100 protein-coding genes, 1 tRNA gene, 1 pseudogene, 1 riboswitch and 1 other annotated feature (2 of these 104 running past the window's edge) are annotated in these 114,212 nt (G+C 64.8%); of the genes and pseudogenes, 51 read left to right on the top strand and 51 right to left on the bottom strand.

Annotation, left to right across the window (positions count from 1 at the left end):
- The 9 genes from ACOGXA_RS13005 to cobT all read left to right on the top strand — a co-directional run.
- Positions 1-622 carry the 3' portion of an aminotransferase class I/II-fold pyridoxal phosphate-dependent enzyme gene (locus tag ACOGXA_RS13005; protein WP_419924295.1) on the top strand. It extends 278 nt beyond the left edge of the window, so only the last 622 of its 900 coding nucleotides appear in the window; the start codon falls outside the window, past its left edge; it ends in the stop codon at positions 620-622.
- A riboswitch (adenosylcobalamin (AdoCbl) riboswitch) is annotated at positions 585-726 on the top strand. (Overlaps the previous gene by 38 nt.)
- 52 nt (positions 727-778) lie before the next feature.
- Positions 779-1,696 carry an ABC transporter substrate-binding protein gene (locus tag ACOGXA_RS13000; protein ID WP_419924294.1) on the top strand — a complete coding sequence of 306 codons (918 nt, stop codon included), beginning with the start codon at positions 779-781 and terminating at the stop codon, positions 1,694-1,696.
- A 17-nt stretch (positions 1,697-1,713) separates the two neighbouring features.
- Positions 1,714-2,811 (top strand): FecCD family ABC transporter permease, encoded by a 1,098-nt coding sequence (locus ACOGXA_RS12995; RefSeq protein ID WP_419924293.1) that lies wholly within the window; start codon positions 1,714-1,716, stop codon positions 2,809-2,811.
- On the top strand, positions 2,808-3,626 hold the full coding sequence (locus ACOGXA_RS12990; protein ID WP_419924292.1) for an ABC transporter ATP-binding protein: 819 nt from the start codon (positions 2,808-2,810) through the stop codon (positions 3,624-3,626). Before ACOGXA_RS12995 ends, ACOGXA_RS12990 begins: the two co-directional genes overlap by 4 nt.
- On the top strand, positions 3,623-4,198 hold the full coding sequence (gene cobO, locus ACOGXA_RS12985) for a cob(I)yrinic acid a,c-diamide adenosyltransferase (RefSeq protein WP_419924291.1): 576 nt from the start codon (positions 3,623-3,625) through the stop codon (positions 4,196-4,198). The genes ACOGXA_RS12990 and cobO overlap by 4 nt, the downstream gene beginning before the upstream one ends.
- 25 nt (positions 4,199-4,223) lie before the next feature.
- Positions 4,224-4,760 carry a bifunctional adenosylcobinamide kinase/adenosylcobinamide-phosphate guanylyltransferase gene (locus tag ACOGXA_RS12980; protein ID WP_419924290.1) on the top strand — a complete coding sequence of 179 codons (537 nt, stop codon included), beginning with the start codon at positions 4,224-4,226 and terminating at the stop codon, positions 4,758-4,760.
- Positions 4,760-5,479: an adenosylcobinamide-GDP ribazoletransferase gene (locus ACOGXA_RS12975; protein WP_419924289.1), complete on the top strand. Its 720-nt coding sequence runs from the start codon at positions 4,760-4,762 to the stop codon at positions 5,477-5,479. Before ACOGXA_RS12980 ends, ACOGXA_RS12975 begins: the two co-directional genes overlap by 1 nt.
- Positions 5,476-6,393, top strand: coding sequence for an adenosylcobinamide-phosphate synthase CbiB (gene cbiB, locus ACOGXA_RS12970; RefSeq protein ID WP_419924288.1), 918 nt, complete (start codon positions 5,476-5,478; stop codon positions 6,391-6,393). The genes ACOGXA_RS12975 and cbiB overlap by 4 nt, the downstream gene beginning before the upstream one ends.
- On the top strand, positions 6,386-7,426 hold the full coding sequence (gene cobT, locus ACOGXA_RS12965; RefSeq protein ID WP_419924287.1) for a nicotinate-nucleotide--dimethylbenzimidazole phosphoribosyltransferase: 1,041 nt from the start codon (positions 6,386-6,388) through the stop codon (positions 7,424-7,426). Before cbiB ends, cobT begins: the two co-directional genes overlap by 8 nt.
- Here cobT and ACOGXA_RS12960 read toward each other — a convergent pair.
- Positions 7,423-7,794 (bottom strand): hypothetical protein, encoded by a 372-nt coding sequence (locus ACOGXA_RS12960; protein WP_419924286.1) that lies wholly within the window; start codon positions 7,792-7,794, stop codon positions 7,423-7,425. The genes cobT and ACOGXA_RS12960 overlap by 4 nt on opposite strands.
- A gap of 27 nt (positions 7,795-7,821) precedes the next feature.
- On the opposite strand from ACOGXA_RS12960, the gene ACOGXA_RS12955 reads away from it, so the two are divergent.
- On the top strand, positions 7,822-8,475 hold the full coding sequence (locus ACOGXA_RS12955) for a hypothetical protein (RefSeq protein WP_419924285.1): 654 nt from the start codon (positions 7,822-7,824) through the stop codon (positions 8,473-8,475).
- Here ACOGXA_RS12955 and ACOGXA_RS12950 read toward each other — a convergent pair.
- Positions 8,435-9,367: a DUF368 domain-containing protein gene (locus ACOGXA_RS12950; protein WP_419924284.1), complete on the bottom strand. Its 933-nt coding sequence runs from the start codon at positions 9,365-9,367 to the stop codon at positions 8,435-8,437. The genes ACOGXA_RS12955 and ACOGXA_RS12950 overlap by 41 nt on opposite strands.
- A gap of 836 nt (positions 9,368-10,203) precedes the next feature.
- Between ACOGXA_RS12950 and ACOGXA_RS12945 the strand changes: the two genes are divergently transcribed.
- The gene (locus tag ACOGXA_RS12945; RefSeq protein WP_419924283.1) at positions 10,204-13,392 is read left to right on the top strand and encodes a RecQ family ATP-dependent DNA helicase; all 3,189 of its coding nucleotides are present in this window, start codon (positions 10,204-10,206) and stop codon (positions 13,390-13,392) included.
- 29 nt (positions 13,393-13,421) lie between these two features.
- On the top strand, positions 13,422-13,862 hold the full coding sequence (locus ACOGXA_RS12940) for a hypothetical protein (RefSeq protein ID WP_419924282.1): 441 nt from the start codon (positions 13,422-13,424) through the stop codon (positions 13,860-13,862).
- Between the two features lie 41 nt (positions 13,863-13,903).
- On the opposite strand, the gene ACOGXA_RS12935 is transcribed toward ACOGXA_RS12940, so the two are convergent.
- The 6 genes from ACOGXA_RS12935 to ACOGXA_RS12910 form a co-directional block, all read right to left on the bottom strand.
- Entirely contained in the window at positions 13,904-14,347 is a 444-nt protein-coding gene (locus ACOGXA_RS12935) for an OsmC family protein (RefSeq protein ID WP_419924281.1), read from the bottom strand.
- Positions 14,348-14,362: 15 nt separating this feature from the next.
- Positions 14,363-15,118, bottom strand: coding sequence for a succinate dehydrogenase/fumarate reductase iron-sulfur subunit (locus ACOGXA_RS12930; RefSeq protein ID WP_419926984.1), 756 nt, complete (start codon positions 15,116-15,118; stop codon positions 14,363-14,365).
- Positions 15,119-15,126: 8 nt separating this feature from the next.
- Positions 15,127-17,049, bottom strand: a complete 1,923-nt coding sequence (locus ACOGXA_RS12925) for a fumarate reductase/succinate dehydrogenase flavoprotein subunit (protein ID WP_419924280.1) — start codon at positions 17,047-17,049, stop codon at positions 15,127-15,129.
- Positions 17,049-17,852: a succinate dehydrogenase cytochrome b subunit gene (locus ACOGXA_RS12920; protein ID WP_419924279.1), complete on the bottom strand. Its 804-nt coding sequence runs from the start codon at positions 17,850-17,852 to the stop codon at positions 17,049-17,051. Before ACOGXA_RS12920 ends, ACOGXA_RS12925 begins: the two co-directional genes overlap by 1 nt.
- Positions 17,853-17,916: 64 nt before the next feature.
- On the bottom strand, positions 17,917-18,306 hold the full coding sequence (locus ACOGXA_RS12915; RefSeq protein WP_419924278.1) for a type II toxin-antitoxin system VapC family toxin: 390 nt from the start codon (positions 18,304-18,306) through the stop codon (positions 17,917-17,919).
- The gene (locus ACOGXA_RS12910) at positions 18,303-18,557 is read right to left on the bottom strand and encodes a type II toxin-antitoxin system Phd/YefM family antitoxin (RefSeq protein ID WP_419924277.1); all 255 of its coding nucleotides are present in this window, start codon (positions 18,555-18,557) and stop codon (positions 18,303-18,305) included. The genes ACOGXA_RS12915 and ACOGXA_RS12910 overlap by 4 nt, the downstream gene beginning before the upstream one ends.
- A 180-nt stretch (positions 18,558-18,737) precedes the next feature.
- On the opposite strand from ACOGXA_RS12910, the gene ACOGXA_RS12905 reads away from it, so the two are divergent.
- Both ACOGXA_RS12905 and ACOGXA_RS12900 read left to right on the top strand, forming a co-directional pair.
- Positions 18,738-20,072, top strand: coding sequence for a Fic family protein (locus ACOGXA_RS12905; protein ID WP_419924276.1), 1,335 nt, complete (start codon positions 18,738-18,740; stop codon positions 20,070-20,072).
- A gap of 111 nt (positions 20,073-20,183) precedes the next feature.
- Positions 20,184-21,485: a DUF222 domain-containing protein gene (locus tag ACOGXA_RS12900; RefSeq protein WP_419924275.1), complete on the top strand. Its 1,302-nt coding sequence runs from the start codon at positions 20,184-20,186 to the stop codon at positions 21,483-21,485.
- Between the two features lie 87 nt (positions 21,486-21,572).
- On the opposite strand, the gene ACOGXA_RS12895 is transcribed toward ACOGXA_RS12900, so the two are convergent.
- On the bottom strand, positions 21,573-23,675 hold the full coding sequence (locus tag ACOGXA_RS12895) for a glycoside hydrolase family 2 protein (protein ID WP_419924274.1): 2,103 nt from the start codon (positions 23,673-23,675) through the stop codon (positions 21,573-21,575).
- Between the two features lie 122 nt (positions 23,676-23,797).
- Here ACOGXA_RS12895 and ACOGXA_RS12890 point away from each other — a divergent pair, with 122 nt between their 5' ends.
- A complete protein-coding gene (locus tag ACOGXA_RS12890) occupies positions 23,798-25,207 on the top strand; it encodes a magnesium chelatase (RefSeq protein ID WP_419924273.1) in 1,410 nt (469 codons plus the stop codon).
- Here ACOGXA_RS12890 and ACOGXA_RS12885 read toward each other — a convergent pair.
- The gene (locus ACOGXA_RS12885) at positions 25,189-26,475 is read right to left on the bottom strand and encodes a family 1 glycosylhydrolase (protein WP_419924272.1); all 1,287 of its coding nucleotides are present in this window, start codon (positions 26,473-26,475) and stop codon (positions 25,189-25,191) included. The two genes, ACOGXA_RS12890 and ACOGXA_RS12885, sit on opposite strands and share 19 nt — an antisense overlap.
- Positions 26,476-26,498: 23 nt before the next feature.
- On the opposite strand from ACOGXA_RS12885, the gene ACOGXA_RS12880 reads away from it, so the two are divergent.
- The 15 genes from ACOGXA_RS12880 to ACOGXA_RS12810 all read left to right on the top strand — a co-directional run bounded on the left by ACOGXA_RS12880 (position 26,499) and on the right by ACOGXA_RS12810 (position 41,223).
- On the top strand, positions 26,499-28,598 hold the full coding sequence (locus ACOGXA_RS12880; RefSeq protein WP_419924271.1) for a hypothetical protein: 2,100 nt from the start codon (positions 26,499-26,501) through the stop codon (positions 28,596-28,598).
- A 118-nt stretch (positions 28,599-28,716) separates the two neighbouring features.
- Entirely contained in the window at positions 28,717-29,034 is a 318-nt protein-coding gene (locus ACOGXA_RS12875; protein WP_419924270.1) for a WhiB family transcriptional regulator, read from the top strand.
- Between the two features lie 55 nt (positions 29,035-29,089).
- On the top strand, positions 29,090-29,269 hold the full coding sequence (gene tatA, locus ACOGXA_RS12870; RefSeq protein WP_419924269.1) for a twin-arginine translocase TatA/TatE family subunit: 180 nt from the start codon (positions 29,090-29,092) through the stop codon (positions 29,267-29,269).
- Between the two features lie 12 nt (positions 29,270-29,281).
- Positions 29,282-30,121: a sugar phosphate isomerase/epimerase family protein gene (locus ACOGXA_RS12865; protein ID WP_419924268.1), complete on the top strand. Its 840-nt coding sequence runs from the start codon at positions 29,282-29,284 to the stop codon at positions 30,119-30,121.
- 155 nt (positions 30,122-30,276) lie between these two features.
- Positions 30,277-30,570, top strand: coding sequence for a hypothetical protein (locus ACOGXA_RS12860; protein WP_419924267.1), 294 nt, complete (start codon positions 30,277-30,279; stop codon positions 30,568-30,570).
- 18 nt (positions 30,571-30,588) lie between these two features.
- Positions 30,589-32,676 carry a polyphosphate kinase 1 gene (ppk1, locus tag ACOGXA_RS12855; RefSeq protein ID WP_419924266.1) on the top strand — a complete coding sequence of 696 codons (2,088 nt, stop codon included), beginning with the start codon at positions 30,589-30,591 and terminating at the stop codon, positions 32,674-32,676.
- A gap of 68 nt (positions 32,677-32,744) precedes the next feature.
- Positions 32,745-33,173 carry an NUDIX hydrolase gene (locus ACOGXA_RS12850; protein ID WP_419924265.1) on the top strand — a complete coding sequence of 143 codons (429 nt, stop codon included), beginning with the start codon at positions 32,745-32,747 and terminating at the stop codon, positions 33,171-33,173.
- A gap of 129 nt (positions 33,174-33,302) precedes the next feature.
- Positions 33,303-34,307 carry a substrate-binding domain-containing protein gene (locus ACOGXA_RS12845; RefSeq protein ID WP_419924264.1) on the top strand — a complete coding sequence of 335 codons (1,005 nt, stop codon included), beginning with the start codon at positions 33,303-33,305 and terminating at the stop codon, positions 34,305-34,307.
- 62 nt (positions 34,308-34,369) lie between these two features.
- Complete coding sequence (gene pstC, locus ACOGXA_RS12840; protein WP_419924263.1) at positions 34,370-35,314, top strand: phosphate ABC transporter permease subunit PstC; 945 nt, start codon at positions 34,370-34,372, stop codon at positions 35,312-35,314.
- Complete coding sequence (gene pstA / locus ACOGXA_RS12835; RefSeq protein WP_419924262.1) at positions 35,314-36,270, top strand: phosphate ABC transporter permease PstA; 957 nt, start codon at positions 35,314-35,316, stop codon at positions 36,268-36,270. Before pstC ends, pstA begins: the two co-directional genes overlap by 1 nt.
- 96 nt (positions 36,271-36,366) lie before the next feature.
- Positions 36,367-37,182: a phosphate ABC transporter ATP-binding protein PstB gene (pstB, locus tag ACOGXA_RS12830; RefSeq protein WP_419926983.1), complete on the top strand. Its 816-nt coding sequence runs from the start codon at positions 36,367-36,369 to the stop codon at positions 37,180-37,182.
- 20 nt (positions 37,183-37,202) lie between these two features.
- Positions 37,203-37,946 (top strand): phosphate signaling complex protein PhoU, encoded by a 744-nt coding sequence (gene phoU / locus ACOGXA_RS12825; RefSeq protein ID WP_419924261.1) that lies wholly within the window; start codon positions 37,203-37,205, stop codon positions 37,944-37,946.
- Positions 37,947-37,992: 46 nt separating this feature from the next.
- Complete coding sequence (locus tag ACOGXA_RS12820; protein ID WP_419924260.1) at positions 37,993-39,195, top strand: ATP-binding protein; 1,203 nt, start codon at positions 37,993-37,995, stop codon at positions 39,193-39,195.
- Entirely contained in the window at positions 39,192-39,917 is a 726-nt protein-coding gene (locus tag ACOGXA_RS12815) for a response regulator (RefSeq protein ID WP_419924259.1), read from the top strand. The genes ACOGXA_RS12820 and ACOGXA_RS12815 overlap by 4 nt, the downstream gene beginning before the upstream one ends.
- A gap of 22 nt (positions 39,918-39,939) precedes the next feature.
- Positions 39,940-41,223 (top strand): hypothetical protein, encoded by a 1,284-nt coding sequence (locus tag ACOGXA_RS12810; RefSeq protein ID WP_419924258.1) that lies wholly within the window; start codon positions 39,940-39,942, stop codon positions 41,221-41,223.
- Here ACOGXA_RS12810 and ACOGXA_RS12805 read toward each other — a convergent pair.
- Positions 41,162-42,340: a zinc-dependent metalloprotease gene (locus ACOGXA_RS12805; RefSeq protein ID WP_419924257.1), complete on the bottom strand. Its 1,179-nt coding sequence runs from the start codon at positions 42,338-42,340 to the stop codon at positions 41,162-41,164. The two genes, ACOGXA_RS12810 and ACOGXA_RS12805, sit on opposite strands and share 62 nt — an antisense overlap.
- A 19-nt stretch (positions 42,341-42,359) precedes the next feature.
- Between ACOGXA_RS12805 and ACOGXA_RS12800 the strand changes: the two genes are divergently transcribed.
- Genes ACOGXA_RS12800 through ACOGXA_RS12790 form a run of 3 tightly spaced genes read left to right on the top strand, consistent with a single transcriptional unit; the run spans position 42,360 to position 44,946 of the window.
- A complete protein-coding gene (locus ACOGXA_RS12800) occupies positions 42,360-43,403 on the top strand; it encodes an NAD-dependent epimerase/dehydratase family protein (protein ID WP_419924256.1) in 1,044 nt (347 codons plus the stop codon).
- Positions 43,404-43,454: 51 nt separating this feature from the next.
- Positions 43,455-43,946 carry a molybdenum cofactor biosynthesis protein MoaE gene (locus ACOGXA_RS12795; protein ID WP_419924255.1) on the top strand — a complete coding sequence of 164 codons (492 nt, stop codon included), beginning with the start codon at positions 43,455-43,457 and terminating at the stop codon, positions 43,944-43,946.
- A gap of 4 nt (positions 43,947-43,950) precedes the next feature.
- A complete protein-coding gene (locus ACOGXA_RS12790; RefSeq protein WP_419924254.1) occupies positions 43,951-44,946 on the top strand; it encodes a rod shape-determining protein in 996 nt (331 codons plus the stop codon).
- A 17-nt stretch (positions 44,947-44,963) separates the two neighbouring features.
- Here the strand turns inward: ACOGXA_RS12790 and ACOGXA_RS12785 are convergent, their stop codons facing one another.
- Entirely contained in the window at positions 44,964-45,587 is a 624-nt protein-coding gene (locus tag ACOGXA_RS12785; RefSeq protein ID WP_419924253.1) for a HEAT repeat domain-containing protein, read from the bottom strand.
- Positions 45,587-45,934, bottom strand: a complete 348-nt coding sequence (locus ACOGXA_RS12780; RefSeq protein WP_419924252.1) for a hypothetical protein — start codon at positions 45,932-45,934, stop codon at positions 45,587-45,589. The genes ACOGXA_RS12785 and ACOGXA_RS12780 overlap by 1 nt, the downstream gene beginning before the upstream one ends.
- On the opposite strand from ACOGXA_RS12780, the gene ACOGXA_RS12775 reads away from it, so the two are divergent.
- From ACOGXA_RS12775 to ACOGXA_RS12765, 3 genes are read left to right on the top strand one after another with little or no spacing between them, the layout of a single operon-like run.
- Positions 45,915-46,997 (top strand): PDZ domain-containing protein, encoded by a 1,083-nt coding sequence (locus ACOGXA_RS12775; RefSeq protein WP_419924251.1) that lies wholly within the window; start codon positions 45,915-45,917, stop codon positions 46,995-46,997. The genes ACOGXA_RS12780 and ACOGXA_RS12775 overlap by 20 nt on opposite strands.
- 18 nt (positions 46,998-47,015) lie before the next feature.
- Positions 47,016-48,059 (top strand): hypothetical protein, encoded by a 1,044-nt coding sequence (locus ACOGXA_RS12770; RefSeq protein WP_419924250.1) that lies wholly within the window; start codon positions 47,016-47,018, stop codon positions 48,057-48,059.
- Between the two features lie 12 nt (positions 48,060-48,071).
- Positions 48,072-51,044: a UPF0182 family protein gene (locus ACOGXA_RS12765; protein WP_419924249.1), complete on the top strand. Its 2,973-nt coding sequence runs from the start codon at positions 48,072-48,074 to the stop codon at positions 51,042-51,044.
- A gap of 15 nt (positions 51,045-51,059) precedes the next feature.
- On the opposite strand, the gene ACOGXA_RS12760 is transcribed toward ACOGXA_RS12765, so the two are convergent.
- From ACOGXA_RS12760 to ACOGXA_RS12705, 12 genes are all read right to left on the bottom strand, one after another.
- Entirely contained in the window at positions 51,060-51,530 is a 471-nt protein-coding gene (locus tag ACOGXA_RS12760) for a 2,4'-dihydroxyacetophenone dioxygenase family protein (protein ID WP_419924248.1), read from the bottom strand.
- A gap of 120 nt (positions 51,531-51,650) precedes the next feature.
- Complete coding sequence (locus tag ACOGXA_RS12755) at positions 51,651-52,472, bottom strand: hypothetical protein (RefSeq protein ID WP_419924247.1); 822 nt, start codon at positions 52,470-52,472, stop codon at positions 51,651-51,653.
- 119 nt (positions 52,473-52,591) lie between these two features.
- Positions 52,592-53,724 (bottom strand): IS3 family transposase gene (locus tag ACOGXA_RS12750; protein WP_419924246.1). Its coding sequence is split into 2 segments (ribosomal slippage): positions 52,592-53,466 and positions 53,466-53,724, totalling 1,134 coding nucleotides; the frame shifts between segments, so codons are not numbered across the junction.
- Between the two features lie 197 nt (positions 53,725-53,921).
- A complete protein-coding gene (locus tag ACOGXA_RS12745) occupies positions 53,922-54,629 on the bottom strand; it encodes a hypothetical protein (RefSeq protein WP_419924245.1) in 708 nt (235 codons plus the stop codon).
- A gap of 19 nt (positions 54,630-54,648) precedes the next feature.
- Positions 54,649-55,581: an ABC transporter ATP-binding protein gene (locus ACOGXA_RS12740; RefSeq protein ID WP_419924244.1), complete on the bottom strand. Its 933-nt coding sequence runs from the start codon at positions 55,579-55,581 to the stop codon at positions 54,649-54,651.
- Entirely contained in the window at positions 55,578-56,450 is an 873-nt protein-coding gene (locus tag ACOGXA_RS12735) for an ABC transporter permease subunit (protein WP_419924243.1), read from the bottom strand. The genes ACOGXA_RS12740 and ACOGXA_RS12735 overlap by 4 nt, the downstream gene beginning before the upstream one ends.
- Positions 56,447-57,352 carry an ATP-binding cassette domain-containing protein gene (locus tag ACOGXA_RS12730; protein WP_419924242.1) on the bottom strand — a complete coding sequence of 302 codons (906 nt, stop codon included), beginning with the start codon at positions 57,350-57,352 and terminating at the stop codon, positions 56,447-56,449. The genes ACOGXA_RS12735 and ACOGXA_RS12730 overlap by 4 nt, the downstream gene beginning before the upstream one ends.
- A gap of 11 nt (positions 57,353-57,363) precedes the next feature.
- Positions 57,364-58,392: an ABC transporter ATP-binding protein gene (locus ACOGXA_RS12725; RefSeq protein ID WP_419924241.1), complete on the bottom strand. Its 1,029-nt coding sequence runs from the start codon at positions 58,390-58,392 to the stop codon at positions 57,364-57,366.
- Positions 58,385-59,398: an ABC transporter ATP-binding protein gene (locus ACOGXA_RS12720; protein ID WP_419924240.1), complete on the bottom strand. Its 1,014-nt coding sequence runs from the start codon at positions 59,396-59,398 to the stop codon at positions 58,385-58,387. Before ACOGXA_RS12720 ends, ACOGXA_RS12725 begins: the two co-directional genes overlap by 8 nt.
- Positions 59,395-60,303: an ABC transporter permease gene (locus tag ACOGXA_RS12715; RefSeq protein WP_419924239.1), complete on the bottom strand. Its 909-nt coding sequence runs from the start codon at positions 60,301-60,303 to the stop codon at positions 59,395-59,397. The genes ACOGXA_RS12720 and ACOGXA_RS12715 overlap by 4 nt, the downstream gene beginning before the upstream one ends.
- Positions 60,296-61,279 (bottom strand): ABC transporter permease, encoded by a 984-nt coding sequence (locus ACOGXA_RS12710; RefSeq protein WP_419924238.1) that lies wholly within the window; start codon positions 61,277-61,279, stop codon positions 60,296-60,298. The genes ACOGXA_RS12715 and ACOGXA_RS12710 overlap by 8 nt, the downstream gene beginning before the upstream one ends.
- An 11-nt stretch (positions 61,280-61,290) precedes the next feature.
- A complete protein-coding gene (locus ACOGXA_RS12705; RefSeq protein WP_419926982.1) occupies positions 61,291-62,973 on the bottom strand; it encodes an ABC transporter family substrate-binding protein in 1,683 nt (560 codons plus the stop codon).
- Between the two features lie 208 nt (positions 62,974-63,181).
- Between ACOGXA_RS12705 and ACOGXA_RS12700 the strand changes: the two genes are divergently transcribed.
- On the top strand, positions 63,182-63,448 hold the full coding sequence (locus ACOGXA_RS12700; protein WP_419924237.1) for a hypothetical protein: 267 nt from the start codon (positions 63,182-63,184) through the stop codon (positions 63,446-63,448).
- Positions 63,449-63,464: 16 nt separating this feature from the next.
- Here the strand turns inward: ACOGXA_RS12700 and otsB are convergent, their stop codons facing one another.
- The 3 genes from otsB to ACOGXA_RS12685 all read right to left on the bottom strand — a co-directional run bounded on the left by otsB (position 63,465) and on the right by ACOGXA_RS12685 (position 69,854).
- Positions 63,465-66,008 (bottom strand): trehalose-phosphatase, encoded by a 2,544-nt coding sequence (gene otsB, locus ACOGXA_RS12695; protein WP_419924236.1) that lies wholly within the window; start codon positions 66,006-66,008, stop codon positions 63,465-63,467.
- Between the two features lie 41 nt (positions 66,009-66,049).
- Positions 66,050-67,450 (bottom strand): alpha,alpha-trehalose-phosphate synthase (UDP-forming), encoded by a 1,401-nt coding sequence (locus ACOGXA_RS12690; protein WP_419924235.1) that lies wholly within the window; start codon positions 67,448-67,450, stop codon positions 66,050-66,052.
- 169 nt (positions 67,451-67,619) lie between these two features.
- Positions 67,620-69,854, bottom strand: coding sequence for an arylsulfatase (locus tag ACOGXA_RS12685; protein WP_419924234.1), 2,235 nt, complete (start codon positions 69,852-69,854; stop codon positions 67,620-67,622).
- Between the two features lie 67 nt (positions 69,855-69,921).
- Here ACOGXA_RS12685 and ACOGXA_RS12680 point away from each other — a divergent pair, with 67 nt between their 5' ends.
- From ACOGXA_RS12680 to ACOGXA_RS12660, 5 genes are all read left to right on the top strand, one after another.
- A complete protein-coding gene (locus tag ACOGXA_RS12680; protein WP_419924233.1) occupies positions 69,922-71,088 on the top strand; it encodes a pyridoxal phosphate-dependent aminotransferase in 1,167 nt (388 codons plus the stop codon).
- On the top strand, positions 71,085-71,849 hold the full coding sequence (locus ACOGXA_RS12675; RefSeq protein ID WP_419924232.1) for a nitrilase-related carbon-nitrogen hydrolase: 765 nt from the start codon (positions 71,085-71,087) through the stop codon (positions 71,847-71,849). Before ACOGXA_RS12680 ends, ACOGXA_RS12675 begins: the two co-directional genes overlap by 4 nt.
- Positions 71,850-71,910: 61 nt before the next feature.
- A complete protein-coding gene (locus ACOGXA_RS12670; RefSeq protein ID WP_419924231.1) occupies positions 71,911-73,050 on the top strand; it encodes an MFS transporter in 1,140 nt (379 codons plus the stop codon).
- A 94-nt stretch (positions 73,051-73,144) separates the two neighbouring features.
- Positions 73,145-74,059, top strand: coding sequence for a hypothetical protein (locus tag ACOGXA_RS12665; RefSeq protein ID WP_419924230.1), 915 nt, complete (start codon positions 73,145-73,147; stop codon positions 74,057-74,059).
- 196 nt (positions 74,060-74,255) lie between these two features.
- Complete coding sequence (locus ACOGXA_RS12660) at positions 74,256-74,513, top strand: hypothetical protein (RefSeq protein WP_419924229.1); 258 nt, start codon at positions 74,256-74,258, stop codon at positions 74,511-74,513.
- Positions 74,514-75,445: 932 nt separating this feature from the next.
- On the opposite strand, the gene ACOGXA_RS12655 is transcribed toward ACOGXA_RS12660, so the two are convergent.
- The 5 genes and pseudogenes from ACOGXA_RS12655 to ACOGXA_RS12635 all read right to left on the bottom strand — a co-directional run bounded on the left by ACOGXA_RS12655 (position 75,446) and on the right by ACOGXA_RS12635 (position 79,893).
- Complete coding sequence (locus ACOGXA_RS12655) at positions 75,446-75,850, bottom strand: retroviral-like aspartic protease family protein (protein WP_419924228.1); 405 nt, start codon at positions 75,848-75,850, stop codon at positions 75,446-75,448.
- A 3-nt stretch (positions 75,851-75,853) separates the two neighbouring features.
- Entirely contained in the window at positions 75,854-76,093 is a 240-nt protein-coding gene (locus ACOGXA_RS12650) for a hypothetical protein (protein WP_419924227.1), read from the bottom strand.
- Positions 76,094-77,461: 1,368 nt separating this feature from the next.
- Positions 77,462-77,611: pseudogene (locus tag ACOGXA_RS12645) on the bottom strand (DUF5131 family protein); the annotation flags it as partial.
- A gap of 196 nt (positions 77,612-77,807) precedes the next feature.
- Positions 77,808-79,081, bottom strand: a protein-coding gene (locus tag ACOGXA_RS12640; protein ID WP_419924226.1) for an IS3 family transposase whose coding sequence is annotated in 2 segments (ribosomal slippage) — positions 77,808-78,802 and positions 78,802-79,081 — 1,275 coding nt in all. Because the reading frame shifts where the segments join, the coding sequence is not laid out codon by codon here.
- Positions 78,675-78,803, bottom strand: a sequence feature (AL1L pseudoknot). It overlaps the preceding gene by 129 nt.
- A gap of 47 nt (positions 79,082-79,128) precedes the next feature.
- Positions 79,129-79,893: an IS3 family transposase gene (locus ACOGXA_RS12635; protein ID WP_419924225.1), complete on the bottom strand. Its 765-nt coding sequence runs from the start codon at positions 79,891-79,893 to the stop codon at positions 79,129-79,131.
- A 163-nt stretch (positions 79,894-80,056) separates the two neighbouring features.
- Between ACOGXA_RS12635 and ACOGXA_RS12630 the strand changes: the two genes are divergently transcribed.
- Positions 80,057-80,130, top strand: a tRNA-Met gene (locus ACOGXA_RS12630).
- A 141-nt stretch (positions 80,131-80,271) separates the two neighbouring features.
- On the opposite strand, the gene ACOGXA_RS12625 is transcribed toward ACOGXA_RS12630, so the two are convergent.
- From ACOGXA_RS12625 to ACOGXA_RS12615, 3 genes are read right to left on the bottom strand one after another with little or no spacing between them, the layout of a single operon-like run.
- Positions 80,272-81,273, bottom strand: a complete 1,002-nt coding sequence (locus tag ACOGXA_RS12625) for a queuosine salvage family protein (RefSeq protein ID WP_419924224.1) — start codon at positions 81,271-81,273, stop codon at positions 80,272-80,274.
- A 26-nt stretch (positions 81,274-81,299) separates the two neighbouring features.
- Positions 81,300-81,647, bottom strand: a complete 348-nt coding sequence (locus ACOGXA_RS12620) for a type II toxin-antitoxin system PemK/MazF family toxin (RefSeq protein WP_419924223.1) — start codon at positions 81,645-81,647, stop codon at positions 81,300-81,302.
- Between the two features lie 5 nt (positions 81,648-81,652).
- On the bottom strand, positions 81,653-81,868 hold the full coding sequence (locus ACOGXA_RS12615) for a ribbon-helix-helix domain-containing protein (protein ID WP_419924222.1): 216 nt from the start codon (positions 81,866-81,868) through the stop codon (positions 81,653-81,655).
- A gap of 71 nt (positions 81,869-81,939) precedes the next feature.
- On the opposite strand from ACOGXA_RS12615, the gene ACOGXA_RS12610 reads away from it, so the two are divergent.
- Positions 81,940-82,719: a polyphenol oxidase family protein gene (locus ACOGXA_RS12610; protein WP_419924221.1), complete on the top strand. Its 780-nt coding sequence runs from the start codon at positions 81,940-81,942 to the stop codon at positions 82,717-82,719.
- Between the two features lie 11 nt (positions 82,720-82,730).
- Here the strand turns inward: ACOGXA_RS12610 and ACOGXA_RS12605 are convergent, their stop codons facing one another.
- From ACOGXA_RS12605 to ACOGXA_RS12570, 8 genes are all read right to left on the bottom strand, one after another.
- Positions 82,731-84,122 (bottom strand): FAD-binding oxidoreductase, encoded by a 1,392-nt coding sequence (locus ACOGXA_RS12605; protein ID WP_419924220.1) that lies wholly within the window; start codon positions 84,120-84,122, stop codon positions 82,731-82,733.
- Positions 84,122-85,756 carry an FAD-dependent oxidoreductase gene (locus ACOGXA_RS12600; RefSeq protein WP_419924219.1) on the bottom strand — a complete coding sequence of 545 codons (1,635 nt, stop codon included), beginning with the start codon at positions 85,754-85,756 and terminating at the stop codon, positions 84,122-84,124. Before ACOGXA_RS12600 ends, ACOGXA_RS12605 begins: the two co-directional genes overlap by 1 nt.
- A gap of 99 nt (positions 85,757-85,855) precedes the next feature.
- The gene (gene ppc, locus ACOGXA_RS12595; RefSeq protein WP_419924218.1) at positions 85,856-88,579 is read right to left on the bottom strand and encodes a phosphoenolpyruvate carboxylase; all 2,724 of its coding nucleotides are present in this window, start codon (positions 88,577-88,579) and stop codon (positions 85,856-85,858) included.
- A gap of 102 nt (positions 88,580-88,681) precedes the next feature.
- A complete protein-coding gene (locus ACOGXA_RS12590; protein WP_419924217.1) occupies positions 88,682-89,761 on the bottom strand; it encodes a DUF2855 family protein in 1,080 nt (359 codons plus the stop codon).
- A 211-nt stretch (positions 89,762-89,972) separates the two neighbouring features.
- A complete protein-coding gene (locus ACOGXA_RS12585) occupies positions 89,973-91,331 on the bottom strand; it encodes an IS1380 family transposase (protein WP_419924091.1) in 1,359 nt (452 codons plus the stop codon).
- A 213-nt stretch (positions 91,332-91,544) separates the two neighbouring features.
- Positions 91,545-92,345 carry a hypothetical protein gene (locus ACOGXA_RS12580; protein WP_419924216.1) on the bottom strand — a complete coding sequence of 267 codons (801 nt, stop codon included), beginning with the start codon at positions 92,343-92,345 and terminating at the stop codon, positions 91,545-91,547.
- Positions 92,346-92,361: 16 nt separating this feature from the next.
- Positions 92,362-93,447 carry a DNA methyltransferase gene (locus ACOGXA_RS12575; RefSeq protein ID WP_419924215.1) on the bottom strand — a complete coding sequence of 362 codons (1,086 nt, stop codon included), beginning with the start codon at positions 93,445-93,447 and terminating at the stop codon, positions 92,362-92,364.
- Positions 93,448-93,566: 119 nt separating this feature from the next.
- On the bottom strand, positions 93,567-95,966 hold the full coding sequence (locus ACOGXA_RS12570) for a glycoside hydrolase family 3 C-terminal domain-containing protein (RefSeq protein ID WP_419924214.1): 2,400 nt from the start codon (positions 95,964-95,966) through the stop codon (positions 93,567-93,569).
- Positions 95,967-96,052: 86 nt separating this feature from the next.
- On the opposite strand from ACOGXA_RS12570, the gene ACOGXA_RS12565 reads away from it, so the two are divergent.
- The 4 genes from ACOGXA_RS12565 to ACOGXA_RS12550 are packed head-to-tail and all read left to right on the top strand — an operon-like array spanning position 96,053 to position 103,221.
- A complete protein-coding gene (locus ACOGXA_RS12565) occupies positions 96,053-97,540 on the top strand; it encodes a hypothetical protein (protein WP_419924213.1) in 1,488 nt (495 codons plus the stop codon).
- A gap of 14 nt (positions 97,541-97,554) precedes the next feature.
- Positions 97,555-99,771 (top strand): ATP-binding protein, encoded by a 2,217-nt coding sequence (locus tag ACOGXA_RS12560; RefSeq protein ID WP_419924212.1) that lies wholly within the window; start codon positions 97,555-97,557, stop codon positions 99,769-99,771.
- On the top strand, positions 99,768-102,590 hold the full coding sequence (locus tag ACOGXA_RS12555; RefSeq protein WP_419924211.1) for an ABC transporter permease subunit: 2,823 nt from the start codon (positions 99,768-99,770) through the stop codon (positions 102,588-102,590). The genes ACOGXA_RS12560 and ACOGXA_RS12555 overlap by 4 nt, the downstream gene beginning before the upstream one ends.
- Positions 102,591-102,627: 37 nt before the next feature.
- The gene (locus ACOGXA_RS12550) at positions 102,628-103,221 is read left to right on the top strand and encodes a TetR/AcrR family transcriptional regulator (RefSeq protein ID WP_419924210.1); all 594 of its coding nucleotides are present in this window, start codon (positions 102,628-102,630) and stop codon (positions 103,219-103,221) included.
- 132 nt (positions 103,222-103,353) lie between these two features.
- Here ACOGXA_RS12550 and ACOGXA_RS12545 read toward each other — a convergent pair whose 3' ends face one another.
- The 4 genes from ACOGXA_RS12545 to ACOGXA_RS12530 all read right to left on the bottom strand — a co-directional run bounded on the left by ACOGXA_RS12545 (position 103,354) and on the right by ACOGXA_RS12530 (position 107,011).
- A complete protein-coding gene (locus ACOGXA_RS12545; protein ID WP_419924209.1) occupies positions 103,354-104,145 on the bottom strand; it encodes a phytanoyl-CoA dioxygenase family protein in 792 nt (263 codons plus the stop codon).
- Between the two features lie 190 nt (positions 104,146-104,335).
- Positions 104,336-105,607, bottom strand: a complete 1,272-nt coding sequence (locus tag ACOGXA_RS12540; protein ID WP_419924208.1) for a DUF222 domain-containing protein — start codon at positions 105,605-105,607, stop codon at positions 104,336-104,338.
- A gap of 665 nt (positions 105,608-106,272) precedes the next feature.
- Positions 106,273-106,689, bottom strand: a complete 417-nt coding sequence (locus ACOGXA_RS12535; RefSeq protein WP_419924207.1) for a type II toxin-antitoxin system VapC family toxin — start codon at positions 106,687-106,689, stop codon at positions 106,273-106,275.
- Positions 106,676-107,011: a type II toxin-antitoxin system Phd/YefM family antitoxin gene (locus ACOGXA_RS12530; RefSeq protein WP_419924206.1), complete on the bottom strand. Its 336-nt coding sequence runs from the start codon at positions 107,009-107,011 to the stop codon at positions 106,676-106,678. Before ACOGXA_RS12530 ends, ACOGXA_RS12535 begins: the two co-directional genes overlap by 14 nt.
- Before the next feature lie 122 nt (positions 107,012-107,133).
- Between ACOGXA_RS12530 and ACOGXA_RS12525 the strand changes: the two genes are divergently transcribed.
- From ACOGXA_RS12525 to ACOGXA_RS12515, 3 genes are read left to right on the top strand one after another with little or no spacing between them, the layout of a single operon-like run.
- A complete protein-coding gene (locus tag ACOGXA_RS12525; protein WP_419924205.1) occupies positions 107,134-107,931 on the top strand; it encodes an SRPBCC family protein in 798 nt (265 codons plus the stop codon).
- Positions 107,915-108,694 (top strand): SDR family oxidoreductase, encoded by a 780-nt coding sequence (locus ACOGXA_RS12520; RefSeq protein ID WP_419924204.1) that lies wholly within the window; start codon positions 107,915-107,917, stop codon positions 108,692-108,694. Before ACOGXA_RS12525 ends, ACOGXA_RS12520 begins: the two co-directional genes overlap by 17 nt.
- Before the next feature lie 13 nt (positions 108,695-108,707).
- Entirely contained in the window at positions 108,708-110,135 is a 1,428-nt protein-coding gene (locus tag ACOGXA_RS12515) for an alpha/beta hydrolase domain-containing protein (protein ID WP_419924203.1), read from the top strand.
- Between the two features lie 7 nt (positions 110,136-110,142).
- Here ACOGXA_RS12515 and ACOGXA_RS12510 read toward each other — a convergent pair whose 3' ends face one another.
- The 3 genes in view from ACOGXA_RS12510 to ACOGXA_RS12500 are tightly spaced (at most 20 nt apart) and all read right to left on the bottom strand, a layout consistent with a single transcriptional unit that may run on beyond the window.
- Positions 110,143-111,522 carry an NAD(P)/FAD-dependent oxidoreductase gene (locus ACOGXA_RS12510; RefSeq protein ID WP_419924202.1) on the bottom strand — a complete coding sequence of 460 codons (1,380 nt, stop codon included), beginning with the start codon at positions 111,520-111,522 and terminating at the stop codon, positions 110,143-110,145.
- Entirely contained in the window at positions 111,519-112,901 is a 1,383-nt protein-coding gene (locus ACOGXA_RS12505) for an NAD(P)/FAD-dependent oxidoreductase (RefSeq protein ID WP_419924201.1), read from the bottom strand. Before ACOGXA_RS12505 ends, ACOGXA_RS12510 begins: the two co-directional genes overlap by 4 nt.
- A gap of 20 nt (positions 112,902-112,921) precedes the next feature.
- On the bottom strand, positions 112,922-114,212 hold the 3' portion of the coding sequence (locus ACOGXA_RS12500) for a gamma-aminobutyraldehyde dehydrogenase (RefSeq protein WP_419926981.1). 131 nt of this gene lie beyond the right edge of the window; 1,291 of the gene's 1,422 nt are visible here — the last part of the coding sequence; its start codon lies beyond the right edge, outside the window; its stop codon occupies positions 112,922-112,924.

Raw genomic sequence — 114,212 nt, 5'->3', positions numbered from 1 at the left:
GATCGGCGGCCGGGTTTGGGCCGAGCCCGAATTCGGTCTGCATCCCCGCAACTCCCACGGGCCGGTGTGGCGCAGCGACCCCCACAATCCCAGCGGGCGCTTGGCCGACTTCGGCGAGATCGCAGACGTGTGGGATGAGGCGTTTTATCCGCTGGCCACCGGACGATGGACGGCGGGACGGGCCGCGGTCGTGGTGGGCTCACTTACCAAGGTGTTTGCCTCTCCCGGTCTGCGGCTCGGCTACATCATTGCCGACGATGTGGAGCGGTTTTCCCGCCACCAATCCCAGTGGTCGGTTGGCTCGCTGGCGGTGTCGGCGCTGCCGGAGCTCTTGGAGTCGGCTGACTTGCCGGCCTGGTCGGAAGCCATCGCCACTGCTCGCAAGGAGTTGGCAGAGGTGTTTCGCCGTCGCGGGTTCGTCGTAGAGGATGCCGATGCACCATGGGTATTGGTTCGTGCGCCTGGGTTGCGGGAACAGTTGGCGCCCCTTGGGGTGGTGGTCCGGGATTGCTCCAGTTTCGGGATGTCGGAGTATGTGCGAGTAGGAGTGCCCGATTCGGTGGGGTTGGCCCGCCTGGAGTCGGCTATGATTCGGGCCGGCGTGGAGGCGAAGTCCGGTTAGATTCCGGCACTGTCCCGCAACGGTGAACTGGCCTTGAACCAGTAAGTCCGGTCGAGCTTTGCGCTGAAACGAGCCATAAGCCCCGAGGGTTGGGTTGGTTCGAGGGCAGGGCTCCTGCCGATCGAGCTTCCGTTCCTCGATCAACAGGAGGTGAATATGCCCCGACGTCCGTTCCGACTCTTCTCCGTGCTGCTGCTTGCTCTCGCCCTTTTGGGAGCTAGCTGCGGCAACGATGACGATGTTGCCGAGGTACCGGCAACTGAGGCGCCTGCGCCCGAGCCGGCCCCGACTGAAGCTGCCCCCAAGCCGCCTCAGCGCATCGTGTCGCTGTCGCCCACGGCAACCGAGATCTTGTTTGCCATCGGCGCCGGAGATCAGGTTGTGGCAGTCGACCAATTCTCCTACTACCCACCGGAGGCCCCCGTTACCGACCTGTCGGGATGGGACCCCAACGTGGAGGCGGTGCTCTCCTACGAACCCGATCTGGTGGTGATCTCCAACGACGCCAACGACCTCATGGCCGGGATGGAAGCAGTCGGCATTGAGGTGCTGTTGAGTTCGGCACCCGCCGATTTCGAGGGCGGGTATGCCGCCGTTGCCGACATCGGCATGGCCGTCGGCCGAGCAGACGAGGCGGCCGCGCTGGTGGCCGATTTGCGCGCCGAGATCGCCGACGCCCTGGGCGCAGCCCCCAATGCGCCGGTGCGGGTGTACCACGAGCTGGGTGACGCACTCTATTCAGCCAGCTCCTCCAGCTTTATCGGCGCGGTGTACGCCGCCATGGGCGCTGTCAACATCGCCGACGAGGCCGACACCGACGGCTACGGGTACCCCCAGTTGACCGAGGAGTACATTGTCGAGGCCGATCCCGAGCTGATCGTGATCACCGATCAGGTGGGCTATACCGTCGACGATGTGGCTGCCCGGCCCGGCTGGGGCGAGGTGTCGGCGGTGCGCAACGGAAACATTGTGGTGGTCAACGCCGATATCGCCTCCCGCTGGGGACCGCGACTGCCCCAGTTCATCAAAGCGGTAGCCGAGGCCCTCGAGGCAGTTGCCGAGTCGGTTTCCTAGTCTTCACAGGCACTGAGATGGCCGAAGCGTCCCTTTCAACCACCGTCTTGACCGATACCGATGCCGCCCATCCGGCGGTGCGGCGGGCTTTCGGGATGTCGGCGACGGCCATCCTCATCGGATTGGCGGTACTGGTAGCGGTGGGATTGCTTAGCGCCTCCAGCGGAGCTGCTGGGCTGCCAGTAAGCGGGGTGTTCAGCGCCCTGTTCGACTGGATTCCGATGCTCGGCATCGAATCGACGCTGTCGGCCACCCAGGAGAGCATCCTGTTCGAGATCCGGCTCCCCCGACTGGTGCTGGGGATGCTGGTGGGAGGATCGCTCGGTGTGGCCGGGGCCTCCTATCAGGGGGTGTTTCGGAACCCGCTGGCCGACCCCTACCTGTTGGGAGTTTCGGCCGGGGCGGGATTTGGCGCCGTGCTGGCCCTGGGGTTCGGACTCGACCTGGGCTGGGGACCGTTCGACACGGTGCCGGCCGCCGCCTTCTTGGGAGCACTGGTGGCAGTGGTGGCGTCGATGGCCATCGCTCGGGGCGGGGGGGCGTCGCCGGCCACGCTGTTGCTGGGCGGGGTGGCCATGGCCGCCCTGTTCTCGGCCGCGCAGACCTACGCCATCCAGCAGTTGGACGAGACCCGGGCCCGGGAGGTGCTGTCGTGGCTGTTCGGGCAGCTCAACACCACCGGCTGGACGCAGGTGTGGCTGCTGCTGCCCTACGCGGCGGTGTGCGGGGCTGTGCTCTTCGTCCACCGCAGGCACCTCGATGTCCTCCGGGTGGGCGACGACGAGGCCCGCTCTCTGGGGCTGGACCCCGCCCGGTCCCGCCTGCTGGTGATCGTGGCTGCGTCGCTTCTGACCGCGGCCGCTGTGTCGGTGAGCGGGCTGATCGCCTTTGTCGGTTTGGTCGTCCCCCATATCGTCCGCCTGCTCATCAGCCACAGCTATCGGGTGATCGTGCCTCTCTCCGCGTTGGTCGGGGCGGCGTTCTTGGCTTTTGTGGACATCGGCGCCCGCACCCTCTTGGCGCCATCGGAGCTGCCCGTGGGGGTCATCACCGCGTTTGTGGGCGCGCCGTTCTTCGCTCTCGTGTTGTGGCGAGATCGGTGGAGTTCCACATGAGCTCCACCGGGCTGCTGGATGCCCGCAGGCCAGCGCCAGCTCTGTCCTGTCGGGGGATGCGAGTTTCCTTCCGCGACCACGAAGTGGTCTGCGGTGTCGACCTGGAGTTGGGCACCGGGCAATGGCTGGGCATCATCGGCCCCAACGGTGCGGGAAAATCCACCCTGCTGCGGTCGATTGTGGGGCTGGCCGATTTCGACGGCGCCGTGGCATTGGGCGATGGCCGTGCTCCGGGCGCTACCGACGTGGCCCTGGTGCCACAGTTCCCGGAGTTGCCCAAGGGCATGACCGTGGCCGAGTACGTGCTGCTGGGCCGGACCGCACACCTGGGCTGGCTGGCCCGTGAGTCGCGGTCCGACCGCCAGATCGTGTCTTCGGTGCTGCACCGCCTTGACCTAGGGGAGTTCGCCGACCGATTGGTGTCCACCCTGTCGGGCGGGGAGGCCCAGCAGGTGGTGGTAGCTCGCTCGCTGGCCCAACAATGCCCGGTGCTGCTGTTGGACGAACCCACCAGCGCTCTCGACTTGGGCCACCAGGTATCCGTGTTGGAACTGGTGGATGACTTGCGCCGCACCGAGGGGCTGAGTGTGCTGGCCGCCATGCACGACCTGAGCGCGGCGGCTCGGTTCGCCGACCGCCTCATTCTCATCGACCACGGTCGGATCGTGGCCCAGGGCAGCCCTGACGAGGTGCTGAGGTCCGATCTGCTGTCGGCCGTGTATGGCACTTCGCTTACTGTTCAATCAATCGACGGCGAGCTGGTGGTGCTGCCCGCGTCTCGCCGTCGGACTCGACCCCCAGAGGAGACCCCATGAGCACCGAATCCGCCCCCCGAGAGGAGCGCCCCTACGACATCTCAGAGTTGCGGTCGGCGCCTTCGCTGGTGATGGTCAACACCGGCCACGGCAAGGGCAAGTCGACTGCGGCCTTCGGCACCGTGCTCCGGGCCGTCGCCCGAGGGTGGCCCACCGCGGTGGTGCAGTTTCTCAAGAGCGGCAACTGGAACACCGGCGAGGAGAAAGTGTGCCGCGAGCTCGGTGTGCAGTGGTTCTCGGCCGGCGACGGGTTCACCTGGGAATCAGACGACATCGACGAGACCAAGGCCAAGGCCGTGGCCGCCTGGGACTTCTCGGCCCAGCTCATCGCCGGCGGCGAGTACCGCCTGGTGGTCCTCGATGAGATCAGCTACGCCATGACCTGGGATTGGATCGACGCCGCCGACGTGGCCGCCGCGCTGGAGTCACGTCCTGAAAAGGTGAGCGTGATCCTGACCGGCCGGGACATGGTCGACGAGGTGGTCGAAGTGGCCGACACCGTGACCGAGATGGTCAAGGTAAAGCACGCCTTCGACCGCCAGATCCGAGCCAAGAAGGGCCTCGACTATTGACCAACGCGTTCGGCGATCGCTATTGGTGGGTAGAGCGGGGGAGGCGGTCATGATCGTGTTGGTGCTGGGCGGGACCCGCTCGGGCAAGTCGGGGGTTGCGGAGTCGATTGCTGCTTCGCTGGATGCGACAGCGGTCTATGTGGCTACTGCCGCGGTCGATCCGAGCGATGCCGACCATGCCGCCCGTGTCGGGGCCCACAAGTCCCGTCGTCCCGACCACTGGAGCACCGTCGAGTGCGAGACGCCCGATGACCTGTCCAGAGTTCTGAAAGAAAGCGACAGCCTGGTGCTGGTCGACTCGCTGGGCACTTGGGTGACCCTGCATCCAGATATGGCCGTTGACGCCGACGATCTCTTGGCCGCAGTTGCCAGCCGAGATGCCCCCACTGTCATTGTCTCTGAAGAGGTCGGGCTGGCGGTCCACCCGACCAGCGAACTGGGCCGACGATATGTCGATGTTCTGGGGATGTTGAACCAGCAGGTTGCTGCCGTAGCTGATCGAGTCTTGCTGGTGGTGGCCGGACGGGTCCTTGAGTTGTCCGGCCCCGATGAGGTGGTCTGATGGCGATGAGACGGCCGGCAGCGATGGGCGCGGTGGCCTTTTTGACTGTCTTCGGCCGAGGCCAGGTGCCCCAGGCCCGGGCCTTGTGGTGGTTTCCAATGGTTGGTGCCGGGATGGGGACGGTTTTGGCTGGCGTCCACTGGGGGACGGGTGAGCTGTGGCCCCTGATGGTGGTTGGAATCCTGGTGGTGGCTGCCGACCTCGTGCTTACCGGGGGATTGCACCTCGATGGACTGGCCGATAGCGCCGACGGCCTGCTTCCCCATATGGAACGGGACCGGCGGCTGGTTGTCATGAGCCGTCCCGACGTAGGTGCGTTCGCCGTAGCAGCGGTGGTGGTCGTGTTGGGGGCTCGTTGGTCAGCGCTGGCGGTTGACAGCGTCGAATCGCTGGCTCTCGTACCCATCTGGGCGATCAGCCGCACCCTGGTCGCCCTGGTTCCGGCCATCGTGCCCTACGCCCGTCCCCGCGGGTTGGCCGATCCGTTTATGGCCGGCGCCCGACGTTGGCTGGCACTGTGGCTGGCACCGGCGATTGCCGCACTGGTGCTGATCGAAGGAATTACCGGTGCAGTGGCGGCCGGGGTCGCGGTGGCAGCAGCAGTCGGAGTCGTGGTGTTGGCGTGGCGACGACTGGGCGGGTTCACCGGCGATGTGCTGGGAGCGGTGATCATGGTTGCTGAAACCGCCGCGCTGCTCGCACTGGTGGTCGACCCATGAGCCGGCTAGGAGGGCGATGCCTGGGTGCGGCGGCGGGCTTGTTCATCGACCGATTGGTGGGGGAACCGCCTCCTGATGTCCATCCGGTTGCCGGGTTTGGACAGATCATGGAGCGTGTCGAACACACGCTTTGGGCTGATCGGCGCCTGGCGGGAGTGGCCTATGCCGCAGTTGGGGTGGCTATTGGTGCAGTTGGGGGCCGCATGATGCGCTCAACGGCCTCTGCGGTAGCAGTCGCCGCCGCCGGCCGAGAACTCCGCCGTACCGCCCTGAGCATCGGAGAAGCGATCTCCGACGGAGATCTACCTGCGGCCCGGGCCACACTCCCATCGCTAGTTGGGCGCGACCCTGCCGAACTCGACGAGTCGGCCATAGCCGCCGCGGTTATCGAATCGGTTGCCGAGAACAGTGTTGATGCCGTGATTGCCCCCGCATTCTGGGGTGCAGTGGCCGGTGCTCCCGGTGCCGCCGCCTATCGGTCCATCAACACCATGGACGCCATGGTCGGGCGGCGAAATGAGCGGTATCGGAACTTCGGCTGGGCCGCAGCCCGCCTTGACGATGCAGCCAACTACATCCCGGCCCGAATCTTCGCGGCACTGGTTGCCGTGTTGAATCAGGAACGAGTTCGCCAGATTGCAAAAGCGGTGCGCCAAGACGCCCCTTCCCACCCGTCGCCCAACGCCGGTGTCGCTGAGGCCGCGATGGCTGCCGTGCTGGATCGAAAGCTCGGCGGACCACTCGATTACGAGGGCGTGGTCGAAAACCGCCCGTTTCTCGGCACAGGTTCTCGTCCAGAGACCGATGACATCGAAGCCGCCGTCCGCCTGGCCGACCGGGTGGAGATTGCCGCGGTCGTCTTGTTGATGCTTACCTGGCTCATCGACTGGCTATTGGGTCGAAGTGGTGGCTGAGGTGGGCTCGCACCCGTTTCCGTCGGTTCCCCCTCTGGACGTCCAGGCCATGGAGTTGGCCCGGCAACGGTGGGCGACTCGGGCCATGCCCCCCGGCGCGTTGGGGCGACTGCAAGACCTGGGTGTCCACCTTGCCGGAGTCACGGGTCGCTGTCCGCCTCCCGCGCCCCGCAGGCCAGTGGTGGTTGTGTTCGCCGGTGACCATGGGGTGGTGGCTGACGGAGCCAGCGCGTGGCCGTCGGAAATCACCGCGGCCATGGTGGCCACGGTGAGCAGCGGAGGGGCCGCCATCTCGGTGTTCGCCGACGCGGTGGGTGCTCAGGTGGTGGTGGTAGACGTGGGGGTAAAGACCCCGCTTCCCCCGCTTGCCGGGGTGAGGTCTGAGCGAGTGGCCGACGGTACCGCCAGCATCGCTACCGGGGCGGCAATGACTCCCGACCAGGCCGAGGCGGCCGTGGCGGTGGGCATACGGATCGCATCTGAGCAAATTGAGGCGGGGGCCGACTGCCTCATCGGCGGCGACTTGGGCATCGGCAATACCACGGCCGCGGCTGCACTGATCGGAGCTTTCACGGGCCGGCTAGCGGAAGAGGTGACCGGGCATGGGGCCGGTGTCCCCGCCGCAGGTCTCGACCACAAGCGCCGGCTGGTGACCGCTGCCATCCAGAGAACCCAAGGCTGCACCGGCCCCCTTGAAGTGCTGGCTGTCGCCGGCGGGTTTGAGATCGCCGCCCTGGCCGGGTTGTACGTCGCCGCGGCCCAAAACCGCGTCCCCTACATCGTGGACGGCGTGATCGCCGGGGCCGCCCTGTGTGCAGCCGATGCCCTCGCCCCCGGTACTGCGGCCCATGCGATCGCCGGCCATCGTTCTAGCGAGCCGGCCGCATCCATCGTCCTCGATCACCTGGGCCTGAACCCTCTGCTGGACCTCAATCTGCGGTTAGGAGAGGGAACCGGGGCTTGCCTGGCCTTTCCCCTTGTACAAGCATCTGCCCGGGCGCTGGCCGACATGGCTGACTTGCCCAACCGCTAGCCCCAGTCGGTGCGGGATCGAAGGTCGGCGAACACGTCGTTGGCCCGGGCCAGAACCTTGTGGTGGGACAACAGGGCCAGCGGGTCACCATCGACGACGGTCAGGCCGTTCAAAACCGCCTCCTCGGCCGATAGCTCTCCTTGAGCAATGGCCACCGCGGTGTCTCGGCTCTGGCTGAGCACGACCGCAGGATCGACAGCCGACCCAGCGCAGACGCGGGCACCCTGGTCGTCGATGACTATGTGGAACACCACTTCGCCCACCCGCTGTTCCACTGCGAATCGCTCTCCGTCTGCCGTGCACAGTCCCGACGCCCGCAGCGCGGCATCCGCTTCCTGAATCCACTCTTCGCTCAAGTACGCCGGCACCAGGCCCTACGGTACCGATGACGAGCTATGACGGCAGCACCGACGCACCGACTGTGGGCTGAATCCTGGTACGGCGATTTCGCCGCGTCCGACGGATCGCTCGGCGGCTATGCCCAGCTCACGGTGTGGCCCAACCTGGGACGGAGTTGGTTCTGGTCGGCGCTCGTCGGTCCTGATCGCCGCCCGGTGGTGCTGGTTGAGACCGACGCCCCACTGCCTCGGCCATCCACCCTGGAGCTGCGGGCGCCCGGACTGTGGACCGAGTTCATTGAGCAGATCCCCGACGAGCATTTCACTGTGGACCTGGAGGCGTTTGCGGTGGCGTTGGACGACCCCGAAGAGCTATTTGACCGAGGCTGGGGTGACCGGGTGCCCTACGGCCTGGAGTTGGAGTGGGAGGCTGCCGATGGCCTGCACGATGTGGTTCACGGCTTGGTACTGGTAGGCGATGAGTCTTACGAGCTAGAAGGCCGGGGCCGGCGCTTCCATTGGGAGGGTTTGCCCGCCTGGTGGGAGAGAGAATGGACCAACGGCCCCACCGACGGCGCAGTCATGGCTGCCGCCCCCCTCCCCATCGACCACCCCGACACCGCCCAACGCTCCCGCCTCGAGCGATCCCTGGTTTCCACCCCCGACGGCCCTACCTGGACCGAGAGGAATCACCTGTTGTCGACGCCATAGCCGAAAAGGTGAGGACCAACGAGGCTGCGGCCACGGCGAGCAAGGCAGGAAGCCACAGGTCGGCGGCGGGGGCCCATCCGAGGCCCGTGCCGTCGATGGTCTCTTCGGCGTGGCGGCTGATCACGCCCACACCGGCGGGCCAGGGCCACAGCACCCGCAGCGAGCCCAACAGCAACCCCACCATCACCGCCAGGGTCGGATCGTGCCAGCGGTCCAGAACCTGGCCGATCAGGTTGGAGAACAGGGCCAATCCCAGCACGGCCCCGACGCCGAGTGCGGCCAAGTCGGCCCAAGATCGGTCATCTACAGCTCCGATGGTCGCGGGATACACCCCGATCATCAGCAGGATGAATGCCCCGGAGATGCCAGGCAGCAACATGGCGCATACCGCCACGATTCCCGCTCCGAAGAGCGCAAGGGCCGATGGGTCGGCCACTGGCCCCGACTGGATCCCCAGCAATCCGAAGAACAGCCCGCCCACCGCTAGCGCCACGAGCACGAGCCCTACACTAGGGCGGGTCAAGAGCCGCCAGGCCACCACCACCGACGCCCCCACCAGGCCGAAGAACAGCCCGGCCATGGCCTCGGGCTCATCGGCCAACAGATCGTCGATCACTGACGCCAGCCCCACTACCGCGGCCCCGATCCCCACCACCAGCGGCACGGCGAACCACCAGTCGAAGCTCCGCAGCCGGTGCCCCGCCTCTCCCCATCGGCCCCGCACCAGGGCGCCCAGTACACCGGCCCCGGCCCGCACGGTGTCGATCAACCGGGCATAGATCCCCAGCAGCAGCGCCACCGTGCCCCCCGACACCCCGGGCACCACATCAGCCGCTCCCATGAGCACCCCCCGCACCACCTGCCCGGCGGATTCCCTCGCTCTAGACCACATGGCAAGCGTCAGAAGTCAGCCGGCGAAAACGGCTAGGGAAGAACTCACGGGCCAAGGGTATGGGCTGTGTCGGCGTCATTCATGGGCAAGCAGCCAGATGGTGCACCGGATATCTCCCGCTATGGGCGCTTTGCCTCAATTGAGTATTCTCATCGGTTGTGATTGTGTCAGAAGATAGAGCGGTGTAAATGGCATCTGGAGGCCGAACCCAAGAGGAGCCGCAGCCGCCATCGTGTCCGAAATGCGATTTGGAAATGGTGTTGAGGACCGTCAAGCGAGGGAAGAACGTAGGAAATCAGTTCTGGGGGTGTCCGACCTTTCCAGAGTGCTGGGGAAGGGTTCAGATTAACAACAGTCACAGATCCGGAGCGCGCGCCGAAACATCGCCGGAAACTGCCAGAGAGCATATCGGTAGAACTGAAGCGGCTGGGGCAGAGCCCTCAGAACGTCAAGCCACAATGGCCCCCAACACTGCTGGGCCTGCGGCTGTCGAAGATTTGGAATCCGACTCCGATGGTGGCGACATGCGGCGGAGAGTGGACTGGGCTGATGGGACGTTTGTTCGAGAAGGGTGGACGGTCCGCATAGCTTCGGCCGGCGGTTCGCTGAGAGCGTTTCCTGAAGGTCGATCCGAGCATTTGTTGGGCTGTTGGATTGCCCGGGAGAGCCGAGAAGGGGATAGGTCTCCGGGCAAGTTGTCGGCAGCGGAGGCGGCAGCAATTGGGACGCTGCTGAGGTTGCTAGCCAGAGGTCCAGCACCACCAGTACACCCTGAGACGGAAAAGCAGCTTCTTGAATCCTGTGTCGATATACCTGAGCCGAGGGATGAGGATTTCTTGGTACCTTCCAAGGGGAAGTCGGCGATCTCTCAGGGATTGTGCGATTCGGAGTACGAAGAACAACTGGTCGAGCGGATAGAGCAGCACCGCCCAGGTTCTGCGATGTGGCTGGTCCCTCAACCGCCGCTAGAAATGCTTGCTTTTGCCGCTGGGGTAGATGCCGAGATCGAAGGCGAACGCCGATGTGATTTCCTGTTTTGTCCTCCTGGGTCAGAGCCGGTGGTGTTCGAGGTGGATGGTACTCAGCACGAGGATGCGACACTGGTTGACGAGCAGAGGGATCGCTTGCTGTTGAAGGCAGGGATTCGCACGGTGCGTGTGCCGACTTCAGAACTACGAGCTGGCCGCGGTCCGGGGCTCAGCGACGTGTTGAAGACAGTTACCGAAGCTCGATGCGGGCAGCAGGCAGACGCTCAGTCTGGCCGTCAAGCCTGGCATCCGATGGTGTGGGGGCCGGTTCAGACGCATCGGTTGGTGTTAGCTGTGTGTGAAGCTATCGACGCTGGTTTCCTGTCAGGTGATCGCTGGGTGGTTGATGTGTCTGACCCTACGGAACTATCGCCAAAGCTGATTGGTCCGTACCTAGAGACGCTGGCGGCAGTTGCGGACATTTGGGGTGCTGACAAGCTTGCGCCTCAGGTAGCGGTGTTTCGCAGGGGCAGCACAGAGTGCATTTACAGGAGACAGGACATCAGCGGGTTCAGCTATGTGCTTACCGAGACGGCTAACCGTGGTGCAAATGGAAGCGAACCTGCTTCGGTTCGGGTGTTGCTGGGAAGCCATTGGTCCCCGTTCGAGCGGCTTCCCGAACCTATAGACGATGGGCCCCTGGCGGTAGTGGTCCGATCAACGGGTGTGCTGGCGCTGCCCCGCGACCCTGTTCGACCCAAGGTGGATTTCCGGCCGGTGGGCGCCGAGCCAGATCGATTTCGCCTGGCTTTGGAAGCAGTGATGAAGGCGGTGTTTGCCAAGGACTCGTTTAGGGCCGGGCAATTCGAGGCCATAAAGACAGCGCTCGCTGGGAGGGACTGTGCCGTGCTGCTCCCCACAGGGGCTGGCAAGAGCATGATCTATCAGCTGGCTGGACTGATCCTCCCCGGACGCTTGCTAGTGGTCGATCCGATCACTGCGCTGATCGACGATCAGATCGGCGGGCTGACCGCCCAGGGAATCGACCGCGCTGTTGGAATCACCGCCCAGAACAGCAAGAGCGGCTTGGGTGTCGCAGAAGACGCTTACTTCCTTTTTGTGGCCCCTGAGCGGCTGCAACGGCAGAAGTTCCGGGACATGCTCGCCGCTTCTGCTCGCTCCACCCCAGTGAGTCTGGTGGTGGTCGATGAGGCGCATTGCGTGTCTGAGTGGGGCCACGACTTCCGAGACGCCTACTTGAACTTCGGCAGGACCGCCCGGAAGGTGTGCGATCCGTCGGGCCTCAACGCTGTGCCGATTCTGGCGTTGACTGGAACCGCATCTCGGGCTGTGCTGTCCGATGTCCTGTTCCAACTGGGCATCTCAGGCGACTCACCGGAGAGCATCATCAGTCCGACATCGTTCGACCGGGCAGAACTCTCCTATGAGGTGGCTATAACCAAACCAGCAATGTCAGAGGCGATCTTGAAAGATGTGCTCCGAACTCTGCCGTCTTCCTTCGGCGAACAACCGACCGCTTTCCGGGAACGAGGAAGGCTGCCAGGAATCGTCTTCATCCCCACCGTGAACGGGAAGCACCGAAGCATGGACCGAGCTCTTAGCGCAGTCAACTCGATCATCCCCACCGCGGTCGGTTTTTCCACCACCGCTCCAAGAAGCCGAAATCGCAGTGAATGGAACACGGAGAGGCACCTCAACGCAGAGAAATTCAAACGAGACGAGGCCACGGCCATTGTCGCTACGAAAGCGTTTGGCATGGGTATCGACAAGCCCAACATTAGGTGGACCGTCCACTATGGCCTGCCGCAGTCAATTGAGGCGTTTTACCAGGAGGTGGGGCGAGCTGGCCGCAACCGGCAGCCAGCAAAGAGCGTGTTGATACTCGCGGAGAACAGCCAGGTGCAGAGCAAGGAGCGCCTGGAGTCAGGGCAGAACAGGCCCTCGTCTAGCAGGGGTGGCCCGCGCCCCGAACCCGACGATATTTCCACCGTCCTGCGATTCCACAATCAGGCATTTCCCAGTGTGGACAAGGATGTCGAGACGACTGTAGAGGTGTACGGCAAACTTTGTTCAAGTCACAGCGTTCCTCTTGGCGAACACGAGGACAAGAGGAACGCGTCAAAGCGAGCGCTCCACCGGCTTGCAGTGCTCGGCGTTGTAGAGGACTACTGCCTCGAAGGATTTGGGAAAAGCGAGAAAGCAGTGGTCATCATGTCGGATGCCGCTCCGGAGGAGATCGCCGATAGCTTGCTTCGGTTCGTGGCTCGTTCCCAACCGGGGCAAGTTGAGGCATTCCGCGCTCGTCTCCCCCACCTCCCTGACGCTCCCAGCGCTGTTCGGGAGTGCAGCAGGATGCTGGCCGAGTTCATCTACGAGACGATCGGCAAGGCTCGCCAGCGGAGCCTCCTTGAGATGTGGGAACTCGCCCGAGTCGGGCAAAGGGACGGGGAGCAGGTCCGCCAGGGCATCCTCGACTATCTGTCCGAAGGCGTCCCGTCGACCACCGCTCAGCGTCTCGCTGAGCAGACCGTATTCTCTTACTCCAACTGGACAGATGAATGGAAGGAGATCGCCAGCGCCGACGATGCCCGACAATGGCGGGCCGCGGCCGCTCGCCTGCTTGGGTCGTATCCCGATCACCCTGGACTTCTCGCCTCTCGTGCTGTTGCCGGGGCGCTCTTCGGGGGGTCGGCGGACGATCTCGAAGTTGGCTTGCATCAGTCAATGTTGAGCGCCCTGGGCCGATATCAGGCCGACAAGGGCGATGCAGAACTGATGGCGGTACATCTGTTGGAGCGGTTTGCATCAACCCCCTCAACTGAATCCGAGTCATCAGATGAGCGCCTAGCGATGGCTGCCGCGGTAGTCGCGGCCACCCGTACTGCGCTCCCGGCGTGTGAAAGGGTGAATGCGTGGCTTGACTCGAATTGGAAGCTAAGTCCTCACCTTGCTGTATTCAAACTTGCTGAGGGCGTCGCGCTTGCCAGCGAAATGGCCGAACATGCCGCTACTAGCACCGGGTCGCTTCCTGGTTGAGCGGTGGAAACGACTGAAAGGAAAAAGAGATGACCAACACTGCGAGCCCGACGAGCTCATTCGATGCGTCGGCCCGGCGATTTGCCGACGCAACAGATATCCTTGAGGAACTCCGCGACAAGGTGATTGCTCTCTCCGGCTACCAAGAGCAACAGAGCCACCTCACAAGTGCATTGAACGGGTCTAGTGATGCACTTCACACCGCGGTTGAAGCGCTCAGCCCGGTTGGTGAACTGGGCACGGAACTTCTCGCCTCGCTCAAAGCGGTCGTCGCTGCTGCCGAAACTGCCTTCGACCAAGGGACGGTCAAGGCCATTCGAGACGACGTTGCCGCTCTTAGCGAGGAAGTGGAATTGCTGCGAGATGGCATCCGCGCTGAACGGGACGAAGCTCGCCGAGAACTTTCAGAATTGCGGGCCAAGGTGCAGTCGTTGCCAGAGCGCATGCGGAGCAAACACGGCCTAGGCTAAGAACCTCGATTCTGACACGAGACCTACTGAATCGGCTGGCGTCAGCCTGCGAAAACGGCTTCGGTGGTGAAGGACATGCCTCCTTCTAGGGTTCTGCGCACGGGGCAGCGGCGGGCGATGTCCTCCAAACGGGCTCGCTGGTCGACGTCGAAGTCACCTTCGATGAAGATCTGGCTGCGCACCCGGTCGACGTAGCCTGAGGCGTCGGCCTCGCAGTCGTCGCAATCTTGGGCATGAACCCGGTCGTGCTCGAACCGGGCCGAAATCAAGTGGAGCTTCCAACCTTTGCGCTGGCAGTACATCGACAGGGTGATGCAGGTGCAGGCCGCCACCGACGACATGAGGAGCTCATAGGGGTTGGGGGCAGTATCACCGCCCCCCAGGTCCTCAGGCTCGTCAGCGCCCCATACGTGCGAGCCGGTTCGGAGCTCCACTGAATAATCCTGGCCAGCCTGGACCTTGAGGTCGGCGGTTACGGTGGTCATGCTTTGACGCTACAGCTAACCAGCTAGCTTGCGGTTCTTGACCTTGGCCTTGATGTAGTCCCGGTTGGTCCAGGCGATGAAGTCGATGGGGATCTCCTTGGGGCAGGCCTCTTCGCACTCGCCGTGGTTGGTACACGAGCCGAAGAACTCCTCCATGGTCTCCACCATGGCCTCGGTGCGGGCCCACCGCTGGGCCTGGCCTTGGGGGAGCAGGTTCAGGTGCTGCACCTTGGCCGCGGTGAAAAGCTGGGCCGCGCTGTTGGGGCAGGCCGCCACGCAGGCCCCGCAGCCGATACAGGCGGCGGCGTCGAAGGCGGTGTCGGCCGCCTCTTTGGGCACCGGGGTGAGGTTGGCGTCGGGGGCGGCGCCGGTGTTCACCGAGATGTAGCCACCGGAGGCGATGATGGCGTCCATGGCCCGGCGGTCCACCGCCAAGTCCCGCAGCACCGGGAACGACGTGGCCCGCCACGGCTCGATCACGATGTGGTCGCCGTCGCTGAAGCTGCGCATGTGGAGCTGGCAGGTGGCCGTGCCCTTCTGGGGGCCATGGGCCTGGCCGTTGATCATCAGCCCGCAGGTGCCGCAGATGCCCTCCCGGCAGTCGGACTCGAACACGATTGGCTCCTCGCCCGCCTCGATCAGCCGCTCGTTGACGATGTCGAGCATCTCCAAGAACGAGGCGTCGGTGCTGATGCCGCTGGCCTCATAGGTCACGAAATGGCCCTCGGCCTGCGGGCCGGGCTGGCGCCAAACCTGAAGCGTGAGGTTGATCTCAGAGCTCACTTGTAGCTCCTCTGGGTGAGCTCCACGTTTTCGAACTCGAGCTCCTCACGGTGGCGGGTCTGGGGGGTGCCCTCGCCGTTCCACTCCCAGGCAGCCACGTGGGTGAAGTTCTCGTCGTCGCGCCGGGCCTCGCCGTCGTCGGTTTGGTGCTCCTCCCGGAAATGCCCGCCGCACGACTCCTCCCGAGTCAGAGCGTCTCGGGCCATTAGCTCGGCCAGCTCGAACAAGTCGGCCACCCGGCCGGCCTTCTCCAGCGACTGATTCAAGGTGTCGGCCGATCCCAGCACCCGCACATCGCGGTGGTACTCCTCCCGCAGCGCGGGAATCTCCGAGATCGCCTTCTCCAAGCCGGTCTTGTTGCGGGCCATCCCGATGTAGTCCCACACCAGCTTGCCCAGTTCCCGGTGGTAGTGGTCCACCGAGCGGGTGCCACCGGTCGAAAGCCAGCGGGCCATCTCGTCGGCCACCGCCTGCTCGGCGTCGGCGAATACCGGCTCGGAGGTGCCAAGCGCGGGATCGCCCAGGAAATCGGACAGGTAGTTGCCGATGGTGTAGGGCAGGATGAAATAGCCGTCGGCCAGCCCCTGCATGAGTGCGGAAGCCCCCAGCCGGTTGGCGCCGTGGTCGCTGAAGTTGGCCTCGCCCAGCACGAACAGGCCGGGCACGTTGCTCATCAGCTCGTAGTCCACCCACAGCCCGCCCATGGTGTAGTGGGTGGCCGGGTAGATGCGCATGGGCACCCGGTAGGGGTCCTCGCCGGTGATGCGCTCGTACATGTCGAACAGGTTCCCGTACTTGGCCCGGATCACCGCCTCGCCGTCGCGGGCCACCGCACCGGATAAGTCCAGGTAGACGCCGTTGCGCAGTGGTCCCACACCCCGGCCCTCGTCCACCACCCCCTTGGCGTTACGGGAGGCCACATCTCTGGGCACCAGGTTGCCGAAGGCGGGGTACTTGCGCTCCAGGAAGTAGTCGCGGTCGGCGTCGGGGATCTCGTGGGGATCGCGTCCGTCGTCGTGGGCTTGGGGCACCCAGATGCGCCCGTCGTTGCGCAGCGACTCCGACATCAGGGTCAGCTTCGACTGGAAGTCGTCGCTGGCCGGGATGCAGGTGGGGTGGATCTGGGTGTAGCACGGGTTGGCGAACAGGGCGCCCTTGCGGTGGGCCCGCCACGCCGCGGTGACGTTGCACATCTTGGCGTTGGTCGACAGGAAGTACACGTTGCCGTAACCGCCGGTGGCCATCACCACGGCGTGGGCCGAGTGGGGAACGATCTCGCCGGTAATGAGGTCGCGGGTGACCACGCCCACGGCCCGGCCGTCGTGCATCACCAACTCCAGCATCTCTGAGCGGGTGTGCAGCTCCACCGTGCCGGCGGCAACCTGGCGCATCAGCGCCGAGTACGCCCCCAGCAAAAGCTGCTGGCCGGTCTGGCCCCGGGCGTAGAACGTGCGCGACACCTGGGCGCCGCCGAAGGAGCGGTTGTCGAGCAGCCCGCCGTATTCCCGGGCAAACGGCACCCCTTGGGCGGTGGCCTGGTCGATGATGTCCACCGACACCTCGGCCAGGCGGTACACGTTGGCCTCCCGGGCTCGGTAGTCGCCGCCCTTGATGGTGTCGTAGAACAGGCGGTAGACGCTGTCGCCGTCGTTCTGGTAGTTCTTGGCCGCGTTGATGCCGCCCTGGGCGGCGATGCTGTGGGCCCGGCGGGGGGAGTCGTGATAGGTGAGCACCTTGACCCGGTAGCCCAACTCGCCCAGCGAGGCCGCGGCCGACGCACCGGCCAGCCCCGAGCCCACCACGATCACGTCGAAGCGGCGCTTGTTGTTGGGGTTCACCAGCGGCATGGAGAACTTGTGGTCGGTCCACTTGCTGTCCAGCGATCCAGCGGGGATTCGGGCGTCGAGCGAGCCGAGCATCAGTACTCCTCTCCGTCAGCGGAGCCCTGGAGTTCGAGCTGCTCGACGATCGAGCGCCCGTTGTCGTCGATCACCCCGGCCTGCACGAAGATCGGGAAGCTCAGGTTGCCCACCAGGATGATCCCGGCCAGCCCAGCGGCCAGGTAGCGGCGCAGGTGGTTGTAGCGGGGGCTGTTGATCCCAAGGCTCTGGAACATGCTCCAGGTGCCGTGGAAGATATGGACGGCCAGAGCGGTGTTGGCCACTATGTAGAGGATCGCCACCGGGATGCTGCTCAGGCTCTCCGACACGTTGTGGTAGGGGTCGCCCCGCACGAAGTCGGGGTTGAACCACCCCCAGGTGAGATCGGCCAGGTGGTAGAAGAGGTACAGCCCGATGACGGGGCCGGTCCACCGCATGGTGCGAGAGGCGAAGTTGGCCGCGATGTAGCTCCGGCCGCCGGGGTAGCGCTTGTCCGCGGCCCAGCTCATCCGGCTCAGGGAGTAGGCCGAGTGGATGTGAAGGCCGAAGGCGGCGATCAACCCGATGCGCATGGCCCACAGCAGCCAGGTGCGGGGCAAGAGCTTGGTGCCCAGATCCCGCAGGGTCTCGGCGTACTCGTGGATCTCCAGCGGCCCTTCATACAGGTGGAGGTTGCCGATCATGTGGACCACGATGAAACCCAGCAAGGCGGCCCCGGTGAGGCCCATCACCCACTTCTTGCCCACCGCAGTCTGGTAGATGCTGAGCGGCCATGGAAGCCTCACCCTGGGCGCCGACCGCACCGGAGGCGGCGTGCTCACTCTCGTCATGGTCTGGGCCATCAACGCCGACGGTACCGGCGCCCCGCTCCTGCCGACTAGCCGAACCGGGGCTTGGACCGGACTGCTAGCCGAATACGCGGATGGGACCGGGGTATTGCCCGACTACCGCGTCGGCCGTCAGCAGCGTCAGCGCCTCGGCATGGGCTTGGGCGATCAGGAGGCGGTCGAAGGGATCGTTGTGGATGGGGGGCAGGGTGTCCACGGCCACGGCATGGGTTCCTGTGATCGCTAGCTCCAGGTATCCGTTGTTGCGCAACCCCTGGCGCAGCAAGCGGGGGTCGACCTTGAAGTCGGCCCGACCCAGCCCGTTCTTGATGGCGACCTCCCAAAGCGACGCCGCGCTGAAGTACAGCTCTGAAGACAGATCTTCGATCAGAGCCCGAGCGTCGCCGGGAAGGCGTTCAGGCATTCCCGCGGCCCACAGCAAGATGTGGGTATCCAATAAGAAGGTCACGTATCGCCTTCGAAGAGGGCTTGGAGCTTGGATCCGCCCATTTGGTCGAAGTCCTCAGGCACCGAAATGTCGGTCAGGAATCCTGTTCGGCGCATGGCGCCCGGCTCTGGCATCTCCAGCGAGGCAACCATGACCAGCGGAGTCCCCGCACGGGCGATGATAAACGGCTCGCCATGAACCGCTCTCTCAACGAGTTTTGAGAGGTGGGTCTTGGCCTCATGCATATTGACCACCCGCATCGCGGCCTCCATTTAGCTTAGTTCAGTAAACTAAGTCTATTCGCCGACCGGCGTGAGCGCAACCGATTCAGAGATTACCGATGACGAGATCAGGCTCGAGTTGTTGCGCGTGTGCAATGGCCGTCTCAGGTCAAATGAGTCAGCTTCGTGGCCGTCAAGTGCAAGACTCAAGGGACGCTGTAGGAGCAAGACGTGACGATCAATTTGGACGGCAGTCCATACAGCCTGGAAGAGACCGGTAAGTGGGCTGTAGAAAAAGCCGCGGATTTGGAAAGTCGGGTTGACCTCCTTCGCAACGAGGGTCAACTTACACAGCAGACTCTTCGAGCCTATTTCGGCGACACTCGTTTTGAGCAGATCGCCGAGTCGAATGCCATCGAAGGAAGCACCCTGAGCGCTGGCGAGACAGAGCTTGCCATCATGCAGGGCGTCACGATCACCGGACATGATCCGGCCTATACTCGAGATGCCATCAACCTCTCAAATGCCCTGGAACGCCTAGTAGAACTGGCCAAAGAACCAGCTGCTACGAACATTGAGCAGGTCAAAGAGCTGCACAAGCTGATCTTGGCAGATGCTTCTACAGCAGGTCTCTTTCGCTCTCACCCAGTCTGGATTTCTGGTTCCCCCCACACCCCTCCTGCTACTTGGCCTGAAGTCATGGCAGGGATGGAGGACTGGGAGGAGTGGTCAGTCGGCAACAGCGGGTCGTCAGCCTTGCTGCGAGCAATAGTGCTTCACACATGGCTGACCCATATCCATCCGTACGCTGATGGCAATGGACGGACCTCCCGTGCGGTAATGAACTTGGAGCTGATCCGAGCAGGCCTTCCTAGTGTGATCATTCGTCGCAAGGATCGCTTGAGGTACTACGAGGCGCTTGCTGAGTCTGACCTGGGAGGAGATCTTGGACCCATCGTTGAGTTGGTGGTGGAACGGGCTGAGGACGCTCTGCGCCGTCTAGAACACACAGCTTCAGCCGAGCAGGGCTATGACCGTGCACGAGCTGAGCTCATGGAAGCGCAGAAACGTCAGGTAGGCATCTGGAATGATGCGGTACGCTTACTCTTCTCACTGGTGAATGATGCCCTTGAAGTCGCGTTTGAAGGCATAGGGCGGGTCTCGACGTTTTGGTATGAGGGCGAGTTGTCCATTGAGGACTATGTTTCTCTCTCCCAGGGGAATGCCGCCGGGAACTCGTGGCTGTTTCGCGTCAATGCTGAAGTATCAGGTATTGGAAGTCGACGCTATCTGGCTTGGACTGGCTTTAGAAGCTACGAGATGCGTCACTCGCAATATATAGGAGAAGGGCCATCAATCTATTGGTCAGTTCCTGACAAGTCTGGAGAAAGAAAATGGGTCCTCGATGATTTAGCCTCTCCCGGAATCTCTGAACTAACTCTTGAATTGCCCAACGTTGATCAGTGGATTGGCAGACTCCCAGACGGAGAGTCTCGCAATTTCAAACCAAGTGCAGCAGCGAGGCGAATTGCTGAAAGTATCCTTAATTCGATCAACGTTCCCTGAAAATAAAGAAATATAATTCAGTTTCAATATCATTTGTCAAAAGTCGAATTGTTGTCCTCACAACTGAGTTGATCAGGGGTAGTTGTCACCGTCGTCGGTATCATGGTTGGTATGGAGTTTGGAGCTTCTACCAAGGGAGACGCCACTGAGGCGCAAGGCGATATCGCCGATTTTGCGATGGTGGATTTCTCCGAGATGGGCTCATCGGATCTCATCAGACTGGTGTTGCAGGCTGATGTTGCCCGACGGCGGCTTGATGGCTATGTGGCGGCGTTGTTGGGCCGCCTGGGGCAATTGGAAGGAGACGAAGCAGTTGCCGCAGTGTGTTCGCAGTTCGGCATCTCCAGGTACAAGGCTCGCAAGCAGGCAAAGACCGCAGGAATGCTCAACGGGCTGCCCAACATACTCCAGGCTGCGAAGGACGGTTGGATCACCATGGACCACGCCCAGCTTGTGGCTGAATCCCATGCCCGGGTACCGCTTGACTTGGAAGAAGAACTTGAATTGATCCCGTTGGCCATCAAGCTGGATTGCGACCACTTCCGCAAGACGTTGGCCGCCATGGAGGATCAGCGCCAGGCAGAGGACGGGTTGAGCCGTACCGAGAGGCAACGGGCCCGCCGATTCGCCAAGGTGTTCGACGGCGACGACGACATGGTGGTGGTGTACGCCGAGTTGGACCGCATCGCCGGCGAGCGGGTTAGGGCGGCGTTGGAGCAGCTGAACTCGCAGATGCTGCGTGATGACTCCGCGACCGGTGAGGAGCGCACCTTCGAACAGCGCAATGCCGACGCCTTGGTCGCACTCATCAGCCAACAGCCTGCGGCGCGAACCAACCAGGAGGAAGCCGCCGTTGGCGCTGACTGCGAAGAGGCCGACTGCGGGGATCTCTCGCCGCAGAAGACCACGCTGGTGGTGAGCGTTGACTACGACGTGCTGGTCGACAAGCTCCAAAATGCCGGGCTCATCGACGGCACCCCCATCGACGTCGACGAGCTGCGGCACATCGCCTGTGACGCCGACATTGTGCCCGTGATCTTCACCGCCGACGGGCAACCCCTCTGGTTGGGACGCAAACAGCGCTCAGTCACCCAGGCCCAAAAGCTCGCGTTGTACCGCCGAGACCGGGGTTGCATCGGCTGCGGCATGCGCCCCACTGCCTGCGACGCCCACCACATCAAATGGTGGGACGAAGGAGGCCCTACTGATATCACCAACCTCGTGCTGCTCTGCCCCCGGTGCCACAAGAGAGTCCACAAGCAGGGTTACCTCGTCGAACAGGATCCCAACACTGGACGATTCGTAGTCAAACCACCGCAAAAACAGCCGCTCGACCGCCGACCGCCAACACGAATACCTCGTCAAGAGTGTGAACGCCGACCTGAGGCAGTAACTCTTGAGCAAGTTGCCTGACTCAAGCCGCTGCCACTCAAGCCGCTGCCACTCAAGCCGCTGCCACCCAAGTAGGTGCAGCTCTAGTATGAGTTGCCCGGCGGCCAGCTACCCGTAGATCACCGCGTCGTAGCGGTTGGTGGCTTCGGCGGGGCCGGTGAGGCGCAGGTGGAGGGCGGCGGGGCCGGAGGCGTCGGGGATTCTCCAGTTGATGGTTCCCACCAAAACGCACTCGTCGCTGCCCACCTCTCCGGCCCAACTCCAGGTTTGGCTGCCGCCGGGCCATTCCAGGGCGGCTTCGACGTGCAACCCAGCCACCGGTTCTTGGCGGTCGCTCACCACATGGACGCCGAACGATAACTCGTCGCCGGGGGTCAGCTCGGGGGGCAGCCGGTCGGCCACCACGATGACCGGTTGGCAGGCTTTGGCCAGCGCTTCGTAGGCGGGTTTGGGCCAGCGCTGCCAGTCGAGCAGCGCAGTGGACACCGCGGGATGGGAGTCGGCGAAGAAGTGCTGGCAGAACCCGCCCGCCGGTCGGTACTTGAGCCGTCGCAGCGTTTCGATGTGCCGCCGTACCACCATGGCCTGATAGGCCCACGCCGCTTCCTGCCAGTCTTCCAGCGTGGTGTGGTCGCGGGGCGGGACATGGCGGTTCATGGCGGTGGCGTCCAGCCCGTGATCGCGGGCCAGTCTGGCCCAGTCCAGGTCAGGCCATGTCTCCGGGCAGAGCAGCGGCATCTCCTGGGGAGGGGACTGGGCGCCGAATTGGGATACGAAGCGAACGGCCCTAGGCCAGCGGGCCGCAAACTGCTCAAGATCCCGTTCGAAGCCCCGCTTCCAGCCGAGCCAAAGGTGGGTGTCGGTTCCGTCGAGGCGGGGCAGATGGGGGAGCACCCCGGAGTAGGCCACCACCGGACGGGAGGGGTCTCGCCGCTCAAGTTCCCGTTTGACGCTCCGATCCAGCACCGAGAGGTTCCAACTCGGCCGCTGGTGAGACGCTAGGTGACGGGCCATGCCCGGAGGACTCTCGCTTCCTCTGCTGGCGCTGTCGCCCAAGGGGTTGACGTGGCCGCACCACAGCATGACGCTGGGGTGGGCCCCTACCGCCCCAACTGCTGCCCGGGCGCAGTCGGTGGCTGTGTTCCGACTGCCCTGAGGGAACGGCCCAACCAAGGGCAGGTCTTGCCAGATCAAAATGCCGGCTTCGTCGGCCGCCTGGTAAAGCGCGGGCGGGCCCACATGGCCGTACAAGCGAATCAGGTCCAACCCCGCCTCTTTGGCCAGCCCCACATCTCGGCGCACATCAGCCTCGTCCACCTCCGCCCACCACGGGGAGGCCGGACCGAAGCCGGCCCCCTTGAGGAACATGCGCACGCCGTTGATGGAGAACTGCCACCGGTCCATCTCCACGGTTCGCAGCCCAGTTCGCACTCTCCGGCGGTCGCTCAGGTTGCCCTGTGGGGTGCCCACCTCCACGACGACGTCGTAATGGGGCTGATCCCCGAGCCGGTGAGGCCACCACCGGCGCGGCTCCGGCACAGCCACCCGCCACTCCACATGGTTTAGGCCGGCGGCCAAGACATGATCGTCGGAGTGCTCTACCTCGCCCACCGCAGTGCGGAGGCGCACCAGGCCCGCTCGGGAAGCGTCCAGATCGGCCTGCAAGGCCACTACCGCCCGCCGTTCTGAAGCACCTAGAGTGGCCACCCGCAGACCCATGATGCGGACCTCGCCGGTACTCTCCACTCTGACCGGCGCCCACAGCCCCCCGGAGTTGCCCGGCGGCAGAAGCTCCGGCGCCTGTCCCAGTGCGCCCAGCATATGGCTACCAGAGATGTCGGGCGAGCGGGGCGGACACGAAAGCTCCAAGGCCAGAAGGTGCTCACGCCGACCGCCCATGGCCTCGGTAATGTCGAACTGGTGGGCCATGAAGTAGCCCTCCACATCGCCCAGGTAACCTCCGTTCAGCCAGATGTCGGCCTGGTACAGCACGCCCTCAAACACCAGCCACCGTCGTTCACCCGCCGCCGGAGGCTGCTGGTTGAATCGATGCCGATACCGCACCTCAGTTTCGCCGCCCAGGTCCGACACCCGCTCCCAATGCCCGGGCACTGGCACCGAGACCCAGCCAGAGTCATCAAACCCCTCATCAGGAAACCCCAACAGCCCCCCGCCCCCCGGCGCCGCAACCCACTTCCCACCCAATTCCACTCCCACAAATCTATTTCCCCTTTTCTCAAAACAAACAAGGAGAGCAGAAAACGGAGGCGGGCGGCGGGCCTGCAAATGGGTCGTTGTGGGGGGTGGCCCGCAGTCGGCTAGTTTCCTCTCCTATGTCACAGCCCACCACCCTCGGCGAACTAAAGGCCTCCGGCTGGCAGTCGGTCTCCGTCAAGCATGAAATCCGCCGCAACGCCATAGCCCGAATCCGAGCCGGCGAAGACCTGTTCCCCGGCATCTGGGGCTATGAAGACACCGTCATCCCCCAGCTGGAGACGGCGCTGCTGGCCGGCCATGACATCATTTTTCTGGGCGAGCGGGGCCAGGCCAAGACCCGGATGATCCGCCTGGTGCTCGACCTGCTCGACGAGTGGCTGCCCATAGTGGCCGGCTCAGAGGTGAACGACGACCCGGGCAATCCCATCTCCAAGCACGCCAAAGACTTGATTGCCGCCGAGGGCGACAACACCCCGCTGGCCTGGGTCCACCGCAGCGAGCGCTACGGGGAGAAGCTGGCCACTCCCGACACCTCCATTGCCGACCTGATCGGCGAGGTAGACCCGATCAAGGTGGCTGAGGGCCGCTACCTGTCCGATGAGCTCACCATCCACTACGGATTGGTGCCCCGCACCAACCGGGGAGTCTTCGCCATCAACGAGCTTCCCGATCTGGCCGAGCGTATCCAGGTGGGGCTGCTCAACGTGCTGGAGGAGCGGGACGTGCAGATCCGGGGCCACAAGATCCGCCTGCCCCTCGACATCTTGTTGTTCGCGTCGGCCAACCCCGAGGACTACACCAATCGAGGTCGCATCATCACCCCGCTCAAGGACCGATTCGGCGCTCAGATCCGCACCCACTATCCGACCGATGTGGACATTGAGCTGGACATCACTGAACAGGAGGTGACGGTACCCGAAGCCGACGTGCTGGTGACGATGCCCGATTTCATGAGCGAGGTGCTGGTGTACCTCAGTTTCTTGGCCCGCCGGAGTCCCCACATCAACCAGCGTTCGGGGGTATCGGTGCGGTTGACGGTGTCCAACTACGAGACGCTGGTGGCCGCGGCCATCCGGCGGGCGCTGCGTACCGGCGAGGCTGCGGCCGTGCCCCGTGTAACCGATCTGGACGCGCTGACTCCCTCCACATTGGGCAAGATCGAGATAGAGACCATCGAAGACGACCGCGAAGCCGAGATTCTGGACAACCTCCGCAAGGAGGCTGTCCGCCAAACCTTCAAGGACGCGGTCGACCACCAAGTGCAGCAGGAGGTGATCGAGGCCTTCGAGGAGGGCCGGGTGGTCAACGCGGGCGATGACATCTCCTCAGTCGACTATGTCGCCCTGGTCGACGAGGTGCCCGCGTTCGCCGGCGCGCTGTCCGCACTGGGCTATGAGCCCGGTGATCTGGAGAATCCCGCGCTGGTGGCCAGTGGCATTGAGTTCGTGCTGGAGGGCCTCCACCTGTCCAAGCGCCTCAACAAGGAGTCCCTGGCCGGTGCCGCGGTTTATCGGGGCAGAACCTGATCTGCCCGGATTCCCCGAATCCGATCGCTCAGTGTGAAAGCGGCGTCTTTGGGATTGCGGTCCCTGTCGAACAGGCCGCGGGCGGTCGACCTCCCCTGGAGCCAGTGGTACCCGTCTATCGCGGTGTCGGCGAAGAACCCCACCACGTTTGTGTTGTCTGACCTCGCGGCCTCGACCTGATCCAGCGTTTGTCCCAAGAGCTGGTCTCGCCACGATTCATCAGTGGTGGACACGCCCGTCCCGGCCACTGCCAGCGGCCGGTCTCCCAGCATGTCGGCCAGGCGGGCCAAAGCCCGGCCCAATTCCTGGGGCTCGGGCGCCAGGCCGGAGTCATCGCAGCGGGCCGAGGGCGGGTGCGGCCCCAAAAGTCCGCGTCGGTCTACGGACACCGGGGCGTCGAAGTTCACCCCCACCACATCGAGCGCGTCCCGGAACTCCTCGCGGGCCGCAATCGGGCGATCGGGCACGGCGATCTCACCGTCGGTCAGCGCCGATATCCAACTCTGCCATAGCAGGCGGTCCCACCACGCCTGCCAGGCGAGGGTGTCGGACCGCTGGTCGGCGGCGAAAACGGTATGGACACCGAACACGCCCATGATCGGGAGGCGCCCGCTGCGGAGCAGTCGGCAGGCTTCGAATGTGGCTTCCAGGCTGTGCTGGGCGGCCTCCACACCGTCGGCGACGAGACGGCGACCGGGAGGACGCCGGCCCAAGATGCGGCTCCGCACCGCCCAGCCCACCGGATCTTCCACCGGTACCCATCCGGCCACCCGGTCGGAGAACCACTCCCCGCAACGGTCAATCCAGCGGGCCCACCACAGCGTTCGCCCCCGCCGGCTGCTCCAACCCCCCTCGTCGTCGGTGAACCAACCGGGCAGGGTGGTGTTCTGCAACACCAGCCAGGTTCGGAGCCCGGCATCTCGGGCCGCGGCCAAGATGTCCAGGTAACGATCGATGGCGTCGTGGTCAAGCTTGCCGGGCAATGGCTCGACGCGGGCCCATTCCACTGGGAGACGGCATTCGGTGAACCCCCAATCAGCCAGCATGTGGAGGTCGGACCGAAAATCGATTCCGAACCCGCAACCCTCACCCGACTGGGGTGCCCGTCCGTCTCGCTCCCACACCGACCAGTCAGCGGCCGCGGCAACCCCTTCCAGCGCAACTGAGTCCCCGGTCCATCCCCAGGCGAATTGGCTGTCCGACTTGCCTGGGTCTCTGGCCGGTCCCCCGAGATACTGGGCGTCCGCAGTGTCGCTGCTGTTTCCCACTTCGTTAAGAGTAGGTTGGCGAGATGCTTCGGAGATGGCGAAGAGCCCGCCGCCGGTCCGCTCACCGGGTGGCCTATTCCCGCTGGGACGGTACCCAGACCGGATTCGACTTCTCCGCGACCGACCTGTTCTCGGAGATGAACGACGACCTCCTCTACCACGGCGACGTGAACGCTGCCCTGCGCCGCCTTCTCCAACAGGGCTTCGAGGTTGACGGCCAAAGGGTGCAGGGCCTGCGGGAGATGATGGAGCAACTTCGCCGCCAGCGCCAGGAGCGGTTGGACCAGCACGACCTCGGCGGGGTTTACGACGACATCGCCCAAGAGCTGCGCGACGTGATCGACATGGAGCGCGGCGCGCTGGAAGATCTGGCCGCCTCGGTCACCAAGTCGGGGGACGAGCGCCGCGCCGCCATTACCACCGAAACCGTGGCCCAGCGCCGGTTCCAACTCGACATGCTGCCCCCCGATCTGGCCGGGCAGATCAAAGAGCTGGACAACTACCAGTTCACCTCGTCGGAGGCCCAGCAGCGGTTCGACGACTTGGTGGAGCAGCTCCGCCAACAGCTCATGCAGAACTACGTGAACCAGATGACCGACGGGATGAACAACCTCTCCCCCGAGGACCTGGCCCGGGCCAAAGACATGATGGCCGAGCTCAACAGCCTGCTGGAGAAGCGCCAGACGGCCGACGAGCAGCTCTCCCCCGACATCGACGACCCAGGCGAGCGCAACCGGTTGCTGGACGAGCGCCTCCAGGGCGACTTCGACAGCTTCATGGAGCGCTACGGCGACTTCTTCCCCGAGAATCCCCGGACGCTGAGCGAGCTGCTGGAGGTCATGGCCCGGCGCATGGCGGCCATGTCAGCCATGATGGCGTCGATGACGCCCGAGCAGCGGGCACAGCTCCAGGGATTGGCCGAGCAGCTTCTGGAAGATATGGACCTGCGCTGGCAGGTGAGCCAGCTATCCCAGAACCTCCAGGCCATGTTCCCCGATGCCGGGTGGGACCGTTCGTACGACTTCAGCGGGGCCGATCCGCTCGACTTCGCCTCGGCTGCTCAGATGATGCAAGAGCTGGGCGACTTGGACCAGCTCGACAACCTGCTGCGGGGGGCCAACAACCCCGGCGCGCTGGCCGAGGTGGACATCGACCGAGCCGGGGAGCTGCTGGGAGACGAGGCGGCCCAGAGCCTCGAGCAAATGGCCGATCTGGCCAAGCTGCTGGAGGAGGCCGGATTGATCGAGAACCGGGAGGGCCGTTTGGAGCTGACGCCCCGGGCCATTCGCCAGATCGGCCAGAACGCTTTGTCGGATCTGTTCAAGAAGCTCCAGCAAGACCGGGTGGGCCAGCACGCCATGGAGATGTTCGGCGGGGGGCACGAGCGGGAGTACCACACCAAGCCCTACGAGTTCGGAGATCCCTTCAACCTGGACATCGAGCGGACCATCCGCAACGCCATCCAGCGAACCGGGGGCGGCACTCCGGTGGAGCTGTTGCCGGAGGACTTCGAGGTGGAGCGCACCGAGAACATCGTGCGGTCGTCAACCGTGCTCATGCTCGACCTGTCCCTGTCCATGCCCATGAGGGACAACTTCCTGCCGGCCAAGAAGGTGGCCATGGCCCTCCACTCCCTTATCAGCTCGCAATATCCCCGAGATTTCCTGGGCATAGTGGGGTTCAGCGAGATCGCTCGAGAAGTCAAGCCCGAGCATCTGCCCGAGGTGTCATGGGACTTCGTGTACGGCACCAACATGCAGCACGGCTTCATGCTCGCCCGCCAGATGCTGGCCCGCCACAGCGGGACCAAGCAGATCATCATGGTCACCGACGGTGAGCCCACTGCCCACGTGGACGAGCATGGCCGGCCCTTCTTCTCCTACCCCCCCGCTCGGGAAACGGTGGACAAGACCCTGGAGCAGGTCATGCGGGCCACCCGCGAGGGCATAAGAATCAACACCTTCATGCTGGACGCCACCTCTTACCTCACCAACTTCATCGAGCAGATCTCCAAGCTGAACGGCGGTCGGGCCTTCTTCACCACCCCGGAGACCTTGGGCGACTACGTGCTGGTGGACTTCGTAGAGCACAAGCGCAAGTTGCTGGGCGGTCGCCGCCGCTGACTCTCGTTCCCGGCGGCCAAAAAATCCCTCTTGCATTGTTGGCCGTTGCGTGTCAGAGTTACGTTGTTGAAATTACAAGCGAGTCGTTTCCGCGACCGGGCAATCCAGGAGGGGTGCTATGAGACTGGTGGAGACAACTGCGAGGCAATCTGAGACGGGCGACGATGGCCGGGCCTGGCAAGCGCTGGCCAATTGCCTGGGGGTGGATCCCGATCTGTTCTTCCCGGAGCGGGGGGCGTCCACCCGAGAGGCCAAGGAGGTCTGCCGGGCTTGCGTGGTGCGCGAGGAGTGTTTGGAGTACGCCATCGTGAACGGTGAGAAATTCGGCATCTGGGGCGGCATGAGCGAGCGGGAGCGGCGCCGAGTACGCCGGGCTCGAGGGCTCACCCGAGTTCGGGAGCCGGTGACCGCAGTGGCCGAGAGCTCCGGTGCTTGAGCCGAGCTGGCCGCCGCATGATGCGAGCCGCGTTCTTCCGGGGTAGCCTGAGGCTATGAATCTCGGGGCAACCGAGCTGATCATCGTGTTGGCCATCTTGTTGGTGCTGTTCGGCGGGGCCAAGCTTCCCAAGCTGGCCCGCTCACTTGGTCAAGCTCAAAAAGAGTTCAAGCAAGGTGTCACCGACGAGTCGAACTCCGAAGACAAAACCGACGAGAAGCCCAAAGACGCATAGCATCGCCCCCCGATGTCTGTAGCTACCTCTGAAGAACTGGTCATGTCGTTGGCCACGATGTCCGTCAATCCGTTTGAGCTGACCTTTGATCAGTTGGAATCATCGCTGGTCGAGACGGCCAATGCAGGCTATACCGGCATCAGCGTTTGGCCGTTCACCCTAGGAATGGCCGGCGTGGACGCCTCCTGGCTGGCTGACCGGCTGGAAGAGCTTCAACTGACCCATCCCGTGGCTGAAGCGGCCTTCGGCTGGTTGAACGCTGATCGCGATGCGGCCGCGGCAGAAATTGCCGGTCTGAGCGAGTACGCCAACGCGGTGGGCAGCCGGGAACTGGTGGCAGTCACCATGGAATCCACGTTGCCCCCCATGGACGAGGTGGCCGCCTGTTTCAAGACCCTCTGCCTGACTGCCGCCGATGCCGGATTGCAGGTCAGCATCGAGTTCCTCCCCTGGACCGGTATCGCCGATCTGGCCACCGCGTGGGAACTCGTGCAGCGAGCCGACTGCGACAACAGCGGCATCATGGTCGACACCTGGCACTGGTTCCGCCAGCCCGGAGGCCCCAACCCCGACCTGCTGGGCCAGATACCCTCAGAGATGCTGCGGGTGGTTCAGCTTTGCGATGCCCCAGCCCAGCCCCCTCAAGACATGGACATCGCCACCGAGACCATGACCGCCCGGCTGCTTCCCGGCGACGGTTCGGTCGACTTTGCCGAGGTCCTGGGCATCCTCTCCGATGTCGGAGCGGCCCCGATCTGGTTTCCCGAGGTGTTCAGCAGCACTCTGGCCGCGGCCGGCCCTCAATCCATGGCTCCCAAGGTCATGGCGGCAACCCGGTCAGTATTGTCCTGAGCGCGGTTCTCTGGCGGCGGCGCGGCGCGGCAGGCGTCTGCGCTAGCGGCGCAATCGGATGTCCGGCCGCTGATTATGGCGGTGATATGGGCATTCGGGATATCCCCCCGACGCGGTTACAATGTCACGGCCCCATCTCCTACAGGAGCAACACCATGACTGAGACCGTAGACGCCCTGCCCGAGCCGCCGGTTGGGCATGTCAAGGTGGTTTATATGGGTCCGGTGGCGCCTCATTGGGACTTCGCCTCCGATTTCGGCGACTCGGGCCACATCGAGCAGTTCAAGGTCCGGGCCGAAGCCCGCCTGTTGCTGCTCCCGCCCCACGATCCGCAGTTCCGCCGGAACCGGGAGAGGGTAAATCGGGATGCCGAGCGGGAGAATCTGCTCATCGACTGGGATTTGGGATACGACGAGGAAGAAGAGGAGGGGGAGTCTGGTGGGAGGTAGGAGCGAAGGCCGCGCGACATGGATTTGGATTCCATCAACATAGAAAACATAGGAATCGACATAGGCGCAGAGTCTGGGCGATTCATCAATCGCGAGCTCTCGTGGTTGGATTTCAACAGCCGAGTGCTGGCCCAAGCCGAAGACCCGTCGGTGCCCCTTTTGGAGCGGGCCAAGTTTTGCGCCATCTGGAGTTCCAACCTTGACGAGTTCTTCCAGGTTCGAGTGGCCGGCCTAAAGGACCAACTGGCCGGCCAGTTCACCGGCACCACGCCCGACGGGCGCACCGCCGCCCAGCAACTCCATGAGATCCGCATCGAGGTGGACGCCCAGATGGACAGGGCCGCCCGCTGCTTGAGCGGCTTGACTGTCGAGTTGGCCGACGCCGACATCGAGATTCTGAACTGGGACGACTTGGACGACGAAGACCGAAAGTTCCTGTCCGGCGAGTTCGACGACCGCATCTATCCGGTGTTGACCCCCTTGGCAGTGGATCTCGGCCATCCGTTCCCCTATATCTCCAATCTGTCGCTGAGCTTGGGCGTGTTGATGGTCGACCCGGCCGACGGCCACCAGAGATTTGCCCGCCTCAAGGTCCCGGCCACCTTCGGGCGATTCCTCCGACTCCCCGCCGAGCATCGGTTTGTGCCCATCGAGCAAGTGGTTGCCGCGCACCTCCCCACCCTGTTCCCGGGGATGGAGATCACCGAGACGGTGGCTTTCCGGGTTACCCGCAACGCCGACTTGGCCGTCGACGAGGGCGAGGCCCAAGACCTGCTGGCCGCGGTTGAGGTTGAGCTGCGGCGCCGCCGATTCCGCAGCGTGGTCCGCCTGGAGGTTGAGCGTCTGGTGTCCTCGGAGATCCGCAACTTGCTGATCGACGAACTCGACATCGAGCGTGACGACGTCTACGAGGTGGACACACTGCTGGAGCTGTCCAGTTTGTGGGATCTTCTTGCCGTCGACCGCCCCGACCTCAAGAACCCAGCATGGAAGTCGGTCAACCCCCTCCCTTCGGCGACGACCGGCGATCAGCCGATAGATCTGTTCGCCCGCATCCGCGAGGGGGACATCCTGGTCCACCATCCCTATGACTCCTTCACCGCCACGGTGCAGGAGTTCATCTGGCAGGCGGCCAACGACCCCAAGGTGCTGGCCATCAAGCTCACGCTGTATCGAACCTCGGGCGACAGCCCGATTGTGCGCTCTCTCATACGGGCCGCGGAGAGCGGCAAGCAGGTGGCGGTGGTGGTCGAGTTGAAGGCCCGCTTCGACGAGGAGGCCAACATTGAGTGGGCCCGCCGACTGGAGCAAGCCGGCGTTCACGTGGCCTATGGGCTGGTCGGGCTCAAAGTTCACGCCAAGACCTGCCTGGTGGTGCGGGAAGAGGCCGAAGGCGTGCGCCGCTACTGCCATATCGGTACCGGCAACTACAACTCCATCACGGCCCGGGTGTACACCGATCTGGGCCTGTTCACTGCCGATCCCGACATCGGGGTCGATCTGACCCAACTGTTCAACTCCCTGACCGGCTACGGCCGAAACATCGAGTTCCGCCGTCTGGTGCCCGCGCCCCAGGGCCTTCGTCGCACAGTGACCGAGCTGATCCGCAACGAGGCGGCCCGCGGTACTGAGGGCCGGATCATCATCAAGATCAACAGCCTTGCCGACGCCGACATGGTGGAGGCGCTGTACGAGGCATCGGCGGCCGGGGTGGACATCGATCTGATCGTGCGGGCAATCTGCTGCCTGCGCCCCGGGGTGGGCGGAATGTCCGAGACCATCCGGGTCCGCTCTTTGATCGGGCGCTATCTGGAGCACAGCCGCATCTACTACTTCGGCAACGGCGAGGGCAACGGCGCCCCCGCCTACTACATCGGCTCAGCCGATCTCATGCCCCGCAACCTCAACCGCCGGATCGAAGCCCTAGTGGCGGTGGTGGACCCAGATTTGCGCCGTAGGCTCGACCAGATCTTGGAATTCAACCTCAAAGACGACACGCTGGCCTGGGATCTGCTGGCCGACGGAAGCTGGCAGCGGGTTCCCCCGCAGACCGGTTTTGATGCTCACACCGCCTTCGAGCAGTTGACTACGGCGGCTGTTTCCTAGATTTCCAAGCAGCGCAGTTTGCCGGGTATCCGCGTCCTCAATGCGGTCAAGCTCTACCGTTTATCCTCGTGCAGCCCGGAACAGTGGCAGTCATACTCGGCGGCGGCGGACTCATCACCCGCCACAACGACGGCGAGTTGGAAGTTCTGATGGTTCATCGGCCCAAACACCTCGACTGGTCGCTGCCCGCGGGCAAACTCGATCCGGGGGAGACGCTGGCCGAGTGCGCGCTGCGAGAGGTACATGAGGAAACGGGCTACGTCTGCGAGTTGGGCAGAGAACTCGACATGGTGGAATACACCGATCGGCGGGGTCGGACCCGTCAAGTCCACTACTGGGAGATGGACGCCATTTCCGGCAGCTTCTCCCCCAGTCTCGAGGTAGACGCCATCGCCTGGATACCCCTGGTGGAGTCGTTGAACTACTTCACCAACGAGCGCGACCTCAAGATTGTGAGCGCGTTCTTGGCCTTGGTGGGCACCAGCGTCCTGGCCTAACCGCGGCCGCTCCAAAACTTCCTTACCTGTTCACCTTCCGTTCAGACGGTCGCGGCAGGTCGGAAACCCGCCCTGCCTATATTTGCAGCTGATCCATTGCGCCAATCGGCGTGCAGTCAAGGAGGACATGTGAGGCTACGAAAACTGCTCGTTTTTGTCGTCGGGCTATTGGCAGCGTTCGCGCTCGTCGCGGCTGCCTGTGGAGGAGGCGACGATGACGATGTCGGAAGCGCTGGCAGGGATGTTGGGGACGGTGTCTCCGGTCGGGTGACTATTTCGGGTTCATCGACGGTGGAGCCGATTTCGGTTCGAGTGGCCGAGCTGTTCGAGGACGTGCAGCCGGATGTGTCGGTGACGGTGGATGGTCCCGGCACCGGCGACGGGTTCAAGCTGTTCTGCGAGGGCGAGACAGACATCTCCGACGCCTCCCGCCCGATCAAGGAAGCCGAGGCCGAGACCTGTTCCGCCAACGGCATCGAGTATGTAGAGCTGCGGGTGGGCATCGACGGCATCGCGTTGATGACCGGGGAGAACAACCCGGTGGAGTGCGTGACCTTCAACGACATCTACGGCCTGGTCGGCCCGGAGTCGACTGGCTTCGGCTCTTGGTCTGACGCCGGGTCGCTTGGTCTTGCAACCTCCGATCTGCCAGATGCCGACTTGGATATCTATGGTCCGGGCGAGGAGTCGGGCACGTTTGACAGCTTTGTCGAGATCGTGCTGGAGGACACCGCCGACGAGCGGGGCCAAGACGCCACCACTCGTCCCGACTACAGCGCCAACGCCGACGACAACGTGATCATCCAGGGCATCCAGTCGAGCGACACCAGCTTCGGCTGGGTCGGGTTCGCCTTCGCGGCCCACGCCTCGGGTGTGAAGCTGCTGGATGTGGACGGCGGCGGCGGCTGCGTGAGCGCCAGTGCCGACACCATCGCCTCGGGCGAGTATCCGGTGTCCCGGTCGCTGTACATCTACGTCAACAAGGCCAAGGCCGACGCCAGCCCGGCCCTGGTCTCTTATGTGGACTACTACATGAGCGACGACGGCCTCGGCACCGCGGTCAGCGAGGTCGGGTACGTGAACCTAACCGACGATGCCAAGGCTGCCACCCGGGCCAACTGGGCAGCCCGATAGGCCGGATTTTGGACTTCGAGTAGATGCCAAGCAACGATGCCGATGACCAGTAGCGTGTGGTCGTGAGCGACACCCGGGTCGATCCTGCCAAGGGGTTTTCCGTCGAATCACTGACGGCGAACCCCCGGCAGGCTCGCAAGGAGCGGCTCATCCGAGACTCCCTTGGGGCCACCGCACTGGTATCGGTGCTCATCTCCGGCCTCATCATCTGGTCGCTGTTCTCGGAAGCCTGGACGTTCATGGTCGAGGTGGACTGGGGCTCGGTGTGGGACATCGGCTGGTTCCCCCGCCGGGGCATCTACGACATCAAGACGCTGATCGTGGCCAGCTTGATCGTGACGGGCATCGCCATGATCGTGGCCGGCCCGCTGGGCCTGGGCGCGGCAATCTACTTGTCGGAGTACGCCCGCCCCGGTGTCCGCCGAACCCTCAAACCCATCTTGGAGATCCTGGCTGGGATTCCCAGCGTGGTGCTCGGTTTCTTCGCTCTGGAGTGGATCGCCCCCAACGTTGTCAAAACCCTCTTCGGCGGACCGGCTGCCGGCTCGCTGCTGGCCGCCGGCATCGGCGTGGGGGTGCTCGTGGTACCGCTGGTGGCGTCCATCTCCGAAGACACCATGAAGGCGGTGCCCATGTCGCTGCGGGAGGCTTCCTCCAGCTTGGGGGCCCGCAAGATCACCACCACCATACGAGTAGTGCTGCCCGCCGCCGTCTCCGGGCTGATGGCAGCCTTCATCGTGGCTGTTTCCCGGGCTTTGGGCGAGACCATGGTGGTGTTCATGGCTGGGGGCGCCGCCCAAACCGCCGTCTACACCCATGACCCTCTGGGCGGCAGCCTCACCATGACCGCGGGGATGACCTCACTGGCCCGGGGCACCGACAGCGTGGTGGGTGAGGGCCTCACCTTCCAGAGCCTGTTCTTCGTGGGCCTGATGCTGTTCGTGGTGACCTTCGCCTTGAACCTGGTGGCCGACCGTTTCGTCCACCGGGTGAGAGAGCAGTACTGATGGCCAAGGCACGGCTCATCGGCGATCGCACCAACAAGATGATGGTGCAGGCCATGGAGCGTCGGGCCACCGACGTGCGGGGCCGGGTCTTCCAGATCACCCTGCTGGTCACCCTGCTGATCTCGCTGTTCATCCTCGGCGTACTCATCGCGGACGTGGTGATCGACGCCTGGGGATTGCTTACCGGACGACCGGGCGGCTTCTTGTCCGGCACCATGCGGTCCCTATCCGACGATCCCAAGCTGGGTGTGCATCAAGCTTTGGTGGGCACGTTCTGGATCGCCGTCTTCGTAGCCGTGCTGGCTTTCCCCATCGGCATCGGCGCGGCCATCTGGCTGGAGGAATACGCCCTCAAGAACCGTTTCACCCGGTTCATCGAATTGAACATCCGCAACCTGGCCGGGGTTCCCTCGATTGTGTATGGCCTGCTCGGCTTGTTCTTGTTCGTGAACAGCCTGGGCGGTCTCACCGGCGGCAAGTCCATTGCCGCCGCGGGCATCACGATGGCTATCTTGGTGTTGCCCATAGTGATCATCACCGCCCAAGAGGCGATCCGAGCCGTGCCCCAAGGACTCAAAGAGGGGGCCTACGGCGTGGGGGCCACCAAGTGGACCATGATCCGCAGTCAGGTGCTGCCCTACGCCGCGCCCGGCATCTTCACCGGGACGCTGCTGTCCATGTCTCGAGGTATCGGTGAAGCCGCTCCGCTGCTTCTGGTGGGCGCGGTCTCCGGCCGGCTGGGAGGCAATCCGGGCTTTTTCGACTTCAGTGCCATCAACGCTGAGGCCTTTATGGCCATGCCGGTGATCATCGTGGAATGGGTGCAGAACTCGGGGCGCGATCCGGGCTTCGCCGAGGCCGCGGCGGCAGCCATCGTGGTGCTGCTGGTATTCGTTATCCTGATGAATGCGGCGGCCATCTTCTTGCGCAACCACTTCGAGAAGAAGAGAGGGTGACTGGTGGAAGCAGTCTCTGAAAGCATAAGGACTGATCTGATGGAGCAAGCAGAACCGGAAGCCTCTCTTCGACTCGGTCTGAACATCGACCGAACGATGCAAGCGGCCGTCCCCGACAGCACCGGCGACACGGTGTTCGAAGTGGAAGATCTGAACGTGTACTACGGCGACTTCCGAGCTGTCCAAGACGCCACCTTCACGGTGTACGAGCACGAGATCACCGCCATGATCGGCCCCTCCGGCTGCGGAAAAACCACGGTTCTGCGGTGCTTCAATCGGATGAACGACCTCATCCCCACCGCCCGGGTGGAGGGTCGCCTGGACTTCCGCAAAGTCCCCATCTACGACCCTCGGGTGGATCCGGTCGAGGTTCGCCGCCGCATCGGGATGGTGTTCCAGAAGCCCAACCCGTTTCCCAAGTCGATCTACGACAACATCGCCTTCGGCCCCCGGGTGTGTGGGATGGCCAAGAAGAAGAGCGACTTGGACGACATCGTGGAGCAGTCGCTGAATCGGGCCGCCTTGTGGGACGAGGTGAAGGACCGGCTGAAGGACTCGGCGCTGGGGCTGTCCGGCGGCCAGCAGCAGCGCCTGTGCATCGCCCGGGCGATTGCTGTCGATCCCGATGTGCTGTTGATGGACGAGCCATGCTCGGCCCTCGACCCCATTGCCACCGCCCGCATAGAAGACCTGATGCACGAGATCAAGAACGACTACACCATCGTGATCGTCACCCACAACATGCAGCAGGCTGCCCGCATCAGCAATCGCACCGCGTTCTTCACCGCACAGCTCGACTCCACTACCGACCAGCGGTGCGGACTGTTGGTGGAGTACGACCGCACTGAGACCATCTTCTCGAATCCCTCTGACGAGCGGACCGAGAACTACGTCACCGGACGGTTCGGCTGAGCACCGGCCCAGAGCCCGGGGTGGGAGAACTGCGCAAGTCCTTCCACGAAGAACTGGACGAGATCCAATCGGGGATCGTCCGGATGGCCGCGCTCGTCACCGAGGCCGTACCACGGGCCACCGAGGCGCTGCTGGAGTCCGACTTGGAGCTGGCCCAGCAGCTCATTACCGCTGACGACGAGCTCGACGACTTGTCGGTGTATCTCGAGGAGCGCTGCCACCATGTGCTGGCCCTCCAATCCCCCATGGCCAGCGATCTGCGGGCCCTCAGCAGCGCCCTGCGGCTGAACGCCGAGTTGGAGCGGTCGGGCGATTTGGCCGTGAACATCGCCAAGGCCACCCGGCGTATCTACGGCACCCGCTACGACGCCACCCTCCGGGGCCTTTTGGTGAGAATGAGCGAGGAAGCCTGCCGGCTGATGCGTCTGGCCGTCGACTCCTACGTGGACGGAAACGCGGGGCTGGCCGCCGCCCTCGACGACATCGACGACCAGCTCGACGGCTTGAACCGCGACTGCGTTCAGGCCGTGTTCCAAGCCCACAACGTGGGCGCCATCGACCTTCAGGCCGCGGTGCAGCTCTGCTTGATCAGCCGGTACTACGAGCGCATCGGCGACCATGCGGTGAATATCGGGGAACGGGTGGTGTATATGGTGACGGGATGGCTTCCCGAACACACCGGGTCGGCCCGATTGAAGATCCGAGAGCGCTACCACCTCGACGAAACCGGCGAAGAGACCGACGGAGAGACCGACGAGGGGTGAGCGTGGTGTCACGGGTCGCCTCTAGCCCGCGGCAAGGGGTGTTGGGGTGATCGTGACCCTCGTTGTGGTGGTCGCTGTGGTGGTGTTGGCGCTAACCGCCGCAGTGGCGTGGCGTGAGCACCGGCACTTTGTCGACGCTGAAGAGAGCCGTCGCCGCGACGATGAACTGCACCGCCGCCATGAAGACGGGGTAGTGGAAAGCGAGACCCGTCTCCGGCTGTCGATGGACGCCATCACCCAGGGAGTGGTCATGGCCGATCCCGACGGCACCGTGCTGTACCGCAATCTCTACGCTCGACCGTTCATCGAAGCTCGCCACGGCGAGGCCCTAGTAGAGGCCGCAGTGGCCGAGCTGCTGGCCGAAGCGGCCCGTGGACGAGCGGTGGAGCGAGAGGTCGAACTGTTCGGCCCACCTCGCCAATGCCTGTTCGTCAGCGCCATGCCGCTGCGGTTCGAAGGCAAGGACTACGGCTCGGTAGCCCTCATCGACGACATCACCGAGCCCCAGCGCTTGGATGCCATGCGCCGCGACTTTGTGGCCAACATCAGCCACGAGCTCAGAACCCCGATGGGCGCGCTCAGCCTTTTGGCCGAGACTTTGGCGGAAGAAACCGATCCCGAGGTGGCCTCCCGGTTGGCGGCGAGGGTGCAGGCTGAGGCCATCCGGCTATCCGACATCATGGACGACCTGCTGGAGCTCAGCCGGATTGAGAGCAACGAGGCGTCTGAGCAGGCACCAGTTGCGATCCAGCATGTGATCAGCGAGGCACTGGCGCGGGTCAAGCCCTCCGCAGAGGACAAGGAGGTTCCCATCGAAACCGTTCTGCCCGCGCTGGATCTGGTGGTCCGGGCAGATCGTCGCCAGCTCACCTCCGCGGTGTTCAATCTGCTGGACAACGCGGTCAAGTACTCCGAGGCCAACCAACCGGTCAGGGTCACAACCCGAATGGAAGGCGACCGGGTCGAGGTTGAGGTGCGCGACCAGGGCTATGGGATCCCCCAGGGTCACCAAGAGCGCATCTTCGAGCGCTTCTACCAGGTAGACCGCTCCCGGGGGCGATCCGATGGCGGCGTGGGCTTGGGATTGGCCATTGTGCGCCATGTGGCCACCAACCACGGGGGCGAGATCCGGGTGGAGTCAACGGTGGGAGAAGGCTCGGCATTCACGCTGGCGGTGCCGGTGTCCGATGACGAACCGGTCGAACAAGAGGATTCCCAAGATCTGCAATCCATTGGAGTGCAGGAATGAGCGGGTCGGCCCGGGTTCTCATCGTTGAGGACGAGGAATCCTTTGTCGAAGCGCTGACGGTGGGACTGACCCGTGAGGGTTTCACAGTGAACGTCGCCCGCGATGGCAAGGAAGCACTTGATTTCTTCAGTGCTTTCTCTCCCGACATCGTTCTGCTCGATGTGATGTTGCCCCTGGTTTCAGGGGTCGATGTCTGCCGCCAGATCCGGGCCCGCTCCCAGGTGCCCATCATCATGGTCACTGCCAAAGGCGAGGAGATCGATGCGGTAGTTGGCTTGGAAGTGGGGGCCGACGACTACGTGACCAAGCCCTATCGCTTGCGCGAGCTGATCTCCCGGATGCGGTCGCTGCTGCGTCGGTCCCGGTGGACCGCGGAGAGCGAGACACTCCGGGGCGAGGTCATCGAGGTGGGAGATGTGGCGGTCGACCCCGAGAGCCACGAGGTATTCGTCCGGGGGGAGCAGATCGAGCTGCCGCTGAAGGAGTTCGATCTGCTGGAACTGCTGTTGAACAATGCGGGACGGGTGTTGACCCGGGATGTGCTGATCGACCAAGTATGGGGCAGCGACTACGTGGGAGATACCAAGACGCTGGATGTCCACGTCAAGCGGCTCCGATCCAAGGTCGAGGACGACCCCTCCAACCCCAGCCGCATCGTGACCATACGCGGCCTGGGCTACAAGTACGCCACCGGCGTCGCGGCAGAGACCACGCCGCCGTAGTTCTCGCCGTAGTCTTCAAGACGTGATCAACACCCCGTTTTTGCGGCTGGTCAGGGTTCATGCCCTAGCGGCTGCCGGCGACGCCATGATCGCTATAGCGCTGGCGGGGTCGCTTTTCTTTTCCATCGATCCCAGCGCGGCCCGGGTTCGGGTGGCCCTCTATCTGGTTCTGACGATGGCCCCGTTCGCGGTGGTCGGTCCGTTGATCGGCCCGGGTCTGGATCGCTTTCGCGGTGGGCGGCGACCCATGATCTTCGCCATCAATGCGGGCCGGGCATTCATCGCTTTCTTGATGATCTCGAACATGGATTCGCTGCTGCTGTTTCCCCTCGCGTTCGCCATGCTGATCCTCCAGAAGAGCTATGGCGTGGCCAAGGCCTCGATGGTGCCCCTCATCTTGCGCGATGAGCAGCAGTTTGTGGGAGGCAATGCCCGATTGGCACTGGTGGCGAGCGTTTGCGGGGTTATCGGCGCCGCCCCCGCTCTGCTGGCCAACTTGCTGGGCGGGGCGCCATGGGCGGTTGGCCTGGCCATGGCGGTGTACATCCTGTGCGCCTTGTCCTCGCTGTCGCTGCCTTCGGGCCGAGTGGTTCCCGATCCGGTTGACAACGGTGAGTCGAGCAAGCTCCGCACCGTTGGCATCCGCACAGCGGCGTCGGCTACCGGCACGCTGCGGGGCATTGTCGGCTTCATGACATTTCTGGCCGCGTTCGCCTTCCGTGGCGGTGCCGATGCGGTGAACCTCTCCGGAGTGGGCAAGGCATTCGGCGCCGGCGTCCGCCACGCCCTTCAAGGCGATGTGGCCTCCGATGCAAGCCCGGCTTGGAAGCTGGGGATCGTGGCCGTCGTCACCGTTTGCGGCTTCTTGATCGGATCGGCACTGGCCCCCAAGTTGCGGGAAACGATTCGGGAGGAGGTGATAATTGCCGCCGCGTTGACCGCCCTGTTCGCAGTGGGTCTGCTGGCCGCCTGGGGAGGGGGTTACGGCTCGACCCTTCTGCTTGCCTTGGGTGTGGGGATCACCGCCAGCGCCGGCAAGCTCTCCTTCGACTCCATCGTGCAACGCGATGCCGAGGGCGCCAACCACGGTCGCTCGTTCGCCGCCTTCGAAACCCGCTTCCAGATTTTCTGGGTGCTGGGTGCGATCATTCCCGTGGCCATTCCCATTCCCGCCCGTGTCGGCTTCCTCCTCATCGCCATAGCGGCGGCGGTCGCCGCCCTTTTGTTCTGGCTTAGCCGGACGGCTAGTCAGGAAGGTCGATCCGGGCCAGCCACAGGCCAGGAGCGTCAACTTCAGCGGGCGTAGGCAATTCTCGGGTCGAACGCCAGAGGCGGGCCAGCCCCTCGGTCCCCGCCCTTTCCACCACCCCGTCGGCAAAGGCCGCCCCTCTGTCGTACTGGTCTTGGGAGAGTTCGAGGCCGAACATCTGCTCGACGAAGCGATCGGCGGCGTCGGCGGTGACCCTCCGCCGCCTCAGGGCTTCGCTGAGGCGCTGGTAGGAGCCGATGAGCCCGCGTCCAATGCTGTCCATTGTCCAGTCGACATATCCGGCGATTACCGTCACCAATGCAGTGATCTGCGGCAGCAATGCCCGTTGGGCCGGTGATCGGACGGCCCCCAAGATCACCTCGGGGTCGCCCAGCACCGATTGGAGGCTGCTCAGCGGATCAGTGCCGACGAGATCCAGATTGCCCAGCCGGCTCTCCAACGCGTCGGGATCAGACTCAAATCCTCCGACGTAGTCGGCCAACAGCCCGTCCATTGTTCGGCGCACATGGGGCACAGAGAGAACCGCATGATGGGTCAGCTCGCTCAGGCATACCCAAAGCCGCAGGTCAGAGGGGTCCAAGCTCCACTCATCAGCCAAGGCGTCGATGTTGGCCGGCACCACCATGAGCTTTGAGCCGTCACGGGGAACGGGCAGGTCGTATTGGCCCAGGCTCCGGCGAGCGAGATTCCCCACCATGCTGCCCGCGGTCATGCTCAACATGACCGGGCCGATCATCCTCATGATCTGGCCGAACATGGCCTGAGCGGGATCGATGGTTGCTTCCTCATTCTCAGCTCGGCCCGACACGCTCCCCAAGGGCGTCAACAGATCTTGGTAGGCGTCAAGGGTGGCAACGGCCCATTGCGCCCTGGTCACGGGGGTAATGGTCACGGTTTGACCTTCGGGGGTGGTCGACAGCCCGGTGGTGCTGGCCACGTGAAGCTCGGCCACTCGGGCCAGTTCTTCCAGGGCGATGCGGTCGGCGGGGTCGACGTTGGGCTCAGACTGCGCATCGGTAGCCAGCGCCACTGCGAACTGGCGCGCCGTCTCCCATGTGGATGACGCCTGCTGGGAGAGGAGCTTGCTCAAATCTCCGAAAATCGGCAACCCCTTGAAAGGATTGAACTCGTCGGGTGAGTCTGGTCGGTCCACGCTGCCTTATGCTACTGCCGTGACTCCGCTAACCGTGGCGGTGGTCGGCGCATGCGGACCTCTGGGCCGTCGGGTATGTCGGCGACTGGTGGGTCATCGCCGGGTTGGCTCGGTCATCGGCTTCGATCTCCGCCCCGATCCCGCAATCCACGGGATGGACTATGTGCGCGGCAACGTCGCTGAGTTGCAGCTCGGCGCTCTGCTGGCCGATGTGGATGTGCTGGTCCATTTGGCGTCGGCGTTGGAACCATGGCCCGACGAGGACCCCGCGAGCACCAGTGATGGCGAGGTAACCCGCCGGCTCTTGCAGGCTGCCGGCTCTGTCGGTGTCGGTCGGGTTGTGCTGATGTCCACTGCCATGGTGTACGGAGCATGGCCAGACAACCCGGTTCCCCTTACCGAGGCCTCCCCGCTGCGACCGATCCCCGAGTTCGGCTTTGCGGTCGACAAGGCTGAGCAGGAGAGGTTTGCCGCCCAGTGGGGTGAGGACCACCCCGCGGTGGACATCGTCACCTTGCGTCCCACGGCCAGCCTGGCCGAAGATCATGTGGGATGGGTGGCCCGGTCGCTGCGCGCCGCCGCCGGCCTCACCGGAGAGAGCGAGGTTCCAGTTCAGTTCCTTCACCTGGATGATCTGGCTGCTGCGGTGGAGCTGTCGGTGGTGGGCGACCTGAACGGGGTGTACAACGTCGCTCCAGAAGGCTGGACTAGCAGTGGCGCCACCCTCGACCTCGAGGGCTTGAGTCCCCGCGTCCGCATGCCAGAGCAGATGCTCGCTCGTCTGAGCGGGTGGTGGTGGAAGTACCGACTCGGGTCTATCAGCCCTGGCGTGCTCCGGTATGCCCGTTTTCCCTGGGTTGTGGCCAGTGATCGGCTTCGTGCGGCGGGCTGGACACCTCAGCACACCAGCGAGCTGGCCCTTGTCTCCGGGGGTCAGGGCCAGCCGTGGGGGATGTTGGACTCTCACCGCCGCCAGCAGATCGCCCTGGGCGGTGCGGCTGCGGGAGGCTTGGCGCTGGCATGGGGGATTTGGGCCGCCGCGCGATGGCTTTTTCGGCGGTAACCGCGTCAACGGGGTGGAATCCCACCGGAGCACACGGTTTACACTCAATCTGTGAGACCGCCAGAAGCCGCTGATGTGTGGATAGGGCTCAGCGAGTCGTCGCTGCCCCTGGACATGGTGCTCTCTTGGGTTGGCCGACCGGATTGCGGCGGCATCGTCTTGTTCAGCGGCACCGCCCGCGACCACTCAGAGGGACGGGCGGGGGTGACGGTGTTGGAATACGAGGCCTACGTGAAGCAGGTGACCCCCCGGCTGGAGGCGCTGGTCGACGAGGCTCGGGTCAGGTGGCCGGACATCGGTCGGGTGGCGGTGCTGCACCGGGTGGGCCGGGTGGAGATCGGCGAGTCGGCGGTGGTGGCGGCGGTGTCTGCTCCCCATCGGGACGAGGCCTTCGCCGCGGCGCGGTTCTGCATTGACGGCCTGAAGGCGACCATTCCCATTTGGAAGCGGGAGGTTTGGGAGGGTGGTGAGAGCTGGGGGTTGGAGGCCCAGCACATTACCGAGGCCGCGACTGTGGTTTCCTCGGAAGAGTCGGCCGGCTGATCTCATGGCCCGAGATCTGGCTATCGACCTGGGCACGGCCAACACGCTGGTCTACGCCCGCGGCCAGGGGATCATTCTCAACGAGCCCTCGGTTATCGCTTTGAATCGCAAGACGAACGAAGTGCTGGCCATGGGGCGCGACGCCTGGAAGATGATCGGTCGCACTCCGGCCCACATCGTGGCCGTCCGCCCGCTGCGCAAAGGGGCGATTACCGATTTCGAGGTCACCCAGCGCATGATCCGCTTGCTGCTCCTGCGCGCCGGGATAAATCGATTCATCCGCCCCAAGGTGGTCATCTGCGTGCCGTCGGCCATTACCGCCGTCGAGCGCCGGGCGGTGGTCGAGGCTGCTCGGCGGGCAGGCGCGGCCGAGACCCGGCTCATAGAGCAACCTCTCGCCGCGGCCCTCGGCGCCTCCCTGCCGATTCACGAGCCTGTCGGCAATATGGTGGTTGACATCGGTGGGGGAACCAGCGAAACCGCTCTCATCTCCTTGGGAGGGGTTATCGCGCTCAAGGCAGTCCGGGTGGGGTCGTTCGACATCGATTCTGCCATCCAGTCTTATGTTCGACATGAGTTCGGCATTGCCATCGGCGAGCGCACTGCCGAAGAGGTCAAGATAACTATCGGCTCCGCGGCCTATGTGGCCGGTGAGTGCAGTGCCGAGGTTCGAGGTCGCAATCTCATGAACGGCCTGCCGGAAACCATCGTGTTGTCTCCGTTCGAAGTGCGGGCAGCCATCAGCGAGCAGGTCTTGACCATCGTGGACTCGGTGGTGTCGTGTCTGGTAGAGGCGCCTCCAGAGCTGTCGCAGGATGTGATCTCCCGCGGAATTCACCTGGTAGGGGGCGGGTCGCTGCTGAGAGGGATGAGCGAGCGGCTTTCCCAGGCTGCTGATGTGCCAGTCAGCTTGGTCGACACCCCGCTGGAGGCTGTGGTGATCGGGGCGGGCCGTTGCCTGGAATCCTTCGAAGACGTCCAGGCCATGTTCATGGAGTGAACCCGGTCATTGGGGTGCTAGTCGGGATCCATGAGGAGCTCGGCGGCGTCTCGTGTCTGCCAGTCGCGGTCCGCCGAGGCTCGGCGGAGGGCGGCTTCCACCTCGGGGCCCTCGAACGGGGCCAGGGCGAGCACCGCACGGCGGCGCACGGCGGCTCGGTCGGTGGTTGCCACCAGGATGGCGTCGAGTCCCGCGGGGTGGCCGATGGCCCCCAGGGCGGCGACGGCCGCCTCTCGCACCAAGGGGTTGGGATGACCGGTGGCCAGTTCGGCCAGGCAGGCCATGGTGTCGAGATCAGCCGCCGCATCTTCGCCGCAGGCCCAGGCGGCGGTCTCCGCCACATCGTCGCTTGGGTCCGCCAGCAGCGGGGCGGGCGACACCTCCGGGCGCTCGGTGGTCAGGGCTGCGGCTCGCATTCGCACCGTGGGCGCCGGATCGCGGAGCGCGTCTCGCAGCTCGCTGTCGTCTAGGGCGCCCATACGGGCCAAGGCGCCGTAGGCCGACGCTCGGATGGCGGGGTCGTCATTGCTCTTGGCCTCCCGAGCGGTGGCCTCGTCCCCGAGGTGTCCGGCGATCACCGCATCGCGGCGGCGGAGCGCTCCAGGGGCTGGGGCGTCATCAAGGTGATCCCGGCCGCCCATCACACCAGCGTTTCCAACGCGATGGTGACGCCGACGAAGAACAGCCCCACCAGCAGAGTCAGGCCTGCTCCCATCAGGGCAATTACGAAGAACAGCGCAACTCCGGCCCGCAGGCGATGCCACCACCGAAACCGGGCCCCCTCGCCGTAGTCGGCCCGATAGGAGGCGAGCACATCCCGCTCGGCCCGATCATCTCGCCAAGCCGCCCATCGCGTTTTGCCGGCCCCCGATCCGTCATCTTCGCCCGGGCTGTGTACCCGCCGATGCCCCCGCCGCCGCCACCGATTCTTCAGCGCCCCCCAAGTATCGTCGGGGAGGGAGGCACGTATGCGCGACCAATCGACCACAGAGCCGTCCAGGATACTTGCATCCCCGCAAGACCGGGTGCCGTCCTGGTGGCGACGCAATCTGGCCTGGCTGGTCCCCGTGGCAGTGCTGGTGGCTGTGCTGGCGATCACCGCAGCGGTGTTCAGCTTCTGGCGCACCGATCAGGTGGCGGTCCGCCCCGGCTCGGTGGAGCCGGTGCCCTCCCGGATCACAGTGTCGGGTGCCGACGTGTATCCGCCTGAGAGCGAGATAGCCCTCGTGACCGTGCTGGTCAGCCAGCGGCTGAATATCTGGCAGCGCATCGGCGCCGAGTTCGAGTCGGGGGTGGACATCGAGCCCGAGCAGACCTTCACCGGCGACGGCACCCGCAGCGAGCTGCGCCGGCTCAACGAACTTCGGATGGAGACCTCTCAGCACACCGCCATCTTGGTGGCGCTGGAGCACTTGGGCTATGAGATTCCCAGGCATGCCTCGGGGGTCATTGTGGCTGAGACCATGAGCGGTGCTCCTGCCGCAGATGTGCTGGAGCGGGGCGACGTGATCGTGGGGATCGACGGCGTTGCGGTGGCCGACTTGAAGGACGTGGCTGAGGCTCTGGCCGTTCGGAGCGCCGGGCAAACGGTGGTCTTGGATGTGGAGAGGGCTGAAGACGGCACGGCGGAGTCGATGGCGCTGGAGCTGATCGTCTCCCCCGATGACGGCAATCGGGTGCTGATCGGCGTTGGCGCGCGCGAGCGCACCGATATCGGCGAGCTGCCGGTGGGGGTAACCATCGACAGCGGAAAGATCGGGGGGCCGTCTGCCGGGCTGGCCCTCACCATCGGGATCATCGACCTGTTGACTCCCGGCGAGCTGACTGGCGGTCGCCGCGTGGCGGCCACCGGCACCATCTCGTTCGACGGCTCAGTGGGGGCAATCGGAGAGGTTGACCAGAAGGCCATCGCGGCTGTCCGGGCTGGGGTGGATCTTCTGCTGGTTCCCACCTCGAATCTGAGCGTTGCCCTCGATCACGTGGGCAATGACATCGAGGTGGTGGGGGTGGCGTCACTGCAAGAGGCCTTGAACGCTTTGGCCGAGGCATGACAGGAGTACCATTTGACCATGGCTGAACGTCCTGACGGCGACACTCCCTTTGAGCGGGTGAACCCTGAGGAGGTGTCCAGTCATAGTTTTGCGGTCGCCCGCAAGGGTTTTGACCAGAAGCAAGTTCAGGCGTATCTGGTTTCACTGGGCAACCAGATCAAGTCGGGCCAGCAACAGATCCGGGACTTGCGGGAGCAAGTCGCCCAAGTCGATTCGCCTCCCGAATCAGAGGCCGAGTTCAGCGCGCAGGGGGTCAAGCTGCTCGACGACGGAGCGGAGGCTTCTCGCCGACAGTCGCAGGCCGAGACCAACGAGATGGTGGCCCGGGCCGGCCGGGTTGCCGACGACTTGGAGAAGACCATCGAGGCTTTGCGGCTGCAACAGGATCTGCCCGATGCTGGAGAGGTGGTGGAGTTGTTGGAGCAGGCTGGTGAGCAGGCCCATGCGGTGGCTGGCCTGGCTCAAGAGGCCCGAGAAAAGGCCGAGGCCGAAGTCGAGCATGGCCGGAGCCAGGGGCGGGAGATCGTGGAGCAGGCCAAGATGCTCCGGCTGACGGTGCTGAGGGATATGGCTCGCCGTCGCCAGACGGCCCGGGCCCAGGTAGAGCGGCTTCGCGCCGGGCGCGACAAGCTGATGGCCACCCTCGGCGATGCCCGCCATGCCATCGAGCAGTCGATGGAGTCGGCCAAGCTGTCGCTGGCGGAGGCCAAGGTGGTGGCTGATGCGGCCGCCCGCCGGGTGGAGGACGAAACCGAGCCCACCGACATGGCCTTGTTGTCGGAGCTGGACGATGCCCAGACTGTGGGGATGGTGCCCGGCGCCGATACGGGGGACGAAGACTCTGGCTATGACTCTTCAGAGGCCCATGAGGGCGTCATCCTCCTCTCTCCTGCTGAGCGCAACCCGGTGGAGTCCGCGGCCGAGCATCCTGTGCTGGCCAATGCTGGGGAGGGCGGCGACGTGGATGCCATCTTCGCTCGCCTGCGATCTCAGAGCGGCAAACTGCCCGACGATCTCGAAACCGGGCCAGGCGCTGCGGTAACCCCCGTCGGCGACGACTAGTCTGTTCCCGGTATGCGCATCCCCAGACCGGGCCAGCCGGCTCGCCCGCGGTTCTCGCGCCGGTCCAAGATCCTGGCCGGGCTCATCTTGGTGGTGCTTTTGGCCGCGGTGCTGTCGTTGCGGGGCTCGGCCCGCCTGTGGACCGACTACCTGTGGTTCGACTCGCTCGGACACGGGGAGGTCTGGAGCGAGATCCTGATCTACAAGATCATTCTGTCGGTGATCTTCGTCGTCCTGTTCTTCTTGCTGCTGTACTCCAACTTGGCGATAGCCGATCGCTTGGCCCCCGCCTCCCGTCCAGCCGGACCGGAGGAGGATCTGCTGGGCCACTATCACGATGCGGTCGGCCATCGCCGCAGGCTGGTGAGCGTCGTTGTGGCAGTGCTTTTCGCCCTCATCGTGGGCGGGGGTGCCGGCGGGGAGTGGCAGAAGGCCATGTTGTTCTTCAACAGCGTGGAATTCGGTATCGAAGACCCGCAGTACAGCAAAGACATTGGCTTCTACGTGTTCCGTCTGCCGTTCATCCAGTTCTTGGTCAGCTGGGTGTTCCGGGCTCTCATCATCGTGGCCGTCATCACCGCGATCGCCCATTACGTGAACGGCGGCATCCGGGTCCAGACCACCGGACAGCGGGTCACCCCTCAGGTGAAGGTTCACCTGTCGGTGTTGTTGGCCCTCATCGCCGTCGTTCGGGCCGCGGGCTACTGGTACGATCGATTCGGCCTCAACTTCTCCACCCGGGGGCCGGTGGACGGGGCCAGCTTCACCGATGTCAACGCCCAGTTGCCCGCGATCAACCTGCTGATGTTGATCTCGGTGCTGTCGGCGGTTCTGCTGGTGATCAACATCTGGCAGCGGGGTTGGGTACTGCCGGTGACCGCGATTGGCCTATGGATGATCGTGGCCATCGTCATGGGCGCCATCTACCCGGCAATAATCCAGCGATTCCAGGCTGAGCCGGAGGAGTCGCAGAAGGAGGCGGTCTACATCGGGCGCAACATCGGCGCCACCCGCTACGCCTTGGGCCTCGACGACGACGACGATCCCAAGAACGGCAGCGGGATAGTGACTGAACGGGAGTTCGATTTCGACACTCAGATCACCGATGAGGAGTTGGCCGGAAACCCCAGTGTGCTCAACATCCGGTTGCTGGACCCCGACATTGTGCCCAACGCCTTCCAGGTGGAGCAGTCTGAGCGCACCTTCTACACCTTCAACGGAGAAGTCGACGTCGATCGTTACGAAATTGATGGCCAGACCACCGAGGTGGTGATCGGCGCCCGCCATCTCAACGTGGCCGACATCCCCCAGCAGTCCTGGGAGGGCCGCCACATTCAGTACACCCATGGCTACGGCGTGGCGATGGCCCCGGTGAACTCGGTCACCACCCAGGGGTCTCCCGATTTCGCGGTGGGCGACGTGCCGGTGGCGGACACTTCGAACTTCGAGTTTCGTCGGCCCCAGCTCTACATCGGGGAGAACCTCGCCGGTTACGCCATCGTCGGGGCCTCGATTGACGAGGTGGACTACACCGCCGACAATGAGACTGTCACTTTCGCCTATGACGGCGAGGACGGCGTGGGCATCGGGAGCTTCTTCCGTCAAGCAGCGTTTGCCCTGCGCTTTGGCGATATCAATCCGCTGATCTCCGGTTTCGTGGAAAGCGATTCCCGGATCATCTTCAACCGGGATCTGCGCCTTCGAGTGCAGAACCTGGCCCCGTTCTTGGAGCTGGACGCCGATCCCTATCCGGTGATCTCCGACGGGCGGGTGAAGTACATCATGGATGCCTACACCACGAGCGACCGGTATCCCTATGGCCAGAGCCCCGACGTGAGCGATCTACCGCTGGACAGCGGGCTTCGCAAGAAGTTCAACTACGTGCGCAACTCGGTGAAGGTGGTGGTGGATGCCTTTGACGGCACCACCACGTTCTACGTGATCGATCCCGACGACCCCATCATCCAGGCCTGGCGAAAGATATTCCCCGGCCTGTTCGAGGACTTCGAGGAGATGCCCCTCGATCTCAAGAACCATCTGCGCTACCCGGAGGACTTGTTCCGGGTGCAGACAAGCATGTGGGCCCGGTATTTCATCGATGATGCTGAGACCTTCTATGCCAACTCGGTGACATGGGCGGTGGCTCAGGATCCGGGCACTCGAATCACCGCCCGAAGCTTCCTCGATGAGGTCACCGAGGCCATTTCCGCCGAGGGCGCGGCCACCGCAGTGGCCACCACCCGCCAGCTTGAGCAGAGAATCCGGCCGTTCTACCAGCTTCTCCAGCTCCCCGGTGAGGATGACCTGGACTTCGTGATCTTCCGACCGTTCGTGCCTATTTCCGGGGCAGGCGATGATGAGGACGAGCGCAAAGAGCTGACCGCCTTTATGGCGGCTAAGAGCGACATCGATGAGTACGGACAACTGGTGGTGTACAGGGTGCCGGGCACCAGCATCCCCGGTCCGAGCATCGTCGACGCCAAGATCCAGGCCGATACTGCAATCGCCGAAGAGTTCACCCTGCTGAACCAGCAAGGATCTACCGTGCTCCAAGGGAACTTGCTGATGATTCCGGTGGGCGACTCGCTGCTGTTCGTGCGCCCGGTTTATGTGCAGGCCACCGGCGATACCGAGCTGCCCCAGGTGAAGCGGGTGATCGCCGGTGTCGGCAACGACGACGACTTCAGGCTTGTTATACGCCCGACCCTGGACGAGGCCTTGACCGCCCTGTCCGATCCCGACGGGCTTTCGGGGCTCCCCGGCCAGCCATCGGTGCCGGAAACAGACGGCGCTGAGCCAGATCCCGCCCCCACCGCCGCGCCATCAGTTACCGATGGGGCCCCAATAGACGAAGACACCCGTCAGGCTCTGAGCGAGCTGATCACTGAATTGCGGACCACCCAGGACTCCCTTGACGAGGACCGCCGCCGCCTCGACGGCCTCATTGGGGAGCTGGAGTCCCTGCTCGACTCAGCCGACGGCTAGCCTCCGCCCAGTCGCTCAGTCGATCAGGATGTTGTTGGGCCGGGGGGTGCCTTGGGCTTCGAGCATGTAGTAGTAGCCCATCAGCACGGTTTGGCCGTCGGTGATGCTCTCGATGTTGCCGTCGGCGTCCATGTTCAAGTTAGCGCCCCAGATGGCGAAGAAAACCTCGGTGGTCTCGGTGTTGCTATCGGGGGTGTAGAGGGTGTGGATGGAGCCGGCCGGCTCATAGAGGAACGACCCGGCCCGGTTCAAGAAGTCGCTCTCCTTGTATCCCCAGGCCCCGGCGCTGGTGTGGGCGAACACCTGGCCGGTGTGCTTGTGGGTCGGCACCGAGTAGCCCGGCGGGAACTGGTTGCGGATGACCCACAACCCCTCGCTCTCTTTGATTTGGAGCACCTTGAGGCCGATGCCGTCTTCGCCGTAGGCCCAGGGGAGATCGTCCTCTCCGATGTGCTGGGCGGTGGGGGCAACCGTCATGTCAAGCATGGGGGAATCTTACGCTGGTGGAAACAGCATCAGCTCGTGCAGACGAGACTAGGCAGAATATGTCTCACGGGAATTAGTAGTGATTCAGACGCGTTCGCCCGCTAAGGCGCGGGGGCGAGGTCAGTCGAACGGCGGTTCGTAGTAGGAATTGTCGCCCTTCTCGACGAAAGTCGGCTCAAACGGCTCAACGTCGTAAAGGGGTGCTTGCTCTGCGGGTTCGGGTGCCTGTTCCGGCAGGGCAAGTGCAGTGTCGTCACGGCCGGGCTGCTCGGGAGTCTGCATCTCTGCATTATAGGTCGCCACAGCGATGCCGAGGAACAGAACGCTGGAAAGGAAGAAGCCCACCATTCGCGATGACCACCTCCTGACGCGGCGGACCCTGCCCTCGTTGGCTCGGAACTCTCTGAGATGGGAAATGACCAGCGCATACTGGAACTTCTCGAGTTCCCATCCCTCGTCCAGCGGGCGCGCCAACAGATTCTGGATTTTCGGACCAGATTGCCACTTTTGGGTCTCCATCACCTTGAGGGTCGCGATCACCCCAAGAACGAACGACACCGCCGCCGCCCCTGTCCAGTAGGGGTTGAATTCACCCTCAAGCCGCAGCATCCAAAACGTGGCCAGACCCGCGCCGGGCAGGAACACGCTGAAGAACAGCCAGGCAACCCGCCTTTGGTATTCAAGCCGTTCGTCTTGGTCTTTTCTCTGGCGGAGCATCTCTTCGAGGATCACCGGCAAAATCTCGGCACGATTCTCCGCCAGAACCTCCGGGACAGGTTTGGGCGGCTGTGGGTTGCTCACTCCTTGGAGTATCGCACGCGAATGGACGATCATCTCCAGCCATCCTTCGTCCGCTTCCAGGCCGTGGTTGGCCGTGGGAGCAGGGGTGAGCCCTTTGAGACAACCCTCGACCCGCCCCCTGCCGACCCATCGCTGCGCCACGATCTCAGCATTCGCCCCGACTGGGCCGAACTTTATTTCCCGACAGATCACTGAGGGGGTTGTGCAGATGTTGTCCAGAGGTGGCCTATCTGACCGGACCCCGTTTTTTGGTCCATCTGTTATGAGAGTTTGTTTGGGTTGTTTTTCGCCCATTGGTCTGCGTATTCGGCTGGTGTGAGCATGCCGAGCGCGGAGTGGGGGCGGTAGTAGTTGTAGTCGTCTCTCCAGTCGGCGACAAGTACTTGGGCCTCCAGGAGGCTGTCGAATTGCTCGATGGCCAGCAGCTCGTCGCGCATTCGGCTGCCGTAGGACTCGACCCACGGGTTCTGCCAGGGCGACCCGGGCTCGATGTAGCTGGTCTTTGTGCTGGTGAACCGGCACCAGTCCCGCAGCGCGTTCGCGGTGAGCTCGGGCCCGTTGTCGCACCGGAGGAACTCCGGGCCCCGGCCCCTGGCGGAGGTGGCCTTGTCCAAGCAGGCCACCGTGGCGTCGGCGTCGATGCTGTGGTCGACGACGTCGGCGAGCGACTCGCGGGTGAACTCGTCTAGGACGTGCAGGATCTTGATCTTGCGGCCTGCGGCGGTGACGTCGAACTGGTAGTCCAGCGCCCACACGTGGTCGGGGCGCTCGGCTTTGAGCAGGCCGGCTTCGGCGTCGGAGTCGCCCGTGCGCTGGCGCTTGCGCTTTTTGGGCGGGACCCGCAGGCCCTCCTCGCGCCAGATGCGCTGGATTTTCTTGCGGTTCACCGCCCACCCCCGCCGCTGCAAGACTGCGTGCGCCCGCCGGTATCCCCATCGGGAGTGGTTCTTCGCGAACTCGCGCAGCTCGGCCCGCAGAGCCCGGTCCGGGTCCGCCGCAGCCGGCTCGTAGCGCTGCGTGGAGCGGTGCTGTCCGACGATCTGACAAGCCCGCCGCTGCGACACCCCGAGCCGCTCCTGGAGCAGCTCGACGGCTCTGCGCCGCTGCGGCGGGCCTACCATTTTGCCCGGCTGATCTCCCGCAAAGCGTCGATCTCCAGCTCCTTGTCGGCCACGATCCGCTTCAGCCGCGCGTTCTCGGCCTCCAGCGACTTGAGCCGCTTCACGTCGTCGGCCTTCAAACCGCCGTACTGGTTGCGCCACCGGTGAAACGTGGCCTCCGACACCTCCAGGTGCCGGGCCACATCCGCGATCGATGCGCCCTCGGCCAACAGCCGGTCAGCCTCCCGGAGCTTGCGGACAATCTGCTCGGGCGTGTGCCTCCGCCTAGCCATACTCGTGATCCTCCTCCATCCAGCAATACTGGACAACGGACTCTCACAACAGGTGGACCAATCTCAGGGGGTCACGCCATATCCATAAACGATGCGATTGTGGCATCGAGAGGCAAATGTCAAGAGACTGCACGGATTTGTGGGGTGGGGGGTGGTGGCAGTGCTTTCGCCCTACGTAATCGTCCCTCGTCCAGCACCTAGTCGATCTCGGTGCGGGTCAGGCGCCACGAGGTGTAGATCAGCCCGGCCGTACCCACAGCCAGCGGCACTACATAGGACGCCAGCGTGGATCGGTCGGCTTGCGGCAGTTCCACCCCGGTAGCGTCGGACAAGATGCTCATCGGATAGCTGCGCACCGACAGCCGGGCGAACCAGTCGCCCAACCTTGATATCAACAGCTCCCAGATGGCGATGTAGCCCAGGCCGATCAACAGGGATCGCTTGAACCGCAGCCCCAGAGCCAGGAAAATGCCCGAGTAGGCGAACACCGCAAGAGCTGTGGCCACGGCAGTGGCCACTAGCAGGTCGTCAACTCCGGTTATCGCCGCGGCCACGGTCATCACCGCCACCACTATGGGGCCCGCCATGCTGATGACCGCGGCGAACGCTGCGGTGGCCAATGCGGGGCGGGGAACAGGCCGGAGCCACAGGTACACCAGGGTGCGGTCTTCCACCAGATTGCCCAACGCGGCCGTACCCAGGGCCAAGGCGATGAACGGAGCGAAGACATTGGTCCCAAAGTGGCCAACGCTCTCGGTGGCGTACGACACTCGATCCCAGGGGTCGTCGTATGTCCGGGCCACGAAAGCCAGGAGGATGGCGATCCCGCTCAAGCCGGCTAGGGCCAGCAATCGACCCGGGCTGACTTGGCCGCGGACCACGACCCGATAGATGTGGGGGTTCACTGTGTCTCCAGTTGAGTAGTCACTGGCCCACCAGGTATCGGAAGACGCTCTCCAGATCGTCGTCGAGTGGGCGCAGCTCCAATAGCGAGGCATCCCGGTCGCGGGCTGCCGGGGCCACCGTCCGGCGAAATGCCATTGGATCCGAGGTGTCCACAACCACCGAATCGTCCGCTTCCAGGCGACATCCGGAGATCACGCCGCGGTCCAACAGCGCAATGGCCAGGGCCCGAGGCTGGTCGGTGCGGATGCTGATGCGCAGCGGCCGATCATCCATCAGATTGCGGATCTCCCGGAAGTCGCCTTCAGCAGCCAGCCGTCCTTGGGCGATCACCAGCACCCGGGAGCCGAACCGCTCCACCTCGTCGAGCACATGGCTGGACACGATCACGCACTTGCCCTCTGATCCCAGGCGGTGGAAGAGGTCGATCATCTCCCGCCGCTGTCGGGGATCGAGCCCGGTGAGGGGCTCGTCCAGAGCAATGACCAGGGGATCATGGACGATGGCCTGGGCCAGCTTGATGCGCTGGCGCATGCCCTTGGAGTAAGTGGACAGCTTTCGGGTGTCGTCGGGATCGAGTTCCACTGTTTGAATGGCCCGGCGGGCGGCCTCAACGGGTTCGCCGACCTGGTGCAGTTGGGCGGCCAACTCCACAAACTCCCGGCCGCTCAGGTAATCGAGCAGTGACTCCTGCTGAGGGGCCATGCCGATGCGGCCCAGCACGGCCACATCGGCGCGGGGATCCTTGCCCAGCACGGTCACCGATCCGTTGGAGGGCTTGGCCAAGCCGCACATCATCCGCAGCACGGTGGATTTCCCCGCGCCGTTGGGCCCCAGCAAGGCAGTTACCCCGGCCCCGACGCTGAAGCTCACATCGGACACCGCCACCAGGTCGCCGAACCACTTGGACACTCCGGCGGCCTGCACCATGGGCGGAGGGCTGGCTTGGCTCATCCGGCGACTTCGATTCGCTGGTATCGCCAGCGGGCGAATGCTCCAAAGGCGGCGATGAGTCCAATGAGCGTCGCGAATATCGGCCACGTATCTACTTCACCTAGGGGCGCTCCTTCAGGGTCGCCCTCTCCGAAGATGCGGAAGACAGCCTCGAAGGGCAGGCCGACCAAGTTGAACAGGGCAAACGAGTCGTGAAGGTCAGCGCCTTGGGTAAGGCCGTCTCCTACCGCCGAGCTGGCCAACAAGCCGACGAAAATGCCCACACTGGCCAGGGAGCGGCGGCTGGTGAGGCTGGACAGCGCCAGCGACAGCGCCGTCCAGAAAATAGCCAGAGCAGCTCCCGACGCCAAAATACGCCCCAACTCGGCCAGCCAGCCGATCACTCCGTCGGGTCCGGCGTCGGCCAGCGTGTAGGCGATGAGCATCAATAGAGGTGGCCCCAAGGTCATGGTGCCCAGCACGGCGGCGACGGCCGCGGCCTTGGCCACCAGATAAGTGTCTCGGCTAAGCGGCGATGCCAGGTACAACCCCAGCATCCCGCTCCGACGATCGGTGCACACCGCCTCGGGGGCTACGAACGCCGCGAACAGGAAGAGGGCACCTGTGATGAACCCGTAATAGTTGGCGGTGGAATCCAGCCCCAGTTCCTCCCCCCGGGGCAAGAAGGCGGCAATGCCGATGAACACGATGGCGGGAATGAAGGCGATCAAAAGGGTGAGTGCGGGGAGAACCTTCTGCCAATTGGACCGCTTCAGGCCCAGCACCCGCTGCACGGTGTGGTAGCTCAGGTTCATCATGGCGCGCCGGGTGCCATGGCGAGGCCCGTCATAGCCCAGATAGCCCCGGTCGTGGATGCGGGCCTCGGTCATTGGGAGGCCTCGATGAACACGTCTTCCAAAGTGGTGCGGCGGGGCTCCAGCCGACGCAGCCCCAGCCCTAGATCAGCCACCAAGTCTCTGATCAGGTCGGATGCCGAATCGACGCCGGACACGATGAGGGAGTGGCCGTCGATGACTGCCTCCGCGCCCCGAGCGACCAGCGCAGCCGCTAGCGGTTCGGGGTCGGAGTCCAGTTCCACTTTGAGACCTGATGCCGCTAAGCCCAGATCATGCAGAGGGCCGCTGTGGCCCACCGTTCCGTTGGCCAGGATCACCACCGAGTCGCACACCCGCTCCACTTCCTCCAGCAAGTGCGACGACAACAAGATGTCGATGCCGAACTCGCTGCCCACCCGCCGGATGAGGGCCAGCATGTCGTCGCGTTGCACCGGATCGAGGCCGTCGGTGGGCTCGTCCAGTAGCAGCAGGTCGGGGTCGTGGGCCAGGGCTTGGGCCATCTTCACCCGCTGGCGCTGGCCGGTGGACATGGTGCCGATGGGGCGGAACCGCTCTTCGCCCAAGCCCACCTGCCACAAGGCGTCGCTAGACCGTTCGGTGGCGGCCCGCCGGGGCAGGCCGTGGAGTTGGGCAATTTGGCGCACCAGATCGGCGGCCTGCACATCGCCGGGCAAGTCGTGGTGCTCGGGGGCGTAGCCCAGCCGGGCTCTCAACTCAGGCCCGCTCTGGTCGGGATCCACCCCCAACACGTTGAGTGTGCCCCCTTGGCGGGGGCGCAGTCCCAACACCAGCCCAATGAAGGTGCTCTTGCCCGCGCCGTTGGGTCCCAAGAGCCCGGTGATGCCCCGCCCCACATTGCAATCGAGCCCCCGGAGTACATGGTTTGAGCCGTAACTCTTCTGCACTCCCTGAGCGGAGATGACGGCATCAGACACTGGACTGAACCCTATCCCTGCTCGGGCCCCATTAGGTCGTCGGGTGTGGGGAAGTGGCAGGCAACCGGGTGTCCGATCCCCAGGTCGAGCAACTCCGGGTCGTATTCGGCGCAGATGGACTGCGCCTTCCAGCATCGGGTACGGAAGCGGCAGCCCGAAGGGGGCGAGGCCGGGTTTGGCTCGTCCCCTTCGAGTACGATGCGGCGTCGCCTCCTCTCGAGCTTGGGATCGGGGATCGGAATGGCCGACAGCAAAGCCTGGGTGTAGGGATGGGCCGGGGTTTCGTACACCTCCGGTCCGGTACCCGTCTCCACGATCCGCCCTAGATACATCACCGCCACCCGGTCGGAGATGTGGCGGACCACCGACAGGTCGTGGGCCACGAACAGGTAGGTGAGCCCCAGTTGGCGCTGGAGGTCTTCCAGCAGGTTGAGCACCCCGGCCTGGATGCTCACGTCGAGGGCTGACACCGGCTCATCCAGGATTATCAGTTCAGGTTCGAGGGCCAGGGCTCGGGCGATGCCGATGCGCTGGCGCTGGCCCCCGGAGAACTCGTGCGGATAGCGGTTGCCGTGCTCGGGGTTCAGGCCGACCAACTCCAACAGGTCGCCCACCCGGGTCTTGATGTCTTTGATGTTGCGGTGGATGCGCAGGGGTTCGGCGATGATCGACGACACCGTCATGCGGGGGTCGAGCGAGGCCATCGGGTCTTGGAACACGATCTGCATGTTTCGCCGCATGGCCTGGAGCCGGCGGCGGCTCAGCCCGGCCAGCTCTTGGCCCTTGAATCGAACTGACCCCGAGGTGGGCACGATGAGGCGGAGGATGCAGCGGGCAATGGTGGACTTGCCCGACCCCGACTCACCCACCAGGCCCAAGGTCTCGCCCCGATTGATGTGCAGCGACGCGCCGTTTACTGCCTGGACCATTCCCACCGTCCGGCGCACGACGCCTTTGGAGCGGATCGGGAAGTCCTTGACCAGGTCGGTGACTTCCAGCAGAGGGGTTGCTTCAACCGGCCGGCCGGCGGGGCTAGACATCTTCGGCCTCGTTGAACTGGTCTTCGGCGTGGTGGCAGGCGGACTGCTGGTTGCCTATGGGGCGCAGCTCAGGGATTTCTTGGGAACAGAGCGGGGTGACTCGGGGGCAGCGGGTGGCGAAGGCACATCCGGGAGGCGGGGCCAGCATCGACGGCGGGGCCCCGTCGATGGGCATCAGCCGGGTTCCCTTGGGGGCATCGAGGCGGGGGATCGACCCGAGCAGCCCGGCGGTGTAGGGGTGGCTGGGTCGTTCAAACACGCCGTCGGCCATCCCGGTCTCGGCCGCTCGACCGGCATACATGACCAAGATCCGATGGGCGATGCGGGCCACTACGCCGAGGTCGTGGGTGATGATGACCAGTGCCGAGCCGGTGGCCTCCCGGGCTCGCTCAAGCACGTCTATCACCTGGGCCTGAATGGTGACGTCGAGGGCGGCGGTGGGCTCATCGGCGATGAGCAGGTCGGGATCGTTGGCAATGGCCATGGCGATCATGGCCCGCTGGCGCATCCCGCCCGACAGCTCGTGGGGGTAGGAATCCACCCGCTGGCCGGCGTTGGGAATGCCGACCAAATCGAGCAGCTCGACTGCGGTAGACCGGGCCGTGCGGGAATTGACCCGCTGGTGGATGCGGACTCCCTCGGCGATCTGGGCCCCGACGGCCATCACCGGGTTCAGCGAGGTCATCGGGTCTTGGAACACCATCGAGATGGACGATCCCCGCAGCCGTTCGAGGTCTTTGTCGGACATGGCCAGCACATCGCGGCCCCGGTAGGAAATCGACCCGCTGACTTGGGCGGTAGCCGGCAACAAGCCCATGGCGGCCATGACGCTGACCGATTTTCCCGAGCCCGACTCCCCGGCGATGGCTAGCACCTCGCCTTCGTACACGTCCCAGCCCACACCCCGCACCGCCTGGACGTCGCCGTCGGGGGTGGGGAAGGCAACCTCTAGGTCGCGCACCGACAGCACCGGGATCTCAGCTCGGGAACTGGCTTGGCCGGTCATCGACGGCGCTCCCGGCGGGGATCGAGGGCATCTCGCAACCCGTCGCCCACGAAGTTCACACACAGCACCAGCACCACCAGCACCGCTCCCGGCAGATAGAACAGCCACCACCGGGTGCGGGCTGCGTCGCGCCCCTCATCGACCAGCGATCCCAGCGAAACCTCGGGGGGCTGGATGCCGAAGCCCAAGAATGCCAGCGCGGTCTCCAGCAGGATGGCGGTGGCCACCGTGAGGGTGGCGTACACGATGATCGAGCTCATGGCATTGGGGATTAGGTGGCGGAAGATGATGCGGGTGTTGGATGCCCCCAGGGCCTCCGCTGCCTCGATGTACTCCTTCTCCCGGATGGAGAACACCTCGCCCCGCACCACTCGGGCCAACGGCGCCCACAGGAAAAGGCCGATGATCACCGCCACGAACATGAGGGAACTGCCCCCGCTGGCCCGAGTGCGGGTGCCCAGCACCATCAGCACCGGCAGTAGCGGAAGGATCAGCAGGAAGTCCACCAACAGCCCCAGGGCCCCGTCCACCCGGCCCCGGAACCATCCCTGAACCGCGCCCAGCACCGAGCCCAATACGGTGGCGATGCCGGCCACCACCACGCTCACATGGACCGATACCCGCAGCCCCCGCATGGACTGGGCGAACATGTCATGGCCGATGGTGTCGGTGCCGAACCAGTGGTCGCCCGACGGTCCCTGCGACAGATCAGGGGACAGATCCTTGTAGCCCCAGCCGGTGAGCGGTTCGGCCAGATAGCTGAAGAGGTAGGCAGCCACCAGCACGACGCCCGCAGCCACCGCCAGCCGGTGGGCGAGGAACCGCCGGAGCACCAGCCGCCACTGGGAGCGGGCCTCGGTCTCTGAGGGGGTGCCGGCGAGGATGCCGACCGGTACATCAGCCATCTCGCACCCTCGGATCCAAAAAGCCGTAGGTCAGATCGGTAAGCAGGTTGACGATGATCACCGAGATGCCCACCGCCAGCAGCCATCCTTGGGTCACGGTCACATCCCCGTTGAGCAGGGACTCCAGGAACAGGCGGCCCATGCCCTTCCAGTTGAACACCACCTCGGTAACCACCGTGCCCCCGATGAGGGTGCCGAAGGTCAGCCCGGTGTAGCTCACCACCGGGAGCAGGGCGTTGCGGAGGGCGTGGTGGGTGATGATCCGCCGTCGCGGAACCCCTTTGGCCCGAGCGGTTCGGATGTAGTCGCTCTCCAGCACGTCGAGCATGGCCGACCGCTGGAACCGGCTGGTGGCCGCCAGTTGGATCAAGACCAAGGTGAGCGCGGGGAGGATGATGTGCCCGGCCCGGTCGGCCCACGTGCCCCAGAAGTCGGCCTCGAGGCGGGGTGACTGCTCGCCGATGGTGAAGAAGATGCGCCGGCCCCACCAGTCGTTGAACCGGATGCCCAGGTCTTTGAGCACGGCCCCCAGCCAGAACACGGGCATGGCGAAGAACAGGAAGGTGAAGAAGGTGGAGATGTTGTCGAACGCCCCGTACTGGCGCACCGCGCTCACCACTCCCACGGCCACGCCGAGGATCACCGAGACCACGGTGGCCGCTATGACCAGGCGAAGGGTCACGGGGACGGCCTCGCCCAGCAGGGTGGTGACGTCCCGGCCGTTGTCGGTGGATACGCCCATGTTCCCGGCGAACAAGTCGCCCAGCCAGCCTCCGTAGCGCTCGAACAGGGGCTTGTCTAGGCCCAGGCTGGCCTCGAGGCGTTGCACTTGCTCAGCGCCGCCAGGTTGGGAGAGCAGGAACACCCGTTGCTCGGCAATGGGGTCGACGGTGGCCACCAGCAGGAAGGCCACCAAAGTGGCGAAAAACAAAACGATGATCGAGATCAGCAGCTTGCGGGTTGCGTATCCGAGCACTAATGGGAAAGCTAGTTAGCCAGCGCCCAATCTTCGAGGTTCCAGGTGAAGCTCTCGGCGGTGGGGTTGTCTTGGATGTTTTGGATTTTGTCGTTCCAGGCTAAGAAAAAGGGGAGTTGGTATACGGGCATGTTGGGCAGCGTCTCCCACATGAGGGCGTCGGCCTGGTTCAACAACTCGGCTTGGCGGTCGAGGTCGAGGGTGAACGTGGCCTCGGTGAGCAGGTCGTTGACCCGGTCGTCCACATAGGCGCCGGGGTTGCTGTCGCTGCCGGTGCCGAACACCTGAAGGGCCGCTGCGGCCGGAAGGGGTCCGCCCACCCAGGCGAATATCACCAAGTCGAAGTCTCCGGGGGGGCCGGGCGGGTCGTTGGTCGAGCCGAACACCGGTCCGAAGATCTCGCCTCCGGGCAGGTTGTCGATGGTTATCGCGATGCCGGCCTCGGCAAGCTGGTTCTGCACCAGTTCTTGGAATTGCTCCCGGCGGTTGTTGCCCCCGGTGGTGCGAATGCGCAGGCTCAGACGCCGCCCGTCTTTGGCGTATACATCGCCGTCCAGTTCCCAGCCGGCCTCTTCCAGCACGGCGCGGGCGGCGGCAGGGTCCCGTTGTTGGAACTCCGCTGGCGTGTGGTCCTCGTACTGGGATTGGCCGTTCACGAAGATCCGGTTGCCCAGTGTCTGGGCTGATTCGGAGAACGGCCGCATCAGTGCGGCCACGATCAACTCCCGGTCGAGGGCCAGAGCGACGGCCCTGCGGGCTTCCAGCGGCACCGCGGCGGTATTGAACGTGATGTGCTCCCAGGTGGGGCCGAAGGTGACGGAGGATTCCACCCCGCCAATGCGGTTGACCTGCTCCACCAGGTCCACTTGGGGCTGCGGGTAGATCACGTCGACTTCGCCGTTCTCCAGAGCCAGTGGCAGGTTGCCCACATCGCTGATGAACCGGAACGTGACCTCGTCGATGGCGGGCTCGCCGCCGAACCAGGTGGGGTTGGCCACCAGGGTCAGATCGCTGCCGGGGTTGTAGTCGTCCACCACGTAGGGGCCGGCGCCGACTCCGGGGTCGGCACGGAAGCCATCGCTCCAATCACGGCCCAGATGAGCGGGAGGGAACGGGCCGGAGAACAGTTGGATGTACTCAACATAGGGCTGGCCCTCTGGCCAGCTCAGCCGAACGGCCTTGTCGTCCAGAACCTCTAGCTCGGCGCTGTCGAAGCCCGCGGTGCTGCCGCAGTCGTCCCCGGCCTCGTTGCAGTTCTCGAAGAAGAACACCAGGTCGTCGGAGCTGACCGGAGTCCCGTCGCTCCAGGTGGCGTCTTCCCGCAGCCGGTACTCCACGACCAGCGGATCCTCGGTGATGACGGTGGGAAGCGACTCGCAGAAGTACGGCTCGAATGAGAAATCAGGGCGGACCCGAACGCAGGTGGGCCAGACGGCTCGCATGATCTGGCGACCGGCCAGGAGCTGGTCGGCGGCGGTCAGATTGTTGAAGTTGGTGATCTCCTGCTCCAGCCCGATGACCACCTCGGTATGGTCGTCTTCGAGTGCCGGGGCGGGGGCGGTTGCCTCTGGCGGCTCAGTTGACTGGTCGGGGGATGGAGCTGTTTGATTGTCACTGCTGCCGCAGGCGGCGGCCAATAGCGCGATGGCCAGCAGCACGGGCACCCATCGGCTCTTGCAGGCATTTCCCATCATTGCTTCCACGCCCGCAACGCTATAGGCCACGCTAGGGGGGCGACCCTGCTCGCGGACTGTCGCCACACTGCCGGGCTAATCGACACAGAGGGGATGGGGGCGACCCTGTTCGCTGACTGTCGCTGTTGCCGATAGCATTTGGCCGACGGGAACACATTCGGGTGCTCGGCGGTTGTAACCTCCTACCGCAAGCCAAGGAGAGAGACCAGTGACATTGGAAACCGTCCGCAGACCAGCGGCCCTGATCGAGATCACCGAGTTGGTGGATCGGCTGTTGGACGCCATCGACGGAGAGCTGACCAGCCGCTCCCGGGTGGTGGATGGACTGCTGGATCTGCGCCTGGCCGCCGGCGGTCTCCCCGAGGTGGTGGCCCAAGTTGACGACTGCCTGGCCACGCTCCCCGGCCACACCACCGTGACCAACCGGTGGTGGATGGAGACCCTGGCCGATCTCCGCGCCGCTGCCTCCAACTAGTGGTCCGTCTTCTTCCTCAGCCGCCGTTGACCGCCGACAGGGCAATGGCGGCGTTGACCAGCCCGAGGTGGGAGTAGGCCTGGGGGTGGTTGCCGAGCAATCGCTCGGTGGCGGGGTCATACTGCTCGGGGAGCAGGCCGGTGGGGCCGCAGAGGTCGAGGTAGCGGTCGAACAGGGCTCGGGCGTCGTCGAGTTGGCCGATGAGCACGTAGGCCTCGATTAGCCAGGATGTGCAGATCAAGAACCCGCCCTCGATGCCGGGCAGCCCGTCGTCGTGGCGGTAGCGGTACACGGTGTGGCCGTCTCGCAGATCGCTCTCCACCGCTTTGAGGGTGGACACGAACCTGGTGTCGGTGGCCGGCAACAGCCCGCTCAAGCCGATCCACAGCAGGCTGGCGTCGAGGTCGTCCGACCCGTAGGCGGTGGTGTAGGAGTGGCGCTGCTCGCTCCAGCCATTCTCCACCACATCGGCGGCGATCTGATGGCGCAGCGGCCGCCAGTACGAAGCCAGCTCCGGATCGAGGCGCTGGGCGATCTTGATGGCTCGGTCGACCGCCATCCAGCACATCACCTTGGAGTGGACGTGATGCCGCGGCGGGCGGCGCTCCTCCCAGATGCCGTGGTCGGGCTCGTGCCAGCGGGCGGCTACCGCGCCCACCACCGCCTTGACCACCTCCCAGTGCCGCTGGGTGAGGGTCACCTCGGCCTCGCACAGCCGCCAGGCCAGATCCACCACCGGGCCGAACACGTCGAGTTGCACCTGGTGCTCGGCCGCGTTGCCGATTCGCACCGGCCGGCTGCCGGCGTATCCGGCCAGTTCAGGCAGCACTGCCTCGGGCAGGGCCTCGTCGCCCACCAGGGGATATACGGGACGAAGCTGTTCGGGACTGGGCAGGTGTTCCACCCGGTCGAGGACCCAGTCGAGCAAGTCGCAGGCCTCTTGACAGCTCCCCAGCGCCACCAATGCTGCCGCGCTCAAGCTGGCGTCCCGGGGCCAGCAGTAGCGGTAGTCCCAGTTGCGAACCCCGCCCATCACCTCGGGCAGGCTGGTGGTGGCCGCGGCCATCATCGCCCCGGAGGGCTGGTGGCACAGCGCCTTGAGCACTAGAGCCGACCGCTCCACTTCCCCGCTCGCCACGGCCGGCAAGGCCAGCTCTTGGGCCCAGTCCTGCCAGTGGCGCTCGGTGACCTGGCGGCGGTCGGCCTCCGACAGATCGGATCGGTAAGGCCGCCCGTGTACCCCAAGGCGCAGCACCAGCTTCAGCGGTGTTCCGTCGAGTTGGATTTCGGCGACCGCCGTCTGGTGGGGACCGTCGCCCTGTATGTCCCAGGGCACTCCAGGGGCCAGCAAGATCATGGTCTCGGCTGCTCCCCACACTTCAAGGCCGTCGTCGGTCACGTGCAGCCCGGTGGGGGCCCGGCCGAAATCCAGCCGGGGGGCGAATTCGATGCGGATTCGCCCAGTGCCGTCGATGGCCCGGATGAGATTGGTGCGTCCTGCCGGCTCGGTTGGCCTCCCGTCGGAGCAGTCCAGGTAGTCGGTTACCGTCACGTCCGACCATCGGGTCTCGACGATCATGGTGCCTTCCAGATAGCGGTGGGAGATGGGCGGGCTGTCGTCATGGCGTCTGATGGAGAAGTGGCCGGCTCGTGCCCCCCCCAGCAGCCCGGCGAACACCGCCGGGGAGTCGGCGCGGGGATGGCACATCCAATTGACCGAGGCGTCGGTGGTGACCAGCGCCACCGTCCTCTGGTCGCTGAGCAGGCTGTGGCGCTCGATGGGCAGGGCGTGTTCGCCCATCAGCCACGCCCTCCGCCGCCGGGCCAAAAGGGCCAGCACTTGAGCCACTGCCTGGGGGTCGTCCAACCGGGCCCGGGCCAGGGTCGGACCGGACCCCACCTTGAGGCCCAGGTCGGGTCCGGCCAGCCGAGTGAAGGCATCCTCATCGGTGGCGTCGTCGCCGGCGAAGACGACCGCCTCTGCTGACACGTCGGCTCGCAGCCGGTCCAACGCCTCGCCTTTGTTGAGATCGAGCACCGACAGCTCCACCACCATCTTTCCGGTCTTGATGTGGACACCGTCCCACTTGCCGGGACCGCGCAGCACCTCCTCCACCGCTTGGCCGGCGATCTCGGGATCGGCCTTGCGGTAGTGGAAGGCGACGCCCGCCGGCTTGGGCTCGATGATGAACCCATGGTCGCGGCGGGCGATGTCGTTCAGTACCTCCAGGACCCGGCGGCGGCGCCCCCGCTGCTCGAGAGAGAGGTCGTCGGCGAAGCCCACGTCGAACTCGGTGCCGTGGCTGCCCACCAGATGGATCTCCTCGGGCAGGCGGCTGAGCGCGGCCAAGTCCCGCAGCGCTCGCCCGGAGATCACCGCCACATGGGTGTCGGGCATGGCGGCAAGCTGCCTCAATGCGGCCACCGACTCCCGGGTGGGCCGTGCCTCGTCGGGGTTGTCGATAATGGGCGCCAGCGTGCCGTCGTAGTCGCAGGCCACCAGAAGCACCGGAACCCGAGCCAGCTCCCGGAGCCTGGCATCCACTTCTGTTTCCGTCATGATCGGACCCCGTGCGGTGGGGCCGGCCAGCCTGGCCCCGGTCATGGGCAGGCCTCCAGACGGGCCAGGAAGCGCTCAGCCCAACGCTGGGCGGTATTGGTGCTCACCACCCGTTTCATGGCCCGCATGGCCGGCTCGGCGTCGGCGGCAGAGCGGTGGGCGGCGGCCTCCATGGCCGACTTCAGCCCCTCGATGTCGTGGGGGTTGATCAGCTCGGCGGTCCGCAGCTCCTGGGCGGCGCCGGTGAACTCCGACAGCACCAGCACCCCGGTGTTATCCCGGCGGCTGGCCACGTACTCCTTGGCCACCAGGTTCATGCCGTCTCGAAGCGGGGTCACCAGCATCACGTCGGCGATCAGATACATGGCCACCAGCTCTTCGATGGGGTGGCTCTGGTGCAAGTAGTGGACCACCGGTCGGCCCATCACCCCGAAGTTCCCGTTCACGTCGCCCACCATCTGCTCAACAGTCTGTCGGACTTCGGCGTAGCCGGTGACCTGCGACCGGCTGGGCTCGGCGATCTGCACCAGCACACAGTGGTCCAGCGACAGCCGTCGCTCAGCCAACAGCTCCCGGAAGGCCCGCAACCTGACTTCGATGCCCTTGGTGTAGTCGAGGCGGTCTACCCCCAGCAGCACGGTGGCCGGAGAGCCGAGGGTGCGGCGGATCTCTGACGCTCGGGCCTGCACCGCGAGGTCGGAGGTCAGCCCTCTGATCCGCTCAGCGTCGATGCCGATGGGGAAGGCACCCACCTGGGTGGCTCTCCCATCGTGCTGGATGGTCTTGCCGGTGGTCTTGGCGCCGGTAATCCGGTTGACTGCCCGACAGAAGTTGTCGGCGCCCAATGGGGTTTGCAGGCCGATCAGATCGGCGCCCAGCAGCCCATCGATGATCTCGGCCCGCCACGGCAGCCGGATGTACAGCTCGCGGGCCGGGAAGGGGATGTGGAGGAAGAATCCGATCCGCAGATCGGGCCGGGCTTTTCGCAAGAAAGCGGGCACCAGCAGCAGGTGGTAATCGTGGATCCACACGGTGGCGCCGGGGGCGGCCAAGTGCGCCACAGCGGCGGCGTAGCGCTGGTTGACGGTTCGGTAGGCATCCCACCAGGTGCGGTGGTATTCGGGCGGCACCAGGGCATCGTGGAACAGCGGCCACAGGGTGGCGTTGGAAAACCCCTCATAGAAAAGCTGGAGCTCCCCCTGGCTGACGCCCACTGGGTGGCACTGGAAGCCGTCCGTCTCGAACGGCTCGGTGCCTGGGCCGGGGACTCCCGTCCACCCCACCCAAGCCGCGTCGGGATCGCCCGACATGACCGGTCGCAGAGCCGACACCAGCCCGCCGGGACTGGGAACCCACTTGGCTGTGTCACCCTCCCACACCCGCCTCACCGGGAGGCGATTGGCTGCGACCACGAAACTCCATTTCTGATCGCTGGCAGCCACCTGGCCAAAATATCGCGCTGCCAACCGGGAACACGGGTTGTTAGGCTGTTTGGCGAGGTGGCCCCGCCCCGGGTGGCCGAGTCCGTTTGTTGCCGATTCGGGGCGGAGCCACTCGTCACGTTATCGGGGAATTGTGGCGTTTCATATAAATGACTGAAAATGGATGCAGTCAGTCAATAATTAGGAGCTGACCGGGTAGTTCTCGGTCGTCAGCGACATCAATCACCACCTGGCTAAGGGTGCCAGTGAACGGGAATTGGCCGCTGTAGCGGGGGCTAGGGGATGGGGCCTTGGTGAAGCCCACGCTGATGCCCACCGCGTGGATATGGGTGTTGTGGGTTTGGGGCATGGCTACTGATCCGACCTCGACGCCGTTTACCAGCAGTCGGCCGCTGCCGGCGTAGCTGCCGGTGCGCTCGAAGGCCGCGGCCACGGTGAGCTGTCCGGCGGGCAGCGCCTCGGCCGACACAGCCACGTAGTGCTCCCAGGCCATGTTGTAGTCCCACACCAGATGGCCGTCCTGCACGAACAGTGCGAACCCCGACGCCACGTCGCCGCAGGCCATCAGGGTGCCGTCGTCGCCGTCGGCTCGCTCAAGTTCGACGGCTATCTCATAGGACACGTTCTTGAGATCGGGGCAGCCGTCGCTGGGGATGTAGGCCCCCGGGTAGTACACGAACCGCGACCGGCTGGTGATGGGCCGGGGCTTGGGCACATGGAACCGCTCCAGGATGCGGTCGTCTAGGGGCAGCACCTGATAGTCGCGGGCCGCTCCCCACCAGCGGTCGATGAGGGCGGCTAGCCGCTCGGGCTCGGCGTCGGCCAAGTCTCGAGCCTCGGAGAAGTCTCGATCCAGGTGGTACAGCTCCCAGCGGTCGTCGTCGAAGCTCTCTCCCTGGATGTGCCGGGTCACCGCCTTCCAGCCATCGACCCACATGGCCCGGTGGCCCAGCATCTCGTAGTACTGGTCGGCCTTGGCGGTAGGGGCTTCAGCGTTGGAAAAGGAGTAGACCATGCTGGTGCCCTCCATCGGCATCTGGGCCACCCCGGCCATCTCTGCGGGTGGCTCGAGGCCGATGGCCTCCAACAGAGTGGGGGCGATGTCGCTCACATGGTGGTATTGGGTGCGCACCGCCCCTGTGTCGGAGATCCCGGCGGGCCAGGAGATGATAAGCGGATCCCGCACCCCGCCGGCGTGGGTGTTCTGCTTGTACCACTTGAGCGGGGTGTTGCCGGCCATGGCCCAGCCCATGGGGTAGGCCATCCACGAGTTAGGTCCGCCGATCTCGTCGATGTCGGCCAACTGCTGGTCGATGGAACGGGGTTCGAGGCCGTTGATGAAGCGCATGGCGTTCTCATGGCCCGAAGGGCCGCCCTCCTGGGTGGCCCCGTTGTCGGACAACAGCACGAACACGGTGTTGTCGGCCTGGCCGATCTCCTGGAGCGTGGCCATGAGCCGGCCCAGGTGCTCATCGGTGTGGGTGAGCATCCCGGCGTAGGCCTGCTGCATCCGGGTGGCCAACCGCTGCTCGTCGGCGCTCAGCTCCTCCCATTGGGGCACGCCGGGGTTGAACGGGGGCAGCTCGGTGTCTTCGGGGATGATGCCTAGTTCCTTTTGGCGGGCGAAGCGTTCCTCGCGGATGGCGCCCCAGCCGGTGTTGTAGCGCCCGTTGTAGCGGTCGATGTAGGGATTGGGGGCGTGGATCGGATAGTGGCCGGTGCCGAAGCACAGGTACAGGAAGAACGGGCGTTCGGGCCATGCCGAGGTCTGGGCGGTGACCATGCCGATGGCCTGGTCAACCAGATCTTCGGTGACGTGGTAGCCGGGCTTGTCGGGGGGGTCGATGTGGTGGTTGTCGGCCACGAGGTCGGGATCCCATTGGTTGGTGGCGCCGTCCAAGAACCCGTAGTACCGGTCGAACCCCCGCTGGAGCGGCCACTGGTCGAAGGGACCGGCCGGTGTGGTGTCCTCGATGGGCGCCAGATGCCATTTGCCCACCGCGAACGTGGAGTAGCCCGCGGGGCGGAGCATCTCGGCCAGCGTGGCCGCCCGGTTGCTGATGCGACCGGTGCAGCCGGGAAAGCCGGTGTCCCAGTTGCTGACCACCGCCATGCCCACCGAATGGTGGTTGCGCCCGGTGAGCAGGCAGGCCCGGGTGGGGGAGCAGATGGCGGTGGTGTGGAAGTTGTTGTAGCGCAGCCCGTTGGCGGCCAGGGCGTCCATGACGGGGGTGTCGATCTCGGCGCCGAAGCAGCCCAGGTCGGCGAAGCCGACGTCGTCGAGCACCACCATGACCACGTTGGGGCTGCCGGGGGGCGGGGTGACGGGATCGGGCCACCAGGGGGTGGAGTCGGCGACGGTGTTGCCGATAGTGCCGCCGTAGGGTTGGTTGTTGAAGGTCATGAGTGGTTGCTAGCACATCTGGCATATCGGGCACAGAAGCAAACCTGGTGGCCGTTAGGCTTCTGCCGTGCCTGAGCGGTTGTTGAATGAGCGGTTGGCGGAGTTCGGGACCACGATTTTTGCGGAGATGTCGGCGTTGGCCCTATCCACGGGGGCCATCAATTTGGGGCAGGGGTTTCCTGATACCGATGGTCCTCAGGAGGTGGCCGACGCCGCGGTGGCAGCCATTCGGGCGGGGCACAACCAGTATCCGCCGGGGTTGGGGATTGCCGATCTGCGAATGGCGGTGGCCGAGCACCAGAAGCGGTTCTACGACTTGGACTTCGATCCCGAAACCGAGGTGCTAATCACCGCGGGGGCCACGGAGGCCATCGCTGCGGTCATGTTGTCGCTTTTGGCGCCGGGCGACGAGGTGGTGCTGTTCGAGCCCTATTACGACTCCCATATAGCCGGCATCGCCATGGCCGGGGCTCAGCGGCGGCTGGTGACGCTGCGGCCTCCCGACTACCGGTTCGACCCCGACGAGCTGGCCGCGGCCATCGGCCCCCACACCAGGATGATCGTGGTGAACTCGCCCCACAACCCCACCGGCAAGGTGTTCGACCGGGGTGAGCTCGAACTGATCGCCGAGCTATGCCGCCGACATGACCTGCTGGCGGTGACCGACGAGGTGTACGAGCACTTGGCCTACGACGGCGAGCACATCCCGATGGCCACGATGCCGGGAATGCGGGAGCGCACCATCTCGGTGTCTTCGGGGGGGAAGACCTTCTCGTTCACCGGATGGAAGATCGGCTGGGTTTGCGCCGTTCCGGAGCTGCGCGACGCGGTAACCACCGCCAAGCAGTTCTTGACCTTCGTCAATGGGGCGCCGTTCCAACACGCCATCGCAGTGGGTCTGAGGCTGGGCGACGACTACTTCGACGGACTGCGGTCCGCCATGATGGCCCGGCGCGACCAGCTTTCCGACGGGCTGGCCGCCGCTGGATTCGAGGTCTACCGGCCGGCAGGCACCTATTTTGTGACCGCTGATGCGCGCCCGTTGGGCTTCGACGACGGCATGGCGCTGTGCCGCAAGCTGCCTGCGTGGTGCGGGTTGGTGGCCGTGCCCAACGTGGTGTTCTACGACAATGAAGACGAGGGACGTCACCTGGTGCGGTTCGCCTTCTGCAAGCGTCCCGAGGTGCTCGATGAGGCGGTGGAGCGCTTGGCCAAACTGGGGGCGCAACCATGAGGGTCGCCGCCGTTCAGCACGACATCGCCTGGGAGGATCCGAAGGCCAACTTCGAGCAGCTCGGCCCCATGGTGGCCCAGGCCGCGGCCGACGGTGCCCGGCTGGTGGTGCTGGCCGAGATGTTCTCCACCGGGTTCTCCATGGAGACCGACCGGGTGTCTGAGCCACCCGACGGGCCCAGCACGGGCTTCTTGGTCGATCAGGCTTCGACCCATGGAGTGTGGGTGTGCGGTTCGATTCCGGTGCAGGATCCCGTTGGGCCTGCGCTGCCCTACAACCGGTTCGTGCTGGCCGGCCCCGACGGGACGGTTGCCTCCTACGACAAGATCCACCCGTTTACCTACGGCGGCGAGCACAACCATTACGCCGCGGGCCGCGCTCGGCTGACCGTTACCGTCGAAGGGGTGAGGGTAACCCCGTTCGTGTGCTACGACCTGCGGTTTTCCGACGAGTTCTGGACGCGGGCCCATGACACCGACTGCTACGTGGTGGTGGCCAACTGGCCGGCGGCCCGCCGGGCCCATTGGTCGGCGCTGCTGGTGGCCCGGGCCATCGAGAACCAGGCCTATGTGGTGGGAGTGAACCGGGTGGGCTCAGGGGGAGGACTGGACTACGCCGGCGATTCGGTGGTCATCGACCCGTTCGGGGTCGAGGTGGCCCGCGGGCCAAAGGGACAAGAAGCCGTGCTGGCCGCCGACATCGACCTCTCGGCGGTGGAGAGAATCCGGTCCCGCTTTCCGTTCCTCCAAGACCGGCGATAAACCGCCGGTGTTGGCCCAACCGCTGATCGTCGTCTAGATGGTGTCCGGCGAGCCTCAGCCGTTGATCACGGCCAAATTCGTGGTGCTGTGCCTGTGCGGCATCTTCTATTTCATGTCGCTGGGACTGGTTTACCCGGTGCTGCCCGGCTTCGTGGAGAACGACCTGGGCGGAGGACCGGTGGCAGTCGGGCTGGCCGTCGGCGGGTTCGGCCTGTCGGCTGCGGTGGCCCGCCCGCTCGTCGGCCCGCTGGGCGACTCCCGGGGTCGTCGCTTCGTAGTGGTGTGGGGCTGCGCGCTGGCCGGTTTCGGCATCCTCGGCAATCTGTGGGCGGTGAACGTGGCAGTGGCGGTGCTGTTCCGACTGCTCACCGGCCTGGGCGAGGCCGCTTTCTTCGTGGGCATCGCGGCCGCCGCCCAGGACATGGCCCCCGAAGACCGCCGGGGCGAGGCCACCTCGTACTTCTCGGTCACCGTGTACACCGGGCTCGCGGTGGGCCCCATCATCGGCGAAGCCCTGAACGAGGCGTTCAGCGCCGACGCGGTGTGGATCATGGGCGGGGCGCTGTGCGCAACCGGCACCGTATTGGGGGCGATGTCCATTTCCGGTCGTCCCGAGAACGCGCCGGTGGGATGGCCGACCTCATTCATCCACTGGCCCGCCACCCGGCCGGCCCTGCTGCTGGGCCTGGGGCTCATGGGGTACTCCGGGTTCTTGGCGTTCATCGCACTGCACGTCGAACACATCGGGTTCGCCCACACCGGAGCGGTGTTCACCACTTTCGCGGTGATGGTGATCAGCCTGCGCATCGTGCTGGCCCGCCTGCCCGACCAATTGGGTCCCCAGCGCACCAGCACCATGTCGTATCTGTTCTCGGCATCTGGGATGTGGACCATCGCCCTGTGGCAGCACATCGTCGGGGTCTTCTTGGGCACCGCCCTGTTGGCGGTGGGCCAGACGTTTTTGTTTCCCGCCCTGTTTGTCATGGCCGTGGAGTCGGCGCCGGCCAATCGGCGCAGCCAGGCCATCGGCACCTTCAGCATTGCCTTCGACTTGGCCGTGGGGCTGGGCGGTCTGATCCTGGGGGCGGTGGTGGCGCTGTCGTCTCGCCCGGTGGCCTTCTTCGTGGGCGGGTCGCTCTCTGTGGTGGCCCTGGTGGTGAGCCGAACGGTGGCGCGTCCGCAGACGAAATATATCTATTGACATTGAAAGTGGTGTAAGGCAGAGTTAGAGCCTTCCCTCTGAACTTCCCCCTTGTCGCGCTGAGTGCGCTCCCAATGACCCGAAAGGAAGTTCAATGCGAAGATCCACCTTGCTGGCCTCTGCCCTGGCCTTGTTCGCCATTGCCGTTTCTCCCGAGGCGGCCGTCGCCGAGCACCCACTAGATGAAGGCGCCTTTGCCGAGGCCGAAGGCGGGGAGGTGGAACACGGAGACTGGATCGAGGTGCTTGTGCCCGGTCTTGAGCCGTCTGATGCCGCCCCTGGCAATCCGACGCCATCCTGCTACCGGAGACAGGGCAGCTTCGCTGAGTTGAACGCCTGGTTGGAGAACGACTATTTCGTCGCCCCCGACCCCGGCGGCGGAAACATCCTCAAGCTCTGCCCGATCGGCGGGGCGATCCGGCTCGCCGCCTTCTGGGCTCGTCAGCCTGTCCTGCCGCTAAATCCCCGTTCGCCCACCGCAGTGGAGACGGCCCGGCTGGGCAACGAGGCCTGGGGCAGGCTGGCCATCCCCGAACCGGCCACGCAAATGGCGCCGGGCATCGTCACCCTCGTCCAGATCCCCACCTATGTGTGGGTGCCGGCCGCCGACCGAACTCCGGTGTCGGAGACGGCCACCGCCACGCTCAACGGGCAAGAGCTGAGCGTCATCGCCACCGCCTACCCCCGCCGCCTGGGCTTTCTGCGGGTCGACATGGGCGACGGCAGCACGATTTGGTGCGACGCCGACGAGGTGGCGGCCTTCGACCTCGCCCGCGACCCGCTCGATCAGCCGTCCAGCTGCTTCCACCATTACCGTCGTTCATCGGTGAGCGCCCCCGACCTCCGCTATCGGGTGGTGGTGACCGCCTACTGGGATGTCGTGGTGGAGTGCATCTTCAACGGCGCCCCCTGCACCAACCCGCCTCCCGCCGTTCCCACCCAGGCAATAACCGCCCCGCCCCATCGCATCGCCGTCGCCGAGATCCAAGCCCCCGGCCGCGCCGGCTAGGCGGCCCTACCCAATCGCCTATCCCCCCTGGCGACCCGCCGGGCTGTCACCGCGCCACACTCCACCAGAAAACCAGGTGACAGCCCGGCGGGAGGGGGCTTCAGTGAAACGAGAGACCAGCGTGAGCCAACGGGATGCAATTGATTTCAATCCTCAGCAATTATTGATAGATCAGTACCACACTGAGATATTGTAAATGACTGAGGTATTAGCCATGGAGCGAACCCAAGTGTCGCCCAGAAATACTGGGTCTCGGGCCATAGAAGCATTTCTCAACGTCTTGCCCCGCGCCGCACAAGAAGAGGTCGAAGTGGGCAACCGTCCTGTGAACCTGATCCTCGGAGGGCAAGAACTGGAAGTCAGGTGGGTCGGCGAAGGGAACCTAGGAGACGTAAACGACTTGCTCGCCCGTCATGAAAACAAGCCTGACATCGCTGTGGCGCGCCGTTTCTAACCTGGAGCAAAAGCAAGGATGTCCGAGGAGGGCATCGGATGGATCGACGAGACGGGAGCGGCGGAAGTTGCTATTGCGTCGGTCATCGATTCCCGCTCTGGGCAACCGCCGGTGCCCGTCGAGCCGCCCTTGCGCTGGACACCAGCGGTGCTTGCCGTTGCGGAAGCAATTCTGTGCGGCATCAAACCGACGGTTTCTGAGGTCCGCTCGGCTACCGGCCTATCGACTGGAAGCTGTGTGAACGCCCTCCGAGTCTTGACTGGTCTCGGGTTGCTTGAGGCTGATGCGATGCGGGGTCGAGAGTCTGGTCGCCGAATTAGCGACCAGGAGCAATTTCTCAATGCCTATGCGTCGGCAGCGGCACCGATATCTAGTACGCCATCGTTGACGGTTGGCGCAGTGGGGCAAGACCCCATTGCCAGCCTTGTCGAAGTAGGGCGCCTGTGGGGTCAATCGGGAGTCCTCTGGGCATCAACCGGAGCGGCAGCCGCATCGGTCATTGCCCCATATATGGCAACCGTCTCAACAGCCGAGGTCTATGTCGACGCTCATTCAGTTGTCGGTCTTGAATCCGCAGCCCGCGGCGCCGGACTACGGCCGATCGCCGGCGGGCAGCTCACCCTGAGACCCTTCCCAACGGCTGTCACCCGCCGTCTCGCCACCGAGGTTGACGGACTCTGGGTCGCACCATGGCCTCGGGTGTATGTCGATCTGCGCAAGTCGGGAGTTCGAGGCGAAGAAGCTGCCGAGCATCTTCGCGAGGTGATGCATGGAAGCCCGACCTGAGCGCAGCCGGGTTGCAAGACGACTCGCAGAGGCAGCACTTGTGCGCATCGTCCATCACTACGGGACACGCCCCGAGTTCGTTGTTTTGGGTTGATCTGTCCCCCTTTTTCGGTCTTGGTATGTGAGAGTGGTGGTGTTGCGGCGGTTCAATAGCTGAGGGTGAGGGTTCCCTTGATGAGGCTGGCGTGGACGTGGGCGAGTACGTCCATTCCCACGATCGCGTGGTATCCGGATTGTGCGCGGGCTAGGCCGATTGCGTTGACGGGGACCCAGAGGAACTCGGCCGCGTCGGGGTCCGGTGCGGCGATCCCGATGACCGCTCGGAACAGGTGGGCTGGCTCGGCCACGCCCGAAGCGGTTCTCATCGTGGTGGTGAGATACGGGTCGGCCCCGAACTGCTCGACCACGCTTGGCCCTATGGCGCTGACTTGTGCGCCAGTGTCGACCAGGGCCCGGAACGGTTCTGGGTCTTGACGGTCGGAGCGGGGCATGAAGACCGCGACGTCAATCAGGATCTTGCCGTCCCGCGCTGGGACACTGATTGTCGGCATCGGTCAGTCGAATGCGAACGCGAGGATGCCGAGGTCGATGGGCTCCGCCCCGACCTCTATCGCAGAGAAATTGCCGAGCCCGAATTTGTCGCATCCGATTTCATAGGCATCGCCGTCGTCGTTGTAGATGCCGACTATTTCTCCGTCGTGCATCAAAGCGATCTTCCCCCTGTGGTCTCGCTCCATGTCCGCTTGGTGCTTGGCGACATATGCCTCGTAATTGGCTTGTGCTTGACCGGGCATCCGAGACGCCTCCTGTGCTGTTGCCGGACTCAAGCGTATCGCCCGGCGGGGCGGGGCTCAACGAGCGGCTTTGTGGGGCAGGTGGCCGGGAGGGCGGAGGTGGTGTGGGAGCCGCTGGGAGTGGACGACAGTGAGATCCTTGCCAGCTCTGGCGAGGCTCGTGTACAACACGCCTTGCCGTCCGACGTTCTCTGGAAATTCCCCTGGCTCGACGACTACGGCAGCGTCGAACTCCAGTCCGCGTGCCTCGTCAGGGTGAAGAACGACGACGGTCGTTTCGTCCAATGTCCAGCTGTGTTGGGACGTGCCTCGGCTCCAGCCTCGTTTCCTGAACTCTGAAGCTCCGGGACCGTATCGCAGACCTAGTGAACACTGTGCGGCGGAGCGTTGCGGGACTATCCTTTGTGTGCTACCGTATGGAAGTCTCTGTATAGCGCACGAGCCACGGCGGCGAACTCATCCAGCCACTCCGGTGTAATCCACATCACCGTTGCCGGGCGATTCTTGGCCATTATGTAATGTCGAAAGAGCCGTTGAAGGGAACCTCCGTCCCGATTTTCGGTCGCCGGGTGTGAGTGAGCGAGATGATTGCGCTCCGTCACCAGCGCCTTGTACCGCTCTGCCAACGGCTCCAGCATGGGGTCGTCTTTCCAAGCTTCGGCCAGGTCCCTGCTGACCTCTCCCGGGGTCGCAGCCGACAACATGCTCATCGAACTTCCCCGGATTTCACGCAGCTTGTCCAATATTCGGTGAGGTCCAAGCGGATACCAAGATTTGTCGTTGGCGTCAGGCGAAGCGTGGACGTGTGACCTTTCGCTGAGCATCTTGTGCCATCGATCTTCTGCCAGACGAGGGAGGGGGAGTCCCCGCCACGTCAGACTTGCAAGGACGAACCAGATATGCGCCCCGAAGTCGCCCATCCTGCTCATGATCCGATGGCTGTTGTGGTCGACTGATTGCGCGAACATTCAGTGCCCGCCCAGCATGTTCAGCTCTCTGGCTAGGGTGTTCCTCTCGCGCAGTGTGTGGAGGCCATCAAAACAGTTGCGGTTCTGCCAAGCTAAACACGCGGTCCTCAAAGGAATGGCCGGTTCTAACCTGATTTACTCGGCGCCGCTCTATGAGCCGGTCCACAGCGTCCTTGACGTGGGTCTCTTTGTAGATCGTCTCGAGGAGGGCATACTTGCGGAACTCCGCCATGTTGTAGTCGCGCTCATCAAGCAGTTCCAAGAAGCGGTTCTCTAATGGGGTGATGTCCGGGCTCAGAATGTCGAAGGACATCTGGTTGGGATAGCGCGGGTCTCGGAACCGCTGACCTGAGACACCATCGACCTCCCACAACCCGTCCTTGAACTTCTTCACGGCGACTTCATTCTGGTACTTCGGCGAGCCCATCGCCTTGAGCCGCTTCGACAGCGTGAGCGCATAGCAACGATCGCATCCCGGCGATGTGCGGTCGCAACCGGTGGTCGGGTTCCACGTTGCCTCGGTCCACTCGATCGCCGACTTGTCAGCCACGTCTCCACTGTAGGACCACGGTGTGACAGTCAAGAAGCTGGCTTCGGCGGACCCATGCCTTAGGGGTTCATCTAGTTGAGCTCCTATGTCAATTTTGGGGTGGTTTGGAGGGTGGTGTGGATGCGGTCTGACATATTGCGTTTGAGGGCTCGGATGTCTTCTCGTTTGGTTTTGCCGCGTTGTAGGCAGCAGTGAATCACGCCGGGTTTGGTAGAGACTGTTTTTGTTGGGTCACGGCCGGGGTGGCTGTGGTGTTGTTGTGGTAGGCGGTTTCGTGGTCGGCGGGGGTGGTGTAGGTGTATCGGCCTTTGAGGAGTTGGCTGTGGCTGCGTCGGTTGTTGTACCAGTCGATGTATTCGAGGGTGGCGAACTCGACGTCGCTTTGTCCCTGCCAGGGGCCGTGCGGGTAGATGAGTTCCCATTTGAACAGGCCGTTGAAGCTCTCGATCATGGCGTTGTCGTAGCTGTCGCCTTTGCTGCCGACCGAGGCGACGATGTCGTTGTCGTCGAGGCGCTGGCTGTAGCGGATCGACACATATTGCGATCCGCGGTCGCTGTGGTGGACGGCTTTGTCGATGCTGTGGCCGCAGCGCCGGCGGGCGGCGATGGCCATGTCCAAAGCGTCGAGCGCCAACTCGGTGCGCAAAGAGCGCGACGCCTGCCAGCCCAGGACCCGGCGGGAGTAGGCGTCGACGACGAACGCCATGTAGACCCAGCCGGAGCGGGTCCGCACCCAGGTGAGGTCAGCGAGCCACAGCCGATCCGGGGCGTCGGCGCCGAAGTCCCTGTTCACGATGTCCTCGGGCATCTCGCCGGCGGCGGGCGTGGTGGTGCGGGGCTTTTTGCCCCGGCGGGCGCCCGCCAGGCCCATCTGGCCCATCAGCCGCTCGACGGTGCAGCGGGCCACCCGCACGCCCTCGACGCGGTTTAGGTGGTCCCACACCTTGGCCGCGCCGTAGGCGCCGTAGTTCGCCTTGTGCGCCCTAGCGATCACCGGGCGCAGCCGGGCGTCGCGCAAAGCACGCTCCGACGGGGCCCGCTTTTTGGCCGCCCAGTAGGTGGACGGGGCGATCCCGACGCCGTGCTCTGTGAGCACCGCGCAGATCGGCTCGACCCCGAACCGGTGCCGGTAGGCGTCGATGAACGCCACTACAGCCTGGACTGGCGGTCGAGCTCCGCCCCGAAGAAAGCCGACGCCGCTTTCAATATCTCGTTAGCCCGGCGCAGCTCGCGGTTCTCGCGCTCGAGCTTTTGGAGCCGCCCGCGCTCCGCGGTCGTCACCCCCGGGCGCATCCCGCCGTCGACCTCCGCTCGGCGCACCTGATTGCGCACCGTCTCCGCCGACGGGCCCAGCTTGTCAGCGACCGAGCAGACCGCCTCCCACTGCGACCCGTGATGCCGCTCGTTGTCCAGCACCATCCGCACCGCCCGCTCACGCAACTCGGCGGGATATCTCCCATGATTTGGCATTGCTCCATCCTCTCAAGGAACAGAGCCTCCACAAAACACGGGGTGATTCACTCTGGAGGGCGGCGATGAGGTCGGTGGCGCCCTGGGTGGGTGTGATCGGGCAAGCCAGCGCGGCCTTGGTGGCGTAGTCCACCACCGGGCACAGCCGCCAGATGCCCTCGGCGGCGGTCTCGAAGGAGGTGAAGTCCGTCTGCCAGACACGGTTGCGGCGCACAGGCGGATCCACGAACACCTCGCGGCGTGCGGCGGCGAGCTGGCGACGCTCGCCCTGATATCGCACCGGCTGCAACAGATCGCGGCGCGCCATGGCCCGCTTGACGCTGGAGGGCGAGCCCACAATCGGTTCGGGGAGGGCGCGCCGAGAACCGGCGTTCGGCAAGGTCCCGAGGCCGCTCAGCGGCTGTGTCGGCGACGGTGGTGCGCCTCAGCTTGCCCCGCGTCACGCCGCGAAGGCCCAGGTCGCGCATCAGCCGCTCCACGGTGCAGCAGGCCACCCAATGCCACTCGCGGTTGAGCTGGGCCCACACCTTGGGCGCCCCATACCCCCCGAAGTTCTCCGCATGCACCCGAGCGATCTCGACTTTGAGGGCTTCATCTCGCTTCGAGCGCGCCGACGCCAGCTGGCGCCCCGCATCGATCTCCATCCGGCGCACCTGATTGCGCACCGTCTCAGGCGTCGGCCCCAGCTTCTCAGCCACCGACGAGACCGCCTCCCACTGCGAACCGCAGCCCCGCTGGGCCTCGAACACCATCCGCACCACGCGCTCGCGCATCTCATCCGGGTATTTCCCCCGGCGTCGCTGCTCTGTCATGGCTCCATCCTCTCAAGGGTCGGAGCCCGCGCAATACCCGGAGAGGTTCACTTTTCGCAAGCTGAATCCTCAGTTGGGTTGCACCCTTTGCTTTCCTTTGGACACATCCAGAAAACCAGGTGACAGCCCGGCGGGAGGGGGGTAGAGTGGTCACTCCACTCGACGCGGGGTGGAGCAGTCTGGTAGCTCGTCGGGCTCATAACCCGAAGGTCGCGGGTTCAAATCCCGCCCCCGCCACTCTTATCAGGTCGCCAGCCGTGAGCGCCGAAGCCCCCTGCCAGCCGCCAGCCGGGCTCTTGGCGGGACAGTTCGAATCAGACATGTCGCCGCCTTCTGTCGATGCCGCATGATGCGGACCAGATCGCTGGCTCAGGGAGGTCAGTACATGATGGTGCAGGTTAGGTGGTGGGGCCAGAAGGTGGCGTGGTACGCCTTCCAAAGTCGGAAGTCCACCTGGGGAACCACGAGGGCCAGCGACGGCGGGCGGATGCGGTTGATGGCGTCGGTGAGCAGGGCGGTGGCGTACAGGGTGTGGGCCCTGATCTCCACTTCCTCGGCGCTGTCGGCCGCGATGTGGTCTCCCCGGTTGATGGCATTCTCCAAGTCCGAGGTGTACGCCACGATGCCCATGAGCCGCAGGGCAACGGGGACGATGTAGTCGGCGAACGCCGTCATCCGATCCAGGTCGGCCACCGAGAAGGCGCCCCCGTCGGCCAGTGCCATGTGCAGTTGCCACAGCCACAGCTGGGCCAACTTGTGCAACTGCACCTCATGGCCGTAGTGGGTGCTGACATCGTTGAACCGGGGGAACTCCACCACCAGCCGCTCCAGCAGGCCGTTGTTGTCGGCGTACATGGCAGGCGCACAGTCGGCAACGAACCGATGTGCGCTGCCGTCGTAGCGTTCAGCCAGGGTTCGACCCGCCGCATTGAGTATCTGCACGCGCTCACCGAGCATGGGGATCTCGATGTTTCCGCTGAAAACGCGGTCCAGTTCGGCACGAGTGATCTCGGCCAGGTAGGCGCCGTCGGTCAGCGGCACGCCCTCATCCAGTGCCCGGTTGACGCAGGCGAACATGCCCTCGCTGTCCGACCAGGTGCGGCCCCGATAGTCGGCGGCGAACTTCACCCCGGAGTCGAAGTCGGTGAAGGCGAAGTTCATGACCGCATAGAAGAAGGACACATCGACTATCTCTGCCGGGTCAGTCCTGCGGTTGAAGGCGCCGTCTACCGGGTCAGACGGAAAGGCGAACTCCTCAAAGGCCATCCATGAGGCCACCTGCTCGATGGCCTCGATCGATGTGCTAACGTGTCGAGAGCGATCGACCACCCCGCGTGCCGACCGCAGCACCGGCGAGGTCCACACTGGGGATTCGTGCATGATCTGCTCCGGTCGGTGGGAGTACGTCAGAGGGCGAGATGGAGTCGGAGGGCGTTGTCGAGGTGGGCCATTAGGTCGAATGGGACCCGGCCGATCAGACGGCCGACTCGTTCAACGGAGATCGACCTGACCTGTTCCGCTTGGGCTTTGGAGTCGCGCTCGAGGCCGGTGTCGTCGGCCACTAGCAGCACCTGGAAGGGGTGGACCCTATCGGTGTTGGAGGTAATGGGTACGACGGTTACCACTCCGTGCCCCAGTCGGGCGGCGGTGGTGTTGGCGCCATCGTTGCTGACCAACACCGCGGGCCGGGTTCGGGCGGCCTCAGCGCCCAGCGTGGGGCTGAGGTTGACGATGCGGATCTCTCCTCGTCGCATCAGAGCTATGTGAGTCCGTCGGAAACGGCGGAGTCCCAGAGGTGGCTCTCGTCGTTGTCCCACTGTGCGAATGCGTCCGCATAGTCTTGCGCCAGCTCTGATGCCCGAAGGAGCCGGATCGCCCGGTGAAGGGTGGCTGATCGGGAGGCGATCCGGTGTATGCGGGCATAGTCGTCGAGGAATGCGATGTCTTCGGCGGGAAGGCTGACGCTAACTTTCACACCAGTTACCCTACTCAGGTAGGAAGGACACTTGGGATACGAGATTGACAATTTCGTCTTGAGGAACGGGCATGGATTCAATCGGGTTTAGCTTCGATGGCGAGCAGGTTTTGGCTGCGGTCACGGGTCGGGGCGGCGGGGTGAGCCGCGGCCAGGCCGCCAGTCTCAATCTGAGTTTTGAAGTGGGGGACGACCCCGGACACGTTGTGGCCAACCGCAAGATCGTGGGCGACAGACTCGGTTTCGACTTTAGAGATCTGGTTGTACCCCGCCAAGTGCACGGGGTCCGGGTGAAGGTCATCGGACCAGACGCCAGGGGTCAAGGGGCCGACTCGGCTGAATCTGGAGTGGCTGCCTGCGATGCGCTGGTTACCAGCTCGCCGATGATCCCGATCGCCGTGTTGGTTGCCGATTGCGCACCGGTGGTGCTCTACGACCCGATTCAACCCGCCATCGGAATCGTACACGTCGGATGGCGCGGGGCCATCGGCCGCATCGCCCAAAAAGCGGTGGAGACGATGGCTCGGGAGTTCGGCACCAGACCGCGGGACATCCGGGTCGGTATCGGGCCATGTCTGCAACCTCTCTCCCTTGAGGTCTCCATGACTGAGGCCATACAGGCTGAGGGCGAGTTCCATCAGCAACCCGCGGTGCTCTACGACGCGGGGGACAAGCCGCACTTGGACATCCCGTTCATGGTCAAACAGCAGGTGCTCGATGCCGGTGTGTGGCTCAAACACATCGAAGACGCCCGGATGGACACCCTGGACGCCAGGCGCTTCTTCTCGCACCGGGGACAGTCCGGCAGAGCAGGACGCTGTATGGGCGTGGCCATGCTGAGAGCGCCCTGAACGGCTGATCGTCAGTCGGGGATAAGGACCCCGGGATTCATGAGGTTTTGGGGATCGAGGGCAGCCTTGACGGCTCGTAGAACACCGACGCCGGCGTTGCCCAGTTCGTCGGCCAGCCAGGGGCGGCGGACGCGGCCGATGCCGTGGTGGTGGGCGATGCCGGCGCCGCAGTCGATGGCCGCCTGCATGGCCGCGGTCCAGCAGGCGTCGTAGACAGCCAGATAGTCACCGGGGTCGGGCGGCTGGGCGGCGAAAGTGAAGTAAAGGTTGGCACCGGAGCGGTAGGCGTGCGAGGTGTGGGCGGTGGCCGCGATCACCGTCGGCGCCGCGCTTACCATCTCGATCACCGCTTCATAGAGCCCGGCGAGGTGGCGCCAGCCGGTGGCCACCTCGATGGTGTCGGCCACCAGACCCTGCTCGAACAGCTCGGTCCAGGTGGGCACGGTGTTGCGATGCTCGAACCAGTGGTCCACCGCATCGGGGTCGGCTGGTTCGCCTCCGCCGGATCGGCACCGCTCGGCCACCGCGGCCGCTTCCAGCTCCGCGTGCCCGGGCGGACCCTCGTGCAAGAAGATGGCCACGCAGCGGCCTTTGGGCACCTGGTCGCGGAAGTGGCGGCGTGATTCACCGGCGTCATAGAGACGTACCACCGGGGGCCGCCAGCCGGGCATGATCACGCTTCGCACCGCGTCGATCCCTGCGCTCATGTCCCCGAAGTGGAACGCCTGGCGCACCCCCGGCTCGGGGAGCGGGCGCAGCGAAAAAGTCACTTCGGTAATGATCCCCAGCGTGCCCTCGCTGCCCAACAGCAGTTGGCGCAGATCTGGTCCGGCCGAGGCCCGGGGGGTGGGGCGCGATCGGTAGATCGAACCGTCGGGCAACACAGCTTCCACCGCATACACGATGTCCTCGATGTTGCCGTAGGCGGTGGAGTATTGGCCCGAGGCCCGCGTGGCCGCCCACCCGCCCACCGAGGAAATCTCTATCGATTGGGGCCAGTGGCCGATGGTGAAGCCGTCTTGTTGCACCCGGTTCTCAGCGTCGATCCCCATCGTGCCCGCTCCGAATGCGGCCAATCCGTCCACCGGGTCTAGCGACCGCAGCCCGTTCAATCGCTCGGTGCTGATGACCACCGACTCGGGGGTGGCCAAAACGCCGCCCACGCAGCCCGACCCGGCACCCCGGGGGATCATCGGCACGCCGTGGGCCCGGCACAAACGCACGGTTTCGGCCACTCGCTCGGTTGTAGAGGGCGCTGCCACCGCAGCCGGCAGCCGCAGTCGGCCCTGCCATTGGTCTAACTCGGACCGGGGCCAGGTGTCGCGGGCCCGGCGCCGGCGGGCGCCTTCGTCGAGGAGGAGGTCGTCGCCCAACAAGTTGGCTAGCTCGTCGAGAAGCGCCATCAGGCTTTCCCCATGAATTGGAGTTCGCTGGCGTAGCGGGCCCGAACCGATTCGACCTCGGCGTCGGTGCGGGCCTCGTCCCACCCCATCAGCTCGGCCATCATCGAGGCTGCCGGGGCCAGAAGGGCCTCGCGCTCGGCGGGCGTGTACCAAGCGGCCCGAGTTCGGCGATAGATCAGGTCCTCGAGGGTCAGCGCTGCGTCCACCTCCACAGCCCAGTCTATTTCGCCGGCCACAACCCGCCCTCCGGGCACAATCGGCTCGTGCCCCAGGGCCAGCACTCCGCTGGTCTCATCCCCGTAGAGCCGCACCAGACGGTCGGCTACGGCACGAGCGACCCCGGTGGCCGCGGCTACTGAAGCCGCGAGGTCGTCCAGGCTCGACGAGAGGTTGCCGCCGGGCATCGGATGGGGTTCAGGGCTCGGCCCCAGCGACCGGCCGAGCTGTTGGGCCACGTAGTCGAGCACCGTCTTCGCCATGGCGCGAAAGCCGGTGAGTTTGCCCCCGGCAACGGTGATCATCCCGCCCGTACCCACCCACACTTCTTCTTTGCGGGAGATCTCCTTGGCCTCTTTGCCCGCCTGGGCGACCAAGGGGCGCACCCCCGACCAAGCCGCGATCACGTCGCTGGACGACAGGGGATCGACGTCGAAGTATCGCCCGAGCGGTCCTAACAGGTAGTCGAAATCGCTCTGCTCGATTTCGGGCCACAGCAGTCGATCGCCCCGGTAGCTGGTGTCGGTGGTGCCGATGGCCACGGTCTCGCCCCGGGGGAGCACGAATATGGTGCGTTTGTCGGGTGCTTCCAAAACCACGAGATTCCGCGCCGGCAGTCGGGCGGCGTCGACCACAAGGTGGACGCCCTTGGAGGGATGGAGGCGGTCGATGGAGATGTCCTCCTCGAGGCTGGCCAGGCGCTCTACCCACGGTCCGGTTGCGTTGACCACCGCATCGGCGCGGACATCCACCCGGTTGCCGGTAACCTCGCACGCCGCGACCACCCCGTCGATCCGCCTGCCCTCCCAGATCACATCCACCGCCGGAAGCCGGCTCGCCGCCTGCGCCCCGGAGGCCACCGCGTCGCGCAGCACGGCCAGCACCAGCCGGGCGTCGTCGGTCATGTACTCCCGATAGGCGCACGCCCATGGGAACTCGTCCCGCCGAAGGCAGGGCTCATGGCCGGCGAGGTCGTCTCGGTCCCAGCTCAGGTGGCGGTCGGCGTCCTCGACGGCCCCGAGCATCTCGTAGGTGGCGATGCCGGCTCGGAACTTCATCAAACTGGCTCGGCTGCGGGCGGGTACCACCATCCAGCACGGCTCGGCCAGATGCGGTGCCATCTGATGGACGGCTTTGCGCTCGAGCGCGGTTTCCCGCACCAGGCCGATCTCGCCCATGGCCAGGTAGCGCAGCCCGCCGTGGATCAGCTTCGAGGAGCGAGACGAGGTGCCGGCAGCGAAGTCGTTCCCCTCAACCAGCGCAACCCGCAGCCCGCGCCAAGCCGCGTCGCGGGCCACGCCCGCGCCGGTAATCCCCCCTCCGACCACCACCAGATCGAACCGCTCGCTCCCCAGGTCGGCTAGCAGGGCAGATCGCGAACCTGGTGAAAGCGATGTCGCGTTGTTGGGTTCAGGCACTGCCTACACTTCAGTTGATTTTAGGGTTTCGGCTTTGGGCTTGGGGCGGCCGATATGGGGCACGGCGACAATGTACCTGGGTTGCGGGCGCTCAAGGGCTCAGCCGGTATTGCGCAGGCCGGCGGCAACCCCGTTTACGGTGAGCAGGAGAGCCCGCTGGATGCGATGGCCATCCTCCTGCGAGCTGGACGCCGACCTTGATCGGGCCAAAAGCTCCACCTGCAAGACGTTGATGGGGTCGAGATAGGCGTCGCGCACGGCCAATGTCCGCTTGAGCACCGGAAGGTCGCCGAGGAGTTCGCCGCCGGTCAGCCTGGCAATCTGGGCCACGGTGCCGTCGTGCTCGTCGGAGATGGTGTCGAAGAAATGGCGAAGCTCTGGGGCCACGAGGCGATCGACGTAGTGCTGGGCGATGGCCAGATCGGTTTTGGCCAATGTCATCTCGACGTTCGAGATGAACGTGCGAAAGAACTGCCAGTCCCGGTACATGGCTTGGAGCTGCGCCGCACAGCCGGCCTGGTGGGCCGCCTCGAGCGCGGTGCCCACTCCGAACCAGCCGGGGATGATCTGACGTGATTGGGTCCAACCGAATACCCAGGGAATGGCTCGGAGGTCGTCGATGCCCGCGGCCGACCGCGGGCGGCGGGCCGGGCGTGAGCCGATGTTCATGGCGGCCAGTTCTTCTACCGGGGTGGAGGTCTGGAAGTACTCCGCGAAACCGGGGGTGTCGAGCAGACCGCGGTAGGCGTAATAGGCCCGGGCCGACATAAGCTCCATCACCTCGTTCCACGCTTCGATGCCTCCATGGCCATGGCGGGGGTGCCGGTGGGAGATAGTTGCCTCCACTACGGCTGATAGAGCCAGGTCGAGGTTGCGCTGAGCCAAGCGGGGGAGACCGTACTTGTCGGCAATCACCTCTCCCTGCTCGGTGATCTTGAGCGCCCCGGCCACCATCCCGGCCGGCTGCGACAAAATGGCCGCGTTGGTGGGCCCGCCGCCTCGTCCGACCGTCCCGCCTCGACCGTGGAATACCACTACCCTGATCCCGGCCTCCGCAGAGACTTCGGCGATATTGCGCAACGCCTTGTGAATCTCCCATTGGGAGGTGGTGATGCCGCCGTCTTTGTTGGAGTCGGAGTATCCGACCATCACCTCTTGTACATCGCCTCTGAGATGAACCAACCGCCGGTAAGCGGGTACCGCAAAGAGCTCTTCGAGCAGGGCACCGATGTTTCTGAGGTCGTCGATGGTCTCAGAGAGGGGAACGAAACCGAGTCGGGCGATACCCCCGGGGATGTCCACCAAGCCGACTTCGCGTGCCAGCACCGCGGGGGCGAGCACGTCATCGACGCCCTGGGTCATCGAGACGATGTAGCTGTTGATGACGCCGTCTCCGTGGCGGTCGAGGGCTAGGCGCAGGGCCGCGAATAGAGCCAGGGCGCCCTGGGCATTCGACCCCGCGGGCGGGGCCAGGGGGCGGCGGCTTTCCAGTTCTGCGGCTAACAGCGCAGTGCGGTCGGGGCGCGACAGTGAGCGGTAGTCGGTTCCCAACTCGGCGAACAGCCCGTCCAGGGTCTCATGGTGGGTGGCGGCGTTCTCGCGGATGTCGAGGATGGCGAGATGGAATCCGATCATGGCCAGGATTCTCCGGACGCGGGCCAGTCGGCCCCGGGCCAAGAGCGATCCCCCGTTGGCCTCGAGCGACCGGGCCATGACGGCCAAGTCGGACTCCATCTCGATAGGCGACCCATAGGCCCTTGGTCCGGGGACGGCACTCAAAGTCTCCAGCAGGCGCTGATGTATGACCGAGCAACGCTGCCGGTAGGGTTCGCCGGCACTCAATTTGCCGAACCGGGAAACAACGTCGGGGAATCCGTCGCGGTCGGCGTCGATCTGAGCCTGCAACTCCTCGGAGATGCTGGTGACCGCGGTGCTCACCGACAGCTCCGACGAAACCTGCTCAATCTCTTCCACCAGCAAGCGCAGCGCCCGACCGCGCTGAAAGGCCAGCACTTCGAGCGTGGTCTCCGGGGTGACGTTGGGATTGCCGTCGCGATCGCCTCCCACCCACGACCCAAACCGCACCGGCACCTGAGGTCCGTCCAGCGAGCCGCCGATGGCTCTCAGCACTGCGTCCACATCGTCAAAGAGCTCCGGCACCCCGTTGGCGGCGATCTCGGTGAGGAAGTAGAGGATGGAACGGGCCTCGTCCACGGGATCGGGCCGCTCGCGGCGAAGCTCGTCGGTTTGCCAGATAGCGTCGATGAGCTCGTCAACCCGGCGGTCGATTCGTCGCTGGTTGGCCGAGTTGCCCCCAATCTCGCCCCGGCGCTCAATGAGAACCGCGATTTCATTGAGCTTGTCGAGGATCGAGCGGCGGGAGGCCTCGGTGGGATGGGCAGTGAACACCGGACGGAGGTCGGCGCTTCTGGTAGCGGCCACGATCTCTTCCCGGTCTATGCCCAGCTCCAAGAGCTTTTCCACCGTTTCGGCAAAGCGGTGGCTTCCTGCCAGCCCGGTGGCCTTCAAGTCTTCAACCCGGTGGACCTGCTCGGCCGTGTTGGCCAAGTGGAAATACACCGTGAACGCCCGCACCAGATGGATGGCCTCTACCACATCGACGTCGTCGAGGAGTTCGGCCAAAGCCGCACCCGACTCCTCGTCGCGCCGCAATCCCCGGGCCATGGCTCGAACCTGTTCGACGCGTTCGAGCAACTCAGGGCCATGTTGCCGCACAAGAGCATCTCCGAGCTGGACGCCCAGCCGTCGGATGTCGTTTCGAAGTGCAGAATGGATTTCGTCGAGATGGTCAGCCGTTGCCATGGCCCTGAATTCTTCATTCTATGCGGCAACAGGGTCAGGAGCCTCTGGTGGGGAACACCAAGGCATCGGGATCGAAGAACCCAACCTCGGCGGGGGCGCCGGTCACCGCAGCGCTTCTCCCGACATGGAAGCCACAAAGCCCCCCGAAGGATCAGACCGACCCTCGAGCAAGTCGTGATACACCGCCGTGATCTCCTGGGGTCCGAAACGGTGGACGACGGTGAGCCAGCGATCGGTGCCGTCTAGGAGCTCGTGCCATACCGCGGCAATGCGTCTCATCAATTCGGCTGCTCCCCACTCCTCGGAGCGCTTGGCGATCTGGTCGGGAGCGAAGAAGAACGTGGGCTGCGGACCAGGCAGCTCGGTCCCACCCGGTGCGGTGTCCTCCCAGTGGGTGGCGCCGATGGTCATGGAAAAGCGAAGACCGTCGCCGAAGCGGGTGTGTACCCCCGACCGCACGGTGTCGCTGCCGGCCATGTCGACCAGCCCCGTTGCCACCGTGGGGTCGAGTTGGTCGATTTCGTCATAGACGAGTACCTCGTCGTACAGGCCGAGTCCCTCGACGAAGGCCCGGTTGCGGGGCGACGTGAGGCCCACACTGCGGTGCCCGCGACGAGCAAGGCAGGCGGCCAGGCAGATCGAGGTCTTCGATGAAGCGCTGGTGATCAGGGTTTGAGATGCGTCGTGGAAACCGCGGTCGCCCAGGTAGTCGTCGGCCAGAAACGACGTCATGAACAGCCCGCGGAGCAGGAGGAACTCGTCGATTCGGTCATCGCGGAACATGATGTCGGCGGCGATGTCGCTGAAATTGGTGTAAACCTCGGCGTGTTTGGCCCGATGGGCCCCGACATCGGTGAACGCAGTTCCCCTGGGGTCCGCCTCGATGACCACCTCGCTGCACATGGGATAGAAGCCGAAGAAGCGGCCGCCGGTGCTGATATCGGGATGGGCGGACTCGACCACCGAGCCCAGCCCCATAGCCGGGATCCGACCCCAGGGCGCCTCGGTGGGGAAGAAGCCCCAGTAGTCGAGCATGTCGCCGGCCACCGCATAGGTGACGTTGTTGGCGGTCAACGCGAACCGCTCCACGGCCAACCGGATCTGCCCCGGAGCGAGCTTGACGGGCAACGAGTCAACTGTCCGGGTGTCGCGAAAATCCTGGCGGTTGACCTCAAAATCCACTAGCCCTGATTGTTCATGAGAATTCCTGATTTGCTTTGGGCGGGTGGGGTTTGGGTGTTTTCGTGTGGTTCGGGTGTTGGGGTTCGGTGTTGGGGGTGGTCGGGTGTTCGGGGCGGGTGTTTTGGGGTGTGGTCGGGGGTTTTGGGGCGTGGTGGGGCGTGTCGGGTCGGGGTTTTGGGACGGGTTGGTGAGTGGGCCGGGCGGGGCGGGTTTATGGGGCGTGGGGCTGGCAGGCGTGGAGGAGTTGTGGGGTGGCGGGCCACCAGTCGAGCAGGCGCAGGGTCCATTTGCGGGAGGAGCGCACGAGGCGGGCGGGTGCGTGCCATAGCTGCCATCTGAGGCGTTTGGGGGCGGCGTGGGCTAAGGCCCCGGTGAGGCGGAGTTGTTGGAACCATTTGACCAGCGCGAGGCTGAGCGCGACGAGGGCGGCCCAGGCGGCGTTGGCTTCGTAGTCGGTGAAGGGCATGCGTTTGAGTCCGGAGTCTTTGAGGTCGGCGATGGTGTTCTCGATGCGGGCATGGGCTCTCATGTGGGCGTCCAATTCGGCGGGGTCGCCTGTTGCGTCGGTGTAGAACCCGCGGTAGCGCCAGTTGCCGGAGTCGAACAGGGTGCGCTGCGCGCCGGGGTGAAGCGGCTCTCGGCGGGCGATGAAGCGGGTGCGCTCGGGCCAGCCGGCGAGGCCGGCGCTTTCGGTGAGGTCGGCGATTTGGGCGCGCTTGGAGGGCTCGCCGTCGGCGCCGAGCGCCGGCTGCCACTTCTCGGCGCGAAAGCGGCTGCGGTCTATGGCCGCTGTGACCTGCTGGTTTGAGCGCGCGGTCATGAAGAACCCGACGTTGCGGGCCCGGCATGCCTCGGCGATTTGCGCAGAGCAGCCCGCGGCGTCGACCCGCAGCTGCACCTCCCGGCCCGGCGGCGCGTCGTCGCCTTCGCGGTGGCCCATCGCTACGGCGGCGGGCAGCTGCGCGATGGCGGCGTCGAGGACCTCTATGTGGTCAAAGATGTGGTTGGCCGCGGCGTTGCCGGCCCGCAGCTTTATCGACAACGGCTCCCCCTCGTCTGTGGCGCACAGCATCGGGTGGAACCCGAACCCGCCCTTGAAATGCGCCGCCGCGCCCTGCTTGTTCTCGGAGTGGACCTCCACCAATGTCGAGTCGATGTCCAAAACCACCGGAGCAGAACCCGACGCGCCGCCGCGGCGCTCCCACACCCCGGCCCGCACACCGGCCACAGCCTCCCACAGGCCCTCCACCACATCGGGGCCCAAACCGCGCAGCGTGCGGTACAGGGTCGAGTCAGACGCCACCTCGCCGAACAGCACCGGCTGCGCCCGCAAATGCTCGATATCGGCACACGCCTCCCCGCCCCCGGCCAACACCAACAACAAATGCGCCAGCACCTTGCCCCGATCATGAACAGGCGCCCGCTCGCCGCCCGGCGGCACCGCCGCCGACAACGCCTCCCCCAGCCCCAAACCATCGGCGAAACGGCCCAAAGCGAACAAACCCGAATGCGCCGCCACCTGACCGCCGCCGCCCGCCACCCTCACATCGCAAGTGCTGCTAGCCTGCATCTCGGAGATGCCCCTCTCTGTGGAACCGATACGTGAACATCAACACACATCGTCCCACACCAGAGGGGCTTTTCCGCGGACGCGCACCCCCCAACACCACACCCCCCATGAACAATCAGGGCTAGTCAACCATAACGGTCACCGGCGAATGAGGCGACCAGCCGACTGCTGCCGTCAAATGACGATGACCAAGGTAGATCACACCGGGGGTTTCTACTTGGCCTCGTGTTGCTTCAGAAAGTTGATCCAAGCATCAACTGGGATACCGGCCAGCGGCTCGTCCAGAATCTCTTGGACCCAGTCATCCATGATGCCGGTACGGGCGATTCGGCCGAAGTTCCCCCCGCCATCTCTTGCAGGCTTGTCTGAAGTGTGGTCTCGGCCCATGTATGGAGAAGCATGGGCGGGTGATTCAATGGATGGATCTTGTTCGGTTTCGCGGATGTGACGCCACCAGTGATTTCGGTAGTCAGAAATGTACTTGGCCGACCAGCAGGCCGGGGTAGAAACTCGCGGGACACCGGAAAGCACGTTTGAAAGATGCCAGGGCACTACCACCAGAAGGTCCCAGTCTGAGCAAGCACTCGGGGTCACGCGGTACCGAAAGCTGGGTTCGCGCTCTTTGGCTAGCATGTACCAGCCCTTCAACTCTACCCCTAGGGCAGTTTCGTATTCGCCAGAGCTGTTCCTGCTTCGGAACAGCACATCAGGAAATGTTTGCGCTTGACGACAAAAGCGGTACAGAGCCCATTCATCGTTTGGATCCCAGACATCCCGCATTCGATTGAGTGTTTGCACCACCTGCACCTCGATGGTTGCACCGAGCAAAGTGTTCAGGGAAAATAGGTCAGTGGCAGCCAACCCCTCTATGTTAGTGGTCGAATCGAAATACCCGGGCAGCGCCAGCAAAGCGTCCTGAACGCGGTCACGCAGCTTCGTTCGAGGATCATCCGGGTCAAGAAGCGGGGGCTCTGGGACAGGCATTGCCCCGTTTTGCATCGACTGGCTGCTCATGGAGCTTGGAGGGTAGTCAGGATGCAGCAGATCCGATGCGCTCAATAGCCAAGTCGGCGAAGTGGTCTACCGTCTCTGCTGCGTAGCCACGTCGCCCAGCCTCGACCGCAGCTACTACCGCGCTGCACAGTCCACCAAAGGGTTCCCAAACAACGTCTCCCGGCTCAGTAGCAGCCTTGATGATTCGGCGCATGAACTCCAGTGGCTTCTGATTGAGGTGGACAGCAGCGTTGCGGCCCGGCTTGTACACGCGCGGCGCCGAGCGAACTCCATTGCCCTTGTAGCGCTCTCGACCATTCAGCGGCGGTGCCGACCACACGTTGGTGAGGCCATGGGTGTGATTCCACCGATCTCGCATTCCAGCCCACTCCCCTGCCGTGACCGGGGAGATACCGTCTAGGGAGTAGTAGGGAGCACCAGCGGGAGAACCATGCTTATTGGCGTAGCACACCAGGCGTTCCATCATTTCGGGCGGCGGGAAATACCAGAGCCAGTCTTGCGTGAGATATTTGCGTGTAGCGGCGTTTGCCACCCCACACGCCTCATTTGCTCGATACAGGGGCAACCCCGCTCGCTGCCACTCATACCGCAACCACCTTCGAGCCGTCATCACGCCGTCCGGAGTTGGGAATTCCAAGCGACGTCGATAGAAAACACAAACCTCGGATACCACCGGAAAGCGGCGGATGGTGTCCCCGTTGACGTTGCCTGCGATGTGCCCAACGCCCTTGTCCCACACGATCGCTTGAACATAATCCCAGCCGAATTCGGCCAAGACTGGATGAACTGTGGCCCAGCCAATCTCGGTATTCCAAAACCACAGCGTCGACGATGGAAGTGAGTGCTTGGACCAAGCCTCTACATGGGGGGCGTACCATTCGGCCAGGTCTTCTGGCGTCCGCGGGTCGCCGGGGAATCCGCCAACCCCATAAGCGCCATCAGAGATGATGGCCGAAGGGGATGGCCAGACGGGATAGGCGTCGAGCGCGTCCCCTCTGTACACCGACCAAACTCGACCGTCGTCACTGACAACAGACACAAATCCTCCTTCGCAGACACCAAATGGGAGCCTGCGATTGGCCTCCCTTGGGAATGATCCCATGCCGCACCTCGCACGGTGGTGGATGCTTGGGCAGCTTGATACGGAGCCGCGACCTGCGACGACCCTACTTCGACCCGGTGACAGATTCACCCATTGCCTTGCACCGTTGGGCAGTTCGGTTAGACCTCGATGTTTTGTACCGAGCGGATGTCGGCGGCTGATGCGGCCACCACAAGTTGGTACTGACCGGGGTCGACCGCCCAGCGGTGGTCTTGGGGGTCCCAGCGGGCGAATGAGCGCTCTTTGAGGGTGATCGCCGCAGTGGCGGTCTCGCCGGGGTCGAGGGTGAGCTTGGCGAATCCGGCTAGCTCTTTGGGGGGACGTGGTACGCCGCCGGCGGGTGGGGCCACGTAGACCTGCACCACCTCGCTGCCCGGCCGGTGGCCGGTATTGGTGACCGGGACCGAAACGGTGACCTCCGTGCCCTCGCCGCTCGCCTCGGGCGGGCCCCATTCAAACGTGGTGTAGGAGCCTCCGTGGCCGAATGGGATCATCGGCTCGATGCCGCGGGCGTCATACCAGCGGTAGCCCACAAAGATCCCCTCGCCGTAGTGCACCACGCCGGCTTCGCCGGGGTAGTTCAGGTAAGACGGAATGTCCTGTTCTCGCCATGCCCAACTGGTGGGCATCCGCCCCCCAGGCTCAACGTCGCCCACAAGCACATCGGCGATAGCCTCACCGGCCTCCTGGCCCGGGTACCAGGCCAGCAGCACGGCCGCTGCCCGATCAAGCCACGGCAGGGTCATCGGGGCACCGCAGTTGAGCACCACGACGGTGTTGGGGTTGGCGTCGAGCACCCGCTCCACCAGCTCATCCTGATTGTTGGGCAGCTCAATAGAGTCTCGGTCGCCTCCCTCTGACTCCCACTCGGAGCTGGAACCGACCACCACCACTGCGGTGTCGGCTTGGGCAGCCAGGGTGGCGGCATTGGCAAGGGCTTCCCCGCGGCTGACATCGGCCAGCTCTACCCCCACATCAACGATGCTGACCCACATGCTTCCCTCTGGGGGGACGTGATCGAGGCGGATGCGATAGGGATGGCCAGCCTCGAGATCAAGGTAACCATGACCGCCATGCAAGCCAAGGCTGGCGCTGAACCGGTCGATGTGGTTGTCGGCCACCAATTGGTCGTCGACAAACAGGCGAGCGTGGGCGAATCCAAGGGCGCAGAGCCGGTGCCGACCGGAGTGCTCGGGTGTCACGGTGAACTCCAGCCGCACCGACATGGCGTCGCAGTCTTTTGGCCAGTTGTCGCCAATCCACGCGTTGAACGGCAGGGGCCGGTTGAGGGTCTCAAACGGCTCGCCTTCGAATCCGATGCCGTCGTAGAGCTCGAACTGAACGCCGCCGTCGATCCACGAATCGGGAACAGCCTCAGCCTTTCGGCGCATGTCGATGCCGGGGGCGTGGCCCACTAACCGCGAACCAAGCCGCTTTGCCAATGACTCCAGCACAGAGGTAGTGCGATGGGGCACCAAGCTGGCCGAACCGCCTCCTAAAAGGGCCGTTTCGTCCGCCCCTGGACCGATGAGCGCCACCGTGCGGTCGCCGCCCAACGGGAGGAGTCCGCCGTCGTTGCGGACCAGCACCATCGACTCGGCAGCGGCCCGGCGGGCTAGTGCTCGATGCTCTAGGCGGTCGACGCTGGCCTCGTCGTGGTCGGTTGGCGTATCGATGCGACCAGCCCAGTTGAGGAAGCCGACGATGCGGCGCACCTTGTCGTCGACGAGCGACTCGTCCACCTTTCCGGCCTCGACTGCTTCCAACAGCAGACCCCTTCCCCACCATCGGCCCGGACCGGGCATTTCCAAATCGAGCCCGTAGAGAGCGGGAGCGACGGTCTCTTTGATGGCACCCCAGTCGGACACCACCAAGCTGTCGAATCCCCACTCACCTTTGAGCAACCCAACCAATAGATCGGGCTGGGCGCAGGCGTGGTGGCTGTTGACGAAGTTGTAGGCACCCATGACAGCGCGTACCCCGGCTTCTTTCACTGCGGCCTCGAATGGCGGGAGATAGATCTCCCGCAGGCTGCGCTCGTCAACGTCGACGTTGATGGTGCGGCGTTCGAACTCCTGGTCGTTGGCCACAAAATGCTTGACACAGGCACCCACCCCCTGGGACTGAACCCCGGTGATGTACGACACCGCGATGCGAGAGCTCAACTCGGGATCCTCGCTGTAACTCTCGAAATGGCGACCGCCCCGGGGCGAGCGGTGGAGGTTGACCGTGGGGGCGAGGATCATGTCCACCTTGCGGTCGGCAGCCTCGGTGGCCAAAGCCTGGCCCAGCTCATGGACGAGGGCGGGGTTCCAGGTGGCGGCGATGGCCGACGGACCGGGCACCACCAGCCCGGGGCCCATGTTCCGACCCCGGACCCCGACCGGACCGTCGCTGACACACCAGTCGGGGATGCCGAGTCGCTCGCACCCGGGGATGATCCACGGACCCTCGCCCGCCACCATCCGGCACTTCTCCTCCAGAGTCAGGTCGCCAACCAGTGCTTCGACGTCAACCATGAAACCCTCTCCCAAGCATCCTCTGGACAATTTTTCTACCACTGGTATATTTGGGGTGCAACAGCGACGGGATCAGGGGGAGTGCGATGAGATACCCACGGATGTTGCTGGCCCTACTGCTTGCGGTGGCGGTGGTCGCCACCGCCTGCACAACGGGGGGAGGCGGGGACGAACCTGCCGTTGATGAGGCCCCCACGGCCGCACCGGCCGAGCCCGCAGAAGATCCAGCAGAGCCAGCCGAAGAAGCTCCCGCGGAACCAGCACCAGAAGAAGGCGAGCCGGGGTCGGACACGGAAGCCCCCGAAGAGCCGGCGTCGGAAGACGAGACCTCTGAACCGGCGCCTGAGCCAACCCCAGAGCCCACGCCGGTGGTGCTTACCGCCAGCTTCCGGGGCGTGACCGAGGACACCATCCGAATCGGAATCGGTTTCTGGGACGTCTCCATGTTCGGATTCGGGTTCTTCGGCGACCCCCAGCCGGTATGGGATGCCCTAATCGGCGCGGTCAATACCGACGGCGGAATCCACGGACGCATGCTCGAGGCCCACATCGCCGGCTTCAGCCCGGCCCTTCCCAACGAGATGCTGGCCGCCTGCATCAAGCTCACCGAGGACGACGAGGTGTTCGCCGTGCTGGGCGGGCTGCGGGGCGACGCCAATTTCTGCGTATCCGAGCAGCACGAGACCATCCATGTGGGTTCCCAGGTGAACGCCAAAGGAGAGCTGTTGGAACGGGCCCGGGCACCTCTGGCCAGTTTCAGAGTCGAGGGGACGGCCAGGGATGAGGTCTTCATCGCGGAGTTGGGCCGCAGGGGGTGGTTCGACGGCACCAACGCGGTGGGCGTCCATTACGCCGAAACAGCAACTGCCGAATTGCTGGGGGACGTGGTGGAAGCAGCTTTTGCCGACGCCGGGGTGGAGATCGCCATCACCATGAACATCGACGATCTCGTGCTCGACGACGACGCTTTAGAGACTCAGACCGAGATCATGCAGGAGCAGGTGACTGACGCCGGCATCGACCGCATGGTGATCTTTGGGCCCGCGGCCACCGGCCTCGTCACCTACGGAGACCTGGGAATCCAGATGGCCGCAGTGGACTCGGGCAATTTCACCACTGCGATCTCCCAGGGGATCGATCCAATGGCGCTGGACGGCACCATTTCCTCCACGGTGCGGCTGGATCTGGCTACCGACCCGGTGGATGCCGAGACCCAGGAGTGCATCGACATTGTCTCCGCCGCGCTGCCCGACGCCCGCTTCGAGCGGCCCGGTCCGGGGGTGGAGAACAGCGAGGAAGACCCCAACTACTGGAGCTACACCGTGCTGGCGTGTCGCGATCTGTCGCTGTTCGTGCAGATCGCCACTGCGGCCGGGGCGGAGCTCACCAACGATTCCTTCCAGGCCGGTCTGGAATCGCTTACCCAGGCATCATTGCCGGAGATCCCGTTCTTGTCGTTTGGACCCGGCAAGTTCAACGGCAACGACACCCTGCGGCTGGTGCAGTTCGACGGCGATGCCGATGAGGACGGCGAGCTCGTCGCCCTAGGCGCTGCCGTGGACCTGACCCCGTAACCCCATAGCACCAGATGACCGAAGCGTCGGGCGATCGCCGCAGCTTCGCCGACCTCAGCCGGGCGCTGCTCGACGAGGAGGCGGCCCGAGAGGCGGCCGAGGCCGATCAGCTCGAGGTCCGCGCCGACAAAGACCTCCCCGGAGTCGGTGAAGAAGCGATAACCCTGCGACAGGCAGTGGCCACCGGCGGCGTAGGCGTTCTGGCCGTGCTGGGCACCCTGGACGCGGTCGATGCCTTCCAGCTAGCCATCCCCAGCCTGCTCGGACCCGAGATACAAGACACCTTCGGGGTGTCCGACGCCGGGCTGGCGGTGATGGGCATCGGCGGCCTCATTTCCGCCACGCTGTGCGCCATCCCCATGGGCAAGCTGGCCGATCGCGTCAACCGCATGCAGCTGGTGGGCCTGGCCACGATCTTTTGGAGCGTGGCCATGTGTACCCGGGGGTTTCAAGCCACCGCGCTGGGGTTCTTTCTGGTCGGTGTGCTCATGGGGGTCGGCACGTCCAACACCTTTCCGGTGCAGGGGGCAGTGCTGGCCGACGCCTACCCCATTTCATCTCGAGGCCGGATCTATGCCGTAAAGAACGTGCTCGGTCGAGGCGGAGAGCGGATCGCCCCCCTGCTGGTGGGCGGTCTCATGCTGCTGGTTGACGACAACTGGCGGTGGGCCTACTGGGTCTTTGCCTGGCCCACGCTGGCGTTGGGAATCTGGGCTTTGTTCGTTCCCGACCCGTCCCGGGGCCAGTTCGAGCAGAAGTCGGTACTCGGGGAGGTGATGGAAGAAGACGACGACCCGCCCCGGGTGTCGCTCGGCGCCGTCTGGCAGCGCCTTATGGCCATCAAGACCCTGAAGTTGGCGTGGATCTCGTTCAGCATCATCGTGTTCTCGATCATCGGGCAGAGCTTCTTGGTCAACCTGTACCTGGAAGATCGGTGGGGCCTGAGCCCCTTCGAGCGGGCGATGATCGGGTTCGTCCCCGGGATGCTGGCCTTCGCGGCCGCGCCGTGGGCGGCCAAGCGTTACGACGCCTTGTACCGGGAGAGCCCGGCTAAGGCGCTGTGTTGGGTGGGCGCCCTGTTCTTCCCCATTGCGGTGGCCATCCCCATCCAGTTCTTCATGCCCCATCCCGTGTTGTTCGCCGTGGTGGGGATCGTCCCCGCGGTGTTGAGCGTGATTATTTTCGGCATGATCTCACCGCTGTTGGTGGGGGTGGTTCCCTACCGGCTGCGAGCCCAGTCCACTGCCTTGTCGATCATGGTGATCTTCTTGGGGGGCGGCGTGCTCGGCCCCATAGTGGCCGGGCTTCTATCCGATGCCACCGACGAGCGCACCGCCATACTCATAGTGGCGATCCCGTTCAAGCTGATCGGGGGCGCCCTGTTGATCTGGGGTGCCCGCCACATTCGCCACGACCTGTCGTTGGTGGTAGACGAGATCGAGAAAGACCACGCCGAGCTGGAGCGGCGGAAATCGCACCCCGACCAGCTGCCCGCGGTTGGCCTTAGGGACATCGACTTCTCCTACGGACCGGTGCAGGTGCTGTTCGGGGTCAACCTCCACGTGGACCGGGGCGAAACCCTGGCCCTGCTGGGAACCAACGGTGCCGGCAAGTCGACGATTCTGCGGGTGATCAGCGGTTTGGCTGTTCCGTCTCGGGGCATCGTCACGCTGCACGGGCGCGACATAACCCTCACCTCGCCCCAAACCCGGGTGGACATGGGCATCCAGCAGCTCCCCGGGGGCAAGGCGGTGTTTCTGCCGCTGTCCATCGAGGACAACCTCCGCACTGCGGGATGGACCATGAGGAGGGATCGGGCCCAGCTAAAGGCCCGGACCGATCATGTGCTGGAGATCTTCCCCGAGTTGGCCGACCGGCTCGACGAACCCGCCGGTGCGCTCAGCGGCGGACAGCAGCAGATGCTGGCTCTGGCCATGGTGCTGATGCATGAACCCGACGTGTTGCTCATCGACGAGCTGTCGCTCGGCCTCGCCCCCGCGGTGATCGGCGAGCTGCTGAAGATCGTGGAACGGCTCAAGGCCGAGGGCCAAACGATGATCATCGTGGAACAGTCGCTCAACATCGCGGCGGCCCTGTCGGATCGGGCGGTGTTCATCGAGAAGGGACACGTCCGCTTCGACGGTCCTACCTCTGAGCTAGCCGAGCGGGGCGACATTGCCAGAGCCGTCTTTTTGGGCGACGACCGCCCCGGACCGGAAAGCCCGTCGTGATCCTCGCCTTCGAGGTCGGACGGCAATTCGTATTCATCGGCGCGGTCAATGGCCTTTCCTATGCTCTTTTGGCCCTAGGGATCATCCTTATCTACCGGTCGAGCCGGATCATCAACTTCGCGGTTGGTGCTACCGGGGTGTTGGCCAGCCAGGTACTGGCCCATCTAGTGATCCGATACGGCGCGCCCTACTGGATCGGTGTTGCGCTTGCTGTGGTGGCCGGGGCCGCGTTCTTGGGGCTGGCCGAGTTGACAGTGGTACGCCGCCTGTTCACCGCTCCCCGGGTGATTCTGCTGGTGGCCACCATCGGGCTGGCCCAGCTGGCCCAAGCTCTCATATTCGCCCTGCCCGAAGCCTCTGCTGCCGATAAAAGGGAGCGGTTCCCCACGCCTTGGAACCGGGAACTGGAGTGGTTCGGCATCCGCATCGACGGAGGGGAGTTCATCTTGTTCGTCGCGTCAGCCGCGGCGGTGGTGGCGCTCAGCATTTGGGTGCGATGGTCGGCATGGGGGCGGGCCATTCGGGCCACCGCGGCCGATCCCGATCGGGCTCGATTGGCCGGAATCCATCCGGGCCGGGTGTCGACGGTGGTATGGGCGCTCACCGGGGCGTTCGCCGGGCTGGTCACGGTGTTCCAAGAAGCCGACTCCATCGGCTCGTTCGTGGCCACTGGCCCCGGCCACGCCACCATGACCCGGGTGTTGGTGGTGGCGGTGTGCGCCTCGTTCGTGTCGTTCAGTGTGGCGGTGGCCTCCGGGATCATCCTCGGCATCGTCGAGGCTCTGATCCGGGTCAACTACCCGCTGGATTTGGGGAGGTTCGAAGCGGTGCTGTTGCTGGTGGCCATCTTGGGGATCGTGGCCACCACCCGCCGGGGCGCCCCCGACGAGGCCGGCGCCTTCTCGTTCAGCCCCCGTATTCGCCCCATCCCAACCCGGCTGCGCTCGATCTGGTGGGTTCGCCACCACCCTCGCATCCTGGCCGCAGTAGGAGTGTCCATAGCCGCGGTGGTGCCGGTGTTCGTGACCACGGCTAGCCGCACGTTCCGCTACAGCGAGATCTTGCTGATGGCGCTGGCCGCGCTGTCTTTGGTGGTGCTGGTGGGCTGGAGCGGGCAGATCTCGCTGGGCCAGGGTGCTTTCGCCGGCTTGGGCGCGCTGACCACCACTGCGCTGGTCAGCGGCAACGATCTCGGGCTCGGGGTGGCCGGGTTCGACGTGGTGGTGCCCATGCCTGAGCTGCACTTTTTGTGGGCTGCGGTGTGGGGCACAGCGGTGGCCGCCGCCGCGTCGGTGGTTATCGGCATCGGCGCGCTCCGAGCCCGAGGCCTGCTGCTGGCCGTGGTCACCCTGGCGTTCGCGGTAGCGGCCGAGAAGTTCTTCTTCACCCGGCCGTTCCTCAGCGGAGGCAGCCAAACTGCGGCGCTCTTGGAGAGGGCCCATATCGGGCACTTCGACCTCGCCCCCCAGCGAACCTACTTCTATCTGGCCCTGATCGGCCTGGTGCTGGGGGTGGCATTCACCGCCCACCTGCGTCGCACCGGGATTGGGCGCCGCATTGTGGCCACCAGGGAGAACCCGTCGGCCGCAGCGGCGGCCACCGTGTGGCCCACCGGATCAAAGGTGCTGGCCTTCGCGTTGGGCGGCGGGTTGGCCGGGTTCGCCGGGGCGCTCTTGGCCGGGCTTTATTCGACGGTGCTGTTCTCGTTCTTCTCGGTGGACACCTCGTTCGAAGTGGTGGCCATCGCGGTGATCGGCGGCATCGGCTCGGTGATCGGCCCCGTTCTCGGAGCGCTGTGGGTGATCGGACTGCCTGCCTTCTGGCCCGATTCGGCTCTGATCCCAGTGCTGACCAGCAGCCTGGGGATCCTGTTGCTGTTGATGAACGCGCCGGGAGGCTTCGTGCAGCTCTGGTACCTGGCCCGGGACTCGTTCTTCAGCTGGTTCGCCCAACGACAGCCCGCCCCTCCGGTGAGAGTTCGAGAGATACCGGGGTCGGTTTCGATCCCGTCGCCGCCGTCGAGTGTGGCGCTGGCCGCCAACGGTCTCACGGTGCGCTACGGCCCCCGGGTAGCAGTGAACCAGGTGAGCCTCGAGGTGGGCCACGGCGAGATTGTGGGGCTGATCGGCACCAACGGCGCGGGCAAGACCTCGTTCATGAACGGGGTGGGCGGTCTGATTCCTGCCGCCGGGCGAGTGGAGATCTACGGCACCGACGTGAGCCGGCTTGCTGCCCATCGCCGCCACCGCCACCACCTGGGTCGGGCCTTTCAAGCTGCCACCTTGTTCCCCGATCTCACCGTGCGGGAGACGGTGCAGGTGGCGCTGGAGCGACGGGGCCGCACCCGCTTCTGGCCGGCAGCCCTCGCGCTGCCGTCGGGTCTTCGTCACGAGAAGCAGCAGGGCGGGGCGGCTGATGAGCTAATCAGCTTCTTCGGCTTGGGCGACTACGCCGACAGCTTCGTGGCCGAGCTGTCCACCGGCACCCGCAGGATCGTGGAGCTGAACTGTCTGGTGGCCGGGGGATCCCGACTGCTGTGCCTCGACGAGCCCACCGCCGGGGTGGCCCAGCGGGAGGCTGAGGCCCTGGTGCCGCTGCTGCAAGGTGTACGCCGGGAGCTCGACGCGTCGGTGCTGCTGATCGAGCACGACATGCCGCTGGTGATGTCGATCAGCGACCGGATCTATTGCATGGACGCCGGAGAGGTGATCGCCGAGGGTCCGCCTCAGGCGGTGCGCGACAACCCCAAGGTGGTGGCCAGCTATCTGGGCACCGATACCCGGGCTATTTCTCGATCAGATGCAGGAGGTGGAACATGACCAGCCCATTGCCCGACTTAGCCCCCAACCCGCAGCCATGAGCTCAGTGTTCGCCGATCCCCCGCTAACCCCCAAAGCGCAGGCCACCCGCGCTCGGCTGTTGGAGGTGGCCGCCGAAGTGTTCGTGGAGCGGGGCTACGCCGCGGTCTCGCTGCGAGACATCGCGGTGGCCGCCGGAGTTACCAAGGGGGCGATCTACGGACATTTCCGGTCGAAAGGCCAGCTATTGGTGGAGGTGATCCGCGCGCAATTGGCCGAACGCGACGCCCAATTCGATGTCCAGGCTGCTATTGAGCAGCCGATCGAGGTCTTCTACCAGTTCATCAACCCCGACAGCCGCCATCTGCGGCTGTTGCAGATTGACGCCGCCGCGGCCGCTCGCCACGATCCCGACGTAGCCGCCGGCGTGGCCGAGATCTTCTCGGCCCGCAACGCCTGGATCCTCGACACCCTGCGGCGCCTCGACGCCTCCGAAGTGCTGCTCTACGTGGTCAACGCCCTGTCGGCCGGGGTCGGGGTGCAAGAAGCCCACGGCCGGCCGTCGCCCGACCCCGAGCTGTGGTCCAAGACTTTGGCCCAGATGTTCGGGGTGGCCGAGTCGGCAGGGGGGTTGTCGAGGGGGTCGCCGTGAGCCTGCGGGCTCTGGCGGCCGCCTTCGCAGCCCGGGCCCGCCGCACGCCAGCGGGTTGATCGAGCCCGCAACCCTGTATTGGTCAGTTTTCGTCTGCTTTCGCATGTATTTGCGAGTACTTGCCAATATTCTTCAGTACTCGATGGGCACCCGCTCGGTAGACGCCTGCACCGGATGGCCGGCGCGCAGAACTTCGGTCCAGTCCTGGTTGAAGGCGAGATAGCCTTCTGAGCTGGCTGCGGCGTAGTGGTACACCATGGCCGCCCGCATCCCATCGGTGAGATTGTCAGTAGACCGGTGGCGCAGGTGGGAGTGGAACACCAGCAGGTCTCCCGGTTCCATGAGGACCACCTGCTCGTTGTCGGTGGGGACGTCGACGATCTCCACGTAGGCCAGCCCCGCGCCCTCCCGGGTATCGGGCACGGCATCGTGGATCGGCTCGGTGTGGGAGCCGGGGACGATCCACAGCGGCCCGTTGTCCATAGTGGCCGCGGTGCAGGCCAGCCACACCCCCACCTGGGGCAGGGGGGTCATGCGGAAGTAGTAGTCGTCTTGGTGCCAAGGCTGGCCGAGGGTGCCGGGATGCTTGAAGATGAACTGCGACAAAAAGCAGTCCACGTCGGGGCCGATGAGCTCGCCCATCATCGACAGCAGCCGGGGGTCGGTGGCGAACTCATGGAACACCGGCTCACCCCGCATCACCCGAAAGATCTTGGAAACCCCCGCCTCGGGAGTGGCCGGATTCTCGTTCGTCTTGTCGGGAGTGATGAACAGATCGGGCCGTGATTCTCCCGCCGCATCGGCTCGCGCGATCTCCACGATCCGGTCGATCATGGCATCGGCAACAGCCCGGCTAGCGAACCCCCGCTCGATGAAGAAGCCGTTCTCTTCCCAACTCGCCCGCTGCGCCGCTGTTAATGCCATTGCTTATAGTGCCATCGCTAATACCATCGCCCAGAAATATACCAACGGTAGATTCTCCCGGCTCAGGAATAGTGGCTGGCGGTCGCGCCAGTTGCTGCGGTCGTACACCGGTAGGACACTATGTTCAGCTCAGAAGTAGTGGCTGGCGGTGGCTCAGGCTACTGGGGTCGTACACCCGTGGGGGCCGTGGTCAGCTCAGCAGCACTGGCTGGCGGTTGACAGGGTATCCAGTGCTGATTCCTGTTTCGGGGAATGGGTCGGCCTCTCGAGAGTGCGTGTCGGGTTTGGATTGCCAAGGCCGCAGGTGGGCGTAGGGTTTGGGCGGGGGTCTGAGCTCGTAGGCGCCGTCGCTTCGCCGGTGTACTTCCCAGTCGTCGTCGTGGATGTTGTGATGGCAGCTCGTACACACCAGTACGAGGTTGTCGATGTCGGTGCGGCCACCCTTGTACCACTCTTCGATGTGGTGCGCCTCGCACCACACTGCTGCTCGACCGCATCCGATGCAGTGCCTGTCTCGAACGATGAGGGCGGCCCGCTGGGCCTCGGTGGCCAACCGGTGTTTGCGTCCTACCCAGAGTTCCTGATTCTTGGTGTTGAACACGCAGGGCAGAATGTCGGCATCACAGGCCAGCCGCAGCGCCTCACCCATGGGCAGCAAATCGCCATCGGGCAGGCGGACATCAGCAATCTGGTTGTTGACCATGTCCCACTCCGCGGTCAACACCAGCGTGGTGCCCTGCGGCTTGGCGTCGCTGACATCGGCGCAAACCAGGCTCTCCAGCGCGTCGGCGAGGCGCTGGTCGAATGCGGCTTGGTCGCCTGTCTTGTCGTCGTTGCGCAGTCGGCGCTCCTCAGCGGCCAGCGCCGCCTCGAACCTGTTGCCCGCAACGGGGTCGAACCGTCCGTTGAGGATGAACATGCCGTCGTCGGGCGATTTGAAGAAACTGAGCGAGCGGCGCTCTCGCTGCCTGTTGAACAGCGACTTCCCGCCGTCGCCTGACTGCTTGTGTTGATGGTCTCGCAAGGTCCGGGAAAAGGTGCCGAAATCCTCGCGGCGGGCCGCCTCCACCAGCACGGTTTCGTCGACCGTGCCCTCAGAGGCGGCTTTGGCGATCTTGGCGGCGTGGGCCGCGGGAATCTCCCCGGCACCCAAAGCTTCGAAAGTCTCTGGTACCTGAGAGAACTGAGAGGCGGTCTCCACCTCCCGGCGGGCCTGCTGTTTGGAGGTCTGAAGCTCTTCCAAAACCACACGACGGGCCAACCCCTCGCCCCCTCGGCTGGTGTACGCAGCCAGCGTCGCCGACTTCATCGCCGCTAGCCGAGCCTCAGCTTTCTTGATCAGCCCCAGCCGCTCCCGCAGCCCCGACAACGACAAAGCGTCAACGTCAACCGCCTCCGGCCACACCGGGCCGACAAGCCCGCCATCAGTCTGTTTCCCCTGTTCAAAGGGCATAACCTTCATACATGCAAGTATATCAACTGCTGCGACAATAACCATCTGAATAATCGGACATAACTAGTATTAGGCTCGTATTGGCCAACATTGATGTAGTTATATGAAATAGTGCTTAGCTCTCCCTTGGTTGAGACAGAGAGTTAGTCGCCACGCCCTAACAGATTGCTGTAGTGTGTTACTCGTATGTGGCGACCTCTTGATGCGATGCTTGCAGCAATCGGAGCGCTCTGCGGTCCCGCCGGAGCGATATTGCTGGCCGACTGGGCGACGACAGACAACGATATGTATGGCGGTACCAACTCCCCGGCGGGATGGATTCTGCTACTACTTTTCACAGTCGCCTGCGGCTTTGCCATCTACTATCGAGAGAGACTCAGGGCCAAGGAAACGAATCGCCAGAACACCTCTCAACCTGAATAGCGTGGTTTTGGATAGGGGAATCTGACCGGACCCCATCGACTGGGCCATCGACAGCCTCCGCCGCAAACACGGCAAACCCTCCGGCATCACTGTCGACCCCAACGGGTGGCACACCTGGTGCGACGAGCCCTTCAACCTCATCCGCCACCTCCGCCGACTCATCCACCTCTGAGTCGAAACTGCCCGAATCGTCAACAGCCTGCCGCCCTCATTGCCAGCAGGCAATTGAAGCGGTGGGTGGGGGAGGTCTGCTAAGGCGCAGGGTCGATGACCGTTAGGAGGCGAGTGCGCTCGGCCCATTGGGTGATCTGGCGGTCGGCGGTTACCAGGCTGTGGCCCCCGACGATGGCCGTGGCGGCGATGAACCGGTCCCAGGGGTCCCCGTGAAATCCCGAAGTGCCCAGCATCGACGACTCGATGGCGATCCGTGCAGAGACAGGGATGATGTGAAGTCCGTTGTCCATGCAGCTTTCTGCCCATGCCTCCGGCGGCATTCCCAGGTCGACTCTTCCACCTAGATGTAAGCGAGTGGCCTCAGCCAACACAACGGCAGACGCCGCTAGCTCTCCCTCGAACTGGGCCTGGGTTAGCAATGCATCGGTGTGGCTACCTAGCCGGTCGTCCGAACACCTCAACCAAATCAATGAGTGAGTGTCAACCGTTATCATGACGCTTGTACCAGGCAACGGGGTCAAGGACTTTGTCGGGGTTGTCCTCCATGTCGAATGACTCGTCCTCCCACACCGAGGACACGATGTCGCCGTAGATCTTGAGCCGCCCTTTGTCGATCCCGCTCAAGGGGACAAACTCCTTCTTGACGGGGGCGAGCCGGGCGACGGGCTTCTTGTGACGGGTAATGATGATCTCTTCGCCGGTTTCGCCGACCTCGCGAATCAGCTGGAGGCAGTGAGTCTTGAACTCCCGCGCCGCCACCGTGCGAGTTTGTTGGCCATAATCTGACATTTCTTGTTCCATTACAATAACTTTCATCTATATTAGAGTAGTTCCTGTTCATAAACCCATCAACTAAACAAATTATAGTCCCATAATATAGTCACAAAAAGCAGTTTGCCTTCGCCCCTGGCCAGCGACACACCACTACTGTGAACACCATGGGTGATGAGCGGCGTTCGATTGAGTTGGAGGTAGAGGTTTCGGGGACGCCAGAGGAGGTGTGGCGGGCGGTGGCGACCGGGCCGGGGATCTCGTCTTGGTATGTGCCCCACACAGTGGAGGAACGCGCGGGAGGAGCGGCCATGGCCTCGTTTGGGCCGGGGCCGGAGATGCAGATTCCCGGGCGGGTGGCGGTTTGGGCGCCGCCACGTCGGGTGTGCTTCGACGGTGGCGAGGGGGTGGAGGGGCTGGCGTTCGAGTGGACGGTGGAGCCTCGGGGCGACAATCGATGCATGGTGAAGTTGGTGAACACCGGGTTCGGCCAGGGGGGCGAGTGGGACGCCCAGTACGACAGCATGGTGGAGGGCTGGGGGTTGTTCCTGTTCAATCTCAAGCTGCACATGGAGCATTTTGCCGGTCAGACCGCGGCGTCGGTGCTGCCCGTGGGGATGTGGGCTGGTTCCCGTGATGAGGCCTGGGGCGTGCTTACCGACGCGCTGGGCATCCCTTCGGCTCCGGCCACAGGGGAGCGGATCGAGGTCAACGCCCTTGGAGCTCCCCCGCTAGCCGGCACGGTGGTGGATGCCGCAGCGTGGAGAATTGTCCTGCTGCTCGATCAGCCCGCGCCAGGAACCGGGTTCGTGACCGTGGAGTCCTACGGCGAGCACGCCGGGGCCTCGGTGTGGCTGTACCTTTACGGCGGCGACGGGACCGAGGCCGCCGAGCGGGACGGAGCCCTCTGGCAGAATTGGCTGGCTGAGGCCCTCGGAGGGGGAGCAGATGGAAGCACTGAATGACCGCAAGATCCTGGTGGTGGGTGCGTCATCGGGGCTGGGTCGAGCCACCGCCATCGCCCTCCAGCGACATGGTGCCGACGTTGCGTTCGCGGCCCGGCGCCGCGATGAGCTGGAGGCCGCGGTGGCCGAGGCCGGGGGCGGCCATGTGGCGACCATAGACGTACTCGACCCCGCCAGCATTCAGCAAGGGGTGAGCGAAGCTGTGGAAGCGCTGGGAGGACTCGACGGCATCGTCTACACCTCGGGCACATCGCCCATGGCTCCAATGTCGGAACTCACCCAAGTTGACTGGCAGAGGGTCTTCGGCGTAAACACTTTTGGGCCCAACCTGGTAATCAACGCGGCCCTCCCCCATCTCAGCGAGGACGCGGTGGTGGCCGCAGTGTCTTCAGACTCCTCCTCGATGCCCCGCCATTCGCTGGTTCCCTATGCCGCGTCCAAGCGGGCCTTGGAGGCGACCATGGATGGGTGGCGCACTGAGATGCTCGGCAACCGGCGGTTCGTCACGGTCATCTTGGGGCCGACCATGCCTACCGAGTTCGCAAATTCCTTCGATCCCGAAGCCTTCGGAGCGGCTATACCACACTGGCAGCGCCAAGGGTTTCGCACCGGAATCATGCAGGCCGACGAGGTGGCTCACGGCCTGGTTTCCTGCATGGCCGCCTTGTTCGCCGCCCCCACGTTCGGAATCGAATCGATCCTGTTGCGGTCACCCGAACCCGAGGTGGCCAACGAGTTCTCTGCCGACGTTGAACAGGAGTAAGGGGAGACACGCCATGGTGACCACGCCAACCCCCGTCGCTATAGAGGAACTTCCCGGCACCCCTCCGGTACTGATCCGCCGCAGCTATGACCTAGAAGAGCTGGGCTACCTGGAAGCCGAATTCGAAGCACGGGGCCAGGCCCAGTCGTACCGGGCGGTTGGAGAGCTTCCGCGAAACGGGAAGATTGCCGCCGAACCGGCCGAGTGGGCGCCGTTTATCACCCGGCTGTTGGTGCGCCGCCCGGCGGCTGCGGCCGATTTCAGCGGAACAGTGGTGGTGGAGTGGCTGAACGTGTCGGGGGGCATGGACGCCTCCCCCGACTGGGACTACATGCACCGCCACATCATCCGAAGGGGCGATGCATGGGTGGGGGTATCGGCCCAGAAAGCGGGCATCGACGGCGGCGGCTTGGCCGAGGGCATCCATCTCAAGCTGTACAAGCCGCAGCGCTACGGGCATCTGTCCCATCCCGGCGACGCCTTCAGCTTCGACATCTTCACCCAGGCAGGCCGGGTGTTGCGCCAAGGCGGTGCTCCGCTGCTGGACGATCTGGTTCCCGAGCGGCTGTTGGCGGTGGGTGAGTCGCAATCGGCGGCGTTTCTGGCCACCTATGCCAACGCGATCGATCCCCTAGTACAAGTGTTCGACGGATTCTTGCTCCACGGTCGTCCCGGAACTCGGGCCGACCTCAACGGGACCTTCGGCCCCCGAGTGGTCGACGAGCGGTACAACGCGATGACTGACCGCCCTGAGCAGGTCCGCTCCGACGTCCGGGTACCAGTACTGCTGCTGAGCAGCGAGACCGACGTGACCGTGCTGCTAAACGGGGCAATACAGCAACCCGATGGTGGCAATGTCCGAGTTTGGGAACTGCCCGGGGCTTCACACGCCGATACCTACCTGCTAGTGGCGTCGCGAGCCGACGGAGGTCAGCTCGCCCCGGGGGAATTGGCCCGAATGCTCGAGCCGACCCCCGAGCCGGCGTTCGTGACCGTGGAAAAACCCATCAACTCAGCACCGCATCAGCACTACGTGGCCCAAGCCGCCCTTGAGCACCTCAACCGCTGGGCCAGGCACGGAGAGCCGCCCCCCGCCGCCCCCCGGTTGGAATTGGACGACGACGGCAAGACCTGCCGACGAGATGAACTGGGCAACGCCCTCGGCGGCATCCGCAACCCGTGGGTCGACGCGCCCATCAGGGTGCTCTCCGGGGAAGGGCAAAAGGGTAGGGGTTTTGCCCTCCTCTTCGGCACCACCGCCCCCTTGGAACCAAGTGCCATCGCCCGGCTCTATCCCGGGGGCCGCCACGGCTACCTCGCTGTGTTTGCCGCTGCCCTCGACCAGACCATTGCCGCCGGATACATCCTGGAGGCCGACCGGGGCGAGATCCTGGCCGTTGCCGCCGAAACATTTGAATTGGCCCGTCCGGGGATGGCTTAGCCGCTGGTCAGCTCAGCACCCGCTGCATCATTCGGGCTAGCCGGGATCTTCGGCCGGTGATCGCCTCTGAGCGGTCGGCCATGCCCATGATCCTCAGGGCCCCATTGATGCCGAGCCACCGCAGCGGCTCGGGCGCCCATCGCCGCGACCGGTGACCCACCCAGGGCAAGTCGATGCGGGGGGAATCGGTCTCGGTGATCAGCTCGGCCAGCGTTCGTCCGGCCAGGTTGGCGGCCGCCACCCCTTCGCCGACATAGCCTCCGCCCCAGGCCATGCCTCTGTCCCGATCAAGACCCACTGCGGGGAACCAGTCGCGGGGCACGCCGAGCACGCCGCCCCAGCGGTGGGTGATGGCCACATCAGAGAGCATGGGCAGCAGCTCCACCAGAGTCTTGACAATGCGATCGTGGGTGCGCGATCTCTGCTCCACCGAGCTGACGATCCTGGAGCCGAAGTTGTAAGGCGCCCCCCGTCCTCCGAACGCGATCCGCCCGTCGGCGGTCCGCTGCCCGTAGATCACCATGAACCGGTCGTCGGTGAACGTCTGCCGGTGGGCCAATCCGATGTCTGCCCAGAGCGCATCGTCGATGGGCTCTGTGGCCACCATCAGGGAATACAACGGCGCCAGCGACCGGCGGGTCCCCTCCAGCGTGCCGGTGTAGCCCTCCAGGGCTCGCACCACGATCTCGGTTCGAACGTCCCCCCGGTCGGTTGCAACCCGACCGGGTTCGATGGCGGTTGCGGCCGTGCCCTCGACAATCGTGCCGCCCAGGCGCTCAACAGCATCGCCGAGTCCACGAACCAGACGGGCCGGGTGGAGGGCCGCGGTGTGGGCGAAGAACATGCCCCCCACCACATCAGTGGCGGACACCTGCGCGCGGGCCTCGTCGGCACTGAGCATCCGCATGTCGCTATCGGTCAACCCGTAGGCGCTCTGATGCAGCTCGACCTGCCCCCGCTGGCGGGCGAGATGAGCCCGGTTCCGGGCCAGGCGGATCGCGCCGCCCTTGGCGTAGTGGCAGTCGATTGCCTCGCGCTCGGCCACCCGACCCACCTCGTCGACCGAATCGTGCAGAGCGTGGAGAAACCGGCGGGCCGCATCGTTGCCCGCTACGGCCTCGTGCCGCTGGGGCCCGGCCGCCAACTCCCCCACGCACCAGCCGCCGTTGCGGCCCGAAGCGCCAAAACCCACGATGTCGCGCTCGATGACCATCACCCGGATTGTCGGATCGATCGACAACAGGTAGTAGGCCGTCCACAGCCCGGTGTATCCACCGCCCACGATGGCGACATCCACATCGGCATCGCCTCCCAGGCCAGGGCGGGGCTCAAGCGACCCCCCGCAGGTGTCGTGCCAGAACGACCGGTCGCGGTAGCGGTCGCTCATGAGTCGAACCCCACGCCGAACCGGTCGAGCAGGCTCAGCCAAGCCCCTCGCTTTCCGCTGCGCCGATCCGACCGCTGAAGGGCCTTGCGAGTGAGTTGCACGCCGGCCCAACGGGCCGGTTCCGGGGGAAACGGCACCGGGGGCTTGCGCACCATCTTGAGCTCGGTCCTCTCAGTGGATTGGCCTTGCACCAGATCGAGGGCCACCCGGGCGCCGAATCGGCTGGCGCCCACACCGAGGCCGGTGTAGCCCGCCACCCACGCCAGGCGGCCCCGGCAGGCGGTGCCCCAGGCGGCGGTGAACCGGGTGGTGGTGCCGATGGGCCCGCCCCAGCGGTGGCTGAACGACAGCCCTTCAAGCTGGGGAAACGTCTCGAAGAAATGCTCAGCCAGCCGCAAATGAGTCGTCTCGCTCTGATCGTGGCGATCACCCACCCCGTTGTTGAAGTGGTAGGTGGCGTCGTAGCCGCCCCACAGGATCCGATTGTCGGCCGACAGCCGGTAATAGTGGAACTGGTTCGACACATCCCCCAACCCCTCCCGGCCGGCCCAGCCGATCGAGGCCATCTGCTCGGCTGACAGGGGCTCGGTCATCAGCACGTGGTCGTAGACCGGAATCGTGTAGCGGCGGGGACGCCTCACCGGACCGGGATAGGCGTTGGTGGCCATCACGGCCCGGTCGGCCAACACCCTGCCGCCCGGTGTGTCGATGGCCAGGCGGCTGCCCACGCGGTTGATCGACAGCGCCGGGCTCAGATCGAACACGTCGCCTCCCTGACCCTCGACGCCCGCCCGCAACCCCCACACCAGTCGGGCCGGATCGACCAAAGCCACATCGTTGCGCCGGATCATTCCCCCGAGGTAGGTGGGCGAATGCACTCGGGCCCGCATCTGATCGGCATCTAGCAGGTCGACGTCCTCCCCGTAGGCCCGATAGTGCTCGATGTCCCCGGCCAGCCCCTCCAAGTGCCAGGGCTCGGTGGCCACTCCGATCTCGGGGCTTAGTGAGAAGTCGGCGTCGATGCCGTGCTGCCCCAAACTGGCGGCCAGCCCAGCCAGATTCTCCCGGCCAAGCCGGACCAGAGTTTCAATCTCGTCAGGCCAATGTCTCATCCCATTGGCCAGCCCGTGGGTGAGCGACGAGTCGCAGAATCCGCCGTTGCGGGAGCTGGCCCCGAACCCGCACTGCTCGGCTTCCAGCACCGTCACCCGTATACCGGGCTGGTCTTCCAATGCCTGGAGCGCAGCCCACAATCCGGTGAAACCGCCGCCTATCACCACCAGGTCGACTTCGACTGTTCCGGCTAACGGCGAAGTCGCGGCCGGGGCGTCGCCGCGATCCGACCAGAACACCTCGGGGCGCGCCGCGGCCAGCGCCACCGGTGCCCAGTTGCGGTCGCTCAGTGCTTCACCATGACGTGCTTGAGCTCGGTGTAGTGGTCGAGCGCGTAGAGCGACATGTCCTTGCCGTAGCCCGACTGCTTGAAACCGCCGTGGGGCATTTCCGAGATGATCGGGATGTGGTCGTTCACCCACACCGTGCCGAACTGAAGGCCCCTGGCCATGCGCATGGCCCGGCCCACGTCGTTGGTCCACACGCTGGCGGCCAGTCCGTAGTCGCAGTCGTTGGCCCAGGCCAGCGCGGTCTCCTCGTCGGGGACCGCCTGCACGGTTATGACTGGGCCGAACACCTCCCGTTGCACGATCTCCGACGCCTGGTTCACCCCGACCACCACCGAGGGTTGGTAGTAGTAACCGTCACTGTCGCCCGAGGCGCCCCCAATGGTTATCTCCGCGCCGGCTTCGGCCGCCCGGTCGACGAACCCCGCCACCCGGTCGAGCTGCATGCCAGACACCAGCGGGCCCATCTCGGTGTCCTCATCAGCGGGGTCGCCGGTCACCACGGTGCCTGCCGCGTCGGTCAGCTGGGCCACGAAGTCGTCGTGTACCTTGGCGCCGGCAATAACCCGGCACGGCGCGGTGCAGTCTTGGCCGGTGTTGTAAAAGCTGTTGTCCCGCAGATTGGCCACCACTGCCTCGATATCGGCGTCGTCGAACACGATCACCGGGGCCTTGCCTCCCAATTCGAGATGCACCCGCTTGAGCGAGTCCGACGCCTCCTGGGCCACCGACTTGCCCGCGGCCACCGACCCGGTGAGTGACACCATGGCCACATCGGGGTGCTGCACCAGCGGCACGCCGGCAGACCGGCCCTGCCCGCACACCACGTTGAAGACCCCGGGAGGAAGCACGCCATCGAGCAGCTCGGCCAGCCTCAGCGTGGTGTAGGGCGTGAGCTCGGACGGCTTCAACACCACGGTGTTGCCGACAGCCAGCGGCGGGCCGAGCTTCCAGGTGGCCATGAACAGCGGATAGTTCCACGGGGCGATCGAGCCCACCACCCCAATGGGATCGCGTCGCACCATCGAGGTGTAGCCCTCGAGGTACTCACCGGCCGCCTTGCCGTCGAGGAAACGCCCTGCGGAGGCGAAGAACCGCCAGTTGTCGCAAAGCTGATCCATCTCGAACTCGATGATCGACACCGGCTTGCCCACGTTCTCGCACTCGAGTTGAGACAGTTCCTCGACGTTCTCCTCCACGATGTCGGCCACCTTGTGGAGGATCTCGCTGCGCTCCCTCGGGGTCTTGGCCGACCATTCGGGGAAGGCTGCGGCTGCCGCGGTGACCGCA

It is taken from the genome of Candidatus Poriferisocius sp. (assembly GCF_965208475.1).
In the GTDB taxonomy this organism is placed as follows: domain Bacteria; phylum Actinomycetota; class Acidimicrobiia; order Acidimicrobiales; family Bin134; genus Poriferisocius.
This window is presented reverse-complemented; position numbering and strand designations above follow the sequence as displayed.

What these genes read in the sequence shown, in the direction of transcription:
- ACOGXA_RS13000 (WP_419924294.1), top strand. Translation starts at nt 779, where the DNA reads ATGCCCCGACGTCCGTTCCGACTCTTCTCCGTGCTGCTGCTTGCTCTC.
- ACOGXA_RS12995 (WP_419924293.1), top strand. Translation starts at nt 1,714, where the DNA reads ATGGCCGAAGCGTCCCTTTCAACCACCGTCTTGACCGATACCGATGCC.
- ACOGXA_RS12990 (WP_419924292.1), top strand. Translation starts at nt 2,808, where the DNA reads ATGAGCTCCACCGGGCTGCTGGATGCCCGCAGGCCAGCGCCAGCTCTG.
- cobO (WP_419924291.1), top strand. Translation starts at nt 3,623, where the DNA reads ATGAGCACCGAATCCGCCCCCCGAGAGGAGCGCCCCTACGACATCTCA.
- ACOGXA_RS12975 (WP_419924289.1), top strand. Translation starts at nt 4,760, where the DNA reads ATGGCGATGAGACGGCCGGCAGCGATGGGCGCGGTGGCCTTTTTGACT.
- cbiB (WP_419924288.1), top strand. Translation starts at nt 5,476, where the DNA reads ATGAGCCGGCTAGGAGGGCGATGCCTGGGTGCGGCGGCGGGCTTGTTC.
- ACOGXA_RS12955 (WP_419924285.1), top strand. Translation starts at nt 7,822, where the DNA reads ATGACGGCAGCACCGACGCACCGACTGTGGGCTGAATCCTGGTACGGC.
- ACOGXA_RS12950 (WP_419924284.1), bottom strand. Translation starts at nt 9,367, where the DNA reads ATGTGGTCTAGAGCGAGGGAATCCGCCGGGCAGGTGGTGCGGGGGGTG.
- ACOGXA_RS12940 (WP_419924282.1), top strand. Translation starts at nt 13,422, where the DNA reads ATGACCAACACTGCGAGCCCGACGAGCTCATTCGATGCGTCGGCCCGG.
- ACOGXA_RS12935 (WP_419924281.1), bottom strand. Translation starts at nt 14,347, where the DNA reads ATGACCACCGTAACCGCCGACCTCAAGGTCCAGGCTGGCCAGGATTAT.
- ACOGXA_RS12925 (WP_419924280.1), bottom strand. Translation starts at nt 17,049, where the DNA reads ATGCTCGGCTCGCTCGACGCCCGAATCCCCGCTGGATCGCTGGACAGC.
- ACOGXA_RS12920 (WP_419924279.1), bottom strand. Translation starts at nt 17,852, where the DNA reads ATGGCCCAGACCATGACGAGAGTGAGCACGCCGCCTCCGGTGCGGTCG.
- ACOGXA_RS12910 (WP_419924277.1), bottom strand. Translation starts at nt 18,557, where the DNA reads ATGGAGGCCGCGATGCGGGTGGTCAATATGCATGAGGCCAAGACCCAC.
- ACOGXA_RS12900 (WP_419924275.1), top strand. Translation starts at nt 20,184, where the DNA reads ATGGAGTTTGGAGCTTCTACCAAGGGAGACGCCACTGAGGCGCAAGGC.
- ACOGXA_RS12890 (WP_419924273.1), top strand. Translation starts at nt 23,798, where the DNA reads ATGTCACAGCCCACCACCCTCGGCGAACTAAAGGCCTCCGGCTGGCAG.
- ACOGXA_RS12880 (WP_419924271.1), top strand. Translation starts at nt 26,499, where the DNA reads ATGCTTCGGAGATGGCGAAGAGCCCGCCGCCGGTCCGCTCACCGGGTG.
- ACOGXA_RS12875 (WP_419924270.1), top strand. Translation starts at nt 28,717, where the DNA reads ATGAGACTGGTGGAGACAACTGCGAGGCAATCTGAGACGGGCGACGAT.
- tatA (WP_419924269.1), top strand. Translation starts at nt 29,090, where the DNA reads ATGAATCTCGGGGCAACCGAGCTGATCATCGTGTTGGCCATCTTGTTG.
- ACOGXA_RS12865 (WP_419924268.1), top strand. Translation starts at nt 29,282, where the DNA reads ATGTCTGTAGCTACCTCTGAAGAACTGGTCATGTCGTTGGCCACGATG.
- ACOGXA_RS12860 (WP_419924267.1), top strand. Translation starts at nt 30,277, where the DNA reads ATGACTGAGACCGTAGACGCCCTGCCCGAGCCGCCGGTTGGGCATGTC.
- ppk1 (WP_419924266.1), top strand. Translation starts at nt 30,589, where the DNA reads ATGGATTTGGATTCCATCAACATAGAAAACATAGGAATCGACATAGGC.
- pstA (WP_419924262.1), top strand. Translation starts at nt 35,314, where the DNA reads ATGGCCAAGGCACGGCTCATCGGCGATCGCACCAACAAGATGATGGTG.
- pstB (WP_419926983.1), top strand. Translation starts at nt 36,367, where the DNA reads ATGCAAGCGGCCGTCCCCGACAGCACCGGCGACACGGTGTTCGAAGTG.
- ACOGXA_RS12815 (WP_419924259.1), top strand. Translation starts at nt 39,192, where the DNA reads ATGAGCGGGTCGGCCCGGGTTCTCATCGTTGAGGACGAGGAATCCTTT.
- ACOGXA_RS12790 (WP_419924254.1), top strand. Translation starts at nt 43,951, where the DNA reads ATGGCCCGAGATCTGGCTATCGACCTGGGCACGGCCAACACGCTGGTC.
- ACOGXA_RS12785 (WP_419924253.1), bottom strand. Translation starts at nt 45,587, where the DNA reads ATGGGCGGCCGGGATCACCTTGATGACGCCCCAGCCCCTGGAGCGCTC.
- ACOGXA_RS12775 (WP_419924251.1), top strand. Translation starts at nt 45,915, where the DNA reads ATGCGCGACCAATCGACCACAGAGCCGTCCAGGATACTTGCATCCCCG.
- ACOGXA_RS12770 (WP_419924250.1), top strand. Translation starts at nt 47,016, where the DNA reads ATGGCTGAACGTCCTGACGGCGACACTCCCTTTGAGCGGGTGAACCCT.
- ACOGXA_RS12765 (WP_419924249.1), top strand. Translation starts at nt 48,072, where the DNA reads ATGCGCATCCCCAGACCGGGCCAGCCGGCTCGCCCGCGGTTCTCGCGC.
- ACOGXA_RS12760 (WP_419924248.1), bottom strand. Translation starts at nt 51,530, where the DNA reads ATGCTTGACATGACGGTTGCCCCCACCGCCCAGCACATCGGAGAGGAC.
- ACOGXA_RS12740 (WP_419924244.1), bottom strand. Translation starts at nt 55,581, where the DNA reads ATGAGCCAAGCCAGCCCTCCGCCCATGGTGCAGGCCGCCGGAGTGTCC.
- ACOGXA_RS12735 (WP_419924243.1), bottom strand. Translation starts at nt 56,450, where the DNA reads ATGACCGAGGCCCGCATCCACGACCGGGGCTATCTGGGCTATGACGGG.
- ACOGXA_RS12725 (WP_419924241.1), bottom strand. Translation starts at nt 58,392, where the DNA reads ATGTCTAGCCCCGCCGGCCGGCCGGTTGAAGCAACCCCTCTGCTGGAA.
- ACOGXA_RS12720 (WP_419924240.1), bottom strand. Translation starts at nt 59,398, where the DNA reads ATGACCGGCCAAGCCAGTTCCCGAGCTGAGATCCCGGTGCTGTCGGTG.
- ACOGXA_RS12715 (WP_419924239.1), bottom strand. Translation starts at nt 60,303, where the DNA reads ATGGCTGATGTACCGGTCGGCATCCTCGCCGGCACCCCCTCAGAGACC.
- ACOGXA_RS12705 (WP_419926982.1), bottom strand. Translation starts at nt 62,973, where the DNA reads ATGATGGGAAATGCCTGCAAGAGCCGATGGGTGCCCGTGCTGCTGGCC.
- otsB (WP_419924236.1), bottom strand. Translation starts at nt 66,008, where the DNA reads ATGACGGAAACAGAAGTGGATGCCAGGCTCCGGGAGCTGGCTCGGGTT.
- ACOGXA_RS12685 (WP_419924234.1), bottom strand. Translation starts at nt 69,854, where the DNA reads ATGACCTTCAACAACCAACCCTACGGCGGCACTATCGGCAACACCGTC.
- ACOGXA_RS12675 (WP_419924232.1), top strand. Translation starts at nt 71,085, where the DNA reads ATGAGGGTCGCCGCCGTTCAGCACGACATCGCCTGGGAGGATCCGAAG.
- ACOGXA_RS12665 (WP_419924230.1), top strand. Translation starts at nt 73,145, where the DNA reads ATGCGAAGATCCACCTTGCTGGCCTCTGCCCTGGCCTTGTTCGCCATT.
- ACOGXA_RS12660 (WP_419924229.1), top strand. Translation starts at nt 74,256, where the DNA reads ATGACTGAGGTATTAGCCATGGAGCGAACCCAAGTGTCGCCCAGAAAT.
- ACOGXA_RS12655 (WP_419924228.1), bottom strand. Translation starts at nt 75,850, where the DNA reads ATGCCGACAATCAGTGTCCCAGCGCGGGACGGCAAGATCCTGATTGAC.
- ACOGXA_RS12650 (WP_419924227.1), bottom strand. Translation starts at nt 76,093, where the DNA reads ATGCCCGGTCAAGCACAAGCCAATTACGAGGCATATGTCGCCAAGCAC.
- ACOGXA_RS12635 (WP_419924225.1), bottom strand. Translation starts at nt 79,893, where the DNA reads ATGACAGAGCAGCGACGCCGGGGGAAATACCCGGATGAGATGCGCGAG.
- ACOGXA_RS12625 (WP_419924224.1), bottom strand. Translation starts at nt 81,273, where the DNA reads ATGCACGAATCCCCAGTGTGGACCTCGCCGGTGCTGCGGTCGGCACGC.
- ACOGXA_RS12620 (WP_419924223.1), bottom strand. Translation starts at nt 81,647, where the DNA reads ATGCGACGAGGAGAGATCCGCATCGTCAACCTCAGCCCCACGCTGGGC.
- ACOGXA_RS12610 (WP_419924221.1), top strand. Translation starts at nt 81,940, where the DNA reads ATGGATTCAATCGGGTTTAGCTTCGATGGCGAGCAGGTTTTGGCTGCG.
- ACOGXA_RS12605 (WP_419924220.1), bottom strand. Translation starts at nt 84,122, where the DNA reads ATGGCGCTTCTCGACGAGCTAGCCAACTTGTTGGGCGACGACCTCCTC.
- ppc (WP_419924218.1), bottom strand. Translation starts at nt 88,579, where the DNA reads ATGGCAACGGCTGACCATCTCGACGAAATCCATTCTGCACTTCGAAAC.
- ACOGXA_RS12585 (WP_419924091.1), bottom strand. Translation starts at nt 91,331, where the DNA reads ATGCAGGCTAGCAGCACTTGCGATGTGAGGGTGGCGGGCGGCGGCGGT.
- ACOGXA_RS12580 (WP_419924216.1), bottom strand. Translation starts at nt 92,345, where the DNA reads ATGAGCAGCCAGTCGATGCAAAACGGGGCAATGCCTGTCCCAGAGCCC.
- ACOGXA_RS12575 (WP_419924215.1), bottom strand. Translation starts at nt 93,447, where the DNA reads ATGGGATCATTCCCAAGGGAGGCCAATCGCAGGCTCCCATTTGGTGTC.
- ACOGXA_RS12570 (WP_419924214.1), bottom strand. Translation starts at nt 95,966, where the DNA reads ATGGTTGACGTCGAAGCACTGGTTGGCGACCTGACTCTGGAGGAGAAG.
- ACOGXA_RS12565 (WP_419924213.1), top strand. Translation starts at nt 96,053, where the DNA reads ATGAGATACCCACGGATGTTGCTGGCCCTACTGCTTGCGGTGGCGGTG.
- ACOGXA_RS12560 (WP_419924212.1), top strand. Translation starts at nt 97,555, where the DNA reads ATGACCGAAGCGTCGGGCGATCGCCGCAGCTTCGCCGACCTCAGCCGG.
- ACOGXA_RS12550 (WP_419924210.1), top strand. Translation starts at nt 102,628, where the DNA reads ATGAGCTCAGTGTTCGCCGATCCCCCGCTAACCCCCAAAGCGCAGGCC.
- ACOGXA_RS12545 (WP_419924209.1), bottom strand. Translation starts at nt 104,145, where the DNA reads ATGGCATTAACAGCGGCGCAGCGGGCGAGTTGGGAAGAGAACGGCTTC.
- ACOGXA_RS12540 (WP_419924208.1), bottom strand. Translation starts at nt 105,607, where the DNA reads ATGAAGGTTATGCCCTTTGAACAGGGGAAACAGACTGATGGCGGGCTT.
- ACOGXA_RS12535 (WP_419924207.1), bottom strand. Translation starts at nt 106,689, where the DNA reads ATGATAACGGTTGACACTCACTCATTGATTTGGTTGAGGTGTTCGGAC.
- ACOGXA_RS12530 (WP_419924206.1), bottom strand. Translation starts at nt 107,011, where the DNA reads ATGAAAGTTATTGTAATGGAACAAGAAATGTCAGATTATGGCCAACAA.
- ACOGXA_RS12525 (WP_419924205.1), top strand. Translation starts at nt 107,134, where the DNA reads ATGGGTGATGAGCGGCGTTCGATTGAGTTGGAGGTAGAGGTTTCGGGG.
- ACOGXA_RS12520 (WP_419924204.1), top strand. Translation starts at nt 107,915, where the DNA reads ATGGAAGCACTGAATGACCGCAAGATCCTGGTGGTGGGTGCGTCATCG.
- ACOGXA_RS12515 (WP_419924203.1), top strand. Translation starts at nt 108,708, where the DNA reads ATGGTGACCACGCCAACCCCCGTCGCTATAGAGGAACTTCCCGGCACC.
- ACOGXA_RS12510 (WP_419924202.1), bottom strand. Translation starts at nt 111,522, where the DNA reads ATGAGCGACCGCTACCGCGACCGGTCGTTCTGGCACGACACCTGCGGG.